Source organism: Holdemania massiliensis (assembly GCF_022440805.1).
Lineage (GTDB): Bacteria > Bacillota_I > Bacilli_A > Erysipelotrichales > Erysipelotrichaceae > Holdemania > Holdemania massiliensis_A.
On sequence record NZ_JAKNTK010000001.1, the window covers coordinates 1 to 115,343 of the forward strand.

Here is a 115,343-nt window from a genome sequence, read left to right on the forward strand (position 1 = left end):
TTCAGACCCGCTTGATCGACGGCGCTTATCCAGAAACCGCTCGTTTAATTCCGACAGAATTCGCGCATGAGCTGACCGTGGATTCCCGCGATATGCTCAATGCGATTGACCGGGCTTCGTTTATCAAGAATGAAGGCATCTCCATCGTCAAGCTGAGCGCCAACAGCGAAGAAGTCGTTATTTCCAGCAAATCTCAGGAAGTCGGATCTTCGGTTGAAAATTTAAACATCATCGCTTATGAAGGCAATCCGCTTGAAATCTCATTCAGCGGCAAATATGTTTTTGAGGCAATCCGCGTTTTATCGGCAACAACGATCAAGATTATGTTCAGCGGTGAGATGAAACCCTTCGTCATCCGCAACATGGATGATGACTCGATTCTGCAGCTGGTTCTGCCGGTCAGAACGTATTCTTAAAACTTGCTGAAACACGAAATAAAAGGCACCCAGGCGGTGCTTTTTACTTGCTTTTGTGGTATAATCTAAGAGATAGGCCATAGGCAGGAAAGGACTCTGACAATGATCAAAATCGATACGGAATTCATTACCCTGGGACAGCTGCTGAAAATGACGGATTGGATCTCCTCCGGGGGCGAAGCCAAGTTTGCCGTGAAAGAATTAAAGATTCAGGTCAATGGTGAATCTGAAAATCGCCGCGGCCGCAAGCTTTATCCAGGGGACCAAATCAGTATCGAGGACAAGCGCTATACGATCGAACGATGAAGATCAATCAGATCCGCCTGAAGAATTTCAGAAACTATGATTCCTGCCAGCTGTTTCCGGATCCGCATATGAACGTGATCATCGGAAAAAATGCGCAGGGTAAAACCAATCTGCTGGAAAGCATCGTACTGCTTTCGACGACACGATCTCACCGGGCGATGCGGGATCAGGATATGATCCGCGAGGGGCAGGAATTCTGCAAAGCGGAATGCCGTCTGAATACCGAACCGGAGATGGTGCTGTCAGCGGTGATTCATGGAAAAGGAAAAACGCTGATGATTCATCAGAAGCCGGTTTCCCGATCCAGTGAATTCATCGGAAAGCTAAACGCGGTGCTGTTTGCGCCTTCGGATTTGGAACTGTTTGAGGCGCCGCCGAAGGTTAGGCGCCGGCTGATGGATGTTGAAATCGGCAAGGTTTCCCCGCGGTACATGCAGGCATTAAGCGCGATGATGAAGCTTCTAAAAGAACGCAACAGCCTGTTGAAACAGGAGCGGATCGACTTAGCGATGCTGGAAGTTTTAGATCAGCAGATGATCGAACAGGAGCTGACCTTGATTGCCATGCGCCGTCAGTTTATCGCTAAAATGAATGCGAGTCTAAGCCTGAAATACAATGCGCTGGCAGGAGAAAATGCCACGGTGAGCGCGGCCTACCATACGATAACCGAAAAAACAGAATTGCATGCCATGCGTGAAGAATTAGCGCGGAAGCTTTTGGAGAATCGGGAACGTGATCGGATCTTAAAGATAACGTCCAGCGGAGTTCATCGGGATGATCTGAGCTTTCAGCTCAATGACCGCGATGTGCTGAGCTATGCCTCGCAAGGGCAGCGGCGGATGATCGTTCTGGCCTGGAAGCTGTCCCTGATCGACTTCATTACCGATCAGCTCAACGAGCTGCCTGTGCTGCTTTTAGATGATGTGTTATCGGAGCTTGACCAACAGAAAAGGGTAAACCTTTTTTCTTTGATTTCCCCGGAAATTCAAACGTTTATTACGACGACAGAAATTGCGGATCTGCTTCCGTTTCTGCCGCGAAAACCAAAAATTGCAGAAATAGATTGCGGTCAGATACGACCTTGGAAGGAGGACATGAATTAACATGGAAAAACCAGTAGAGCATTCTTATACCTCGCATGACATTCAAGTGCTGGAGGGGTTAGAGGCGGTCAGAAAGCGGCCTGGCATGTATATCGGTTCAACTTCAGAAAAGGGCCTGCATCATCTGGTCTGGGAAATCGTGGACAACTCGATTGATGAAGCTTTAGCCGGATATGCTACAGATATTGAAGTCACCGTCGATAAGAACAATATTGTCACGGTTGCGGATAACGGGCGCGGCATGCCTGTTGAGATTCATGAGAAAACCGGGATTTCGACGGTAGAAACGATATTCACCGTCCTGCATGCCGGCGGAAAGTTCGGCGGCGGAGCCTATAAAGTTTCCGGCGGTCTGCATGGGGTCGGCGCTTCCGTCGTCAATGCGTTAAGCGAATGGCTGGAAGTCACGGTATATAAAGAAGGCAAGGTTTTCTTTATCCGTTTTGAAAATGGCGGCCAAGCTGTAGCGCCATTGAAGCAGATCGGTACTTGTGATCCAGAAAAGCACGGCAGCTTAGTTCGGTTTAAGGCGGATCCGACGATCTTTACGGAAACCGTAGCGTACAATCACGATGTCCTGTATGACCGGCTGCGTCAGATAGCTTTCTTAAACAAAGGGATCAAGCTGTTATTTACCGACGAGCGGATGGAAGAGGAAGCCAAGCGGTCGCATACCTTTCTGTATGAAGGCGGCTTAAAAGAATACATCGCATTCTTAAATAAAAATAAATCGCCGATCCATGAAGAAATTATTTATGTGGAAGGTGAACAGGATAACATTCAGGTTGAAATCGCGATGCAGTACAATGATGGATACGTTCCGAATGTGTATTCATTCTGCAACAACATCAACACCGGAGAAGGCGGCACGCATGAGGAAGGCTTCAAGCTGGCGCTGAACCGAACATTGAACAGTTATGCTAAAGAGGCGGGCCTGCTGAAAAAAGATGAGGAAGGTCTGCAGAGTGATGACGTCAGGGAAGGTCTAACGGCTATCATTTCCGTCAAGCATCCGGATCCGCAGTATGAAGGACAGACCAAAACCAAATTGGGCAACGTTGAGGTGCGTAAAATTGTATCCAACATTCTGGGCGAGCAGCTGGAACGCTTCCTGATGGAAAATCCGAACAGCGCCAAGCTGATCATTGAAAAAGCCCAGCTGGCTTCCAAGGCCCGTTTGGCAGCGAAAAAAGCGCGGGAACTGACCCGCCGCAAGAGTGCTTTGGAAATCAGTTCACTGCCGGGAAAACTGGCTGACTGTTCCAGCAAAAACGCGGAAATCTGCGAAATTTACCTGGTGGAAGGGGACTCCGCCGGCGGCAGCGCGAAGCAGGGAAGAAATTCCAAGTTTCAGGCGATTCTGCCGCTGCGCGGAAAGATTTTAAACGTTGAAAAGGCACGACTGCACCGAATTTTTGACAACAATGAAATCCGTTCGATGATCACGGCGTTCGGCGCCGGCGTGGGCGAGGAAGTGGATGTCACCAAGCTGCGCTATCATAAAATTGTTATCATGACCGATGCCGATGTCGACGGCGCGCATATCCGCACGCTGCTGCTGACATTCCTGTATCGTTATTTGCGTCCGGTCGTGGAAGGCGGATTCGTCTATATTGCCCAGCCGCCGCTGTATAAGATTCAAAAGGGCCAACAGGTTCGTTATGCTTACTCTGATGATGAATTGAATAAGGCGAAAGGGGAAATGGGCGACCGGCTGAACATTCAGCGCTACAAAGGTCTGGGTGAAATGAATCCGGAACAGCTGTGGGAAACGACCATGGATCCGGAAGTCAGAACGCTGATTCAGGTCACGATTGAAGACGCGATGGATGCGGATGCCGTATTCTCGATGCTGATGGGCGATGAAGTCGAACCGCGCCGCAACTTTATTCAGGAAAACGCCCATTTCGTTAAGAATTTAGATATTTAAGGAGGATCATAGATGGATGAGAATAACTTTAATCATGGAAATATAAAAACAACCAATATTTCCAGTGAAATGCGGACATCCTTTCTGGATTACTCCATGTCCGTTATTGTCGCACGAGCGCTGCCGGATGTTCGGGATGGCATGAAGCCTGTTCACCGCCGCATTTTATATGCCATGAATGACTTAGGCATTGTTGCCGACAAACCGCATAAGAAATCAGCGCGTATTGTCGGTGAAGTCATCGGTAAGTATCACCCACATGGAGATACGGCAGTTTATGAAACAATGGTGCGCATGGCACAGGATTTCAGCTACCGCTATCCATTAGTCGACGGTCACGGCAACTTTGGTTCTGTTGACGGCGATGGTGCGGCGGCGATGCGATATACCGAAGCGCGTATGTCCAAAATTTCCATGGAGCTGCTTCGTGATATCAACAAGGATACGGTTGACTGGATGGATAACTATGACGGGGAAGAACATGAACCGGTAGTTCTGCCTTGCCGTTTTCCGAACTTACTCGTCAATGGTACGACCGGCATTGCGGTCGGCATGGCAACCAACATTCCGCCGCATAATCTCGGTGAAACCATCGACGCTGTTTTTGCGATCATGGATAATCCGGATATCACCGTCATGGAATTGATGGAAGACTACATCAGCGGTCCGGATTTTCCTACCGGCGGCTATATTTTAGGCCGGGCTGGAATTAAGCAGGCTTATGAAACCGGCCGCGGATCCATCATGATTCGATCCAAGGTTCAGGTCGAAGACATGCCCAATGGCAAGAAACAGATTATTGTTACGGAAATTCCGTATGTTGTCAATAAAGCGGCACTGGTTGAGAAAATTGCCAGTTTGGTTCGTGAAAAGCTGATTGAAGGCATCACGGATCTGCGTGATGAATCCAACATGGAAGGCATTCGGATCGTGATTGAGCTGCGAAAAGATGTCCAGAGTGATGTCATTTTGAATCAGTTGTACCGCATGACTTCTTTGCAGACGTCCTTTGGTGTGAATATGATTGTCTTAGTGGACAATGCACCGCGTCAGCTGGGTTTGAAAGACGTGCTGCAATGTTATCTCGATCATCAGATCGACGTCACTGTACGCCGGACTCGCTTTGAACTGAAAAAAGCGGAAGATCGTGCACATATCTTGGAAGGCTTGAAGATTGCGCTGGATCACATTGATGAAATCATCACGCTGATCCGAAATTCCAAGGATACTTCGATCGCGATGAACGGCTTGATGGAAAATTTCGGTCTGAGTGAAATCCAGGCGAAAGCGATCCTCGATATGCAGTTCAGACGGCTTACCGGTTTGGAACGGCAGAAGATTGAAGAAGAATATGACGGCTTGATGGCACAGATTACAGATTTAAAAGATATTCTGAACAATCACAGCCGGGTTCTGGAAATCATTCGTACCGAATTGTCGGAAATCAAGGAAAAATACAATGATAAGCGTCGTTCTGAAATCATCGACGCGGAAATTGATATGCAGGATGAAGATTTGATTCCGCAGGAAGACGTTGTCATCACGATGACGGTCAATGGCTATGTCAAACGGATTCCAGTCGATACCTATCGTCTGCAGAACCGCGGCGGCAAGGGCATCAAAGGCATGAGCATGCATGAAGATGATATTGTTGATCAGTTCTTGACGATGATGACGCATGATTACCTGCTGATGTTTACCAACCTGGGAAAAGTCTATCGGATTAAGGGATATCAAGTTCCGCTGGCTTCCCGGACATCGAAGGGAATCCCGATTGTCAATCTGCTGAATCTCGATAAGAATGAAAAAGTTCTGGCGATGGTTCCGGTTGAACGGGAGAATTCTCCAGCGAAATTCTTATTCTTCGTTACTGCTCAGGGAATTGTCAAACGGGTACCGATTGAAGAGTTTGAAAATATTCGTCAGTCAGGAAAGATTGCGATTAATCTGCGCGATGGCGATGAATTGATCAGTGCGAAGCCGACGACCGGCAGCAGTCAGATTCTGATTGCGGCGGCCAATGGTCAGGCGATTCGCTTTAACGAAACGGATGTTCGTCCGATGGGCCGAACCGCTACGGGTGTTAAGGGCTTCAATGTGAACGGCAGCCGGGTTATCGGCATGACCACCGATTTTGAAGGTCAGTATATCCTGTCAGTCACGGAAAAAGGTTATGGTAAGAAATCCAAGCTGGAAGATTACCGCATGACCAACCGCGGTGGCAAGGGGGTTAAGACGGTTCAGGTGACCGAGAAGAATGGTCCGCTGGTCTTCCTGCGTGCGGTTAACGGCGATGAAGACTGTCTGATAATGACGAATGAAGGCATTGTCATTCGTATCAGTCTGGAAAAGGTTTCGGTTTACAGTCGGAATACTCAGGGTGTAAAATTGATTTCCGTTGAAGATGACCAGAGCGTTTCTACTGTGGCTATCGTTTATAAATCAGAAGACGATGAAGAAACAGAAGAGGATACGGAGAACAACGAATTCAATTCAGAGCTTGAAGGAGAAACAGCCGGGGTTTCAGAAGCGGAATCAACGGTGAACTCCGAATCGGAAGATATTGCTGAATAGTCATTAAAAGAGTGCAGTGTTAAAAATTAGAAAAAAGCTATAGTCCATTGTGAATATAGCTTTTTTTCATTTGTTTTATGCATATAATAAGAAAGATGATTATTTTAAAGTTATGAGTGAATTCATTCATAAAATCAGAAATAACGGTTTGAATATTATTTAATTAAGATTATCCTGTTGTAAATCGAAAAAAAATTTTTGGAATGCTAAAAGAAGACAAGTCAGATCAAGCAGAAGAGATTTGAAATTTCTATAATATTAGAGTAGCAGCGGAAGGAGAATGAAAATGTTTGAGTGGCAGAAGCAAATTCAGATAATCGTGGATGAGATTGATGAAAGCATAAAGCAGCATCAGGATGAAGCGCTGACATTGCATAATCTTGCACAGCGATTGGGTTATTCTGAATTTTACATGACACGGAAATTCAAAGCTATTTCCGGTATGGTCTTTCGGGATTATCTGCGATATCGAAAACTGGCTTTCGCATTGAAAGAAGTGCGTGACAGCAAGAAAAGTATGATTGAAATTGCATTCAGCTATGGATTTTCTTCCCATGAGGCCTTTACCCGAGCCTTTAAGCGAATGTATGGGATCACACCCAGTCAGTATCGAAAAAATCCAAAGCCTGTCATTCTGCGCACAAAAATTCATTCCTTCGACCGTTACTTTTTAGGATTAGGAGAAATTGGAATGATGAAAACAACAGAAGACTTAAAAATTTACTTTGTCACAATTCCGGCGCATCAGTTTTTACACATTAAAAATTATGAAAGTAATGGTTATTGGGATTTCTGGCAGAAACAAAGCTTAATTCCAGGGCAGGATCAAGCTACGATTTGTGGTTTGCTAGACAGTATTAAAGGTAAATTGGATGATGAAGGTGGAAGTGATACGGACAGCGGAAGCGGCCAGGTGATGGCGTATATCAATGATCCGCAGGGAAGACTCTGTGATTGGGGATTTCCTCGCATTGAATGTTATGGCGTTCGTCTGCCTCTTGATTATCAGGGGGATATTCCTGATTCGATGACGTTGACAACGATTCCGGAAGCAGAATATCTTGTTTTTGAACATGGACCATTTAATTACGAACAAGAAAACCGCAGTATTGAGGAACAAGTTGAAAAAGCCATGGCTGAATTCGATTTCACGGAAACAGAATATTGTTACGATACAACAACACCGGGGAGAATCGTATATTTCTATTTTAATCCTGAGCGGTTTTGGAAATATATTCGGCCTGTTCGTAAAATTGCTGATTAAACGAGATTTATTTGTGAGAATACAGACTAAGAAGAAGTTTATTTTCTTAAAATCAGGTCAAACTGATTAAGAACGTGAAATGAATGACAACGGTTTAGTTTTATCCATTGACAAAAAAATGACCCTTGATTAAAATGAAGGTGTTAAAACGTAGATGAGGACAAGTAAGTTCATGATTATCCTTAGAGAAGCAGTGGATGGTGAAAACTGTTGATAATTTGTACTGAAATCCACCTCGGAGTGAAAGTAAACCTTTCCGGTTATCGCCGTTAACGATTCAAGTGATCGATGTTTCACGTGAAACATTGGTAATTAGGGTGGCAACACGAGGCATCGTCCCTGAATGGGCGGGCCTTTTTTATGTTAAAAGGAGGAAATAGTCATGCTGGACATTAATTTGTTGCGTACAAATCCAGAAGTAGTCAAAGAAAACATTAAAAAGAAGTTTCAGAATCAAAAATTGGAATTAGTCGATAAGGTTGTTGAGCTGGATCGCCAATTCCGAAAAGCGAAGACTGACGGTGACAGCTTAAGAGGGCAAAGAAATGCCATCAGCAAGCAAATCGGCGGATTTATGAAGCAAGGACTTAAAGACAAGGCAGAAGAGGCCAAGAAAGAAGTCGCTAATATTGCTAAGCAGTTAGCTGATTTAGAAGTGAAGGAAGAGGAACTGGCAGCCGAAATTAAAAAAATCATGCTTGTTCTTCCGAATATCATTGATGAAACAGTTCCGATTGGCAAAGATGACAGCGAAAATGTGGAAATTGAGAAATTTGGTGAGCCGGTTGTGCCTGAATATGAAATTCCATACCATACCGACATTATGGAAGCTTTCGATGGCATTGATCTGGATAGCGCACGGAAGACAAGCGGCAATGGATTCTACTATTTGAAAGGCGATATTGCCCGACTGCACTCTGCAATCCTGTCTTATGCCCGTGATTTCATGATTGATCGGGGATTTACTTACTACATTCCGCCATTCATGATCCGCAGTGATGTTGTAACAGGAGTTATGAGCTTTGCGGAAATGGAAAATATGATGTATAAAATTGAAGGAGAAGATCTGTATTTGATCGGAACGAGTGAACATTCCATGATTGGCAAGTTCATCGACACGATTATTGATGAAGAGAAGCTCCCGCAGACATTAACCTCGTATTCTCCTTGCTTCCGTAAGGAAGTAGGCGCTCATGGAATTGAAGAACGCGGTGTTTACCGTATTCATCAATTTGAAAAACAGGAAATGATCGTTGTCTGCAAACCAGAAGATTCTAAATACTGGTATGATCAGCTTTGGAAGAACTCCGTTGATTTCTTCCGTTCCTTGGATATTCCTGTAAGAACTCTGGAATGTTGTTCCGGAGATCTGGCTGACTTAAAAGTGAAGAGCTGTGATGTTGAGGCATGGTCGCCGCGGCAGAAGAAGTATTTTGAAGTTGGAAGCTGTTCTAATCTGGGTGATGCTCAGGCTCGCCGCCTTGGAATTCGTGTTCAGGGTAAGGAAGGCAAATACTTTGCGCATACCTTGAATAATACCGTTGTTGCACCGCCAAGAATGCTGATTGCTTTCCTGGAGAATAACTTAAATGCCGATGGAACAGTGAATATTCCTGAACCATTGAGAATGTATATGGGCGGAAAGACTAAAATCGAGAAAAAGTAGAGCTAAAAGGGGAGATTTCCCCTTTTTGTATGAGGAAAATCTGTATGATAAGAAAGATGGAAGAAAGAGATCTGGATCGGGTTATTCAGATCTGGTTAGAAGGTAATCTTCAGGCACATCCCTTTATTAATTCTGGTTATTGGAAATCCAATCTGAGATTAGTTCGTGAGATGCTGCCGAGGAGTCAGGTGTTTATTGATGAACAAGGAGGAATTATCACTGGTTTTATGGGATTGAATGGCAACAAAATTGAAGGCCTATTTGTTAATTCGAACTTTCAATCGAAAGGTATCGGACGTTCTCTGGTACAGTTGGCAAAATCAATCCATAATGAATTAACCTTATGTGCCTATAAAAAGAATAAGAAGGCAATCGCATTCTATAATCAAGCAGGTTTTAGCGTTATTGAACAGCGAATAGAGGAAGAAACACAGGAAGAGGAATTGCTTATGAGGTGGAAGAAATCTTATTGATAAGAATAGAAGCATTGATTGATAAAATCATAATGTTTCACGTGAAACATAAAATTCATGAAGCCTTTTTATCCGAGTGAGTAAATCTAAAAAATAAAATTAAAGCATAGACAAGAATTTTTTATTCGATTATGCTAACTATGGAGATGGCGCCAGCTCCTGACATCAGGAGGATGAAAATGAACTATTTGAATTTAAAAGGAACTCCAAGAGAAATTGGTTTTCAATGTGGAAAATATTTTGCCAAACAGGGAATTAATATTTCAGACACATTACCACCAAGTACGGAGGAACGAAAAAAGTACAGCATTGCAGTAAAACCAATCTATAAACAAAAATATCCCATGCTTTTGGAAGAAATAGAGGGACTTGCGGAAGGAAATGGCTGTAATGAAGAAGCATTAATGACATTTCTTCTAAGTATGTATACCTATACTGCAATGAATTTTTGTACCTGTATTGCTGGAATTAATGAGAAGGGACATCCTTTATTAGGAAGAAACAGCGATTTCCTTATAGCCATGCAGTCAATGTATTCCCATTGCCTTATTCAACCTGCGTCAGGCTATGCTTTCATTGGAAATACAACAGGTTTTGTTGAAATGGAAGATGGGATGAATGAGAAAGGTCTGGCTGTCGGAATGACCTTTATTTACAGTAAGGAGAAACATTTGGGTATAAATGCAGGAATGATTGTCAGAATTCTTTTAGAACAGTGCAAATCAGTCGATGAAGCGATATTATTGCTTAAAAAAATGAGAATCGGCTCAGCACAAACATTCACTTTAGCGGATCGAAAGGGAAATAGAGCGATTGTTGAATGCAATGCAAAGAGAGTGGAGGTCATTCAGTCAGATTCTGTTCTTTTTGCAGTAAATCAATTCACCAGTGATTCCATGAAGTCCTATAATCCAATAGGTATAGATGATATGGAGTCTGATCTCCGCTTAAAAACCTGCAGGGAAGCCTTAAGTCATTCAGACAGACTGAGTGCAGATTATATGAGAGAGGTATTGAGTGGAAAGCAAGGCTTTCTTTGCCAATATGATCGCAGCAGAGGCGGCGATACAGTCTGGTCAGTGATCTATGATCTGAATGAAATAGCTGTTTTGTTCTGTGATGGCAATCCATCACGAAAACCATTTAAGAAACTAGATGAAAGACTTAATCGTTAACTTTGGTATTAATCTGACTGATTAAAGATGAATTTTGTTGTTTCACAATGCGCATTCTCTAATCCTTAATGTTTCACGTGAAACATTGTAAAGATCACTTAAAACTAGGATTAATCATTCCCAGAATCCTTGAAGCGAATTGATCAGGATAAAGCTTGCGTAAAGAATTGAAATTCGGTATAATAATAAACGGTACAACAAACATATTTGAACCTGGTCAGGACCGGAAGGTAGCAGCCATAAGAATCCCTGTTTGTGTGTACCCTTTTTATTTTTCTGAATCGAGGTTGAAAATATGCCAGGGAACAAACAACAAAAAAATGATGAATATTTCATGCGTCAGGCAATCAAAGAAGCAATGAAGGCTGAACTGTTGGATGAAGTACCTATCGGAGCAGTCATCGTGCATGATGATAAGATCATCGCCCGCGGATATAATCTGCGCGAAAAGAAACAATCGTCACTCGCTCACGCTGAGATTTTGGCAATAGAAAAGGCCTGTAAAAAAATAGGTTCCTGGCGTTTGGAAGACTGTGTTCTTTATGTGACATTGGAACCTTGTCCGATGTGTGCCGGCGCGATTCTGCAATCACGAATTGCCAAAGTTGTTTATGGCGCCTCAGATCCGAAAGGCGGCAGTGTTGGAACCTGTTTTAACCTCTATGAAATACCCGGTTTTAATCACTATCCAGAAGTGATCGGCGGAGTTCTTCACGAAGACTGTGCAGCGCTGTTAAAGACCTTTTTTAAACGAAAACGCGAACAGAAAAACAAAATAAAAGAACTGAAAACCGACGATTCTTCTCATCTTGAACATGAGAAGGAAAACGGCAAAAAATAACAAGAACGAATGCAGTAAAAAGATGGGTTTTCATTTTAATGACGACTCATTTTTGTTATAATAATGAAGTCAGTGAAGGAGGAATCAGGCATGAGTTATAAAGCGTTATATCGGACCTATCGACCGTCCTCCTTTGAAGAAGTCGTAGGTCAGCAGCATATTGTCACAACGCTGAAAAACGCTGTAAAACAAAATAAAATAGCCCACGCATATCTGTTCTGCGGACCGCGCGGAACTGGGAAAACATCCATTGCCAAGCTGTTGGCGAAAGCCGTGAACTGCGAAGATCAGCAGAATGCTCCATGCAGTCAATGCCGCAGCTGTCTGGCGATCCAGCAGGGCAATCATCCCGATATCGTAGAAATTGACGCCGCATCGAATAATGGTGTTGATGAAGTGCGTGAATTAATTGAAAAAGTCAAATATGCGCCTTTGGAAGGTCGATATAAAGTTTATATCATTGACGAAGTTCATATGATGTCTTCGGGTGCGTTCAATGCCTTGTTAAAAACTCTGGAAGAACCACCGGCTCACGTCATCTTTATTCTGGCAACGACTGAGCCGCAAAAAGTCCTGCCAACGATCATATCCCGGTGTCAGCGTTATGATTTTACCAAAGTCGGACAGAACGAAATCATCTCGCGTGTGCGCAGTGTTTTGGAACAGGAACATATAGAATGCGAAGATGAAGCTCTCCGTCTGGTCGCTCAGCTGGCAGATGGCGGCATGCGCGATGCCCTGAGCATTATGGACCAATGCATCGCCTATGCGCAGAACCACATTACGGCAGCCCATGTTAATGAAATCTACGGTATTACAACCGTAACGGAAAAAATTGAAATGCTTCAGTGGATATTCCAACATGAAGCCCAGCCGCTGCTGGAAAAAATCCGGATATTGAATGAAAAAGGCGTGGATATCAAACGATTGACATCCGATTTGATTGAAATATTGAAAGAATGCGTTATTTACATCTATACGCAGGATACAACCCTGCTGAATAAAATTGATGAGAAAGAAGCCAATACGATTATCAGCGGAAGAAGTTCGCGGGATTTGCTGGCATTGATTGATATTCTGATGGAAACCCTGGAAAAATATCGTACAGCAAGCAGTGCCGCTTCTTACTTTGAAGTCGCAGTTTTAAAGATGATGGCGGAGCTGGATCAAAGTCAGCGTCCGGCACTGCCGGTCCAACCTGCTTTTACCCAGCCTATTATCCAAGCGGCAGCTGCACAAAATACGGTCCCTATTGTGAAATCTACGTCCGAAGTACAAAACATCCCGCAAATGCCAGGTGAGGAAGTTGATTTAACGGAAGACATGCTGTCGGATGAATTGATTCCACCGGCTCCTCAAACATTGGAAGAAAGTATAGGATCAGTTCAGGAGAAACCTGTTGAAGTTCATCCAGAATTGGAAATTCAACCTTTGAATTACGAATTTGTCATGCAGCTGTTAACGGGTGCCAATAAAGAGATGCGGATGAAAGATGAAAATCAATGGAAACTGATTGATCAGAAATGCCGTGATCGGGATCTCAACTGTGCGAGAATTGCGAATCTTTTACGCAATGGAAAAATTGTGGCGAGTGCCGAAAACTACATTCTGATCTGCGTATCCTATCAGGCGTTGGCCAATCAGATCAATGATCCGGCGATGAAGGAACAAATTAATCAATTTTGTTACGAAAATCTGGAAATTAAAAAACAACTCTTTGCGATTACCCAGGAACAGTTTAAAATAGAAACAGACGATTTCCGTATTCGCTCCCGTAATGGAACATTGCCTCAGCCGGCCAATGTCGCTCCGGTAGAAATAGGCAAGGAAATCAAGAAAGAAGACGTAACCGAACAGGAAGAAAATGTGGTTGATAAGCTTTTTGACCTGTTCGGCGCTGAAAATGTCGAAATCATCGAGGAGGAATAACAAATGAACATTCAACATTTATTAAAACAGGCGCAGCAGATGCAGAATCAGATCGGAAAAGTGGAAAAGGAAATTGAAGCCACGGAATACACTGCAACTGCCGGCGGCGATGCGGTGAAAGTAACGTTAACAGGAAAAATGGAAGTAACAGGCATTGAAATCAGTGCCGAGCTGTTATCCGCAGATTCCAAGGAAATGCTTGAAGATACGGTCATGATTGCGGTCAATGCTGCGTTAGCGGCTGCGGTGAAAGATAAAGAAGAACGCATGAACAAGATTACCCAGGGCGTTAAGATGCCGGGAGCTTTCTAATTGCATGTATCCAAAGTCATTTGAGCGACTGATTGAATGTTTTCAACTCTTGCCGGGAGTTGGCGCGAAGACCGCGGAACGATACGCCTTTACCATGCTTGATGCTCCCCAAGAACAAATTGAATTATTTGCACAAGCGTTGATTGGCTGTAAAAAAGACATCAAACGCTGCAGGATCTGCGGTAATATCAGTGATCAGGAAGAATGTCCGATCTGTCAGAACGAAAATCGAAATCCGCGGATGATCTGCGTCGTGCAGTCACCTAAGGATGTCATTGCGATGGAAAAAATGCAGGAATATGCCGGAACTTATCATGTATTAAATGGATTGATATCCACCTCAAAAGGAATCATGCCGGAAGATCTGAACATCGATGCACTCCTGGAACGAATCACACCGGAAACGGAGGAAGTGATCATTGCCACCAATGCGACGATCGAAGGGGAAACAACGGCACTGTATCTGGATAAGCTGCTGTCAGGCAAAGGTGTTCTCGTCACGCGCATTGCGCATGGCCTGCCGATGGGCGGACATCTGGATTATGCCGATGAATTAACACTGATTAAAGCGTTTGAAGGGCGCAAGAGCCTTAAATAAGAGAGAAGGGGTTAACATGAAAACAGATTTACAAATCGCACAGGAAAACACGATGGACAATATCGAAAAAATTGCGAGAAAGGCCAAAATTGATCCTGATTACCTCGAAGTCTATGGCAAAAACAAAGCAAAGATTGATCTTAAGATTATGGATAAGATTGCGGACAACCGCAATGGCAAGCTGATTTTGGTAACTGCGATCAATCCGACTAAAGCGGGGGAAGGAAAATCAACAACCACGATTGGTTTAGTCGATGGATTAGCGCAAATCAACAAAATGGTTATCGGCTGTCTGCGTGAACCTTCTCTGGGGCCGGTTTTTGGCTTAAAAGGCGGAGCGACCGGCGGCGGTTATGCGCAGGTTGTGCCAATGGAAGAAATCAATCTGCATTTCACAGGTGATATGCATGCAATTACGGCCGCAAACAACCTGATCAGTGCAGTCATGGATAATCATATTTATCAGGGCAATGAATTGAATATTGATCCGACCAAGGTTGTTTGGAAACGGTGCCTGGATATGAATGACCGCACGCTGCGCAGCATTACTATTGCTCAGGATAAGAAAACGAACGGGGTAGAGCGAAAAGATGGATTCATTATCACCGTAGCCACTGAAATCATGGCAATTATGTGTCTTTCTAAAGATCTTCAGGATTTTGAAAAGCGTGTCAGCCGTGCTGTTGTCGCTTATACATATGACGATCAGCCTGTTACGGTAGGCGATCTGAAAGTGGAAGGCGCAGTGACGCTGGTGATGAAGGAAGCACTGAAACCGAATCTGGTGCAGACTCTGGAAAAAACACCGGTCTTTATCCATGGCGGACCTTTTGCCAACATCGCGCATGGCTGCAACAGTCTGATCGCAACCCGTATGGCGCTGAAGCTGTCCGATTACGTCGTAACTGAAGCGGGATTCGGCGCGGATTTAGGGGCTGAAAAATTCTTTGATATTAAGTGCCGTTACGGCGAGCTGAAACCGAATGCGGTGGTTATCGTAGCGACAGCCCGCGCCTTGAAGCTGCACGGCGGTGTGCCGGCGGATCAGCTGAAAGAAGAGAATGTCCCAGCGATTCTGGAAGGAATTAAAAATCTGGAAAAGCATATTGAATCGATTAAACAATATCGTGTTCCATATATTGTCGCAATCAATAAGTTCAGCGCGGATACGCAGGCAGAAGTCAATGCGATTCTGAACTGGTGCAAAGATAACGGTCATCGTGTTGTCTTGTCTGATGCCTGGGCCAGCGGCGGTGCCGGAGCCGTAGATCTGGCGCAGGAAGTGGTCAGAATGTGTGAAGAAGACTCCAAATTTGAACCATTATACGATCTGGATCTGTCATTGGAAGAAAAGATCGGAACGATTGTGCGGAAGATTTATGGCGGACGTTCTGTAATTTTCAGCGATCGAGCGAAAGCTCAGCTGGAGGAATATAAACAGGCTGGATGGGATAAGCTGCCTGTCTGCATGGCTAAAACACCGAATTCATTAACAGATGACGCCAAGATCGTGGGTCGTCCAACTGATTTTGATATTCATGTTCAGGAACTGCGAATTTCTGCGGGAGCTGGTTTTGTGGTTGTCCTGACTGGAAATATCATGACGATGCCAGGTTTGCCGAAAGATCCGGCAGCTCTGCACATGGGAATGAATGAAAAGGGAATTTCGTACGGAATTTTCTAACATTAAAACTGACATGAGAATTAGAAATAACCACCGACTTCACTTAGCCGGTGGTTTTCTTATTTTTGCCTGTGTCAGATATCCACTAGGGATGTTTGCTAGGGCAAGTAGCAACTATTTTTGATTATCCAAATAATGAATATACTCATTACCCCATATTTCCAAGACGGATAAAACCTTTTTAAACTTTTCACCGATTTCGCTTAACTGATATTCTACTTTAGGCGGAACCTGTTGATATTCTTTTCGTATAATCAGACCTTCTTCTTCCAACTGTTTTAATTGTCGGGATAAGGTAGTATGTGTCATTTTCTCCGGCATTCTTCGCTGCAGTTCATTAAAACGTAAGGGTTCCTCAGATAAGAGGTACAAAATGAACATTGACCATTTTCCGGTTAAAACTTTTTGAGCCGTGACATAAGGACACTTTCCAAATAATCTGCGCTGTTCCATCTATTTTATTCTCCTGACTAGGTATCAATAATGATCGTACTAGAAATATTGATCGTGTAAATTATAATACTCGATAACAGGCAAAAAAACAAGCCTGATGAAAAGGAGAGTCAATGATGAATGAAGTAGTGAACTATTTAAGAACGTGCGGAACTTTCTTTCTGGCAACGAGTGAAGAAGAGAAGCCGCATGTTCGCCCGTTTGGAGCTGTCTGCGAGTTTGAAGGTAAGCTCTATTTTGTAACAAATAACAAAAAGAAGGTTTATCAACAATTAAAAGAAAATCCAAGCGTAGAACTTTGCGGAATGAGTAAGGGAACTTGGATCCGTGTTTCGGGTGAAGTGAAGGAAGATGATCGGCGGGAAGCGCGGCTGGCGATGATGAATGAAAATCGACAGGCACTAAGCAGTATGTATACAGTGGATGATCATCTCATGACAGTTTTCTATTTTGTACAAGGAGAAGCAACCCTTTATTCGTTTACCGAAGAACCCAAAAAAATCCAGCTTGACTGAACTAAAACTACAGTCCCTGTTAACAAGAAAATAAAATGTCATAAAACAAGACTTTCTATCCATAGACTGAAATCCTGAAAAAAGAATTCCTTCTTAATGCTTGCAAGCGTAAATTTGAAGTCAGGAAATGCAGAGGATCCGCTTATTTACGCCAAAACAAAGGGATGGAATACCCGTAGAAAACAAAATTCTGGAAATCCGACTTGTTCAACTTTGTTTTCTTTTCACAGCCCCTGGAAAATGGTAAAATAATAAGCATAGAGGTGAGTTTTCATGGCATCCATCGCATACATTACAGACCGCAATATGATTGAATTTCATCGTCTTAACGGGAATCGGACGATGAATTTCTGGCGTCCCAGCAATTCTAAGAAATTTACCGATTTCAAACCGGGTGACTTGTTGTTTTTTCTTGCGAAAGGCAGTGAGCGCGGCCGGCACAGGGAAAAGGGAATAGCTGGTTACGGACGCTTTCAGAAAGCCCATACGCTAAGCTTTCGGCAGATGTGGAATGTCTATGGGACGGAAAACGGATATGCCAGTGAAGAGGAACTTTACGATGCCATTGTCAAAGTGTCCAAAAATAAGAAAATGCCGAAACTGATGAATTGTCTGTATCTCACCGATGTCGTCTTTTTTCAGGCTCCGATCTATTTAAGCGAGATCGGCGTGGAAATTTCCAATAAAGTGGAAAGCTATATTTATCTGGACAAAGAAGATCCGCAGGCGACATCCAAAGTGCTGAACAAAGCCAAGGAAACCGGCGTTGATATGTGGATGGCTGCGATGAGTGAAACACTGGGTCAGAATTTTGACCTGGAAGAAGAACAGATCAAGCATCAGCTGTCGCAGATCATGGAAAAAATCAGCGATTCCTTCTATACTGAAAGTGAAAAGAAAAGACTGCGTCGCTTAGCAAGACAGATCATGGATCAAAAGGCGGAAGAGAAAAAAATCACCGAGCTGATCAAAGGCAGTAAGACAGAACTGGTCTGTTACACAGGGGAAAGGATTGAAATCCTGATCCCTTTCGTCTATACTTCAAAAGACTTCTATCGGAAACTTCAATATCTGATCGGCCACTGCGCGCTGATGAAGCAGGAGTTTTCCCGATGGAGCGAATATCACATTCCGCTGCATTTTGAGATCGTCGCAGAAGAGAGCCTGCCGGAAGAAGTCAGGCGGGCAATTGACGCTCTGAATCAGGGAGAAGAAAGGATTTGATCAACCATGCTGGATGTCATTGTTGTCGGCGGCGGTCATGCCGGAATTGAAGCGGCGCTGATCGCGGCACGTTTGGGCTGTGAAACGGCGCTGATTTCATTAAGTTTGGAAAATATCGGAAAGATGCCCTGCAACCCTTCCGTCGGCGGGCCTGCCAAAGGGATCGTCGTTCGTGAAATTGATGCCTTAGGCGGACAGATGGGCATCACCGCCGATCAAACAGCACTGCAGTTTAAAATGTTAAATACGACCAAAGGCCCAGGTGTGCAGTCCTTACGGGTTCAGTCAGATAAAGTGGCCTATGCTAAACGGATGCAGGAAGAGATTCAGAAGCAGGAGCATTTACAGCTGATCCTGGGGCTTTGTACTGGAATCACGGTCGAAGCAGGCAAGGTTACCGGAATCCGCATGGAGGATGGGCAGCAGCTGCAAGCCAAAGTTGTGATCCTCACCACTGGAACCTATATGAGCTCTTCCGTCATGATCAGCAGCGAAGTGACGCCCAGCGGTCCGGATGGAGAACCCACGACCAACAAGCTCTCAGAATCGCTGCGGGAAGCAGGCTTGCGTACCTTCCGTTTAAAAACCGGAACGCCGCCGCGGGTGCTGACGGCCTCCATTGATTTTTCAAAAACAACACCTCAGCCAGGAACGGATCAGTTTGTCGCTTTTTCTACAACGACAACGCAAATTCGTGAATTTGAAAAACAAAAGCTCTGTTATCTGACCTACACAACCCCGAAAACACATGAGCTGATCCTGGCCAATCTCAAGAAGTCCAGTATGTATTCCGGGGTCGTCAAGGGCGTTGGCCCGCGTTACTGTCCTTCCATTGAGGATAAGCTGGTTCGCTTTGCGGACAAACCGCGCCATCAGATCTTTTTGGAGCCGGAATCCGAATCACTGGATACGACGTACATTCAAGGCTTTTCCACTTCATTGCCGCGTGATCTGCAGGAACAAATGGTGCATTCCTTGCCAGGTCTGGAACAGGCGGTAATTGAAAAATACGCCTATGCGATTGAATATGATGCGGTGGATCCGCTGCAGCTGAAGCCTTCGCTGGAAACCCTGACGATTGAAAATCTGTTTACTGCCGGTCAGATTAACGGTACCTCCGGTTACGAAGAAGCCGCGGCTCAGGGATTAATGGCCGGGATTAATGCCGTGCTGAAACTGCGCAGTCAACCGCCGCTCGTTTTGCGTCGCGATGAAGCCTACATCGGCGTCATGATCGACGACCTGGTGACCAAAGGCACGCAGGAACCTTATCGGCTGTTAACCTCCAGAGCCGAGTTTCGCTTACTGCTGCGGCATGACAATGCCGATCAGCGCTTAATGCACTACGGTTATCAGCTGGGCAGCATCAGCGAAGAACGCTGGCAGGATTATCAACATCGCCGCACGTTGGTGGACGATCTCAAAACCAGACTGAAAGCTTGCCGTCTAACACCGAAAAGTCCGATTCAGTCAGCCTTGGAAGCGGCTGGATATCCAGCTTTGAGCGAGGGCATCAGTGCGGAGGAACTCATCCGGCGGCCGCACATGACGATTTCCGCGCTGCAGCCAGCTTTGGATTTTGACGTTGATGCCACTGCCGCGGCCCAGACTGAAATCGAACTGAAATATGAAGGCTATATCACCAAGGCCCGCAAGGAAGCTGAGAAAATGATGGCCATGGATCATGTGATCCTGCCTCAGGACCTGGATTACGATCAGGTCCAGCATCTTTCGCTGGAAGGCCGTCAGAAGCTGAAAGCGATCCAGCCGCATACGCTGGGCCAGGCATCACGAATCTCCGGCGTTTCGCCGGCCGACATCGCCATGCTAGCGATGGTTTTGGAACAACGTCACAGAAAGGAACAAATTTAATGAAACCAGAAGAAGTGATTTCCCGCGTCTGCGTCTACGGCTTGGAAGAAAGCGTGCGCGGAAGCAAATATCCGATGGCCACCGATCTGAGCAAGGTCAGTGAGGACATCACGCCAACCGTCATCAAGCTGGCAACCAGCCGGCAGGGCGAAGGCCATGACAATTTTATGAACGGCATTCTCGTCCAGATGGATCTGACCTTGACTAACAAAGCCTGGGTGGAAGCTGAACGCTATCATTTCCTCGACTTTGTATCCAGCCAGTCCACAATGCACCGGATTACAAAGTTCGATCTCGACAGTGCGTATATCGACTATGTGGATCCGCGGATGATCGACATCATGAAGGAAAAGGTTCAGGCTTACAATGAACTGCAGGCTCAGCTGAAGGAAACCGAAGATCCCAAACAGAAACAGGCGCTGCAGGCGGAGCTGAACGAACGCTATTTACAGATTTTATATTCCAATCCCTGCGGTTTCCGCATCACCGCGCGCATGACGACCAACTATCGTCAGCTTAAGACCATCTATCTGCAGCGGCGGACGCATCGGCTGCCGGAATGGCGGGCTTTCTGTGCCTGGATCGAAACCCTGCCGCACAGTGAATTCATTACGGGCAAGACCGAATAACCCCTCTCATAAATCACGGAAGCCCGGCATAAAGTAAGGGTGAAGGAGAGCGAGCTTATGCATATTAAACGAATTCTGATCGCCGTCTTCGTGATCCTGCTGATCTTCGCCGGCTGTCATCCGCGCAAACAAAGCAGTCAGCTAAGCGAAGTCCGGGCGGCCTGGATCTCTTACATCGAATTATCAACAATTTTGGATAACCGCAGCGAAGCGGAGTACGTCAGCGGCGTCAAAACAATGCTGGAGAATCTGAAAGCGATGAACTTCAATACCGTTTATGTTCATGCATCTGCCTTTACAGATGCCTATTACCCTTCACAATATTATCCAGCTGCGCAGTATGTTGCCGGACAGATTGGCCAACAGGTCAGTTATGATCCGTTTGGTCTGTTTGTTGAACAGGCTCATCAAGCAGGTTTTCATATTGAAGCCTGGATCAACCCGATGCGCTCGTTCCGTACGGATCAGGAAAGTCAGATACCCTCTGACTGCGTCATCGGCCAATGGCTGAAGGATGCCTCCATGCGGGGAACACGGATCGTCAGTGAAGGCGATCGCTGGTATCTCAATCCAGCCTATTCAGAAGTCCGCGATCTAATCTGCGCGGTGGCGAAGGAACTGGCGCAGAATTATCCAATTGATGGTCTGCATATGGATGACTATTTCTACCCTGATGGCGTGACCGCGGAGTTTGATCGAACCGCTTATCAAGCTTACCAACAGACCGGCGGTGGGTTGTCATTGGGCGATTGGCGGCGGCAGAATATCAATGAAATGGTTGCCAATCTGTATGCCACAGTAAAACAGGTGGATAACAAGATCCAGGTCGGCATCAGTCCGGCCGGGAATCTGGAATATTCGGTGGAAAGCATTTATGGTGATGTCCGGGAATGGGTCAGTCGTGACGGCTACCTGGATTACATTCTGCCGCAGATCTATTTTGGTTATGAACATGGCACGCTGCCGTTTGATCAATGCCTGAAGCAATGGGAAGACTTGACCCGCGGAACTTCGACGCAGCTGATCGTCGGTCTGGCCGCGTATAAAATCAATACCGTAGACAACTACGCTAAGGATGGCAAGTATGAATGGCAGCAGCATGATGATATCCTTAAGCGTCAGATCGCGCAGCTGCGCGAACACAAGGACGTTGCGGGATTCTCCATTTTCAGTTACAATTCTCTGTTTCGCCCGGATGCCGAGAACGCCGAACAGGTCAGCCGTGAGTTGGAGAATGTTCGGGAACTGATCGTGGAAGCCAAGTAGAAGTATAAAACAGAATAAAAGCGATAGACTGGCTGAAATGGGAAGCTCATGGGCCGAACCCCAGGCCGAAACAAGATCACAAGTCTAAAGCAGAGAACTGTGAACTTGGAAATGCAGTTTATCATCATTCTTAAAGCGATCATCCGAGAGAATCAACTGGGTTCATTCCCAGTTTTTTCTTGCCTCCGCTGCCCTGTTTGCGGCAGCGGAAACGGGCATATCTTTTCCTTTGCGTCCGCAAGTTATGTATAATAAGCACACAATGCCCGGATACCCTGGCTGCCGCTGTTCAAAGATAGCGATGCTGAACAGGCTGAAAGTCAGGGGCAGAAAGATCGGGGTCAAGGAATGAAGATGGGAAAAGGAGAATGTCAATGAAGATCATCAAACGAGATCAGAGCTTTCAGGTTTATGACCGTCAGAAAATCAGCCGGGCAGTCAGCGCGGCGTTTGAAAGCGTGGGTCATTCGTTATCCGAAGTTCAGAAGGAAGTCCTTCTGGATCAGGTGGAGGTGCAGATCCGCACGGCAGGGGAAATTGCCCCGGTCAGTGTGGAACAGATCCAGGATTGGGTAGAACAGGCTTTAATGCAGCAGGGATGTTATGAAGAAGCTCGGCACTATATTCTGTACCGTCAGGAACATGCCCAGCTGCGCGGACAGATCGATCAGCTGCGCCGGATTATACCCGATGAGGAAATCCTGGCCTGCTGCCGTCAGCTGCAGCGGGATTTTACTCAGCCGGGAATGTCGTTGGCGGTTCTGATTCAGAAGGTTCAGGCGTTTTCAAAAGAGAAGATGAAGCGTTCCCAACAGCTCGATAATCTGATCCGCGCCTGCATTGAGCTGGTCAGTCAGGAAGCACCGCAATGGGAGATGGCGGCGGCTCGATTTATGATGATCAAGCTGCGCCGCGCTGTCAGTCAGCGAATGGAACGGCAGGGAATCCGCACGTTAGCGCAGAAATTGTTATATCTGGAAGCACAGGGCCTGTTAAATCCAATGCTGTCCGAGAATTACAGCTATAAGGACTTAGCCCGATTGGAACAAGCGATGGATCCGCACCGTGACGAATTGTTCAATGCCAGCGGTCTGGAACTTTTGATCAAGCGCTATCTGATTCATGATCACCAGGGAGAAGTGTTGGAGCTGCCGCAGGAAATGTTTATGGGCATCGCGATGCATCTGGCGATTCCTGAGAAGGAAAATCGGGTTGAATGGGCGATCCGGATCTATGATGTCCTGAGTCAGCTGCAGGTGACGATGGCCACGCCGACACTGGCCAATGCCCGCAAACCGCAGGCCCAGCTGGCTTCCTGTTTCATTGACGTCGTTCCGGATTCACTAAAAGGAATTTATAAGTCGCTGGACAGCTTTGCCCAGATTTCCAAACAAGGCGGCGGGATGGGCTTATACTTCGGAAAAGTCCGGGCTTCCGGCAGCGATATCCGCGGTTTCCAAGGCGCGGCCGGCGGCGTGCTGCGCTGGATTCGGTTGGTCAATGATACCGCTGTGGCTGTTGATCAGCTGGGAGTGCGGCAGGGTGCGGTTGCGGTCTATCTGGACTGCTGGCACAGAGATTTGCCGGAATTCCTTCAGATCCGCACCAACAACGGGGATGACCGGATGAAAGCTCACGATGTTTTCCCGGCCGTCTGTTATCCGGATTTATTCTGGCGGATGGCGAAGGAAAGTCTGGATCAAAACTGGTATCTGATGTGCCCGCATCAAATCCAAAGCGTCAAAGGCTATGCGCTGGAAGACTGTACTGGGGCATTATGGGAACAGCGCTATCAGGAATGTGTGAACGATCCGCGCATTGAAAAGCGTGTGATCCTGCTGAAAGATCTGGTCCGTCTGATTTTGAAATCGGCGGCGGAAACAGGAACACCGTTTGTCTTCAACCGCGATGCGGTCAATGCGATGAATCCCAATGGCCATCGTGGGGTGATTTACTGTTCCAATCTGTGTACGGAAATTGCGCAGAACATTCAGCCCATGGGTGAAATTGAAACTCGGTTAGTGGATATCGATGGCGAAGCCGTGATCGTGGAACAGGTCAAAGCCGGAGAAATGGTGGTCTGCAATCTGGCATCGCTGAATCTTGGCCGGCTGAATACTGAAGATGAAGCCGAGCTGCGTTCTGTCATAGAAGTGACGGTCCGGGCGCTGGATAATGTGATCGATCTCAATGCCTATCCTCTGCCGCAGGCTCAGCGGACCTCGCAGCAGTGGCGGGCAATCGGTCTGGGTGTCAGCGGACTGCATCACTGGCTGGCCAAACGTTCGCTTTTCTTTGAATCAGAAGAACATCTCAAAGCCACCGATGCTTTGTTTGAGGCGATCAACTACAACGCGATCCGCGCCAGTCTGAAGCTGGCTCAGGAAAAAGGCCGGTATGCCTATTTTGAAGGCTCTGACTGGCAGACCGGAGCCTATTTTACGAAACGTCACTATCAATCTCCGGCCTGGCAGGCGCTGGCCAAGGAAGTCGCGGAGCAGGGTTTACGCAATGGCTGGCTGTTAGCCATTGCCCCGACGAGCTCCACTTCGGTGATCGCCGGAACCAGTGCCGGCGTTGATCCGATCATGAACAAGTTTTTCTTAGAGGAAAAAAAGGGCAGCATCATCGCCCGTGTTGCGCCGGAGCTGAACGATCAGACCTATTGGTATTACAAAAAGGCGCATCAGATCGATCAGACCTGGGTTGTCCGAGCTGCCGCCGTCCGGCAGCGGCATATTGACCAGGCTCAATCCGTGAATCTTTATATCACCACGGATTATTCGCTGCGGGATTTGTTGAACCTGATGATTCTGGCTTGGGAAAAAGGCGTCAAGACGCTGTATTATGTCCGCAGTCAGTCGCTGGAGGTGGAAGAGTGCGAATCCTGTTCTGCTTAAACAAAACTTGTAGAGAAATCCGTTTGGGGCTGCGCAATCTTTCAATGTTAACAGCTTTTAAAAGGAATTCCGCGGTGATTTTGTGCAAGCTTAGACTCGATTAAGGAGGAACTATCATGTCTGAACAACTCAAACGCAAAGCTCTGTTTAATGCTCAGGGCGATACTGACGTGCGGCTGCGCCGGATGATCAATGGCAACACAACCAATCTCAACGATTTCAACACACTGAAGTATGGCTGGGTATCTGACTGGTACCGCCAGGCTATGAATAATTTCTGGATTCCCGAAGAAATCAATCTCGGTCAGGATCTCAAGGATTATCCGAAACTGGAACCCGCTGTGAAGACCGCTCTCGATAAAACCTTATCGTTTCTGATCTTCCTCGACAGTATCCAGACGGCCAATCTGCCGAATATTGGGGAAGTGATCACGGCCAATGAAATCAATCTCTGTCTGACGATTCAGGCCTTTCAGGAAGCAGTGCATTCGCAAAGTTACAGCTATATGCTCGATTCCTTCTGTTCTCCGGATCAGCGCACAGAAATTCTGTACCAGTGGAAAGAAGATCCGCGCTTATTAAAACGGAATGAGTTTATCGGCGGTCTGTATAATGAATTTATCGAACAGCGGACACCGCTGCAGCTGATGAAAACGCTGATGGCCAACTATATCCTGGAAGGCATCTACTTCTATTCCGGCTTCATGTTTTTCTACAACCTTGGCCGGATGGGACTGATGCCGGGTTCAGTCCAGGAAATCCGCTACATCAACCGTGATGAAAATACTCATCTCTGGCTGTTCCGCAGCATCATCATGGAGCTGCGCAAAGAAGAACCGCAGCTATTTGTCCCGGAATATGATCAGCTATATCGGGATATGCTGAAGCAGGGAGTTGAGGAGGAAATCGAATGGGGCTGTTCGATTCTCGGCGATGCGATTCCCGGATTAAACAAGACGATGATCCGCGATTATATCCACTATCTCGGCAATCTGCGGGCGAAAGCGATTGGTTTGGATCTGATCTATCCGGGGGAAGAAGAGGAACCGTCCTCCATGAAATGGGTCAGCCAGTATGCCAACGCCAATCTGATCAAAACGGATTTCTTTGAAGCCCGTTCCAGTGCCTACGCCAAAGCTTCCGCCCTCAAAGATGACCTGTAAGCCGCTTTCAGCCTTGTTTTAAAGCGATTTTCCGCAAGAACAGATCGTTCAGGAATTGACATTGGAAACGGGTGTTGATATGATTAGACTATCGACATCGTTCGATATTTGTGGAAGGAGAAAGAAATTACCATGAAAAAGTTTTTAGCACTTGCTCTGGCAGGCATGATGGTTCTGTCGATGAGCGCTTGCGGAAGCAAGGATAAGGGCGGCGACGCAGCTGGCTACAAAGACGGCACATACACATCAACACAGAAGGGCAACAACGGCGACGTTACTGTCGAAGTAAAAATCGAAGGCGGCAAGATCACCAGCGTTACAACTCCGGAACAGGCTGAAACAGCAGGTCTGGGCGACGTAGCGATGGAAAAAGTCTGCGCTGCTATCGTAGAAGCAAACTCTGCAGAAGTTGATACCATTTCCGGTGCGACCAATTCTTCCAACGCTGTCATCAAAGGCGTTACAGAATGCTTAGGTCAGGCGAAGTAAGAAAATTATAAGAAGCCTCTATTCTTTCATTAAAAGCGTGAACAACTGTTATTGAAAGTGGGGAAGATGAGTCAGCATGTCCGACTCATCTTTTTTTTCGTATAGAAGGAAAAAAATTCAATTTCAATGTTCCAGCTCTGATTTTAAAGGAATGGAATGCGCATGCTGTGGGAATGATCAGCGCTGAATTCTTGAGCTCAGTTCATGAAAGCGCTTGACAAAAATAAAATTCAGGTGTAATTTTAAATTATCGTTAGACTGTAACTCGTAAGGGAGGCATAACTAACCAGAACATTTGTTTTGGTTATGGTTTGCCTCCCTTTTTTGTTGCACAAAGGAGGTGTTAAGATGTTAAGTCTGTTCGCAAAGAAAACGATGATCTTAGGTGCTCCGGCAGAAGGGGATCTGCTCGATATCACACAGGTCAGCGATCCATTTTTCGCCAGTAAAAACTTAGGCGATGGGATCGCGGTGAATCCGCATACCGAGCTTGTCTGTGCTCCCTGTGATGGGAAACTAATCATGCTTTTTGAAACCCGGCATGCCTTCGGGATCCGCAGCAAAGATGTGGAACTGTTGATTCACATCGGCATTGATACGGTAGAAATGCAGGGACAGGGATTTACAGCCTTAAAGAAGGTCAACGATCCAGTCCGTCGGGGTGAGCCGATCATCCGGTTTAACCGCCAGCTTTTAAGCGCCTATGACCTGACGGTGATGATGCTGATCACCAAAGCATCAAACTGGCATTGGGAAAAACATTTGGATCTGCAGTCCGTAAAAGCTTCAGAAACCGTCATGACTGGAGAACGCTTATGAAGCTGTTAAAAAAGATCAATAACAACTTTGCATTGGCGGAAGATTCCAAGGGTGAAAAAGTCATTGTTGAAGGCCGCGGTGTCGGCTTTCAGAAAATGCCGTGCGAGCTGACAGATCTTTCACTTATTTCCCGCACGTATTACGGTTTCAACTCGGAAACAATCCGCCTAATTCAGACGGTCAATCCCAAGATCCTGCAGATCGCGGATCAGATCTACAACGAAGCGGTCGACCAGATCCCGGCTGAGCTGAATGCCAATCTGCCCTTTACGCTGGCCGATCATCTGGAGTTCTGCATCGAACGGATGAACAAGAAAATTCAGCTGAAAATGCCGCTGATCTATGAATTGGAAAGCAGCTATCCGTTAGAAATGAAGCTGGCGGAAAGAACGCTGCAGCGGGTGGAGGAACAGCTGGATATCCGACTGCCGGAAAGTGAGAAAGCAGGCATTGCACTGAATCTTATTAATGCCGAACTGTCTGTCAAAACTTCCAATACGCAGCAGGAAGAAGAACTGATCGACGGCTGTACGCGGATCATTGAAGCGTATCTGCATCATCCGATCTATCGAAAATCGTTTAACTACACCCGTTTTGCGACACATCTGCAGTATTTGCTTCGGCGGATGAATCAACAACCTCCGCAGAATGTTTCCTATTCTCTATACCAGACGATTAAAGAACGGTACGCCCCAATCTGCGAAGTCGTCGGTGCTATGGCGGTCTATCTGGAAGCCAGCGGTTATCCGATTGGTGAGGAAGAGAAGTTTTATCTGATCCTGCATGTTCAGCGTTTATGTGATCGTGAGCGCTGTGCGCAGCCGACAGTGTAAAACCAAGGGATGTTATTTCTGCAGCCTTAACGTTCAACGTTGAGGAACAAACAAAAAATGGGGATCCCAGTCTAACGCGCGGGACTGGATCCCCATAGAAGAGAAAAACAAAAGAGAAGGAGATTTAGAGTATGACAAAAGACTACATGACTTTGGCCGCCGATATTTTAAAACATGTCGGAGGCAAAGACAACATTTCATTCGCAACGCACTGTGTTACACGGCTGCGCTTAACCGTGAAAGATAAAAATCGGGTAGAAGCGGAAGAAATCAACAAGCTCGCTTCGGTATTTGGTTCCAAGTGGAGCAACAATCAGTTTCAGGTGATTATCGGCAACGAAGTCAACGATGTTTATGAAGCACTCTGTCAGGTCGGTGATTTTCAAAGACAGGAAGGGATTGATGAAAATCTTGATCATTCGCTCTCACCCGAAAAGAAAGGCATCCAAGATCTGTTGGGAACGTTCATGGAAACACTATCCTCGATCTTTGCGCCGTTCATTCCGGCGATCGTAGCCTGCGGTCTGCTTCAGGGACTGTTGTATTCGATTCAGACATTAGGGTGGATCGATCCCAATTCCGCGACCTATACGTTTTTCTTTACCTGTTCCCAAGCTGCCTTTTACTTCCTGCCGATCCTGGCTGCCTTTTCCGCGGGCAAACGGTTCCGCTGCAATCCTTATTTAGCGGCAACCACGGCCGCGATCATCATGCATCCGACCTTCTCCGCCATGGCCGGCACGTCGATCAAGCTGTTTGGTTTTCTTCCGATTACCTATGCCGGTTATGCATCGACAGTCATTCCGGCAATTCTGATCGTCTATTTCCAGTCCTTTGTTGAAAAGGCCTGCAAGCGGGTTGTGCCGAAGATGATCGACATCATTGTTACACCGTTGGTTTCCGTCATGCTTTCGGCAGTTGTCGGCTGGATGATTCTGGCGCCGATTGGCAACTGGATCGGTACCTTTGTCGCACAGGGCATTCTGTGGCTGTATACTTCGCTGGGACCGGTCGGCGGTGCGTTGTGCGGCGCTTTATATCCATTTATGTTGATGACCGGCATGCAGGTAGCGATGTCGCCGATTACCGTGCAGAACCTGGCGACACTCGGCTACGATTTCATCTATCCCTGCACCGCGGCTTCCAATGCGGCAATGGCTGTCTGCGCGCTGTTTATTTTCTATAAATCCAAAAAGGAAGAAACCAAGTCGCTGGGTTTATCCACCGGGGTTACCGCTTTGATCGGCGTCACAGAACCGGTCATGTTCGGTCTGATCATGAAGTATAAAAAAGCTCTGTGGGCAACTGTGATCGGCGGGGCTGCCGGCGGTGCGATCATGGGGGCGTTCACGGTTCAGTATCTATCCTTTGGTTTTGTTCCGTTTGGCACGATTGTCTTAGCGATGACTGAAACCTTCCCCTGGTATCTGTTAGGCGTGGGTGTCGCCATGGTTGTCACCTGGATTGCGATGAGCTTGCTTAAATTTGAGGAGTAGAAGATGAAAAATTTCAGAAGTGATTTTCTCTGGGGTGGGGCGACCGCAGCCAACCAGGTTGAAGGCGCCTATCTTGAAGACGGCAAGGGTCTCAGTGTGGCCGATATTGTGACTGTTGGATCCCATACTGCTCCGCGCCGGATCTCGTTAGAAATGAAGGAAGAATATACTTATCCATCCCATATCGCCGTTGATTTCTATCATCATTATAAGGAAGATATCGCGCTGTTTGCCGAAATGGGATTTAAGGCTTACCGGATGTCGATTTCCTGGGCGCGAATCTTCCCTCATGGGGATGATGCCATGCCCAATCCCAAGGGAATTCAATTTTATCACGATGTTTTTGCGGAATTAAAAAAATATGCGATTGAACCGATTGTGACGATTTCCCACAGCGATATCCCTCTGGCTGTCGGCACCCGTTATCACGGATGGGTCAATAAACAAGTAATCGATCTCTATGTGCGCTATGCTGTTACGTTGTTTGAACATTATAAAGAGGAAGTCCGATATTGGATTCCGTTCAATGAAATCAATGATATGTTTTTGCCAATGAGCGCTTTAGGTCAGGGGGCGCTGATCGATCCAAAGGCCCAATTCTTCACCCAACAGAAGGATGATCCCAATGAGCGCTTCAACGCTTTAAACAATATGATGATCGCATCGGCTAAAGCGGTGATCCGCGGCCGTCAGATCAATTCCAACTTCCATTTTGGAACCATGATCTGCCATATTACCCGTTATCCGCGAACCTGTCATCCCGACGATGTCCTGTTGGTATTGAAAAACGATCTGTTCTATAACAACACCTGTGCGGATGTCATGTTAAAGGGAGAGTATCCGTTCTATGCTTTGAACGAACTGGAAAAACGCGGAGTTGCGCTGCAGCTGAATGACACCGAAAAAGTATTATTGAAAGAAGGGGTCTGTGATTACTACACCTTTTCCTATTATCAAAGTATTTCAGAAAGTACCCAGCCGTTCAGTGAGGAAACCAGCGGCAACATCATGGGCGGCATCAAGAATCCGTATTTAACGGAAACGGAGTGGAACTGGCCGATTGATCCGGTGGGTTTGCGGACAACCTTACTCAAGGTGTATGACCGCTATCGGGTTCCGATCATGATCACGGAAAACGGAATCGGCTGTGTGGATCAGCTGGAAGCGGATGGGACCGTGCATGATGACTACCGCATTGCCTATCTGCGTGATCATCTGAATGAAATGCGCAAGGCGGTGGAGGATGGCGTGGATCTGATCGGCTATATGGCCTGGGGCTGCTTGGATCTGATCAGTGTGTCTACTGGAGAAATGAAAAAACGCTATGGTTTTATCTATGTCGATCGTGACGATGAAGGCAACGGCAGCTATCGACGGATAAAAAAAGATTCCTTCGCCTGGTACCGCAAGGTGATCGCGTCTAACGGAACCGATTTAACATAGACCTGAATTCCATACCTTCGTTGTAAAGAGAATTGGAAAATGAAGTTGAATTAGGATTGACGGTAAACACTGTCGATCCTTTTTCCTGTCTGCCGATATGCAGCCGGATGTTTGACAGAAAAACTACTGTTCCATTAAAAAAGCGAACCCATCGTTCGCCGATCAGTACTGAATCTTCTTTCCAGCAGTCAGGAGTTCCTGAATAAAGTCGTTTATGCCTGTTGGCGGTAAATCATCCGGATGATCGGCGCATTGCTTTTCAGAGATTTTAGCATCGCCAGGAAAGTTTCAATCGGATCTTTGAGCTGTTCGCTGGTTAATTGATCGGCCACTTCAATCGAAGTTTCAATTCCTGCTTCGCTTTCTTCCTGAATCATCGCTTCGAGAATTTCCTGAACCTGATCGCTGATTTCCTGAAGTAGATCGAAGGCCATGATAAACATCCCCGGGCAGGGTTTTTGATTTTTGAAAAACGCATGCAGCAGGCTATCTTCCGTTGCCGCCCAGGCTTCATCAATGCGCCGCTGCAAATCTTCTATGACATCGTCAACTGTAACCTGATTGTCCTGAGCCAGTTGTTCCAGTAAGGCTTGAGTTCTTTCCATCATCCTGATCTCTCTTTCTAGGGTATTGACTTATTTTCTCCGATCTAATAAATTCCGATAATAGACCGCTTTGGAATCATTATTCCGGCGGCTGAAAAAATCATATATCAATTCAGTAATGAACTTGGCGGATAAATAAACCCAGCATTGAATTGCGTTCTTTTCTAAAAGACAGCGTGTTTCTCGGATTTTCATCTGTTTTTTTTACTTAAAACAGGATAGATGAAAGCGGCAAGCAGATATTGAAATATTAGCTCGGATTCCATGATCACCGTTTCCAACTCTGACAAAACTGAGAAGAGCCGCCCTGCCTGTTTCTTATCAATAGAAATAAGCTTTGCCAAAATGTGAATCAGGAGTTTCCTGCCGTTTAAAAAGACAATCTTTCCTTTTTCATTCCTCCTGCTGACCCTGCTGAAGGGCTTCAACAATTTGATCCCAGTCAAATCCCAAAGCTGTTAAGAGGATGAAGTAGTCGGAAACCAGACAATCTTGCCCCTGTTCCAAAGCAATTAATTCATTAACCGAGATTTCAGTGACCGTAGAAAGCATTTCTAACGATATGTTTTTTTTTGTACGAACCTGGTGAATGAATGAACCTACGTTAAGCATTCCTTTATTTACCATAATTAGAACATAACCCCCAATTTCAATTCTATCACGCGTCTGGGTATAATAAAAGCGGAATTGGATGTTATTGACTATTTTGTGTTGATACAAGGGATACATCAAATGAAATTAAATGAAGCGGTTTTTAAACGGATTGACGAGCTATGCAAAAAAAGAAACTGGTCCTATTACAAGCTGTCCAAGATCAGCGGCGTCAACAAGAATGTGTTCTACAATTATAAACGAGAGCCGGACAAGTACCTGACGCTGCACACCTGCTGTAAAATTCTTGCTGCGTTTGATATGTCGTTCGCCGAATTCTTTGATAGTGATCTGTTTGATGATTTAGACAAAGGAGTATAGAGATGAAATGTAGCGAAGCCCTGCGCAAGCGGATTGATGAACTGTGTAAGAAGTATAATTTGACCTATAGCTCATTAAGCAATAAAGCCTGCGGCAACAGCACAATTTCTTCCTTTATGTCTAAACCGCAGGAAACGTTATACCTTCCGACGATCTATTGTATCTGTCTGGCATTGGATATTTCAATCAAAGAATTCTTTGATTCACCCTGTTTTGATCAAATCGATGAAATCCTAGAGACACGGCGAAAAATTTTAATCGATGAGAATCAGGAAAAATCAAGAAAAAAGAAGAAAGGAAAGGGGAAAAAAGAAGAGCCCGATTCAAAAGAATAAGCAAAAGAATCCAACTTGAATCAATGAAGTGAGAAGCGAACTGGCCCCTCGAAGTAAAGGTCAGTTTTTTGTAGACTTTTTTTAAGAGATCTTTTTCCAATTGATATGGGAAAGTGAACAGATCACACGGGCCCGGAAATAAAGGCAAAAGCTTAAGAACTTAAATTGTTTAAAAAAGGGAAAAGGATGAAACAGAAAAGGGGACCGGCATCCGGCCTAAAAGATTTCGCAGGAAGGACTTGGCCGCTTTATGCTAAAATAAAGGCAAGAAGCAGGAGGGTGCTATGAAAAAATGTCGAATTACTGTGATGAAGATCACGCAGCATCGGGATTTAATGGAGCGTTTTGAAAATCCGATGGAAAACGCCTGCGGAATGCAAGAAGGGCAGGTGTTCATCACGAATGGCTGGGAGAAACCGGAAGGGTTTTGTGACAGCGCCTGGGGCAGCCTTTCCGCCTTTGTCATGGCGCTGGCCTGCGGTGGGGAAGATCTTTACAAGGGGTGGATGAAAAATCCCAAATCCGTTATGATTTCCTGCAATGACGGATTCCGGCCGGTCAGCTTCTATATTGAAGCCTTGTCGGAAGAGGCGGAATGAACATGGATGAACAGAGGAAAGAAATCTTAATGAAAAACAGAATTCGGGCAGATCAGGAAAAGACACGCAATTTTCATCAGTATACTGTCGGGGAAATGGCATCCCTTTTGTCCATGAGTGCGCCAACGATTCGTTTTTACGATAGTCAGGGAGCAGTGGTGCCGCATCGGGATCAGGAAAATCAATACCGCAGATATACCGTTGTGGATGGCAATTATCTGATCAAAATGAAGGAATTGAAGAATATCGGCGCCTCGTTGCAGGAGTCTGTCCAGCTTTTGAATAACGTGGATTTCAAGGAGTATTGCGAGGGCTTTAGAAAGCTTGAAGAAGCCGAGGAAAAACGCCTGGAACGCCAGCGTCTTCTGTTGAATGGTTTTCGTCAGAAAATCCAGCTGCTGAAAAGCCTGGATAGTGAATTGAACCGGATCACCATTCAGCGCCGTCCGGCAGTGTGGCGGATGGATCATCAGATCGAGGATCATTTTCTGACTGGTGAAAAAACAAAGGCGGCACGAACGGAGTGGACCGATTGGATGCCGGCTGCGGAACTGTCATTTTTATTCTCTAAAGACGACCCTGACCATCATCTGCATTGGGGCTTTGCGATGGAAGCCGAAATGGCGGAAAGCTTAGGCCTGGACCGTCAGGACAGCGTCTATTATCCGGCCGCATCCTGTGTTCACATGATCTTCCGGATTGAGGATCAAGTCTTTTTGCATTACGAAAACCTTCAACCCGCTTTCAGCTATTTAAAAAAACACGCTTTTGTTTTGGCCGGAGATATTTTAGGCCGAAGCATAGCGCGGGTTATGGGCGAAAATAACACAATCAATCATTACTATGACGTCTGGATTCCCATTCAGGATGAGGAAATGGAACAGAAATAAGACTTGACCTTCAAGCTTGTATAACGCTTATACTTTGTCCAACGATACACAAGTTAATCGTATCGAAGGGAGGAAATGTGTTATGCGTTTTGGAAAAAAGAGTTTTATCCTGCTTCTGAGTGCGCTGTTGCTGGCATCCACCGGCTGTTCATCGGCACCGCAGAATCAGGACGCCCAGCCAACGGCGGAACCGACCGCAAAGACAGAAGTGAAAACAACGGCTGATGTTTTGGTTATCGGTGCTGGATTGTCCGGACTTTCAGCTTCAGTCCGTGCTGCCCAACAGGGGGCAGAGGTCATCGTCCTTGAAAAGATGGCGTATGCCGGAGGCAACTGTATTCTTTCCACCGGAATTTTACAAGCTGCCGGTTCACGGCTGCAGGCTCAGGCGGGAATTGAAGATTCCCCAGAGCAATATGCCAAGGATATGGCGCAGGGAGCCAGTGCGGATCGGGATCCGATTCAGATGAACCTGGTCAGCCAGCTTTCCGGGGAAACGCTGGATTGGCTGATGGACAACGGCGTTGAATTTTCAGAGAAGGTGACCCAGGGGGTCGGCAGTACAGCCTACCGGGCGCACCAGTCCATGCCGGATGCAAATGAGCTGGTTTCCGGTTTGGTGGAAGCGGCTGAAAAGCAGGGTGTAGAGATTCAATATGAAAGTCCGGTGCAGTCGCTGCGGACGAATGATCAGGGTGAAGTGATCGGCGTGGTTGTTGATCAAAAGGGCACGCCAGTCGAATATACGGCGAAGTCAGTGATCATTGCCAGCGGCGGATTTGGCGGCAGTCCGGAAATGCTTTCTCGGTATTGGGGCGATGAATATGCCAAAATGAGCTATGCCGGCAGTCCGGGAACAACCGGTGAGATGATTGAGGAAGCCGTGCGGTTGGGCGCGAAGCTGACAGATATGGACAAAGCAGCGTATGGTTCAGCCACGGTTGATGTTAAAAAGAACATGCTGATCACGGCGATGGTCCTTTCCGGCGGAGCGATCCTGACCGATTCCACAGGTCATCGTTTCTGCAATGAAACCGGCGATCCGTTTGATACGTCAAGAAGTGTTGTGGAAACCGGAGAACCGTTTGTCTATGAAATTTTTGATCAAACCGTGGCAGAGAATGTCTATAAAGTTTCTGTTTATCAAAGCATGGGGATTGTAGAACAAGCTGATACCCTGGAAGAATTGGCAGAAAAGGTTGGACTGCCGGCGGAAGCGCTGACGGCCACCGTTGAAAAATACAATGCCGCAGTGGAAAGCCAGGAAGATGAACTGGGACGGACGATTTTCACGAACAAGATGGAAACTGCACCTTATTACTGCATTCAGGTCGCAGCCGGCGGGGTCATGACCTTCGGCGGTCTGACACTCGATGAACAGTGCCGTGTATTAAAAGAAGACGGGACGGTGATTGCCGGACTGTACAGTGCTGGGGAAGCCACCGGCGGATACCGCGCTTATGGTTATGTCTGCGGCGATGCCAATGCGCATGCCGCGGTAACCGGAAAAGTGGCCGGAGAATCGGCCGCGGCGTACGTGAAACAGTAAGTCATCGTTTTCAAGCGTTCATGAACTAAAAAAGATCCGCAGTACTTTCTAATCTAGAAAGGGAGGGGCGGATCTTTTCTTATTGTGAAGAGCGCTGACCGGCATGCCGGCGCTGATAAGCTTTAGGCGACAAACCCTGAATTTCTTTGAACAATTTGGAAAAGTAAAATAAATCGTCAAATCCGGCCTGCCAGGCAGCTTCACTGACGGAAATATCGGGCTCGCTCAACAGCTGCGCCGCTTTGCGGATCTGCAGCGTGCGCCAGTAGCGCAGTGCGCTCATGCCCGTTTCCTGTTTGAACAACGCACCGCAGTACACGACGTTCAGACCGCTGACCCAGGCTAGATCCTCCATGGTGATGGATTGGGTCAGGTGCGATTCAATGTAGTTTTTCATCTGCCGGACATGTGGATTCTCCTGCTGCGCCCAGGCTGTCTGATACAGCTCATCTAAAATCTGATAAAATACCGACTTGCAATGCAGGCGCGACAACGGCTTTTCTGTCAGCCAATGGCGATTGAAATCCTGAAATAACGGCAGATAGAAATCCAGCCGATCCAGGGTCAGGACACGCTGAGGCAAAGCCGGCAGCGGCTGATCGCTGTAAAAATCAAAAGACTGCAGTGTGAGCGGGACTTCCGGCAGCCGATGCGCTTCCCGCAGACTTCCCGCAGGAATTAAAAGGACCTGGTTCTCCCTTAAAATCAACTCCTGATCATCAATTTTATAGCAGGCTTTTCCCTTTAATATGAACACAAGGTTGTTGTAGTCGATGCGATCGCGCTTCACTCCCCATTCTAAAGTACATTCACGCTGAATCGCATAACGGAATGTGACGCTGAAATCTTCCATTTTCCGTTCCTCTTTCTTTAATTTATACAAAAAAACCTTAACCTTCCTATTTATCATAGCGAAAAATGATGATAAACTCAAGGAAGAAGAGAAAGAGAGGATCTCGGACATGGATCGTATTCAATTTTTAGAGAAACCCCAGGCGACACACGAAGAAATGATCGCCGCGCTGGACCGTGCCTGCACCCAGGTAGAAAAGAACCTGCCGGAATTTACCTATCAATATCAATCCGCAAGCAGTACGGATTTATTCTATCAGCCGATTATCAACAAGGACTGGACTAACGGCTTCTGGACAGGTGAAATCTGGCTGGCCTATGAACATACAAAGAAAAATATCTTTAAGTATGCCGCACTGATTCAGGTTGAGGATTTCTACAAGCGGATTCATGAGGAATTCAGTGTTGATCATCATGACCTCGGTTTTCTGTATTCACTCTCCTGCGTCGCCGGCTGGAAATTAACCGGGGATGAAACCGCAAAGCAGGCGGCAATCCTGGCGGCAGAAAAACTGATCACCCGCTTTCAGGAAAAAGGTGAATTCATTCAGGCCTGGGGAGAGATGGGCGACAAGGACAGCTATCGGCTGATCATTGATTGTCTGTTGAACCTTCCGTTATTATATTGGGCCAGTGAAGTGACCGGCGATCCGAAGTTTGCGGACATCGCACATCGGCATATCCGTACGGCGATGAAATGCGTTGTGCGTGAAGATTATTCAACGATTCACACCTATTTCTTTGATCCGGAAACGGGTCTTCCGCTTAAAGGTGTGACTCATCAGGGTAATCGGGATAATTCAGCCTGGGCGCGCGGACAGGCCTGGGGCGTTTATGGAACGATTCTAAGTTATCAATACACCCAGGATCCGGAATATCTTGAATTGTTCCAACACATCAGTGATTACTACCTGCGGCATCTGCCGGAAGATCTGATTCCATTCTGGGATTTCGATTTTACTGACGGCAGCAGTGAACCGCGCGATTCATCTTCGGCAGCGATTGTGATCTGCGGCTTCCTGGAAGCGGCAAAGGTGCTGGAGCCGGAAGAGGCGCAATACTATACAAAGCTGGCTCGTCAGATGATGAAATCGCTGATCGACAATTACGAGGTCAAGGACTGGAATTCATCCAACGGCATTCTGCTTCACAGCACGTATAACCGGCATACGCCGACCAACACCTGCCGCAATAAAGGCGTGGATGAATGCTGCAGCTGGGGCGACTATTATTATATGGAAGCTCTGACACGGATGGTCACGGACTGGAACCGGTACTGGTAAGGAGCAAGCCATGAAGAAAAACGAATTTTTTGCCCAGAACAAGCATTTCTTTGTTGAAGACGTTGAAGCGGTAAAGCAGTATGTGCTGACTCATTGTCCGCAGTCGGAGATTACCAAAATTATTGAACGCGCGGATGAAGCTTGCGCCCAGAGCTTCCGTTTTGATCTGCGCTGGGATATGGAATACACGGAAATTCCGGTTGTCTTTGACAAGGAAATCAACTGGCTGCATCAACCAGCAGATGATCCGGAATGGATCTTTGCGTTTAACCGCCATCATTTCTGGATTACCCTGGGTCAGGCCTATGTCCTGACGGGTGATGAAAAGTATGCCGAAGCGTTTGTAAGACAGTGCAAGAGCTGGATCTGTCAGATCAATCTGCGGGATCCGGATTGTGCCAACGCCTGCCGGACATTGGAAACCGGAATTCGGATGAATCTGTGGATTAAGGCCTTCTGTCTGTTCCGCAATAGCCCGGCGCTGACCGACAGCTTCTGCAGCCTGTTTGAAGAATCAATGATTGAGCAGGAAAAGTTCATCGCCGAAGTCTGGAACAGCACAAAAATCATTTCCAATTGGGGTGTACTGGAAAACCATGGTTTATTCACAGCAGCATTGCTGATGCCGGAGCATCCGTTCAGCGCGGCGATGCTTCAGGAGTCGCTGCATCGGCTGGATCTGCAGCTGCAGCGCCAGGTTTACCCGGACGGCGTACATTGGGAGCAGTCGACAATGTATCACAATGAAGTGGCGCAGGACTTCCTGGAAGTAAAGATCCTGGCAGACCGCAATCACATCGAATTGCCTGAGGGATACAATGAACGGCTAGCGAAGATGATCGAATTCTGCGTTGAACACAAAAAACCGGATGGGATTGAAATGGCGATGGGCGACAGCGATGACATTGATGTCCGCGATATTATTACCAAAGCGGCGTACAGCTTTAACAATCCGCAGTGGAAAGCGGCCGGTTACGCGGATTTCGATTTTGACTGTGTGTTTGATTTAGGGGCAGAAGCTGCTGCGGCTTATGCGGCGATGCCGGTTCTTCCTTCTGGCCGGCGGACTGTCGTTTTCCCGGACAGCGGTCATATTTTCTGGCACAGCAGCGATACCGCAGATCAAACCTGGCTGCATTTTACCAATGGAGTTCATGGCGGCGGACATGCGCATGAAGACAAACTGCATGTCGATCTGTTCTATCGCGGTGAGGATATTGTCCGCGACAGCGGCCGGCTGACCTATGTGGACAAGCCGGAACGGTTTGAGTTCAAAGGCCCGAAGGCACACAATGTCATCGAGCTGGATGATCAGCCTTCGATTCTATGCAAGCGTTCGTGGGGATATCACAAGCTCTCTTGGTCTCTCAATACGCAGGCCAGTGAAAGCAACGGTTTCCGTCTGGCTCAGGGAGCTGCGCTTGGCTATATGGATCTGGAAACTGGAAGTGCAGTGCTCAGCCGAAAAGTGGTTTGGCTGCGCGAAGACCTGATTTTGGTCCATGATGAAATTTATGCCAATCCGAAAGATACGCATAAAATTGTGCAGCGCTGGCATTTTTCACCGGCTGCGGAAGTGGCATTGAAAGGGCAGACTGCGGCATTGAGTCTGAATCACAGCGATTGTGAAGTTCTGACTTTGGCAGACAACGCGCAGGTGCGGCTGACAGATACCCGGCTGTCGCTGCATTACAACACGACGACGCCGTCGAAAATGCTGGAAACAGAGCTGAATGCATCGGGCTTCGCTTCGATCACAACGATTTTTTCACTCAATCCTAAAGGAGAAAAAGCGCCGTGTTTTGCGGTCAATGCGCCAGTCAGCTTAGTCAGCCGGCAGGATCGTCCTTTTGCGAAAAAGGTTGCGGAAGGCTGGGTTATCCAGAAAGGGGCAGATCAGTTTACAGTCATGATCGCTCATGAAGATTATATGGGACCTTCTGACGCAGTGCTGGTCAACGAACGACAGGGAATGGGCCATGTCATCGTCTGGTCAGGAATGGATAAGGAACAGTGGGGGACAACCCTGGCATTCTAAACAAAAAAGCTCTTCATGTCTGGAATTTAATTTCCGCATGAGGGGCTTTTTATGTTGCGAATGGAATGAAGCAAAGAACGTTTCCCGGGAAATAATCAGGAAGCCAGCTGCGTGAACGTCTTTTCCGCGGCTGGAAAAATGGAGTCGGTTAAACTGGCTGAAAACTCGATTGTTATCTCAACTTCGCTGCTGCGCATCTGCCAGACGCGCTGAATGGATGAATTGGATGAGTCAGGATCAGAAACCGATTGATCAAACTGAACCCAGACGGCGGTTTCAGTTTCTCGGAGGGTTTCACCTTCCTGCATATAAAAGAAGGATAATCCGCAGTGATTGTTGATCGGATGCTCATTGACATAAAAGTGGGCAATTTCACCCGACTCCGTCGGCAGCTGATAGCTTGTATAGCTGGCTGCGATTTTGGAAGGTGCCGTTATGATCGGAATCATTTTTTCTGTCCAGAACTGCGTTTCAAGGATCTTCATGGAAGCATCAGATTGAAACTGACGATGAAGATCTAGAAAAAGAAACGGCGACGAATCGGCTTTCAGCCAAAGACAGGCTGGTTTTTCCTGACTGTCAATAAGGTGGATATGCCAGCGGCGATATCCCAGATAACCAGAAAGAAGAAACAGAAGTGAAAGGATAAGATATAAAATTTTGTGTTTTCGCATAAAAGTTCTCTCTTTCAAGTTCAGTGAACTTTATAAATAAGTTTAAATTGCAGAAGGGAAACTCGATGGCCCAAGCAGTCTGACCCGCTCCAGAAGACAGGATGTTGCTTATTACTACATTCATCTTATCAGTGAACAGGCAAAAAAGGAAGAAAGGAAAATTGAATGGATCAAATCTTATGATTTTTCTCTAATCTCTGTTGAAATCATTAGACTCTAAAGCGATTAAAATTAACTAAAATAAGGGAAGCCAAGATGGTGAAAAACTCAGTATTGAAAAAGTTTTTAAGGTCAGACCTGAAAAACTGTTATAAAGTAGGGGCTTTTTGGTATTATATTAGAAAGGAAGTGATACTATGATAGACAGACCTGAATATATCAATGCAGTCAAACCCTTTATAGGCAAACCATTAGTTAAAATTCTGGCAGGAATCCGCCGCTCGGGGAAATCGACAATATTTGAAATGCTTAAAGCGGAAATGTTAAAGCGAAAGATTCCAGAAGATGCGATTATCCATAAACGATATACGGAAATGGATATTCCGCAAAATATTACGACAAGACAAATGTTTGAGGAAATCAAAGCAGCTATGGAGGGGAAAGATCATTGTGTTCTTCTGTTGGATGAAATTCAGGAGGTTCGGGATTGGGAGAAAGCGGTTAACGCTTTATTAGAATGAACCGACGCTGATATTTATGTGACAGGGTCCAATTCAAAACTCATGTCCAGTGAGATATCAACTTATCTGACAGGACGCTATGTATTGATTTCAGTCTATCCTTTATCTTTTAAGGAATACCTTACATTTAAAAATAAAAGTACTTTATCTCAGAATGAATTGCTGGAAGAATATATCCGCTTTGGTGGATTTCCAATTGTGGCTTTAGGTGACTATGAAGCTTCTTCAGCCTATCAGATCGTAGAAGACATATATCATACAGTTATTTCTCGGGATATTGTAAAGCGGCGCCGTATTAATAAACAAGATCTTTTTGACCGAGTTGTAAAATTCATCATTGAAAATATGGGGAAAACATTCTCAGCCAACTCGATTTCCCAGTTTTTAAAAAGCGAGCATCGTAAAGTTTCAGTGGAGTCAATCTATAATTATATTCGATGGCTGGAACAAGCTTTTATCATCTATCCTTGTCAACGCTATGATCTTCAAGGAAAAAGCGTTTTGAAAACGCAGGAAAAATATTATCTTGCGGATTGTTCCTTAAAGTATGCACTGCTTGGATATAATCGCAAAATGCTGGATGGCGTCTTAGAAAATATTGTTTTCTTGGAGCTTAAACGAAGAGGCTATGATGTGTTTGTTGGTAAAAATGGAACAAAAGAAATTGATTTTATTGCGTTCCGCCGCGATGAAAAAATTTATGTTCAGGTCTGCGTACAACTTCCGGAAAATTCTGATCATGAAATAGACAATTTAATGGAGATACGGGATCACTATCCGAAATTTGTAGTCACCATGAATCCTTTGGATACGGGGATCGAAAATGGAATTCGAATTGTTCATTTGAAAGATTTTTTATTAGAAGACATAAAGTAGAGAACAGAGAATCAATCGACATTTCGATGGAATATCCATTGATCAGTTAAGGAAATGAAATCGAGTTGAAATAAAGCTTTTTCTCTGCGCATACAAAGAATTAAAAATCGCTTAAATTTTGAAAAAGAAGATCGGAATTCGATCTTCTTTTGACTATATCTACTTATGACAAAGTGTTGCAGTCTTTCAATTGGAAGCTAAAGATTTTTCCCATTCTCTTTTATGATTTGGGCATACCACTGTGCAGATTTTTTAGGACAGCGGCGAAGTGTACCTTTTCCTTCATCATCCTGATCAACGTAAATTAAACCGTAGCGTTTACGCATTTCTCCGGTTGTAGCTGAAATCACATCAAAACAAGACCACAGACAATAGCCGATACAGTGAACTTGATCTTCGATCAGGGCTTGTTTTAATGCTTGGAGATGAGCTTTTAAGTAGGCAATTCGCTGATCATCTTCAATGGGTTCAATGCCAGAAAGTTTCTCTTCTAATCCAATCCCATTTTCGGTGATCAGAATTGGCAGCTGGTAACGGCGATCGAAGAGATTCAGGGCGTATCGGAGTCCTGTGGGATCAATCTGCCACCCCCATTTGGTTTCCGGAAGCTTTGGATTTTTACCACCTTTAAAATGATTCCCTTGAGGATACTGACTTTCATCTAACATGCAGACTGTGGATGAATAATAATTGAAGGCTACGAAATCTAATTTGCCTTGTTGGAAAACGCATTCATCTTCCGGCTGAATATCCAAAGTCAAGCCTCGATTTGCAAGCTGTCTTCGTTTATAATCAGGGAATTTTCCGCGGCATAAAGTATCAGCAATATATAGATCACTCTCAAGGCACTGCAGACTCTTCAATGCTGTTTCTGGCTGACAATCGAAAGCATAGCTGGGATGCAGAGCCAGTACACAGCCCACTTGATTCTGCGGATCAATATCATGAGCCAGCTTCACAGCTTTTGCTGTGGCCAGCATCATATAATAAGAACTCTGTGCGGCAATCTGAGAAATATTCTCTTCACGATCATAACGGATACCGGAAACACGGTAGGCAGAGGCCATTGCGGCCTCAGACGTATTCTCGTTATGATTGATTTCATTGAAGGTTAACCAGCGGGTGACCTGGCCTTTGAATTCGGTAAATAAAGTTTGGCAGTAATGCAGGTAGAAGTCAATCATCTCCCGGTTTTTCCAGGCTCCGTAATTCTGAGCCAGAAATAGAGGAATCTCAAAATGACTGATCGTGATTATTGGCTCAATGTGATGCGCAAGCAGCGCATCGATTAATGCATGATAATATTTTAATCCTTCTGGGTTCGGTGTGGCTTCAATTCCCTTTGGATAAATACGTGTCCAATCAATTGAAAGCCGCAGACATTTCAATCCCATTTCAGCAAGGAGCTTCACATCCTGAGGCCATTGGTGATAAAAATCAATTCCCAGATGAGATGGATAATGAACATGCGGCAAAACAGAATCATCAAGCTGCCGGGCTTTGCCTATCCCGCCAAGACGCGCAACATCAGCGGTGCTGATTCCTTTTCCCCCTTCATTCCAAGCCCCTTCACATTGATGCGCAGCTAATGCACATCCCCATAAAAAATCATCAGGAAACTGAGAATAAAAATCATTCATGATTTTTACCTTGCAGGAAATCTTTTAACTTTAACAGATTGACGGTTGTGTGGTATTCACTGTAAATACTCATCAACGTGTCCTGTGCATGGGAGAAAAGCAAGGTAGAGGCAAAGTTTTCTTCATGGATTGTCCTCTGCAACACCTCTGTCTGTAATTTGTGAGCTTCGGTAATTTCTTTTTTTGCTTCTTTTAATAAACTTTCTGCATTTCCATCTAGCTGATCAAAAATGGAATTCAAAATGGTTCTGCCATTGCCTGCGTGCAGAATAATCTGCATGGCTGTGGTATTAAGCTCTTCGCTACTGTATTTCATGGGCTAACCTCTCCTTTTCAATCACTTCTGTTTTGCATTCCAGGTTTTGATTTTCTTCTTCGCAGCATTGTCGATCATAGATTTTAAAGAAAGGATAATAAACAATCCAGGAAATGCCGAAGTTAACAAGCGTAAGAAGAGCGCCGGCGATGGATTTTGTCGCAAAGAAGGCAACAATCGGCTGCGGCATAAAGCCGAAATCCCAAGGCGCAGCCGGGATTGGCACCCAACCAGCCTGCAGCGTCAGGTAGACAACGATTGGACAAATTAGCTGACAGATCCACATCGGAATCATGAGAATCGGATTAAAGGCAACCGGAATCCCGAAGATCAAAGGTTCATTGATGTTGCACAGGGACGGAAGAAAAGTAGATTTCCCGATCAGGCGCAAACGTTTTGACTTGGCAAGAAATGCGATCATAATGGCTAGAGATAAGGTTACGCCAGATCCACCCACCATGAATAGCCGCACCGTTTCCTTTAAGAAAATATTGGTTGGGGCTGCGCCGGCAGCCACCAGTGCCATGTTGTCGCCCATGCCTTTCAGCATGATGGTTTGCGTTATCGGCGCCAGAACCCAGGCGGAAATGCCAAAGGAATAAAGAAAACCATAAGCGATGAAGCTGAGGAAAACAAATCCCCAGAAAGATTGACCAATCGCTACGAAAGGCTGAAAGAGCGAAGCGATCGTCTCAAAGATATCAATCTGAAGCTGAAAGGTAAACAACCAGCCAACCATCAGAATCAAAGTAATGGGAATCAGAGTATCGAACCAGACTGTAATAAAATCAGGAATCGGGGTGTCCTCTGAAAAGAATGAATGTGAGGCAAACAGGTTCATGACAGCCCCAGTAAACAAACCGGAAATCAGCGCTGCAATCATGCCGCTGGAACCCAGTTTGGCGAAGGTTAGGGTCATATTTCCTTCTACAAACAAAGGATTTACAACCATGAGGAAGAAAGCAATGCCAGCTAAACCTGCTTGTTTTGCGGTTTTGGAATGATGCTTTTTGATCATGACGGTATTGGGAATCAGATAAGCTAAAAATAAGGAAAGAAGCCCAAAAGAAAAACTGGACAATAAGGTGAAATCCGGGAATCCCGGAATGAAGGACTGAAAAATGGTTAAGATGGTGACTAGGGAACCGATTAAAATCACCGGCATTGTTGTTAGGATCGAATCCTGAATCGAAGCAATCCATGGATTTTTGGCGATCTTGTTCATTCGTGGGGCAAAGCTCTCGGTCATCCATTGCATAAAATGATTCATGAGTTGACTCCTTTCTTTTCTTCTTTGAGGCAGTCTAAAGCAAAATGGAGTACAGCCTTACCATCCAGCGCTCCATAAGCACGATCATCGATGATCCGAACAGGGACATGGTAAGGGGCAGCGATCTGATTCAGGTCATTCAACATATAACGTAAATGCGGACCGACGAGCAAAAGGTCAATCGAGTCAATATATTCTTCGATTTCAGAATCACTTCGAGCCTTGACGTTGATTTCCAGATTTTCTTCTTTGGCAGCTTTGCGGATATTTTTGGCCATAAATCCACTGGACGCTCCTGTACCACAAACCAATAAAAGATTAAACATCATTTTCCTCCTTCATCTTTTCAAGTTTAGATTTTGTTTTCAGGCAATCGGCCGATTGCAGAATGAAACTTGAGAAGCTTGGATTCTTTTCAAGTTCAAGCATACTTTAAATTATTTTGTAAAAGATTACAAATAGCTTAAGTTCCTGGGATTAGGAACTACTTTTGTTTTATTTATTGAACGGTTTTATTTATACTTAAAGGCAGAGGAAGGTGGGAAAGCGACAATGAAGGAATCACGGTCATCCCAGATGTTGGAATTACTGAAAAGCAAATCAGATAGTTGGGTTTCAGCAGCAACTTTGGCTGGTTTATTGGGCGTATCCACGCGTCAAATCCGCAAATATGTTGCGGCAGTCAATGACAGCTTGTCTGTTCCAGTCATTCTTTCCAGCGATAAGGGGTATCAGCTTTGTCAAAAAGCTTATCGAAACTATCAGCTAACAAAACGTCAGCGGATAGATACACCTTCAGCCCGTCAGAATTATTTGCTTCAGGAATTGCTGATCAATGAAGAACTTCTTATTTATGATGTAGCGGATACACTTTATGTCAGCATGACAACGATTGAAAATGATCTGAGGCTGCTTAAAGAGAAGCTGAAAGTGATTTCTTTGGATCTGGTTCGTTCCCAAAATACAGTGCGGATATACGGAGAAGAAACAGATAAGCGCAAATTAATGAGTCAGCTGATCAGTCAAGCAATAGGTAATCATTTTGTCTTTAACGAGGAAATTGACTTGCTGACATTTCATTATCAAATCTGGGGATTCCGATCAGCAATTCGTAATATTTTTGATGAATGTGGCATCTTTACCAATGATTATGCTTTAAATGTGATAACCTTGCATCTTATCATTATGATTGATCGTGTCCGCAGTGGACATCCATTGCAAGAGCATGTTGATTTAAAAAAGGTTGAAACGCAGCCGGGATATCAGGCGGCAGCAGCGATTGCTGTCTATCTGTTTCGGGAGTTTAATAAAGAGCTCAATGCCGCGGAGCTGCATCATCTGACATTGGTTATTACCAACAATACGACACAGATTGATCATGAAAAAATCAATGCCCAAAACATTCAGAATTTCATTGAGCAGCGTTATATTGAACAAGCACAGAAGGCAGTAAAACAGGTTGAGGATCATTATTGCTTAGAACCCTTTTCTGAGGACTTCATTGCCAAGTTTGCGATTCATATTCAAAACTTGTTTTTCCGTGCGGAACATCACTATCAGATTAATAATCCGCTGACAGATGAAATCAAACTCTCCTATCCGCTGATCTATGACATTTCAGTCAGTATTGCGCAGTATTTAAGCAAGACCGCTCAGCTTGAAATCAATGAACATGAAATTGCTTATATTGCTTTGCACATTGGTTCTTACTTTGAAAGCAATGGAAAAGGCAAAATGAAAGTCAGCTGCTGTTTTGTCTATGCTGACTATTATGCTCAATATATCCAGATTATCAATAAAATACGCAGTCAGTTTGATGATCAGCTGATCATTCAATCTGCGGTATCAATTAATGATTTTGATCCCAGCCGACATCCTGCAGAATTAACACTTTCGATGACTGAATTGCCAGGAGTTCCTGATGCCTTGGTTTTGCATCCTTTTTTAACTGCAGGAGATATGACAGCGCTAAGTGATCGGCTGGATAAAATGATTAAGCAGAAACAGGGAGAGTTGTTAAAAAGTCAGCTGATGGAATTCTTTGATGCACGATTATTTTATAATGAAGTTCCCAAAATGCCAAAAGCTGAACTATTGAAACGAATGTGCAAAGATTTAGAACACCTTGGTTATGGTTCCAGTCATTTTTATACCGAGGTAATGGCCCGCGAAAAGATGTCGAGTACTGCTTATAATTTAGTAGCGATTCCTCACACCCTTTCCAAGGATATTCAGCATAATTTTATTTTTATTGCCATCAACGAAGCAGGTATGAAGTGGGATTCAAAAACAGTTTATATTGTAGCCTTGCTAGGAATTAGCGAAAAATCCCGACGATTGTTTTCTGAAATTTTTGATCAGCTTGTGGAGATTTTCAGCGAATCGCAGGCGGTCATGGATTTAGCAGCCTCCAAGGATTTCAAGCAGTTTATCCATAAACTTTGTTTAAAAATGAATCATGGTATGGAGGAATAGAATTACAAATAGGTTGAAGGCAGAGAAGACAGAGCTATATTTAATTTGTTAAAACTAAAAAATCGAAGTTGAGCTTTTGGGACAAGCTTTATTATTTAACAAGAAAAAACAATCAGATTTCCTTAGCGTTTTAGTGAAATCTAACGTTCACTGTCTTTTGAGTCATTGAATAGGAAGAACTCTTCCGAAATATTGTTAAATAATTCAGTTTTCTGATAGTATGTCCTCAGTTTTGTGGTGCTGTAATTTAATTACAGAAGATCCGTAATTAAATTACGGGAATTGTTGATTCGATTCTTCAACATGAGTATAATACTAGTGAAGGAAGGTGAACACAATGTTAAAGCTGTTCGAGGTCACAGGTTTTAAAAACTTTGAAAATACCATTCAGTTGGATTTTTCTGACATCCGTGATTACAAATTCAACAATTCTTGTGTTGCCAAGGGTTTGCTCAGCAAGTTGATCATTTATGGTAAAAACTCTGTTGGTAAGTCCAATTTGGGTCTGGCTCTTTTTGATATTGTTTCTCACCTTACAACAAACAATGTGACGCCGGGCTTGTATGATTATTATTTGAATGTCAACAACAAGGCTGGTTACGCTGAGTTTCATTATGTTTTTACATTTGACAGCGGTGAGGTGGATTATCGATACCGTAAGAATGACAAGCAGACGCTTGTTTACGAATCCGTTGCCATTGATAACAAGCGGATTTTCACTTACGATTACGAAGATATGCGCGGCGATTTGGCTGGCCTTGAGGCCTTGACCACGACGTTGAATCTCTCCTTTCGTGGTACGGATTCTATTCTGAAATATGTCATTGCCAATACGGCTCTTGCAGAGAATCATCCGCTTTATCAGATGCAGGGATTTGTATCTCATATGCTCTGGTTCCGCAGTTTGGATGAGAATTGCTACATTGGTTATAAGTCAAATAGCAAAGATTATTTTGATTTTATCTTTGAAGGGAATCGGGTGAAAGAGCTGGAGTCTTTTCTGCACAAAGCGGGACTTCAGGAAAATTTGATCGCTAAAAAGGATACTGACGGAATAAAACGTTTATATTTTGATACGAATAAACCATTGCCGTTTTTTAAGGCGGCGTCCAGCGGCACAAAAGCCCTTTACACATTTTTTTATTGGAACAAGACTGCTACAGATGTCTCCTTGATGTTTATTGATGAATTTGATGCTTTTTATCATTATGAACTGGCTGAAACACTGGTTCAACTTTTAGAGCAACAGCCGGATTTTCAGGTTGTGCTCACTTCCCACAATACAAACCTGCTTTCTAATCGCATTATGCGTCCAGACTGCTACTTCATTCTGACTAGGGATGGACTTACATCCTTTGCCAATGCTACGGATCGGGAGCTTCGTGAAGGTCACAATCTGGAGAAACTCTATATGAGTGGTGAATTTAATGGCTGAAAAGAGGCGAAAAATTCTGGTGTTAGTGGAAGGAGCAAAGACAGACGTTGCTTTAATGGAACGCTTGTTCTCTATTTACCAGATTGATTTCAAATATGAGATTGTTTCTTACTGTACGAATATCTACACGTTGTATAAAGAGATGTTTGAGGACAACGATCCTGATGATATGGACTTGCTTCAGCTGCTCAAATCGCGTGAACCTGATCTAGTGAAAAAGACATTGTTTGACGAATCCTATTCTGATATTCTTTTGATTTTTGATCTTGATCCGCATGATTTTGGATTTGCCCCAGAGAAGATCCGTCACATGGCGAAGTACTTTGTGGAATCGTCTGATGTGGGAAAGCTTTATATCAATTACCCAATGGTTGAAGCCTTTTATCACATGACTTCCATTCCGGATCTGAACTTTAACACTTACTATGCGACACTGAATGAACTAAGTGCAGGAACGTATAAGGCGCGTGTAAACAAGGAAAACCGAAATCATGATTATCGTAAATTTGCCGCAACAAAAGAAGAGTGCAATATTGTTATCAGGCAAAATATAAGCAAGGCATGGTTTGTCGTTGGTGATCCAGAGGATGATATGCCTCCCTCACAGGCAGAGATACTCAATACCCAATTAAATTCCATTCAAGACGAAAACCGCGTTGCCGTGCTCAGCACTTGCGCATTTTTTATTCAAGAGTATAATCCAAAATTAATACGTTAATTTATATAAAAATCTAACATTATTTTACTAAGCGATTAAACATAGCTTCCACAGCAGGCAAAACATGCTCAAGCATAAAATCAGGACAACGGACTGCGATTTCCAAAGTGTCTGTCTGTAATGTCCAGATATGATAGAATTGAATCTTTGAGGATGGATTGTTAGCCAGTTCATTTTGTTGAAACCAGCGGACATTGTTATTTTGTCGGATTAATTCTTTTTCAAGTTCATCGGACACGAACGCGAACTGGCAGCTAGGAACGATGTCACGCTGCTGCTCCAGCACACTAAAATAATACGAAAATCCATGATCATCAAGGTTGACCCAATAATCAGAAATCTGACTGATCGGCTCAGAAAAAATTGCTAATCCTGGAAGATAAGACTTCACTTGCAACTGAGAGTTTAAAATTTTATATTCACTGTCAAAGACAAACTGTCGGTTAAGATTCAGGAACAGCAGCGGTTTTTCATCCACGCTTAACCAGGTACAGGGATGTTGAGAGGAGGAAAGTTGAACGCGCTTTATGTGTATGCTGCGATACACTAAGAAAAATAGGCAGAGAACAAGTAATGCAAGAATTCCTATTTTTCTTTTCGTCATGATCTTCACCTGCCTGAAAGGATTGGACTTTCCTTCATTTTATCAGCACCTGTGGAAAAGGGGTAGCGTTGATATCGAAATAGAACACAAAAATACTGTTCTTGTTCAGGTTTAGTAAACTCGGAAACTTATTGTTGAGCTTTTGGGGAAGGCTATCTATACTGAACATGAGAGGTGATCATCATGATTGAAACATTTCGGATTAAGACGAGTTTGGATGAATTTGAACGGATCGTATTGCTCTACAAAGATGAAACCAACAATGTTTTTATCGGACATTCCTTTTATTATGGCGGACGTGACGGTTCAGAATATTTGTTGTTTCTATACAAGGAACCGCTGCCGAAGAAAGATCTGTTAGCGGGATGGAATGCGCTTGATGAAACATCCTGTTACATTACCATTGTCGGAGTTCATGATCATCGTATCGCAGTTGAGGATTTCCTGGTTTGTCACAATCCGCAGCTGACATGGGAAGATGTGATCTACATTCCAACAGAGGATTTTATGGAAATGAATCAGATTTATTCGCAACTGGATCTGAAAGCAGGCTGCGCCTATGCTTTTGTTATCAGAAAAAATGCGTAATTGAAGAAAATAAAGAAGAGAGAATCGAACGTCTTCAACGGGATACGGAGGGAGAAGACTGCGGTTCTCTTTTGTTTTGGCAGACTGTAGGGCGTTAGGAATATGCTATAATGAGAAAAAGGAGGTGCCGGTCATGAGTATCCGATTAGCATTTGAGACTCATATCCAGGATCTGAATGAAGCAAAAGAAGAAATCCAGGAATTAGCGGAACAGAGAAATTTTCAGGCCTTTCCCGACGAACAGGGAATCAGCGTTATGTTTTGTCCGCTTGGGATAATGGAAATTCAGTTTGAGCAGGAAGACGGACTTCAATGGAAAATGGAAGGGGAGTGCATAACGACCCCTGCAGGCCCAGGGCTGCATAAAGCAGCAGCGGATTTTGTTGAAACACTGGCGGATCGGCTTGATCTGGAACTTGTGTTTGAAGATGAAGCTGAATATATGGTTTATCACGATTATAAGAAAATGCTGGAGGATCACTTTTATGCCTGGCTGGAAATGTTGACAGAGATTCCTGTTCATCAGCTGGAAGAAGAGGAATACACGAGTTTGTGTCTGTGCTGGGATTTAAATAATTATATGCCGAGAGAAATTCCCGGCACGGTTATTACGCATATGGGACGTTTTTCGATGCGGCAGCTGGCCGAGATGTTGGAGGATGAAGCTGTTGAAGCTTTCGCAGAGGATTTCTTCATTTGGAAAAATCCGCTCAAGGACGCCCTGTATTATCGAAACTGTGCATTGAATGAACTGTGGGAACAATGTTATTTTGTCCCATCTTCCCGCAGCGAACTTGACCGACAGACTAACAGTTTTATTTTCTCGCATTTGGAACAAGCGCTGATGATGGACAGGTCGCTTCCTTTTCCAATCGAGGCTTATTATAAACTCTGTCAGCTGGATGGCCGTGATCCGCTGGATCTAACAGGCGTGCCTAAATTAAAATACGATACGCTGATCGGATATCGCCGGGATCAGATTACCCAAGATTTTGGGAATGTAAAACTGACATTGCCTGGGAAATACAAATATGAATATGAAAAATTAGAGAACGGCGGACTTAATCTTTGGACAGATGATAGTGATCCGCATTGTCCCGTCTGGCAGGTCGGCGGTTATTCCTGTAAAGAGGGAAAGGCCGTCTATTTTGAAAAGAGCTTTGAAGAGGTCTGTGAGCTTCATCAATTTGAAGCGGGAGAAGGTCAATGCCGCTATGGATGGAAAAAGCGGGAGGCCAATGAACCTGCGGCATTAATTGCCCAAGTTGTCTGCGGAGATCAGCTTACTTTAATCACGATTACCTTCCCTGATGATTGTCAGCGCGATGCAGCAGTTGAGCTGCTTCACCAAATTAAAGCTTATTTGCCTAAAGCAGAGTATCGTCAGCAGCGAACTTATACTACGTCAAAATAAAACTCAGCGAAAGCTGAGCTTTATTGTATAAATTAAAGGACTGATTTCGAACAAAAATAGAACTGATTTATCGATACTTAATAGAAATGCCTTTAATTAAAAGAAAATACGAATTTGATCTGCCTGTATGGCAGAAATAAAAAACTATAAATTAAAGATAAAATAATGCCTTTATTTGAATGTGACCGTGATCAATACTGCCCGATCTGCATCCACCTGTTCTGGATGATCCAGCGCAAGCGCCAGATCGTTGATCGACATGGAGGTTCTGCCTTCAGCACCCGCATCTTTTTCCAGAATTAAAAGCAGGGGAATCGGCTGATTGAGGGCAACTTCGATTTTCTCTTCTAACCGATCTTGGCCGCGCATTCCCCATTCAGATTTAAAATAAGCGTCTTCCTGGCTGTCATTTCCAATCGCTGTTGTTGAGGAAACGCCGTCGCAGGACCAGGAGAAGCTGGACTGATCCGGCAAAAGCTGAATCATCAAGAGTTTATCGGTGTGATCGAGAATCCCGTTCATGCCGTTGCCGCCATTATCCTGCCACTGATGATTTTCATCCAAGATCCAGTTTTGCACAGAAATTCCATCTACTGAATCATCGATATGCAGATCAAAGAAATAAGTGGAGGAACCCTGCGGCATCAGCTGAAGCAGCTTTTCCGTATCGGCAGATACAGAATGCGGTGCGACAGCTAAAGTCTTTGTGGGAGCAGGAGTGGATTGACAGCCCGCAAGCAGCAGTGCTAAAGCCAGAAAAGCAAATCGGTGTGTTTTCTTTTTCATGGGTAGACCTTTGATATCAATCCATGAGGAAAGTTTCAGTCATGGAGCGATATATCCTTTCTTTTTTAATCCTTTAAAAAACGGAAAACAATGTTTGAGAGAATCCTGAAGAATTCCCAAGCCCTAGCTAGGATGATTAGATAAACGGATGCGGTTCAGCGATGACGATACGCCGCAGGGAAGTTCATTTTATCCAAACTAGATTTTGAAAAACAAGCGGCATTATAAGCCAGGCAGGCATCAATCAAATCGGAAACGGAGTCCATCGTATAAGGAACCTGTTCCTTGATCGCCGGCCGAGCTGAACTCATCGCAAAACCATAGGGAATACTTAGCAGCATATCCAAATCATTTTGTTCATCGCCAATGGCTACGACCTGATCTGTATCCAAACCTAAGCGATCAAGGATTGTCAAAAGCGCCCGGCCTTTACTGCAGCCTTCGCAGCTCATTTCAACAAGATCCAGACCACTGCTGGTTACGGCCAGCCGACCTTTAAAATGCTGGCTAAAATAATCTAGGAAAAAGGCCTGACGTGCCGGATCTTTGAGTACCATGAAGATTTTGTTTGGATAATCAGTCTGATCGGAAGCCAGATAGTCACGAACCTGCTGAAGATAGAGATCGTCAGGAAAACGCTGCTGAATCAAACTGTTCGCTTGAAAAGTGATGCGCTCCTCAATATCGATATCCAGGACGAAATCCAATTCATCGCGAAACGGTTCGCACAGATCGCAAAGCTCGCTGAGCTCCGGCGGCATGATTTCACGATTCCACAACACTTCTTTATCCACAATAACTTTCGCGCCATTGCAGGCAAGGATATCGCAGTCAATCTGATAGTTTTTGAAGATTTCCTGTTTTGTGCAGGCCCGTCTTCCGGTAGCGATTAAAAAACGGTTGCCCGCTTCGGTCCAGCGGCGGATAGCGGCTTGATTCATTGCTGAAATTTGGCCTGGATGCTGAAGATCGTCATACAACGTACCGTCCAGGTCGCTGGCAAGCAATCGGATTGGTTTGCAGTCTGTCATAGCCATACCTCATTCTTTATCAAAAGTATAGCATAGATGTACAGGAAACAAATCAGAAAAAGTGAAGAAGCGCTGGGCCAAGACGAGCATAAAATTGAATACAGGGTAAAAGAATTATCAAAGACTGCAAAAAGCAGATGTAAAAACGTGACTTGTGTTTCAAAAGAAAGCGAAAACAAGATGATGAAAAACAATGAAACATCAATTTCCTGGGAAGAAGTGCTTTAGAACAGATGAGAATTTTGCTATAATAACCCATGCGGAGGATGCAGTATGAAATGGGAAGAATTTGTTGAAGCCTGTCGCCAGAAAGAAATCGATTGTTCCGCAAAACAACAGGAACAATTTGTACGCTATGCACAGCTGCTTCAAGAGTGGAATGAAAAAATGAATCTTACTGCGATCACGGAATGGGAGGAAGTGCTGGAAAAGCATTTCTATGATTCCTTAGTGCCTTTTGCCGGTATGACGCTGGATGGGGCTCATCTGTGCGATGTCGGCGCCGGGGCCGGATTTCCTTCCCTGCCGTTAAAAATTATGAATCCTCAACTGAAGATCACAATTTTGGAACCGCTGAATAAGCGGGTTGTTTTTCTCAAGGAAGTATGTCAGCAGCTTCAGCTCGATCAGGTTGAATGTCTGAATGTACGTGCTGAAGATTATGCCAGAGAACACCGTGAGGCGTTTGATTTGGTCACTGCGCGGGCAGTTGCCAATCTGCGTGTGTTGTCAGAGCTGTGTTTGCCTTTGGTAAAAAAGAACGGAAAATTTATCGCAATGAAGGGGGCGGCTGGATTTGAGGAACAGATCCAGGCAGAAAAAGCGACGAAAATTCTGGGAGCGGAATTGGAAAAGGCCGAGGAAGTCCATCTGCAGGATGGTTCCACACGGGTCAATCTGACCTATCGGAAGGTGAAAGCCACGCCGCCGCAGTATCCGCGTGCCTATGCGAAAATCAAGAAGAATCCGTTGTAAAGGAGTGTTTTTATGAGAGAAGTCCGGGAAATATCGATTGAACAGATTCATCCCAACCGCCACCAGCCGCGGCTGGAATTTAACGAAGAAGCTTTGATGGAACTGGCACAGTCCATTCGTGAAAATGGATTGATCCAGCCGATTACCGTGCGTGAGGATGAGGAAGGTTACGAAATCATTGCGGGAGAGCGCCGGTATAAAGCCTGTATTTTAGCGGGATACAGCGAAGTGCCGTGCAATGTCATGAGTGCAGATGAGCAGAAGCTGGCTGAGCTGGCCTTAGTCGAGAACATTCAGCGGGAAAACCTGACTTCGATCGAGGAAGCCAAGGCATATATTCAGATTATGCGCTCCGCGGGCATGACGCAGGAAGAGCTGGCTTCCAAAATGGGAAAATCTCAGTCAACGATTGCCAACAAGGTTCGATTATTGAATCTGCCGGATGAAATCCAGGAAGGCATTTCTTCCCGTAAGATCACCGAGCGCCATGCGCGGGCACTGCTTTCGGTGGAACCGGAGAAACAGCAGGAAGTCTATGAAAAAATTGTAAAGAAGGGCATGAATGTTCGCCAGGCAGAACAGCTGATCACCAGTCTGAAAGAAGCCCCGCAGGCGAAGCCGGAAGCCAAGAAACCTGTTTTCAAAGGCTTTGCCCGAAATATTAAAATTGCAGTGAACACCATCTACCAGGCTGTGGAGATGGTTCGCCGAACTGGAATCGCTATTGAAACCGAGGAAGCGGAAACGGACAAGGACGTTCGGATTATCATTAAATTTCCAAGATAAAAGGATGTGAAGAAATGGGAAAAATCATTGCCATAGCCAATCAGAAAGGCGGCGTCGGAAAAACGACGACGAGCATTAATCTTTCCGCCGGACTGGCGTATCTCGGCAAGAAAATATTACTGGTCGATTTTGATCCGCAGGGAAATGCGACACAGGGCGTCGGGGCAACCCGTCAGAGCTTTGTGAAAAGTATTTACGATGTCATTATGAATGATGTTGAAGTTAAAGACGCTGTAAAAACGATGAAGATTCCGCCGCTGGATATTTTGCCGGCTACGATTGATCTGGCAGGCGCGGATCTGGAAATGGTGGAATATAAATATGGCCGTGAAAAGCTGTTGAAAAACAAGCTGGTCGCGGTGAAAGAGGATTACGATTACATCATTATCGACTGTCCGCCTTCATTGGGATTATTAAATACAAATGCACTGACTGCGGCCGATTCGGTGATCATTCCGGTGCAATGTGAATACTACGCATTGGAAGGGCTGACACAGCTGTTGTCCACGATTCGTCTGGTTCAGCGGCTTTTCAACAATAAATTGATGATTGAAGGTGTATTATTGACGATGTTTGATGCGCGGACGAAGCTGAGCGTCGAGGTGCAGCAGGAAGTCCGGCGGTATTTCAAGGAGCGGGTATATAAGACCTACATTCCCCGCAACGTCAAGCTGTCAGAAGCGCCTTCCCGCGGCGCCACGATTTTTGAATATGATGTCAAGTCGGAAGGAGCCAAGGCCTACGCATCGTTAGCTAAGGAAGTGATTTCTTATAACGCAAAGGAGGCAAAAGCCAATGAAAAAGGATGAAGCCCGGCTGGGTAAAGGGTTGGGAGCCATTTTCGGAGAGGATTTAAGCAACGTCATCGAAGAAATTCAGCAGGGAGATGAAACCCGGCAAAGCGAAATCAAGCTGTCAGAGATTCGCCCGAATCCTTATCAGCCGCGTAAGATTTTCGATGACGCGAAAATTGGTGAACTGGCGCAGTCGATCAAGGAACATGGTGTATTTACACCGGTTCTGCTGCGTAAATCCGTCAAGGGTTACGAACTGATCGCAGGTGAGCGTCGAGTTCGGGCAAGCAAGCAGGCTGGGTTAAAAACGATTCCAGCCATTGTCATGGAGTTCACTGAAGAACAGATGATGGAAATCTCACTGCTGGAGAACATTCAGCGTGAGGATCTCAACGCGATTGAAGAAGCACAGGCTTATCAGCGTTTAATCGAACGTCTGGACTACACACAGGAAAAACTGGCTCAGCGCGTCGGCAAGTCGCGTGAACACATTACGAATACGCTGCGCTTGCTGAAACTGCCGAAGTCGGTACAGCAGCTGGTTACAGAGAATAAACTGTCGATGGGGCATGTTCGTCCGTTAGTAACGATTGAAGATGAGGGGGAAGCCTATGATCTGGCAATGAAGATTGCTGAGGAAGGCTTGTCTGTCCGCGAAGTAGAAAGATTGGTTAAGGAACGTCAAGAAAAACCAAAACCGAAAGCGACCAAAAAGCAGGAAGACCCGAATTTGTTATATGTTGAGGAAGTCATGCAGAATAAGCTGCAGACCCGAGTTAAAGTGGACAAGAAACAGATTGTCATCCAGTATTCTGGGACACAGGATCTGAATCGTATTCTGGAATTGATTCACTGCCTGGAAGAAACGGAATCGTATTCTAAAGTAAATTTGCACGGTACTCTTTGAGGATACCGTGTTTTTCTTTTGCAAATCTCGCAGATGACAGTGAAGTCTCTTTCTGAAATTCAAATAAACGATAAAGAATGTCAAGATTATTGGGTTAATTACTCTATAAGGATGAACCGCAGAGAGATTCAGCAGTCTATCTTTAACAGGAAAAGATGGACATGGTATAATTAAATATAAAGATAATCCGGTAGGGAGTGAGGATGTTCAATTATGTATAGAATAAAACAGTTTGGAAGCAAAATTTATACAACTCACTTGATAGGCTATAATGAAAAATATCGTTATTTGTTTTTAAATTGTAACACACGCTTTATAGTCTATTCTTTAGAGCTGGAAAAAGTAATCATTGAATCAAGACAATTGCAATGGGTAAAAACTATCGATTTTACTGCTGATTTAGACTATGCGATATGCAGAAGTTTTAAAACTAAAAGTAACCAACTAGCAGATGCCTACCTTATTGAGATGAGTAAGCTAAAGGATGGTTTAAATTACGAATATTTGGGTAAATTAGCGTGCAACAGAGTTTGGAAACTTTCTCGCTTTTCAAGCGGCATGGTTATGGCTACAACTAATAAAATACAAATCATGGATTGTAAAACAAAAGAAGTAATAATGGAAGCAGAGAATAAATTTTTCCATTATAAATGGCTTTATTTACGTGAGGGCAAAGAGGAGGATGTTTTAGAAGTAACCTATCTTGGTACCGACACAAATGAGTATTATCAAATTCGATCAGACTCTATCCAGATCATTCCAGGAATGAGTGAAGATGAAAAAAAAATATATGGCATGGAAGAGATATGGATTTGATCGGCAGTTTCTTCAGTCCCGTACACCCTCTGGTGGAGTTAAAATTGAGGATCAAAGGAATCAGCGAACTGTGGTATTAGAGGGAGAAAAACTCATTGTTTGTGAAGGACAAGTATCACTGTCAGGGAATTATTATTGGACACGTGTAATTCGAGAACTAGATGAAAGTGAAGTTATTTCATATTCGGCTGAAAAGAAAAGGTTAATATCGGAAGCCTATGAAAGAATAGAAACAGAAGAAAGATCTGGAGAAGAGAGTGGTTTAATATGCAAAGATCCTACATGGGTAGGTTCAGTACAAAGGGCGAAGAAAAATGAAAATTATCCAAGTGGAACAGGAGAATTAAAAAGAAATAAAATGTATTTTGTCTTATTTGATTTAAGAACAGAGGAAATAGTTCATATATTAGATGACACTTTTGAAATTTGGGGTATTAGTGAATATCAATTTGATGAAAAAACAGGACTAATATTCCTAGAAGAGTCGTTAAAACAATACTGTATATCAATCCTTCAACTGGAGGAAAAAGATTATATCTATCAGAAGTTAAATCAACTGGATTTTAGAAAACTTCAACTGGCTAGCGGGGCAAAAGAACAGTTTTGCGAATCAATTTTATTTAAAGGGTATTAAAAATCATTGTGAAAATAAGATTTAAATAAAATCTTTCTGAGGTATTTATGAAAAAACTAGTTACTTTTGGAAATAATAGAATTATGCCTCATCTATTAACTTATAGTGAAAAATATCATTACATGTTTTTCAATAGCGGAAATCGTTTCGTAGTATATTCAACTAAAGATCAAAAAATCATTATGAAAATAAAGGATCTTGGATATGTAGAAACTGCAGTTTTATAATGAAAATAAAAGCATATCTTACTTTCTTAAGCAGGATATGCTTTCTTCGTTTTTTCCATTAGGATTGTTTATTAATTGTCTTGATTAGCGCTGAAGATCTTCTGACCCGGTGACATGGATAAGCCTTTAGCTTCCATCAGTTCCTGAACCGTAACTAATTGAAATCCCATTTCAGTCAGTTTTGGAATGATTGTTTCTGCAGCATCCGCAGATTCAGCATGAATATCATGCATCAAGATAATATCGCCATCCTCAACCTGGCTAAGAACAAGGTCTACTGTCTTTTCAGCACTGCGGGTTTTCCAGTCCAGGGTATCCAAGCTCCAGAGAATCAATGGCGTTGGAGAAGCCTCTTTCACTTGTTCATTGACGGCGCCATAAGGCGGACGGAGGGTTTTGACTTGAATTTGCTGATGAGTCAGTTCATCGACCAGCTCACTGACACGATTTAACTGGACATTCAGACTGTCTGCGGAAAGTCGGGTTAAATTGGGATGACTGTATGTATGGGAAGCAATCTCGCTGCCGTTTTCTGCCACCTGCAGAACAACGTCAGGATAACGCTCTACATTGGTGCCGACCATGAAAAAAGTCGAAGCTCCGTCATAAGCTTTTAAGGCTTCGAGAATCCGCGGTGTATTTCTGGGATGAGGACCATCATCAAAGGTCAGCGCAACCATTGGACGCTGAGGATCGACAGTTCGCGGCGGAATAAATAAACTTTCTTCTTCCCCCGGCTTCAACAGGAAATGCGAACCCAACTGATTCCGATCAGCAGACCAGCGCAGCCCTTTACTGATCTCCGGTATCATATTTATGGTGTTTCCTTCATTACGGCTGATTTCTGAGGGATTTTCTGCGTCCGCATCCACGAAGAATGTCAGCTGATCTTCCTCTAAATAAAAATTGGAAAAGTTCTCTGGGGCAGGGGCGCTGGCAGTAATAAAGGGCAGGGTATAAGCTAAATCGCGCGTTGCTTCCCGATTCTTCATCGCATCCCGAAATAAAGCGGAAATTCGATCCAGTCCCGTTGGATCAAACGCCTGATCTGCCGTAATTAACTCACCTGTTTCTTGGTCAAGAATATAGCCCCAATGATCTTCTACAATCTGATCGCCGATTTTTTTCTGAATCAGATAAACAACCGACAGCGTGTTCCGTTCCAGGATTTCTGTGTGATAATCAGCCTTAATTAAAATAGGTTCCGGACTTTCCTGTTTGGCTGCAGGAAGCTCAGGCATTTCCGTTTTTTTAGTGCTTAATGAAGTCATTAATTGCTCTGCCTGCTGCTTCGCAGTGCTCACAATCTCCTGAGGTTCCTGAGGATAAAAGACAACAATTTCAAAGTCATCCTGCTTTTGATGCAGTGCGTGATCTAACTGACGATCCTCCGCTTCAAGAAAGCTTGGCTTTTTCGGTTTTTGTCCAATGGAAAGCGACCAGAAACCAAACAGACACAAAAGACCGCCGATGAAGAGAAAGAGAAACACACCTGGGACTCGGTTTGGATATCGGGGACTAGATTTTCTGGCGGCGAATTTCACACGCATCCCTCCTTCACTCTTCTTATTGTTGCCGAATTTTGTCGAATCATGAAAAATGTAGATGGGAATTCAAGAACATCAGTAATTTTCAATGGATTTTCACAAATTTCAGAAAGCGGGACGGATAAATGAAGAAAGTGTCTTTACTATGCGGACAATTCTAAAAAAGTGTCTTGCATTTCGCGCGAAACTAAGGCACTATAAAGTTAAAGATACCGCTTACAAAGAAAAGGAGGAACAAGATGAGTGAAGTCAAAATGATGTGGGCTTTAGTGAAGGAAAAGGCCGATGTTGGCTTATGGCTGAAGCAGGTGCCGATTCCGGAATGTGGAAAAAATGATGTGAAGATTAAAATCCGCAAGACGTCAATCTGCGGCACTGATGTGCATATTTACAACTGGAATGAATGGGCGCAGCATACGATTCCCATCGGATTAACAGCCGGTCACGAATATGTTGGTGAAGTAGTTGAGGTGGGAGAGAATGTCGAAGGCTTTCAGGTCGGCGACCTCGTCAGCGGCGAGGGTCATATTACCTGCGGACATTGCCGCAACTGTCTGGCCGGACAGCCGCATTTATGCCGGAATACACAGGGCGTGGGGGTCAACCGCAACGGAGCCTTCGCTCAGTATCTGGTGATCCCGGCAAAGAATGCCTGGCACTGTGATCCATCCATTCGCGAAGAATTATATTCCTGCTTTGATCCGCTGGGCAACGCTGTCCATACCGCTCTGCAGTTTGATATGATCGGTGAGGATGTACTGATTACCGGGGCCGGGCCGATTGGATGCATGGCGGCTGCGATCTGCCGGCATGTTGGGGCAAGACACGTTGTCGTTACCGATGTCAATGAATATCGGCTGAATTTGGCTAAGACACTGGGGGCAACCCGCACGGTCAACGTGGCCCAGGAGCAGCTGCCGGAGGTCATGCATGAGTTGGGAATGAAAGAAGGCTTTGACGTAGGTCTGGAAATGAGCGGAGCTCAGTCTGGTTTTAACGATATGGTCAACAACATGAAAAACGGCGGGAAAATTGCCTTGCTGGGGCTGCAGAAAGCAGAGGCTCGGATCAATTGGGAAAAGGTGATTTTCAACGGTTTAACGATCAAAGGAATCTACGGCCGGGAAATGTGGGAAACCTGGTATAAAATGTCCACAATGCTGCAAAGCGGATTGAACATTGACGCCGTGATCACCCATCGGTTTGACATTCAGGATTATGAGAAAGGCTTTGCAGCGATGAATTCCGGACAGTCCGGCAAAGTCGTACTGGATTGGAGTTCGCTGCAGAAGGAGGAAAATTAAATGAATAAATCAGAAGCCCTGCAGTTTTACGCCAACGAAGTCGCGGAGATTAAAGAAGCCGGTCTGTTCAAAGGTGAAAGTCCAATTGTTACGCCGCAGTCGGCGCATGTCCGGCTGGAAGATGGCCGGGAAGTCATCAACATGTGCGCCAACAATTATCTTGGTTTAGGCAACAATCCACGCTTAATTCAGGCCGCTCAAAAATCGTATGAGGAAAAGGGCTATGGTCTGGCATCCGTCCGGTTTATCTGCGGGACACAGGACAGCCACAAACAGCTGGAAGCCGCAATTTCGCACTTTCTGGGGATGGATGACACGATTTTGTATTCCTCCTGCTTTGATGCGAACGGCGGTCTGTTTGAAACGATCTTAGGTCCGGAGGATGCGATCATCAGCGATGAGCTGAATCATGCCAGCATCATTGACGGTGTACGTCTGTGCAAGGCCAAGCGTTTCCGCTATAAGAATAATGATATGAATGATCTGCGCCAGCAGCTGATCGCTGCGGACGAAGCCGGGGCCCGGATTAAACTGATCGCCACGGACGGCGTTTTCTCGATGGATGGAATTATTGCCGATCTGAAATCAATCTGCGATTTGGCGGATGAATTCAACGCTCTGGTCATGGTGGACGACAGCCATTCTGCTGGCTTTGTCGGAAAGCATGGCCGGGGGACTGCGGAATACTGCGGCGTTGAAGGCCGCGTCGATATCATCACCGGAACATTGGGCAAGGCCCTGGGCGGAGCTTCAGGAGGCTTTACCGCTGCCCGTCAGGAAATCGTCGATCTGCTTCGTCAGCGCAGCCGGCCTTATCTGTTCTCCAATACACTGGCTCCGGCGATTGTCGCCGCTTCTCTGGAAGTCTTTAAAATGCTCGAAGCGGATACCTCCCTGCGCGATCATTTGGAGGAAATCACAGCGTATTACCGTCAGAAAATGACGGATGCCGGATTTGATATTATCCCGGGCGTGCATCCGATTGTTCCGGTTATGCTGTATGATGAAAAGACCGCGGCGGAAATGGCCAGCCGAATGATGGAGAAGGGAATCTATGTCGTTGCGTTCTCTTATCCAGTCGTCCCGAAGGGGAAAGCCCGCATTCGGACGCAGGTCAGCGCTGCCCATACCCGTGAAGATATCGACACGATCGTCCGCTGCTTCTGTGAAGTTCGCGAAGAAATGAAAAAATAAGTGAAAAACGACCTGTTTTCGTCAAGAAAACAGGTTTCTTTTGAATTTCAAAAAGTTTTCATTTCTTGAAAATTATTCCAGAAATAACAATAAAACCCTTTTATCTCCGTCTTTATTGAGCTTAATTGTGTTCATATTGTGAAAATCATGTGAATTTTCTAACTTGACTATCGAATTGTTTTCGATACAATAGGGTTTGTAGAGGAGATCTACACAGGAGGCAAACATGAACAACAAATTTGTGAAGGTCGGTCTTGCGGGCTTATTAGCAGCAAGCTTGGCTGCTTGCTCAAATCAGCCTGCTCAGCAGACCCCATCCACAGCACCGGAAGCAGGGAACTCTGGTGTCTATGAGGTAAAGGGTACAGGCTACGGCGGCGAGATGAACTTAAAAGTCACAATCGCTGATCAGAAGATTACGGACATTGAGCTGGTTGACAGCCATGAAACCAATGTCGTTATCGATCGTGCTTTCCCGGTAATGAAGGAAAGAATCTTAGAAGCCAATTCACCGGTCGTTGACAATGTCAGCGCCGCAACATTCTCATCCTTCGGCGTGAAGAGCGCGGTTGCGGATGCGATGAAGCAGGCTGGCATGGATGTGGAAGAAATCACCATGACCACGCAGGGACCGGAAAAACCAGCATCTCAGCGTGAAGCTGAAACCTGCGATATCGTGATTGTTGGCGGCGGGCCTGCGGGCTTGGCGGCAGCGATCGGCGCGAAGCAGACCAATGCGAATGCCAACGTCATCGTCGTTGAAAAGCTGGATATCTTAAGCGGCAACGGTAAGTTTGATATGAACTTCTTCGATATTATCAATACTGAAGCTCAGAAGAAGGCTGGCAATGAAGAATGGACAGTCAATCAGGTTGAAAATTTCATCGAAAGCAAGAAGGACACCGGCGAATCCGCAGAGCGGATTGAAGTGTGGGCCAACGAAGAAAACGAATTGGATGCCTGGTTAAGAGCGATGGGTGTTGAACTGAACTATAACTATGGCGGAACCAACCACATGGCAGAAGACAACCAGTATTCAGGTGAAGTTATCCAGGCCGGCTTGGAAAAGCAGGCTAAGGAGCTGGGCGTCGATATCCGTACCGGCACGAAGGGCGAAGAACTGATCCTGGACGGCAAGGACGTCACAGGCGTCAAGGTCACGAACAATGACAATGAAAGCTATGACATTCAGGCTCAGGCTGTCATCATTGCGACAGGCGGTTTCTGCTCAAACAAGGAATTGTTGGCGGAATATGCTCCAGGTTATGAAATTATGAACACTTCCAACCAGATGGGAACAACTGGCGACTATGTTAAGATTTTTGAAGCTAACGGCTACAAGATGGAAAACATGGGCAAAATGAGCGTCTTTGCCAACATCATCGTCCCACGTCGGGATCTGACCGGCGGTGCGGATATGAATCTGTTGGTAAACAAAGAAGGCGAACTGTTGGCCAATGCTTCCGGACTGGATCGCGCAAAGATGATTCAGAGCCAGACCGATGGCGCGGCTTACTACATTACCGATAAGACAGGCTATGATTCCTTCTATCGTATCCGTAAGCATGTCGGCTTAGGTTATTATGCAGAAGGCAAGACGCTGGATGAACTGGCAGCCGCGCTGAGCATTGATGCAGCGGGCCTGAAAGCCAGTGTTGAACAGTACAATGCAGATGCCGAAGCCGGCGCTGAAAATGCTGTTCTGGGCAAAGTTCCTTCCCGTGCATTGGATGCCGAAGGCCCATTCTACGGCGTTCGTGTTGAAGCAGCCAACCATATGACTAAGGGCGGCGTTGCGGCTAACGAAAAAGCTCAGGTTCTGTTTGAAGACGGAAGCATCGTCAACGGCCTGTATGCAGCTGGTGAAGTTACTTCGCAGACAGGCGGCTATTCACAGTCGGTTGTCTTCGGTAAGGTCGCAGGTGAAAACGCTGCGGCAGCTCTGAAATAAATCAAAACTGGAAAAGGAGCGTTTTGCTCCTTTTTTAATGGTGTAAAGTTGGAAAAACGCTTATTTTACGAATTAATAGGTTGGAAAAATGTCATTTTTCAACTAAAAGTGGTTGCGTAAATGTCAATGGCCAGCGATGATAGGATTACTAATCTTTCGCTCTTTACTGATGAACCATATATTAAGGGTAAAATTCTGTAATAGTAAAATTTGGGGCCGAAGAAGCCCTTTTCAGATATATTTTCAGCGGTTCCTTACTTGCCGTTGAGTTAAAAAACATTGCCTCTGCTCCGGTTGGATATTTGAAAACAATGTATTCTATGGATTTTAAGGAGTTTCTTCAGATTTATAATTTTACAGATGCATTCAAGGACTCCTTGCAATAAGGTTTTTATTGACTAATCTGCTGGAAATGAAAATCCACAGCGGATGATACCTTGAAAACCAATCAGGAGATGGAAGAATCACGGACATGCAGCGTTATGTGCAGAACTGGCAGCCAGATTGACAAACTGAAATCCAATTCTTATAATGAAATGAAGAAATGACCGAAATGGCCTTTTGAGCGTACTCAATCAAGCCGGTCGCTTTCAGGATTCTGATTTCCGCTTTTGCGTACAAAAGCAGTGAAGGAGTCAGGCAAATCCAGAGAGGATCGGTTTTTTCTTTGGAAAAGGAAGTGTAATCATGAATTTAATGCTGAGACCGCTGACACCGCAAAACCGGAAAGCCCTGCTTGCGCTGCGGGTGGCCAGACAACAGGAAAACTTTATTGAGTCAGTGGAACAATGTTTAACGGAAGCCAAGGCGGATGAGCGTTGGCAGCCGATCGGAATTTACGATGGAGATCAGCCGGTTGGGTTTGCGATGACAGGTTTTTTTGAGAAAGAGTATCCGATTCCGCTGCCGCCTCGGAAATTGAAGGAAGGTCTGACTTTTTGTCCCCAGCCTGGCCGCGTGTGGCTCGATCGTTTTCTGATTGACGCTCAGGTTCAGGGCCGGGGATATGGCAAAGCCGCGCTGGATTTACTGCTTAGAAAACTTCAGGCACAATATCCAGGCAGGGAAATCTATCTCAGTGTCTATCCTGAGAATACCGCAGCCATTCGCCTCTATCAGAAATTTGGATTTCAGTTTATAGAGGAAAAGGATATCCATGGAGAAACAGTAATGGTCTGTTATCCGCAATGAGCCGCTAAGCCCTGGAAATTTAGGCTTGCCAGTGAAGCGCAGGGCAGGTTAAAATGAAGTCATGAACATTGCTTATTGTGAAGATGAGAAAATACAGAAGGAGATTCTGGAAGAACTCCTGTGCCGATGGGGCAAAGTCGATCTGGTCTGGTATGAAAGTGCCGAACAGATGCTTTTTGAGTGCGATGGACGCTATCCATTCGATCTGATCATTCTGGATATCCAGATGCGGAATCAAAACGGAATGGAGCTGGCGCGGCAGATCCGGAGAGCCGATCCGCAGGTTCCGCTTTTGTTTTTGACCGCAACCAAAGAATACGTGTTCGAAGGATATGAGGTCAACGCTCTGCGCTATCTGATCAAACCGATCCAATCATCGCAGCTCTTTGCGATCCTCGATGAAATCCAGGCTTCCACCAAACGGTCAATCTTGCTCAATGGAAGCCGGATTGATCTGAATGCCCTGGTCTATGTCGAAGCAGAAGCCCATTACTGCCATCTGGTTTTCGAAGATCACCGGCAAAAAGAGAAAATCGGCATTCGCGAATTAAAAACAATGCTGGATGATTCGTTTGTCATGATCCATCGTTCCTATCTGGTCAATATTGCCAAAGTTGATCAAATTCGCCGTGAAGAACTGTCAGCTGGCTCATTCACGCTGCCAGTAGCCCGATCCCAGTTAAAAACTGTCAGTGAAGCCTTTATCGAATACAATAAAGGAATCAGTCTATGATTGTGACGAATATGATCGAGTGCTTGCCGGTGATCGCCCTGATCGTGCTTTTGTGGCTGCGGTTTCAGCGTAAAAGTCTGATCCTGGATCTGGCAGTGCTGATCGGCGGAGCCTTGAGTTATGGACTGACCCGATCCTTTCTGCCGTTTTTCATCCTGACCTATCTGCTTTGTCTGATCCTGGAGCAGCAGCGCAGTCAGAGCCGTCCGCTCATTTTGGCAGTCATGGGACTGAGCATGATCTTCTTCGTTATCTATGGAGTGCTCTCAGGTCAGCTTTTGCTTTTTCTGGGTCTTAGTCTTCTGCTTTATGGGGTAGGCTGTGCCAATCAGCGCTTTCTGCGGCGCAGTTATGAGGAACGGATGATGGAGTATCAGAACAAGATTCTCGTTCAGCAGATGGAAGAAGTCAATAACATTTATCAGATCATGCGCGGATGGCGGCATGATTATCACAATCACCTGCAGAATCTGAAAGCTCAGCTGCGGATGAATCAGATTCCTGAGGCTCAGGCCTATCTGAATGAGCTGGAACAGGATCTGGATGATATTTATGAACTGGTGGACAGCGGCAATCTGAACGTCGATGCGATCCTGAATTCCAAGCTTTCGATGGCGCTGAAAAAAGAGATCGCTTTGGACTATAAGGCGACTGTGCCGCCGAAGCTGAAGGTGACCGATCTGGATTTGTGCGTCATTCTCGGCAATCTGATCGACAATGCGATGGAAGCCTGCGAAACGGTAGAATCCGGTCGCTTCATCCGTCTGTATATCGGCGTCTTCAAGCAGCAGCTTTACATTTCCCTCAGCAATGCCACTTCGGAAGTTGTGCGCAAACTGGATGAGGAATACATTACGCAGAAGCGCGGCAATCATGGCCATGGACTGAAGCGCATCAATTTGGAAGTGGAGAAATACGGCGGGTATATCAACCGTAAAAATGAACCCGGCATCTTTGTGACCGAGATCATGCTTCCGCTGTGAATCGATTCGTGCATGAAAATCAACATTTCATGCACTTTTTTGTTCGTTGGCGAAGTTGTACCCTATAATCAAAATACCGAAATATCAAAGAGGGGGAGTCCTGAATGAAATACAGTGTCCGCAGTTCATATCATCTTGTTTATTCCCGGATGTGGAAATATGACCGGAAAATGATCGCTTATGGGATTGCCGAGGTGATCTTTTCCGCAGTAACGCCGTTAATGGGGGTGCTGATGCCTTCGCTGATCATCGCCTGCCTGGAACAAAACACCGGCATTCCTACCTTGGCAGCGGTCTGTCTGGGTTCATTTCTGATCTATGGTGTGATCCATGGAATTCAGGCCTTTCTGGAAAATCGTTCAGCGATGCAGTTTATCCTTTACCGTCTGAAAAACTTTTGGGAAGAAATGTTTCACAGCACGCTGACCCGCGATTATCAGAAAATTGAAAGTCATCAAACCCAGACATTGATGACCAAAGCGACCGAATGTTTGTCAAGCAACGATCATGGTTTGGAAGGGTTCTGCCATCACAACATCAAGCTTGCGGTGAATGTTGCGGGTCTGGTTCTCTATTCGCTGATCATCGGAGTCACCAACATCCAGCTGATCTGTCTTTTACTCGGCTTGTCCGTCATTCAGTATTTCGTTTATTTCTATGCCCGGAAAAAAGAAGAAGCGACCCTGGAAGAATCCAGTCAGATCATCCGTTCGACGTGGTATCTGCGCAAAGAAACCTATGATGTTGCCGCGGGCAAGGATATCCGGCTTTATGGTCTGCGGTCCTGGCTGGCGGACTACTACCGAAAGCTAAACCATCGTTTGGAAGCAATCTACGGTCAGGTTCGCAAAGCTTACTTCGGCTATGATCTGGCTGGGGTCATCATTCAGGTGATCCGGGATCTGGCAGCGTACAGCTGGCTGATATTCAGTCTGATGCAGGGAATGAGCATCGCTCAGTTTGTTTTCTTGTTAGGCATTATCGGCGGGTTTTCCACATGGTTTTCCACAATCAGCGAAATGCTGGCGTTGATCAGCAACGATCTGATGCGGTTCAGTTTCTACCGTGAATATATTGATTCCGGAAAATCAGCGATTTCCCCAGAAGAAGTGAAAGATTCCGCCATGACGTTGGCGGTCACGTTTGATCATGTTTCGTTCCGGTATGATCAGAAAGGGGAACCCGTCCTCAATGATTTCTGCCTTGAAATTCCCGCGGGTCAGAAGGTGGCGCTGGTCGGCATCAACGGTGCCGGCAAGACGACCCTGGTCAAGCTGTTATGCGGACTTTATACTCCTGACAGTGGACAGATTCGGCTGAATGGTCAGCCGCTTACCGAAAGAAATCGGGAAAGCTTTCAGGATCAGCTGGCCGTGGTCTTTCAGGATGCCATGGTCATGTCCGTGACGATTGCGGAAAATGTCTCCGGCAAGCCATTGGACAAAACCGATCGGGAAAAAGTGATCTCTGCGCTGAAACAGGCTAATTTATGGGATAAGATCAAAACCCTGCCGAATCAGGAACGCACATTTATCGGCAAAGATCTGGATGCGAGCGGAATTCAGCTTTCCGGCGGGGAAGTTCAGCGCCTGATCCTGGCCCGGGCATTATATAAGGAAGCGAAGATGCTGATCCTGGATGAGCCGACGGCGGCGCTGGATGCCATCGCGGAAAATGAAATGTATCGAATGTACGGCGGTCTGGTCGAAAATCACACCTCGCTGTTTATCTCGCACCGCCTGTCTTCCACCCAGTTCTGCGACCGCATTCTGTTTCTGGAAAACGGCCGAATTGTGGAAGACGGCACGCATGAAGAACTGATGCGGCAAAAGGGACAATATGCGGCTATGTTTGAAGTGCAGAGTCATTATTATCAGGAAGGAGAGGATGAGTATGCGTTTGAAGGAAGCCTGGCAGGAAACCTGTAAGTTTATCCGCATGATGCAGGCAAGCGAACCCCATTTAATTCTCTATCTCTTTTTAACCGCTTTGATAACGGCGTCGGTGCCGTTCATCACGCTCTATTTCTCAGCCCGGATTCTCAATCTGTTGATGATCAGTCAGTTTGAGCCGGCGATGAACAATGTGTTTTGGATGATCGGCCTCAGTGGTTTGCTCACACTGATCAGTAAGGCTTTAAATCAGCGGTTTATCAAAATCCGTGATATTTCGGAATATAAGATTCGTCAGCGTGTCATTGAAAAGTCATATCAGATCGAATACGAGGATCTGGAAAAGACCGAAACCCTGGATGAGATCCGCAAGGCGGACCAGGGCAGCAACGGCGGAGGCGGTACCGGCGAGCAGCTGCGCGATCTGCTTCAATTTCTGACCATGTTTTTTTCGATGCTGTTCTCCCTGCTTTTTGTCGCTCTTCTGTTAGTTCAGATCTTTCTGTCCGCCCAGGATAAAACCCTGCCGTTACTCAGTTTGGGGGCGCTGCTGCTTGTTTACGGTGCGGTGATTGGGATCGGTTCGCGGCTCAGTGCCAAGTCCGGCCAACTGCTTCAAAAGATGAAACGGGACAACGTGCATAACAATGCGATTTCCAACTATGTCGGCAATCTGGGCATGAGCATCAATCATGGCAAAGACATCCGGCTGTTTCAAATGCAGGAACTGATTCTTCAGTTGTTTGAAAAGACACTGATCGGTGCCCGGTTCTATATGGACTGGGGCACGACCAATGGCAGGATCAATGGCTTCATTCTCTTTCTGACCCAGCTGGCTTCCGGCATGACGTATCTGGTGATTGGGATCATCGCGATGCAGGGAACGATCGGCATCGGTGAAGTCATGTTGTATGCCAATGCCATTCTGCGTTTTACCACGTCACTGGTGACCTTGGCGTCCAGCTACAACAACCTTGTTTATCGTTATGAGTACCTCAACAGCTATGAAGCGTTCATTCAGCGGCCGAATCTGGGCTACGAAGGCACGCTGCCAATCGAGAAGCGGGATGATCATGAATACCATCTGACCTTTGATCATGTTTCCTATTGTTATCCAGGCCAAAAGGTGTACGCTTTAAAAGATGTCAGCTTTGATCTGGAAATGAAAAAACACTTTGCGGTAGTGGGCCGCAACGGCGCCGGAAAAACAACATTCATCAAGCTGATGTGCCGGCTGGCTGAACCGACGAGCGGGCGGATTCTGTTAAACGGCATTGATATCCGCAAATATGATATTGAGGAATACATGCAGATTTTCTCGGTTGTGTTCCAGGATTTTAAATTGATGGAAATGCCGCTGGGAGAGAACCTGGCTTCCGGCAGTCTGGTCGATGAGAAACGGGCATGTCAGGTTCTGGAGGAAGTGGGTCTCGGTCCGCGTCTTCAGAAGATGAAGCAGGGCTTAAAAACCCAGTTGGGCAAAGAAAATGGCGACGGCGAACTGCTGAGCGGTGGGGAAGCGCAGAAAGCAGCGATTGCCCGGGCTTTATATAAGGATGCCCCGATCGTCATTCTGGATGAACCAACGGCGGCCTTGGATCCGATCTCGGAAGCGGAAATTTATGAGAATTTCAGCGAACTGGTCAAAGATAAGACGTCGATCTTTATTTCTCACCGGATGAGCAGCTGCAAGTTCTGTGATGAAATCATTGTGTTTGATCAGGGACAGATTATTCAGCGGGGAACCCATGATCAGCTGGCCGCTCAGCCGGGTTTGTATCAAGAGTTATGGGAAGCTCAGGCACAGTATTACCGCCGTCCTGCGTTCAAGCTGATCTGAGACAGTTTCAGTTCTGAAAAGTATCAATGGAGATTGAAAGTCGGGAATAAATCCTTCTTTCAGTCTTTTTCTTTTTCGTTTTGAAAACAATTAGCAAACACACGAAAAAGGGCAGACAGTCGGCGAAGAAGTCCGGCAGATTGATTGTACTTTGGCCGCAGTAAGGTTACAATAAAATTAAGAAAGAAGGGTTATCATGAAGATTGGGATTGGCTATCTGCAAAGCATGAATGCAGATATGGAGGACCGGGATGTCTTGAATCGGAACTATCTGGAGGAACTCTCCCGGCGCTGCGGACACACGTTAGAAATCGTTCAGCCGGAAGCGTTAAAAGAGGAAGCCATGACGGTGGTGTTTGTCGGCGGCGGTGGTACGGAAGGACGCTTTCTGAAGCTGGAGCCGTATTTAAAAGAGCCGATTTTCCTTTTGACCTCTGGCGAAAACAACTCGCTGGCCGCGTCGATGGAAATTCTGTCCTACCTGCGTCAGAAAGGCGTACAGGCGGAAATTCTGCATGGCGATCTGGACGATATGGCCGCGCGGTTAAGCGATCTGGTTCAGGTGTTCAAGGTTGAAAAGGAACTGCGGGGACTGCGTTTAGGCAGTGTCGGCGATCCGTCAGACTGGCTGATTTCCAGCCATGTCGATGCCGATCAAGTCCGTGAGAAGACCGGGATTGAGCTGGTTTCCATTTCGATGGAGGAATTCTTTGCGGAAATCGAGAAACATCAGGTGGAAGAAAACGAATATACCCGCCAGCTGCGCAGCCAAGCTTGGCCGCAGGCAGAAATGCAGAAATCATTGGAAATCTACGGTGCGCTTAAGCGCCTCTGTCAGAAATATCAGCTCAACGGCGTGACTGTGCGCTGCTTTGACCTGTTGGGCCCAGTGAAGAGTACCGGCTGTCTGGCGCTGGCGATTTTGAATGCCGAAGGAATCTACGGCGGCTGTGAAGGCGATATGCCGTCCTTGATCGCTATGACGCTGATCGGCAAACTGACAGATCAGCCGGTCTTTATGTGCAATCCTTCGCGGATTCTCTCGCAGCCGAAACAGATCATTTTCGCTCACTGCACCTTGCCGTTAACGATGCCGAGTGCTTTCCGGTTAATGACGCATTTTGAGTCGGATTTGGGTGTTGCGCTGGCCGGCCATTTGCGTGAGGGCGAAGCCACGGTGTTCAAATGTTCGGCGCTGATGGACCGCTACTTTGTTCAGGACGGTGAAATTGTTGAAAATCTGAACGAAAAACATCTGTGCCGCACGCAGATTCGCGTCTCATTGCCGCAGGGGCTGGAAACGCTGCTGAAAGAGCCGATTGGCAACCATCATCTGATTGTGCTGGGGCACTACGCTTCACGCGTTCATGAATTCTTCCGTTTCCATCATTAAAAAACCAGAATTAACCAGTCAATATTTTGGAAGTCGTAAGCAAAATTTAAGACATTCCTTAATAATATCCTTTATAATAAAGAGAGAAACGAGGTGCAGGAAATGAAAAAAACAATTGCAGCAGCTTTGGTTCTGATCTTGTTGATCAGCGGTTGTCAGAACAAGGAGAAGCCGCAGCCGACGGATGACGGCATGCTTCCGGCACCCCAGCAGCAAGTGATCAACAATGAACTATCCGGAACGGACTTAGCGTCAGCCAAGCTGCAGATCACCCAAACCGCGCCGATTCGCATCGCATCTGAAATCGTTCGGTTATCGATCAGTGAAGAAACCCTGGAGGGCTGCACGATGGAGGCCTGCGAAGAAGCCAAAAAAGCTGGACTGAAAGGAACGGTTATCTTGGCCGGAACCAAAATCAATCCAGGGTTATCAATCTTCCAACTGTTCACAGAGAAAGCGATGCAGACGTATTCGCTGACCACAAGCCAGGGCAGCTGGAATGCAGAACAGCTGAAAGAACATCAGATCTGGACCAATGGCAGTGTGTCTCTGGTCAATATGAACAACCTGATCGGACGAACGGAAGGTGAAGATCAGCGGACGATTGCCGATCAGATGTCACGATGGGTCTATGATGAAATGGCAGCGGTCGGGGAAGTGCTGCAGGACTATCGCGTACCGTCAGCGGATTTATTCACCGATCTCGATGCCAAAAGCAAGCAGATTGAAAACCTCAAGGTCACCGTGGCTTACTTGAAGCAAACATCCTTCCCGTCAGGGATTGAACGCACGTTCCAGACTGTGGACGGACTGACATTAAACGGTGACGGCTATGTCGTTTCACTGAGCTTCAACAAAAAAGGAAAAGAGACGGTATCGCTGCCGGTCTTCCTGGTTCAGCAGTACAACAAGGCGACGCTGAAACCCGAAAGCTATTTTAATCTTCAGGATCAGACGATCTTAATTTCCAAGCTGCCAAGCGAGGCTGTTCTGGAAGAAACGCCTGAGCGCAAAGTTGTGGATCTTGCCCCTTCCTTCTATGAAGGACAGGATTTGGCAGAACGTTTTGCCGCTGCGGTCGGCAGTAAGGAAAAGAAAAAAGATTATGCCTGGGCCAAAGATGTCGTAGCGCAAATGCGAACCCAGCTGGTTGAATTTTATGAAAATCAGATCGGGAAATAAGTGGAAGTTAAGAAAAGCTTAAAAAGGAACACATACGGAATAACAAGAAAAAGAGAAGTCTGCATGAACTGATTACGGTTCAAAGGACTTCTCTTTACTTTTAGGTTCTTTCAAGAATCGCGTTGGTGAAAGAAAACCTGAAATCTGAAAGCAGCAGTTTAGATATCGATCCCCAGCCAGGCCTTAATGACCAGTCCGACCAGGAATGAAATGACAGCAACCGATCCGGAGATCGTAAACATCTCCAGGAAACGTTGTTTGAAATTGTAGTTCTTGGCAACTGAAATATAATAATTGAACACGAGAATGATCAACGTCACGGTGATCAGCAAGGCGATCAATGCTGGAATGTAAGCTTCCGCCGGAAGCAGTAAATAAGGCAGGCTCATCAAAGCCACCGTGATCAGATACATCACGCCGGTATACAGACACGATTTCACGGCCTGCGGATCATTATCACTTTTTGCGGAAAGATAGGCCGAGGCTGTCATCGACAAGGTTGCGGAAACCCCTGTGATTAAACCGGACAAAGCCACCAGACGATTATCCTGCAAAGCGAAGGTCAGACCCGCCAAGGTTCCGGTCAGTTCGACTAACGCGTCATTCATACCCAAAACCATTGAGCCGACAAACTGCAGGCGCTCTTCATCGAGCATCGCCAGCAAAGCCTGTTCATGACGTTCCTCATCCTCCGCAATTTTTTCAGCCTCAGGAATTTCCTGAATTAAGCGGGTGTATGCCTTATCGGCTTTATCCTCACCATTTTCCATCAGCTTTAAGGCAAAGGTATAACCAAAGATTTTGGCAAGCAGACTGTACCAGAAAACTTTGCCCTTGTTGGGTTTTGGCTGCAGACCGGTATATTTGCCCCACAGTTTCCCATGCAAAGCTTCTTCCTGTGCAATTTGAAGCAGAATGTCACGGTCCTTTTCCGATTTAACAGTTTCCGCGATTTTCTGATAAATATGATATTCGTCAATTTCGTTCTGCTGCATCCGAATCAGGGTTTTCAATGCAGCGCCAGAGCATTCATTCATCTGTTTTTTACCCCCTATTTCTATCTTTCATATTACACTATTTAATTCAAGAATTCAAAATGGATCGGTGAAGAAATGAGGATCTGGGAGATAAAATCGGATAAAAACAAAATGTCTGCAGGTAGACCATCGTCAATCTGCTTGTAGGCTGCAGCCAAAAGATTGGACTTTACAGAATGGGAGCCTGATCGATGAAATTCAGCGGCAAGCCCTCCAGAATCTGTTTCGCGATTTCCAGACGGCTGAAATCCTGCAGCACCAGTGGGGCATGGGCATCCCATCCGTAGCATACCGGGCATTGCATCTGAGCCGCAATTTCCCAGAACGGACGGAACGGATAGGCATAACTGCTTATCTGATGCGAGGGTGAAACGGAGCTGATTAGATAATTGTGTTTACCGTAATGGACACCGTTTAAATTGATTTCCAAAGGAATCTGCCTTTTAACGCTGACAGTACAGATCCGTTGGGCGGCTTCTGCACAGGCCGGTGTGAAGGTGCGGCGGCCCAGCATGAAATAGTCAGGATGCGCGATCATTACGAACCATCCAGTTGCCGCCGCTTTTTCAATTTGGGCTGCATAAAACAAGACATCTTCATCATTGTTGTAGGCATCGTAATCATAGACAAGCTCATAAACGGGATTTGTTTCAATGGCTTTGAAATGCTGGCCGAGAATCAAATAGTCAACTTCACCGTGCAGCTGTTCGAGCAAGGCCTGCTGATCATCCAGATATTCCGCTTCATAGCCAAAGCGCAGTTGGATTAAATCCTGATATTTTATTTTTAGCGCCTGCATGGCGTCCGTGTATTCCTGACGCTGATCCCAGAACATTCGGCAGGTTGGCAGATGCAGCTGAGGATAGGGCATGTGATCACTGAAACCAAGCAGCTCAAAGCCTGCTTCTATAGCGCTGAGCACCATCTGATCATCTGTTCCGCTGGCATGACCGCAGCGGAAGGTGTGAGTGTGAAGATTAAATTTCTGCATGGGATTTTCTCCTTTTACCAATACATCACCGGTTAAGTTCAGTGTAATCGTCATTCTGTAAAAAAACAACAGAGAATTTCCGTTGTTCCGTTTTCTTTGTTTTAGGAGGGGGAACGGAATCCTTAGGATGCTGGACATGATGAAATGCAGCAGTATCCAGGCAAGAAGGTGCTGAAGAAAGGGGAAATGGGAAAAAGGAATATCGCTGGAAAGAAAAAGAGGTCAGGATAAACAAAGCTGAACTTGGTCTTAACGGCTTATTTTGGTTAAAGACAGAGCTATTTTTCTATGATACAATAGCTGGGAAAAAGGGGATTTTGTAAAAATGAAAGAAAGAGAAAATTTATCTTCCCGTCTGGGATTTATTTTAATATCGGCCGGCTGTGCGGTCGGTCTGGGCAACGTATGGCGTTTTCCGTTCATTACCGGTCAGTATGGCGGAGGAGCCTTCGTTCTAATCTATCTGTTTTTTTTAATCTTGCTGGGGCTGCCGATTATGGTCATGGAGTTTTCCGTGGGCCGGGCTTCGCGCAAATCGGCATCTCAGTCGTTTGATGTATTGCAGCCTAAAGGAACGCACTGGCATTGGTTTAAGGGCATGGCCGTCAGCGGCAATTACATTTTGATGATGTTTTACACGGTAGTCGGCGGCTGGATGATGAACTATGTTTTTAAAATGAGTTCCGGCGGATTAACAGGTTTGAGTGCGGCTGAGGTCAGCGGTGTTTTTGATGGAATGCTGAAATCCCCTGCTCAGCAGGTTGGCTTTATGGTGCTGGCTGTGCTCTTGGGATTTCTGGTTTGCCGGTTAGGTTTAAAAAATGGCGTGGAACGGGTATCGAAAGTGATGATGTCCTGTCTGTTTCTGATTATGCTTGTGCTGTGCGTGCGTTCACTGACGCTGCCGAATGCGATGGAAGGTCTCAAGTTCTATTTGATTCCTGACTTTAACCGAATTCTGGAAGCAGGGATCAGCAACGTTATCTTTGCGGCAATGAGTCAGGCGTTTTTTACCTTATCGATCGGTATGGGGTCGCTTGCGATCTTCGGCAGTTACATTGGAAAAGAACGCAGTCTGTTTGGTGAAAGCCTGAATATCATGGCGCTGGATACCCTAGTGGCGCTGCTTTCCGGTTTAATTATTTTTCCAGCCGCCGCTGCTTACAACATTCCGGTCGATTCCGGCCCGGGCTTAGTCTTCATCACGTTGCCGAATATTTTCAATTCCATGCCTGGAGGTCAGATCTGGGGTACCTTGTTCTTTATCTTTTTGTCGTTTGCCGCGCTGACGACAATCATTGCGGTCTTTGAAAACATTGTGGCGTTTGCGATGGATTTCGGCATGTCACGAAAGAAGTCTGTACTTATGAATATCCTTCTGCTTCTGGTTTTATCTCTGCCATGCGCGTTGGGCTTTAACCTTTGGAGCGCTGTTCAGCCCTTGGGGGCAGGCAGCACCATCCAGGATTTAGAAGACTTCATTGTATCCAGCAACATTCTGCCGTTAGGATCCTTAATTTATCTGATGTTTTGTACCCGTCAATGCGGCTGGGGCTGGGATCATTTTATTGAGGAAGCCAACGCCGGAAAAGGCCTGCGGTTCCCGGCCAAAATTCGCGGATATCTGCGCTGGGGTCTGCCGTGCATTGTCGTGTTTATTTTCTTCCAAGGATATTATGCCAAGTTTACGGGTTTTGCACAATTCTGGCTGCCGCTGATCATTGTGGTCTGTGTCATGATGTTTCCGCTCAGTGCCTGGCTGAGTCAGCACCGTTCACGATAAAAAAGAAAAACCTCATTCTGTCTAAAGGGCTGAAAAGCTTTTAAAGAGAATGGGTTTTTTTATTATATGGAAAGTAATAAACAATTTTTTCTAAGAATTCTTGGTTAATTTCCACGGAAGATGTGAATGAGGGTGCTGACGCTGGGAAGATCAAGCTTTTTCAGGATCATCGTCTTTTGGTTCGCTATCGTTTTTGGTGAAGAATGCAGAGAGACATCTTTTCCCATTAAATTGTCGAAGACACTGCGCTCAGCCGGGGATAAGCAGGCTAGGATTAAAGACTGAATCATCATTTGCTGGGGCGTTGGACCGGTGGCTGTACTGCGGATCATCTCCGTCAGCAAAGCAAACTGCGATTTGAAAACATAACCGTGTGCTAAGCCGCGGACAGCCGCCTGAATGACAATATCTGGATCTTCAAACGAGGTGAAAATCAACACTTTACAGTCAGTAGCCATGCGGATAGCCCGGCAAGCTTCGATTCCCGAACTGAGCGATCCATTTAAACTGAGATCCATTAAAATTAAATCCGGTTTTTCTGCATCAGCTAAAGCCACTGCGGCTTTGGCGCTAGTGCAGCAGGCGAGAACTCGCATATCCGCTTCTTTTTCTACCGTCTGACGGATCAAGTATTGAAAATCCAAGTCATCTTCAACGAGTACTAATTGAAGGATTGCGTTATTCATACGTTTTTGCTCCTATTCCTTTTTGAATCTTTCTTTTAGAATATGGAAAATAAAGAAAGAAGGTTGATCCCTGACCTAAGATGCTTTTCACCCGCAGTCCCCCATTTTGTTTTTCCATGACACGGTAACAGTAATACAGACCTAATCCCAAATGCTGTAATGGCGCACCTTTCGTTGTGAAATAGGGCTGAAATAAACGCTGCTGACTGACTTCATCCATTCCCTGGCCGGTGTCCGAAACAGAAAGGACTGAACATTTTTGAGCTGGATGAATTTGATAGCTTAAAGTAATTTCACCGCGCTCTTCAATCGCATCTGCGGCATTATGAATCAAATTTTGTAATATTTCGGTCAGATGGTCAGGATCTGTGAAAACCACCGCTTCCTCCGGACAATTCAAATGGAGCGTAATGACTTTGCCGGAAGGACTTATAAAGTTTTCAAGACAGTGTTTCAGCAGCGGATAAACCGAAAAGACGATTAAATTTAATGAAATATCCTGAGTTAACAGTCGAGTTCGTTTCACAAAATGCTCTAAATGCGAAGCTGAATTCTGAAGGATCTGCAGTTGAGCAGCCTGCGTTGGATCCGCTGTTTCTGCCATGGCGGAAGCCGCCCATTGAATCTTTGCCAATTCATTTTTTAAGGCGTGCGTGATGAACAGCGTATTGTCGCGCACATTGTTCTGCGTAGACGACAGCTCCATGGGATCCCTGTAAAATCGAGCACCCCAGATTCCATCATGAAACAAATGATAAAAAAAGAAAATTAACAAGAAGAAAATGACGAAGACATTTCCTTGCCATACTTTAAAATAAGGATATAACTTCAAACTGTGGATGAGAAAAGCGGTCAGCAGCCAATACCATAGCGGAAGCAGGATACTGATTGTTATCCAGCAGCGCTGACGGTAGTCGTGCGATAAACGCTTGCGGATCAAAGTGCTGATCAGCAGATAAGTAATCCATATTCCGTAGCTCCAGTTATAAATTGAAACACTCAGATAATAGATGCCCAGATGCAGCTGATATTCACGCGTTTGCGTATAAGGAACAGCCAATCCAAACAAAAGCGCCGGGATAAAGATCAAAAAACGGGCATAACGGTAAAACCGCAGATGACGCTGCGGAATTTCCGCAAATTCAAAGGCTACCATCACCGTCGAAGGCATGGCCAGATAATAAAGCATTGCGGTCATCACAGAATAAATTTGAGTGTAAAACGAACCGGAAATAGTCGGAAATTGTTCAAGAAGCATTGGGACAACTCCAAAGTAGAGATATTCCTTGAAGACACCGCAGGTGAAAAAAAGTCCGGCGATGAACCCCCAGCGATTCATTCGCTTTTTTCGGTTGGAAAGGTAGATCGCACTGAATAAAATCCATAATAACAACGTAAAAATCAATAACCAAACGGAAGATAAGCCCCCTTGAGCCTGAGTTTCAATAACCCTCACCCCCTAAGAAAGAATAATCGTAAGAAAACCTTGGATTCTGATTCCATTCTACCGTTTTCCTAGTTGGAAAAACAAGGTCATGTGGTGATCTTTTGAACTTCCCAAATATTTTGGGAATCCTTGCCCGTTCCTATCATCAAAAAAGGGAATGAAGTAAAATGAACTTAAGAATACCGGAACGCTGCAATCAGGTTATTAAAATCTGAGGCAAGGAGAAAGAAATAAGCAAAGGAGTGTGGGGATCATGAAATGTCAACATTGTGGAAATGAGCTGTTAGAGGGGGCTAAATTCTGCAGCCAGTGCGGCAAGCCGGTGGCAGAGAAATTGATTTGTCCCGAATGCGGTTATGAAGGCGAGGCCGGGATGGTTTTCTGCATTCACTGTGGGACGCGGCTGACACCAGGCGGCAAGGTGCAGCCGGAGCCTAAACGAATTAAGGTCTGTCCTAAGTGCGGACGCCAAGGTGAGGAACACATGGCCTTTTGTCAATATTGTGGAGTTAGACTGGTCGAACAGGCGGATCAGGAAGAACCTCAGCCTGAACCGATTCCCCAGCCTATACCGCGACCTGAACCCAAACCGGTTCCCGAAGAACCGCAAGAAAAAGCCAGCGGCCAGCTGTTAAAGACGCTAAAATCAATGTCAATGTATAAAGGAGAGCCAACGGTAGGCGTGGCTCAGGCGACTGGTGAACTGCGAATCTATGATGATCATATCGAATACACGAAAAAGTTAGGGAATGCCGTTGGCGGTATGTTCGGCGCGGTGGGCATGGCGGTTGCTGCTTCCAAGGCTAAAAAGGAGAGTCCTGTTGAATATTTTTGGTTCAGTCAAATTTCCGAAGTTCATGAAGGACGCTACGGCGGCATTTTTCATACTTTAGTCATTACCGATCATAGTTATCAGAAGCATTCGTTTGCCGGGATGGCCTCAGCGGCCGATATCCAGCAGGCGGTTGCCCTGATTCAGCGATATCTGCGTTAAGTTTATGGATTACAAGGATTACGAGTTCCAGGTTTACGGCATGCTTGTCGCTTTAGCGCAAAGATTCAAGCCAATGCAGGAACTGCCATCGATAAAGGAAAAAATAGATCAAATAGATGAAGAACTGCAGCGCATTAAAACTCGAAAGTTCCGCGTTGCGGTTGTTGGGGAATTTCGACGGGGAAAAAGCAGTTTCATCAACGCTTTGCTTGGTCGGGAAATTCTGCCAGTCGACGCTTTGCCGACGACGGCGACGATTAATCGGATTACCTATGGGGCTGTTCCGCAGGCTTTTCTTTACTATAAAGACGGCCGTCAGGAAAATGTAGCGATTGATGAGCTTAGTCAGTATGTAACCAAACTGACAGCTCAGTCACTGGATTATGCAGCGAAGATTCGGGAAGCCGTGGTTGAATATCCCTCGATTTTTACGCAGAATTATGTTGATTTGATCGATACGCCAGGGATGAATGACGATGATCTGATGAATCAGGTCACCTTAAAACAATTAGAACAAATTGATTTGGCAATTGTGGCATTATCGGTATCCAGTCCGCTCAGTGATACAGAATGCCGGTTTATGGTGCAGCTGCTTGAAAGCAAGGAGATCCGGCAGATTGTGGTTGTGGTGACCAAGATTGATCAGATCCGTGAACGGGAAAGGGCAAAGCTGATCGCTTATCTGCGCCAGCGCATCTCTGAAAAAGTCTTAGAAAAGCTCAAAGCTAAATATTCTGCAGAAGATCCGATCTTTCTAAAATTTGAACGAATCTTTTTGCATCTGCCTTTGTTTGGCGTCTGTTCTCTGGATGCACTGGAAGCACGGCAGCGCAATGACGATGAGCTGTTTGAAAGCAGCGGATTCCGTGAACTGAATGATCAGCTGCCGGCTTTGATCTTAAGCGGTCAGAACAACTCGACAATTCTGCGGGCAACACAGACTCTGCGCACGCTGACCTCCGCCTTTTTGTTAGAGCTGCCGCAGTTTGCGCAAAGTTTGCAGCAGCGTCAAACAGACTTGAATAAACAACGTCAGGATTTCGCTGAATTGGCGTACAGCCAAGCTCAGAAAATGATGGAACCTGTACGTGTACGTTTATTTGAACGAATTAATCAGCTGAATGAGGAGGAAGAAACTCTGACCCGGGAATTTATTGCAGCCCTCTCACAAGTACGCGTTCTGGATAAAAAAACAATTCAGGATGCGCTGCGTGTTCAAATGCAAAAGAGCGAGCAGCGGTTAAACCTGTACTTTTTCAGCAGTTTGGATCCAGAGCTCAGCGAACTCGCCAGCCAGGAAGTTCAAAGACAATATCTGGCGTTAGTTAATCAATTGGAAAGTACCCTGGAACAGTTCGCATGGATGAGTGAGGCGGTGACAAAGCAGATCGCTGAACTGCGGGAGCAGCCTCTTATCTATCCTGCGGAAGAGGAATTTCCATGGCGCTGGGATCCAACGCCGGTGCTGCCGCTAAATCAGATGCTGGACGTGCATTTGATCCTGCAGGTGCGCCGCTGCATCAAGCAGAGTCTTGATACCTATAGTCAAATCCGGAAACGACGTGCCGCGGCCAAGCTGAAGCAAGTAAGTGAGCAGGCAGCCGGCTATCTGGAATCCTTAGTGGTTTCCGTCTACCAGCAAGTCCAGCAGCAGATGATCCAAACTGAGCAGCTGAGGCAAAATCTCATGCAAAACGAAGTCCGTGAAAGCATAGAACAATTAGCTCGTGAAAATGAGGTTCTGGAACAATTGTTTTTACGTTCCGCTGCTCTGCAGACCTCAGCGGAAATAAAGGAAAGCGAGTCAGGAGGGGAAAATCATGAACAGGGATGAACAATACACAAGCTATCAGGGAATGGTTGCCCAGGTCAACACCAGCCTGGTGCAGATGGAAGAAATTACGGAACGACTGGATCTGTCAGAAAGTCAGAAAACATTGGCAAAGCATCGAAAGAAACTGAGCGGGCATACCTTCGCTGTCGGAATCCTTGGAGAATTCCGCCGCGGCAAGAGTACGGTGATCAATTCTCTGCTGGAGAAAGAAATCATGCCTTCCGATATCCTTCCGACCTCCGCAACGATGAACCGCGTGACCTATGATCTGAAACCGCATGCTGAGCTGATTCTGCGGGATGGGACAATCAAGCCGATCGGCATCGAAGAACTGCCGCGCTATGTGACCAAGCTGTCTCCGGAAGATGAAGAACGGGCGGCTCTGGTAGAAGAAGCAATTGTCTATTATCCGTGTAAATTTTGTCAGAATGGTGTCGATATTATTGACACGCCAGGGCTGAATGATGATGACCGAATGAGTCGGATTACTGAGGAAGTGATCCCTAAGCTGGACGCGGTGATCATGGTGGTGACCCATGACAGTCCGTTCAGTATGAGCGAAGCGGAATTTGTCCGAAGCAAACTGATGACCAGCGATCTGAGCCGATTGATTTTTCTGGTCAATAAGATTGATATGATCCGCAAAGCTTCGGATAAAGAACGGATCGTTCAGGATATTAAGCGCAGAGTACAGAAGAGCGTTATGGATAAGATGGCGGAGGTTTATGGTGAAAACTCCCGCGAATATGAAGACGCCAAGCTTAAGGTAGGCCAGATCCGCATTTATCCGTTCTCCGCTCTGGATGCTCTGGAAGGAAAAATGGAAGGCGATCCGGAATTGATTGCCAAAAGCGGAACTTTGCCTTTTGAAGAAGAACTGACGCACATGCTGACGGAAGAACGCGGCGCTTTGGAGCTGCGGGTACCGATCAATGTGATCGAGAAAACTGCGATTGAAATTGCCAAGACCGTTGAAACACGCAGGCAGGCCTTAAAGCTCAGCAGTGAAGAATTTGAGCGTTGTCAGAAAGCGTTGTTAACCCAGCTTAATGACATTCGTCAACAGAAAACAGAAGAGAAAAAAACGGCTGCGAATTGCTGCAATGGAAGTACGAAATGAGATGATCGTTCAAACGCAGCAGTTCTATCCCCAATTAAAGCAAAAATTAGAAGAAGTTCTGGATACGACACCGATAGATTTGGACACGCTGAAATCAGACGCGGGTCAGCAGGCCGCGGCCGAGATGATGCGGAAAGCGGTGACTGCCGAGCTGGAAGCCTCCATGTCTATCTATACCGAAAAAATTGAAAATCAGTTAAAAAAGTTGATCGGCAAAGAATCGGTCAAATTAGGCGAATTCACACAGAAGATTTCCCAGCAGCTCGATGATTTCCACTCATCCTTGAATTTGCAGCAGACGGGCATGGACAAGGACAATCTGATGAATATTGGTATGGGTGTTCTGACCGATTATATGGGGATTTTAGGCGTTGGCAGCATTCTTGCCGGATATCGGGAAGCGGGCGTTAAAGGTGCGATTGCCGGCGGCGGAGTCGGGGTAGCCGCTCATTTGGCGGTAGCGACGATGCTGGCATCGATGTCGGTAGTCGGACTTCCGCTGGTTGTGATCAGCTGTGCTGCCGGCGCGGTTGTCAGCAAGCACTTCTCACGCTTTCTGTTCGGTAAGGATGTGGCAGGCAAGCGCTTAGAAGCCATTCGGGAAACAATCCGCAAGAATCTTCAGGAAATGCTGGATGAAATGCAGGCCCGCGGCGAGCTGGAGGACTGGATCCGTCAGCGTGTGGATACCGCTTATGAAGAGCTGAGCGATGCGATGGAAGAAGAATGCGAAAAGATGTTGAAAGACACACAGAATACCATGGATGCGATTAAGCAGGATCTGATGCAGAATCAAATGCAGCGGGATAAGCTCTCGGAGACCTATGAGGAAAGTCTCAGTCAGGTTAAACAAATTCTGGCTCAGCTGAAACCGATTGCTGAAAAAGTGGCTCAGGTGCTGCGGGAGGATGCAGATATTCCAGGAGGAACCGAAGATGAGCAATGATTACCGTTCGCCGCTGAGCACATTGGATATCAGCTTTGAACATTACGTTCAACGCCGCAAAGCGATTGAAAACCGCCGGATGAGCGGCAATGGACTGCCGAATTATGCGTTCGCACTGGATTATGAATACCGCCGCAAGCTAGATTCTGTCCCACAGCTTTACAACATCGCTAAGAAGATCTGTGCGACCTATGCCAGCCGTACGCTGCAGGAAATCAATATGGATGGTCTGTTAGCAGGGCCTCAGCAATTTCCTGAAGTTTACCAGATCGGCTGCGACTGCGCCAAAACCTTGGGCATTGCGATTCCGAATATCTATATCGTCAACAATCAGGGCTTAAATGCCTACACGGTGGCCACTGATGAAATTGAACCATTGATCGTCATTTACAGCGGCTTGTATGAGCGCTTTACTCCGGGAGAGCTGCGCTGCGTCATCGGACATGAGTGCGGACATATCCACAATCAGCATACAGTTTACAACACATTGAGCAACATTCTGGTCGCTTCCGGACAGATTGCGACTGGCATCCTTTCCGCTCAGCTGATGAACATTCTAACCTTAGGCAGCGAAGTGCTGCTGCGGACTTGGAGCCGGGCTGCAGAAGTGACGTGTGACCGTGCCGGCATGATCTGCAGCGAACGCATCGAAGACGCTTACAACGTCAATGCCAAACTAATGTATGGCGGAGCCTGGGGAGAACATGAAGTCAGTCTGGATGCCTTGAAGCAGCAGCTGGATATGCAGCGGCAGTCCATGACGAAGCTCAATGAACTGCTTTATGATCATCCAACCTCAGTTCGCCGAATTTTGGCAGAAAAAGAATTTGCGGAATGTGAGATTTTTTATCAATGGCGTCCGGAGCTGAAACAATCGGGAATGACGATGCGCTCTCGCGAGGTAACCGATCAGCGCTGCAGGCGGATTGTTGATGTCATGAAGAAGGATTAGGGGGCGAAACCATGGAAAAGTCAGATCGCATCACGGTTGACGCAGCTGAACTGACTGCGTTAATCGAAAATCAGTTGGATCGCTTCAAAGTTTTCCAGTTCGACAGTCGTTTGCGCAGTTTGTTAGGTGAAACTCTGATTGACCGTCTTACCGTTTGGGATAAGCAAATCCGTCAGCGCAGGAATGATCCGTTTACCCTGGTTGTCTGCGGTGAATTCAAGCGTGGGAAATCTAGTTTGATCAACGCTTTGTTAGGGGAAGATGTTGTACCAACCAACGTCACGGCCGAAACGGTAACGCTCAATCGTATTCAATATGGTCCCCATCGCAATGAAGTTCGCTTATCTCAAGGCCGAAAAATGACGCTGAGCGACGCAGAAATTGAACGTGAATCCCTGGAAGCGCTGATGCAGGAAACGCAGGAAACCTTCCGTCAAATTGATTTGCAGCGGCCGATCGACTTCTTAAAGCAGGTCACGATTATTGATACGCCCGGCTTGTCAGATTCACTCAGTGATTTCAGCGAATTAGTAGATCAGGCGTTATGCCAGGCGGATGCGGTTCTGTATGTTTTCTCGGTTCGCTATCCATTAGCCCAAAGTGAACAGTTATTTTTAAAGGCTGCGATTTTGCCGCAGAAATATACGGATTTGATGCTTGTCGGCAATTTTGCAGATACACTTCAAACTGAGGATGAACAACAGCGCATGGAACAAATGTTGACCCAGCGAATAGAAGGTTTGCTTCCAGATCAAAAACCATGGCTGCTCAGCGCTTTGGATGAGTGCTGTCACCAAAGACAGGAAGAACGTCCTAATCTGGTCTGTGCAGAAAGCTTAGCGAAGAACTTTGACCACTTCCGCCAAGCCTTAGTCGATCAAATTGAACAACGTCAGGAATGGATTTTGCCTGACCGCATGCAGCGGATGGTGAGAGGCATGATCGCTGAGCTGAACCAAAATATCCAGGCAATGCAGGAAGGCTTGACTCTCGATCATAATCAGCTGCAGCAGCGACTGGAGATTCTGAATCAGGAAAAGGCGCAGCGGATTTCTTCCCAACAGGCGTTTAACCAGCGCCTTGACGACTTGATTGATCAGATGCAGGCCGAAGCCTGGGGCTGGATGGATGAGGTATTAAATCAGATGCAAAGTCAGGTTCAAGGTCTGAAGCGCATGAAAGCGGAAGATCTGATGAAGTATTATACCTTTTATTGTATTGATACGATTCAGGAAGCAATCTCCCGCTGCATTGATCATCATACGGTTTTAATCTACGATGAACTCGATGCGTTAAGTCGTGAACTGACGGCCAGACTGTCGCAGAATCAGGTGCAGTCAGGCTACAACTTTCGCTTTGCTTTAGATAACCGTACATGGACGATGGGGGATAACGTCAGTTTTGTCGTTTCCAAACTCAGCGGGCTGGGATTATTAAGCCTGGTTGCCGATGGTATTGCCGGGGCGATGCGGCAGAAAGAAATGACCGATAAAACACCACAGATCATTCAGTCTATTGCGTCGCAGTATCCTCAACTAACATTGTCAGTGCAAAAGACACTGCAGTCTATCTATGGTCAGCTGAAAGATACCGTAAAAAAGCAGCTGATGGACTACTATCAGGAACAACTCGATCAATTTGAGCAGCAGAGCGAGCAAATCGCCAAGACCGCACGTCAAAGCGAAGATCAAAAAGCGCAGATTAAAGCCGCATTGGATCAGCTGAATGCGGTTCTGCAGGATATCGAGCGGCTGCTTGCTTCGCAGTTTGAAAATATGAGGAAGTAAACAAAGGGGGAATTGTTATGGGAGGCATCTTAGTCGACGGCTGCGACGCATCGGATAGTTATTATAAAATCAAGGATGTTGCTCAGGCTTACTGCAAAACATGCGGTTGTGAGCGGGTGTATGCGTTAATGGAACTGAAAATGAAAATTCGTGTTTTCTGGATTCCGACCGTTTCTATCAACACTAAATATGCAGTGGTTTGTCCTGTCTGCAAGAACGGTTATATCGTTGATGAAGGCCAGAAAAATGATATTCTAACCGGCCGTGCAGAAGTGGAAGTGAAGGAAGATGGATTGATTCTGCATGCGCTTCCAGCACAAAACGAACTGCATTCGACAGGACATGTAATTGATAAACAGCCAGAATTGCCTGCCGATCAGCCGCGGTTCTGCTTCCGCTGCGGAAGTCCGCTGGATGAGAAGGGGCTCTGTCCGCATTGCGATGAGGTTAAGGAAGTTTCGCTTCATGAAGAAAACGACGAGTTGTCACAGATAAGAAAACAGGAAATCAAAAAGGTTGTCACAGAACTTGAGTCACTGCGGGATCCCATGTCGCCGTTCATTCGCCCTCAGTCAAAGATCTGTCCACATTGTCAACTGCTTTATGCTCAGGATAAAGAATACTGCGATATCTGTGGAAGAACATTAGTTCAAAGGGAGAATCATTCATGAAAAAATGCAATCATTGCGGAGCGGAAATGAATGAAGATGCGGCATTTTGTCCGCATTGCGGCGAACCCGTGACTGACACATCCACAATCCAGTGTTCTTATTGTCATCAGGAAGTTCCTGCAGATCAATTGTTTTGTCCGCATTGCGGCCATCGTCTTTTATCAGGGGGCCGTTCTAAGGATGAACCTCAGCCATCACCTGTACCTAAACCAAAACCTGAAATTCATTATGACCCCAAAAAGAGTTCGCCAATACCTCAAGAACCTATTCAGACTCAGCCTTCTTCTTTCGTCAAACCCTTATTTCTGTATGCACTGATCTGTTTGCTTTTAACCTATTTCGATGCGTTGGCGCTGGCTGTGAATAATCGCTACTACAGTTTTCCAGAAGCGTTTATGATCTATATCTGGTTTGGCTTGATCGCGTTTATTGTGTTTTTTATTTTTCTTGTGTTCAGCCGAAGGACGATGAAACAAGCAAGTCAGACAAAGGATTCGCAAAGACAGGCAAAGTTGAAAAAAACAGCGAAAATTCGTTTTTGGCTTGGCTTTATTTTAGGAATTCTCCTTTTGATCGGCATCGGCATTTTTATCATCTTTGATGCGTAAGTCAGCGGCGACTGTATTTCGTAACGTATGTCATACAATGAAAGGAGGAAATGAACATGCAAAAATGTCTTCATTGCGGAGCAGAAATAGCTGATGAAGCCGCTTTTTGCCCCCATTGCGGTGAATCAGTGGTCAAAGCTCAGACTGTGATCTGTTCCTATTGCCAAAAAGTCATTCCTGCGGATCAACTATTTTGTCCTTATTGTGGTCATCGTGTAATCGCAGAACCTCAGCCTGAACCTGAACCCCAACCCATACCTCAGCCCGATCCCCATCCTGAACCCCAACCCATACCCAAATCGAATGTAGAAACGGAGGATCCTGCGCAAATTGATCAAAAGGTGCGCGTGAATCGTATTTTTGCGTTAGGAACATGTGTTCTATTTGTTCTGAGTGAAGCTTTACTCAGTTCCACGATAATTTCCTATCGGTCATTTTCAGAAGCTTTACTCATCTTTACAGTGATAGGGATTGCTGTGTTTTTCGGTTCCCTGATTATGATTAACCAATATGAGAAGTTTGCTTTATTGGCCTGGAATGCCACTGAACCGCAGGTACGTCAGGGTTACAAAAACAAAGCGAAGCAAATGTTAAACCAGGCTTATATTGTGATTCTGGTGCTGATGATTCTGAGTTTTGTCATCGCGGGTATCGACTGGTAAAAATTCAAAAAGTAAGCAAGAGGTAAAATGTTAGGAACTTTGCAGCTTTAAGGATCACCGAGAAGAAAACGTTAAGCTTGAAATGCGGTTGCGCAGAAACGCGCAAGGTTTATGATAGAATTGCATATTAGAAAGGTCAGAGTATTCCCCCTGACCTTTTTGTATTCAATTTTATTTGTTAGATCCTGCGGCGTGACTTAAAACAATTTTATCTTGATTGATGTTTACAATTTCATTTGCCTGGATTAAGGAAGATGCAATCTGAGCTTTCAGACTGTTTAGCTGGTCTGATCGTATACCGCTATACTTCAAAATAAGCTCATCTTGAACATGATCTTTGAGCATGGCCTGAGCATTTTGAAGCTGATTAAGCTGGATCCCTTCTTGAATCCCCTCCTGAATCCCATCATATTTGATCTGAGCTTTATCTCGTAAGTCGCGTTCATGGGCAAAGGCCGCATTTTGGGCAGCCAGCGTGAAACTATTGATTCTCATCGGGTTCTGTTCCTTTTGTTGTATTCACTGCAGGACTGTCTGGACTTGGGATATCGTAAGAAGTTTCACTTTCTTGGATTAAGGAAGATGCAATCTGAGCTTTCAGGCTGTTTAGCTGGTCTGATCGTATACCGATATACTTCAAAATAAGCTCATCAGGAACGTGATCTTTGAGCATGGCCTGAGCATTTTGAAGCTGATTAAGCTGGATCCCTTCTTGAATCCCATCATATTTGATCTGAGCTTTATCTCGTAAATCACGTTCATGGGCAAAGGCTGCATTTTGGGCAGCCAGCGTGAAACTATTGAATCTCATCTGTTTCTGTTCCTTTTATTGTAGCCGCTGCAGAACTGTCTGTGCTTGGGATATCGTAGGAAGCTTCACTTTCTTGGATTAAGGAAGATGCAATCTTAGCTTTTAGATTGTCTAGCTGGTCGGATGGTATTCCACTGTACTTCAAAATAAGTTCATCAGGAACATGATCGATCAGCATTGCATGAGCATTTTCCAACTGAGTTTGTTGAACTCCTTGCTGAATCCCATCATATTTGATCTGAGCTTTATCTCGTAAATCACGTTCATGGGCAAAGGCCGCATTGCGGATGGCGGGATCGGAACTAATAACTTTCATCACTTCGGCTACCTCCTTAAATATGTCGTTGCGCTGTATGATTTCCGCAACAATTGGATCGCTGATTTCTTCGTCATACTTTTCAAAGAACCAGCACCACTTTTCAAATCCGTCTAACTCCTGATAACTGTGATTCATCTGAATTATTTTCTTTAACTCAATGATATAAATGGTTATCAAATTTGTCAAGACGTCATGTTCATCCTTTTCCTGAAGTTGATACACATGGATCGCCTTGTCAGGCTGATCAGCCTTTGGCGGAAAGGGAAAATCAAGAAAGAAGACTTGGCAGACGGGAACTAATTCGGAATAGGCCGCCCCTTTGTTTGCGGGCTGTGTCAGCAACATCGCCGCGTAATATGCGGAACGGTTACAGATGTTCATTTCGCTGGCATAGCCCTGCATTTCGTAATTGATTAATCGCATAGGGAGAGTCTGTACACTGATATCCAACCGTATATCTTTCCCGCTGGATGAGGGCGAAAGTTTTTCGGTGGGACTGAGGGACAGCGCTTCAAAATGAGTTTTCATCAATTCCTCCGAGATGTTTTTGAGAAATTTCTGACCTAAAACAGGAAAATAGGTTAACAGCGTTTTAAAGACGAAATCGTTGGTACAACGAAGCTTGGGCGGATGTTGGATCTCTTCTTGGATTACCGGCATAAAATCCCTCCTCCTCTTACCTATTGCGGAAAAATCAAAAAAGCCCCGCAAAAACGCTGAAATAAGTCTATTTTTCATCTTTTTATCACATTTCCAACGAATCCTTTCACAAGCAAAAAAAAGAAAGCAAAATTCAGGAGTTTCCCGATCGCTTTCTACTCTGTCATTTTCATGGAATTTGAGTCATTGTTGATGAGCCAGTTCCATTCGGCGGGCTTTTCCCTTGATCATGATTTCTCCCTTATCTATAAGAGCTTCGGAATCAGCCTGAATTAAGGTGACAAAAGTAACCCGTTCCTGGACTTCAATTGTACCAATCTGTTCTGCGGAAAAGCCCAGGCTGCAAAATGCGCCGACGATATCGCCAGGCCGCAGTTTGTGCTGACGGCCGGCGCGGATGAGAAGGGTCGTCTTGTTCTGCTTCAATGCCGCCGCTTTTTCCGGCTGAGCCTGCGTTTTCGTTTTCCAATGAGCTAAGCCGGAATGATCGTCAAACAAATCTATTTCCAAAGTTTCACTGTTCACCGCCATGGTCTGCAAAAAGGCCGAGTAGCATGTCTGTTGTCCCGAGGTCAGAAGGACTGCGGAAGTACCCGGCTGATCAATCCGTCCGCAGCGCCCGCAGCGATGGATAAACGATTCTAAACTCAGCGGCAGATCCCAGTGGATGATCAGCGACAGACCATCAATATCCAAGCCCCGGGCAGCGACGTCGGTTGCGCATAAGATTCGCAGCTGACCCCGACGGAATTGTCTGAGTACGGCAAACCGCTGGTCCTGTTCCATTCCGCCGTGCATCGCTTCGGCGCACAATCCGCGTTTTTTAAGCTGATCGGCCACTTCCTGCGCACTGCTTTGACGTTCGCAGAAGACAATGGCCGAGGGAGCTTGAAATCGGGATAACAGATTCAGCAGGCCTGTCATTTTTTCTGATTCCTGAACGGTCAGGGAGGTCAGATGAACATTCTGGTTGGTTTGGCGGGGCGAGTCGATCTGAATCATCAGCGGATCATGAACCGTGATTTCCGCCAGCTGCAGAATTTCGGGACTCAGCGTCGCCGAAAACAGACAGGTCTGAATGGGGGAAGGCAGCTGTTTCAGAATCTGATGAACCGTTTCCGTCAATCCCAGCGAGAACATCTGATCAGCTTCATCCAGAACGATCATCCTCAAAGCGGAAAGATCCAAAGTTCCTTGCTCAATATGATCCCAGATTCGGCCAGGCGTGCCGCAGACAATCTGAACACGCTGTTTCAGCTGAAACTTCTGACTTTTCATCGGCTGACGGCCAACCAGGCGGACACAGGTCAATCTGCGAAACAAACTGAAATTTTGAATTTCCTGTGTGATCTGATCTGCTAATTCGCGGGTTGGCGCAAGGATCAGAGCCTGCGGCCGACGCTCCTCAAAATGACAAAGCTGGCAAACGGGCAGGGCATAAGCCGCGGTTTTTCCGGATCCAGTCTGGGCCTGAACCAGGCAATCCTTTCCTTCCAGAAAGGCGGGGATCACCTGTTGCTGAACAGGCGTGGGCTGGGTGTAATGCAGCGCTTCTATGGCTTGGCGCAGATCCTCTTCCAGCAAATCAAAAGCTGAGTTGAATTTCATGATAAAACCTCCTGTTGGGTTTCTATTATATAAGGATAAATAAAAGCATCCGGGTCTCAGCATACCAGCAGAAGCAGAAAAACACAAGGATTATATCCAAAGCGGGATTGTCATTGGATCGTAAAAATTCTTCGATCTTCTCTATGGTACAATTAGAAAACAAAGAAAAACTGAAGAATGAAGTTCAATAAAACTTTAGATTTCACGGCACGCGGCTGTTGAAATCCTGTATCACCATTATAAAAAGGATGGAGAGACGAAGCAAATCGATTAAAGAGGAGACGAAAGCATGAACACACGATGGGAAAATACGTTGTACCAGCTTGGCAGCTGGCTGCTTATCGATATGGCAATCGCGTTAGGTTATTGGCAAATGGGAGGCTGGAAAAATTTTACCCATGAGCTTTTCAATGGATCTTGGATTCTTCCAGGCAGTGCTTCTTTGATCGCAGTCACACTGGGGATGATGATCTTCGGTGTTTATCTGCGCCTTCTTTGTGATGAACCCGTGCGCCTTCTCCGCTTTGTCATAGGTCTCATTGTCTTGATGCTTCTGCTGCGTTTGATGGAATTGGAAACACTGAGCTGGATATTTCTAATGATAGGCAGTCTTGTACCGCAGTTTTTCCTATCGCTGTTTCCGATTGGCGATTTAGTTCGAGGACTGATGCCCATCCTGATCCTCTTCTCCGTGATTTTCCAGATCGTTTTGACTGGCTTTTATTTGTGGAAAAGCAAGGAGATCCGTTGGGGATTGATCGCAGTCAAGCTGGCGTTCTTCACCCTGTTTCTGCTTACCTGTCTGTATCCGGATACGCTTGTAAACGTCGGGATCAGTTTCCTGGATTGGATCAACGGCTTTTGGTTCGCTGAATTTGCGCTTGTTCACTGGGGACATTTTTAATCAGAACGGGAAGTGGGAACGAGAAAAATGAGCTGCGATATTCCCGTTCATTTTTTAGGCTGTGACCATGATACAATAAAAGCGGGGTGATCGCGATGAAGGACGGTTGGTTTACGATCAAGGAAGTCTCTGATTTATTTGATAATACGCGCGGAGCGATCCGTTTTTATGAAGAAAAAGGTCTGATCCATCCGCGGCGGGATGAACATGGCTTCCGCTGGTACAGTATTGATGATATTTTTCAGCTGTTTTATCTGAAACGCTATGCGTCGATGTCTTTTTCTTTAGATGAAACCTTGCATACCTTCGTCAAGGAAGCGCATTTAACCTTGCCGGAAATTCAGGAACAAATCTGTAAGCGGGAAGCAGAACTGGATGATCAAATTGAACGCTTAATGCAGCAGCGAAAAAGTTTGCAGAACTATCGCAGACTGCTTTTGGAATGTCAAAATCCTCTTCTGCGCTATGAGGCCTGTCCCGATTATGTAAGTCTCTGCGCCGAAGCTTTTAACTCAATGAGTGAAGCAGATCTGCGGTTATTAAAATCGTGGATTGCCGCAATGCCTCTGACAAGTGTGCATGGCGATCTGATTGAGGATGAAACCGGTCTGCATTTTGTTTCCAGCTTAGGCATTCCGGAAGTCTATGCTGAGAGGATGGGCTTAGGATCACATCCAAGGATGCGTCGCTTGCCCCGCTCTTTGGCAGCCGTACGCTGTGTCCGTTGTGAATGGGAAAGGATGCCGGATCAGCTGATCGAACAGGCGCTGGCCTTGCGCAAAGAAGTGGAAGAGGCAGGGAAAACCGTGCACTCCTTTGTCAGCACCAGCCTGATTCTTGTTCATACCGTGGAAGGAAAAACCATCGAATATCATAAATGTTATGTTCCGGTACAGAATTGATAAAATAATCACTTGCCTGTACAGTACCTGTATACCCTACAATAACCTCAGAAATGAGGAGGAATATTTCTATGGAACTATCAAGAAGAGCCTTTTTAAAAAGCTCCCTGGCGGCGGCCGGGGTGGGTGCTCTGGGGTTGTTGAGCGGCTGCAGCACGGATCAGCCTTCAGCGCAGACAACCCCTTCAGCGCAGCCGGATGATGCCTCTCAGACATCCTCTCTGGATGCGCCTTATGCGGCGCTGGATGCCAGTGCGATCACGGAAAAAACAGTCGACTTCGTCGTTGTCGGAGCCGGGCCTGCGGGCTTGTGCGCCGCGGTCAGAGCCGCGGAGAACGGCGTTTCTGTCGCGGTGATTGAGAAAACCGGGGCAACCGGCGGCTGCGCAAAATTCGGCATGGGGATCTTAGCGATCGGCACCGAGCTGCAGAAAGCGCAGGGGGATGTGCTCAATCTGGATGAAATGTATAACATGTTCACTGAGTATACGCATTACCGCACTGACTGCGTGCTGATGCGGCGCTACTTTGAAGAATCCAAAGAGACACTGGAATGGATTGAAGGCATGGGCGTTGAGTTTGAGGAAGCCGCGCGCTACTTTGAAAAATCCTATCCAACCTGGCATATCGTTAAATCTGAGGAAGGCGTGATCGGCGGCGGACAAGCCAAAACGATGACCGATCATCTGGAAGCTCGGGCCCGGGAGCTGGGCGTTGAATTCTACATGGAAACTTCTGCCTGCCGCTTAGAAACCGAAGCGGGGCAAGTCAAGGGCGTTTGTGCTTACAATGCAGATCAAACCCAGGGCTACCATTTCCAATGCCATGCGGCCTTGATCGCCACCGGCGGCTTTGGCAACAATCCGGAGTGGGTAAAAGAACAGTTCCATCTCAGCCTGAATGAAGATTTCTTCGGGATGCGGTTTCCGGGCCATGAAGGCGACGGCATTCAAATGGCTTGGGATGCCGGCGTGAAGGAATCAGCAATGATCGAAGAGATGATTTTCGATATTTTCCGGCCGAATTCTTCCGGCTCTTATACCAATGACATCAAGCTGATTATGCAGCAGCCCAATTTGATGGTGAACCAGCAGGGACAGCGGTTCTTTAACGAAGAACAGGTTCAGAATACGACATATACCGGCAATTCCTTATGCAATCAGACCGGCAATACAGGTTTCATGATTCTCGATGAGGCAATTAAGCAGAGCTATGTCGAAGCTAACCATGTCGATTTCACCAGCCGTGTTTGGAATACTGATGATTTCACTCAGTTTGACGCGAATTTCAAAACGATGGAAGAATCCGGATATACCGCGATCATCAAAGCTGATTCGTTAGACGAGCTGGCCGCGAAGATGGGCATTGACGCCGCAGGTCTGACAGCCACGGTGGAAAGCTACAATCAGCTGTGTGCTCAAGGCTATGATCCGCTGGGAAAGAGTGCGGCTTATCTCAAACCGATCACCACGGCGCCGTTCTATGCCGCTCAGTATTATCCATCGAGTTATGGAACCCTGGGTGGAATCAAGGTTAATTCAAACCTGGAAGTGCTGGATCAGAACGATCAGGTCATCGCGGGTCTGTATTCCGCCGGAACGGATTCCTGCACGGTCTATGGCGACAGCTATATGTTCTTGCTTCCAGGCAACACGATGGGCTATTCCGTCAACACCGGAAGGTTTGTCGGAGAAGCCGTCAGCGAACTGCTGAAAAAATAGATTCAATCCCATCTCAGGCAGAACTGGAATCGAAGGGTTCCAGTTTTTGCTTTCTTTTCTCATCTAACAAAAAGGCAGAGAAAGGATGAAAACAAAACTATTGAATTAACAATGATTCTTAAAAAATGCTTAAAAGGATAGAAATGTTTTCCAAAAGATTGGAAAAATCCCTTATTTTAAAGGGAGATTGAAGGATTTCACTAGGCAAATCTAAAAAATATGGTAAACTGTACCATGAACATTTCGGAGGTGAGAGTGTGCTGAACGATACGATAGCGGCGGTCTCTACCGCTTTGCAGGACGGGGCGATTTCAATCATTCGGATAAGCGGCCCGGAAAGTCTGATCCTTGCAGAAAGGCTGTTCAGCCGCAGCGTAGTGGACCAGCCGACGCATACCGTTCGGTATGGGTATATCCTGGATCCGATCAGCCGGGAAGCGGTGGATGAGGTGCTGTTGACGGTTTTCCGCGCGCCGAAAACCTTTACGTGCGAGGATGTCGTAGAAATCAGCTGCCATGGCGGCCGCTACATCACCCGAAGGATTTTGGCACTGGTGCTGGCCGAAGGCGCTCGGCTGGCTGATCCCGGAGAGTTTACCCGCCGGGCTTTCCTCAACGGCCGCATCGATTTGACTCAAGCGGAAGCGGTGATGGATATGATCGACGCGGACTCTTCCCAGCAGGCGCAGATGGCGATTCAGGGCATTCGCGGCAGCATCCGCCGTCTGGTTGAACCGCTGAATGAAGCCCTGCTCAACATCATTGCTAATATTGAAGTGAATATCGATTATCCTGAATATGAAGATGCCCAGCAGCTGACCTGGGAAAGCGTTCTGCCGCAGGCCCGCCGGTGGCTGGGGCAAATGGATGAAATTCTGCAGCGCGCCGAAAGCGGACGAATTATGAAAAAAGGCGTAAAAACCGTCATTCTTGGCAAGCCGAATGTCGGCAAGTCGAGTCTGCTCAACGCCCTTTTGGAGGAAGACAAAGCGATCGTTACTGAAATTGCCGGAACAACCCGGGATCTGGTGGAGGGTGAAATCCATCTGCGCAATGTGACGCTGCATCTGATCGACACGGCCGGCATTCACAAAACGGATGACCGCGTGGAACAGATCGGCATTGAGCGGTCAATGAAAGCGCTGGAAGAAGCGGAACTGATTTTGATCGTGCTCGATGCCAGCCGGCCGCAGGATGATGAAGACCGCCGTCTGCTCGATCTGACCGAAGGCCGCAACCGCATTGTCGTCGTCAATAAAAAAGATCTGGCGCCGCAGTGTGAGGATCGTTCCGGAACAATTTCCATCTGTGCCGCGCAGAATCAAATTGAACCGCTGATCGATGAGATCAATCAGCGTTACGAACACCATCATGCGATGCTGGAACTGCCGTCATTAGCCAATGAGCGGCAGATCGCTTTAGCTCGGCAGGCCCGTCAGTCCATGGCTCAGGCCGTCAGTGCCCTGGAAGAGGGAGCGGAACTGGATCTGGTGACGATTGACCTGCAGGCAGCCTACATGGCATTAAAAGAAATCATCGGCGAAGCCAGTCGGGAAGATCTGCTGGATGCGCTGTTCTCCAAATTTTGTTTAGGAAAGTGAGGGAAATCCCATGAAATTATTTGTAAACCGTTTTATTGCTTTAGTGATCGACAGCCTTCTGATCGGAATTCCGGTCGGAATTATTGAAATGGCATTTTCGCTGATTCGCTGGATTTTAAGCTGGCTGCCGTTTCTGCATCATTTCCGCTTCCTGTTTTCGACATCCTTTTTGTTCGTGATTGTCTATGCTTTGTATGAGGCAGCGATGATTTACTTCGCCAGCGGGACGGTTGGCAAGCTGATCATGAAGCTGGAAGTCGAGAAGGAACGCGGCACTATGACTTTCGGTGACTGCCTGATCCGCGGCGTGATGAAAGCTTTCTCGCTGCAGATCTGGATTCTGGGCGTGTTCTCTGCGATTCTGGCCTATTCGGATCAGCACAGTTCATTGCATGATCGGATGGCCGGCACTTCAGTATGGGAAAAGCTCTAGGCTGGATTGATTCGCACTGTCATCTGACCTGTGCTGATCTGATTGAAGAGGCTCAAGGGGTCCGCCAGCGGGCGCTGGAAGCCGGTGTGGTGCGGATGATGATCGTGTGCTGCCGGCTTGAAGAAGCCGAAGCTGCCTTGAAAATGAAAGCGGAAGATGCGCGTTTTGACGTCGCGGTAGGCTTTCATCCCAGTGATCTGCGTGATTTTACGGAAGAAGACTGGCATAAACTAGAAACTCTGGTCTATAATGAGAATGTCACGGCCATTGGTGAAATCGGCCTGGACTACTATTGGGATAAGGACAACCACCCCGAACAACAAGCGGCGTTTATCCGTCAGATTGAGCTGGCAAACCGAGTTAATAAGCCGATTCTGGTGCACAGCCGCGATGCGATCGCCGATACGTTTGCCATCCTGCGCGATCATCCGGCAGTGCGGCGCGGGATCATCCATTGTTTCAGTTCCAGCCGGGAAATGGCCCGGGAGTTTGTCAAGCTGGGCTATACGATCGGCCTGGGCGGACCGGTGACCTTCAAAAATGCCAAGACCCCAAAAGAAGTGGCAGCCGATGTGGATCTGAATTATCTTCAGATCGAAACCGACTGTCCCTATCTGACGCCTGTTCCGTATCGGGGAAAACGGAACGAGCCGATGTATCTGCCGCTGACAGCTCAAACGATTCTGGAGCTACGCGGAATTGATGAGGAAGTGCTGAAGCAGCAGCTTTGGGATAACTATCAAGCCTTATTCCATCCGCAAGACGAACTCTGAAAATAGAGAAGCGTCTACGATCTCTGGTGAAAGGAGGAAAATAAAATGAAAAAAGCCGTGCTTTTTGGAATTTTAGTATGCTTAGGTCTGGGCATGACCGCATTGATCATGATCCCGGAAGAAGTCAAGACACCACTGATCCTGCAGACCTTTAGTTATTCGCGAGCCGCAAGCGAAGAACCGCTTCCGTACAGAACTGCACAGGAAACAATCACCACTTTCCTGGAAGCGCAGGATACGATTTTTGTCCATCCGGAGGAAATCCCGGCTAACGGTGTTTCCTGGATGATCTCCAAGACGGATGACGGAAGTCCGAAGGTTCAGAATGATACGTATGAAATGACCTACGACCAGGAGGGCAATCTGTTGTCCCGTGTCCTGGTTCCTTATTCGACAGAAGTGATTGAAGCCCAGCCGATCGTCATGAGCTATGGCTCAGCGGTCAAGGAAGAAGCTTATTTCTATTCCAGCCGGGTTACTTCCTATGGCGCAGATTGCGTCGGATGCGGCGGGGGAACGCCGGCCGGCATTGCGATCAGCACCTCCGGAGTCCGTCAGTCTGACGGTACCTGGAAAGATGGAATTACTTATGACGGTTATTATTTAATCGCAGCGTCATCCACGCTCCCGCTCTGCACCCTGGTTGAGATCAGCGACCATAAGTTCAATGGTCAAGGATTAACCCCAGGCGAACCATTTCTAGCAGTGGTTGCCGACCGCGGCGGCGCTGTACAAGGATCCACAATTGATCTGTTTACCGGTTCGGAAGCTTATCCGAGCGTACGTAACGGCAAGCGCTCCAATGTCAAGGTTTCGATTGTGGACTTTGGCCGCAAACGGGCTAACGGCTGTCGGTTTAATTAAAAATCAAAGAAGAGAAAGAGGGCATTCTGGTTCAGGATGTCTTTTTTTTGGACTTGCGCTTTAACTGTGTCTATCATATAATAACAGTGGAGGAAGAGTTATGCGCATACTTCTGGATCCCAGTTCCCATGATCCGAATTATCTGCAGATCGAAAACGCGATTCGATCGGCAATCTGTCAGGGACAGCTGCACCCTCAGGAACAGCTGCCTTCGATCCGGCAGCTGGCGAAACAGCTGCAGGTGGCAATCATCACGGTCAAACGGGCGTATGACGACCTGGAACAGGCAGGATTGATCGAAACCCGTCAGGGTAAGGGGTGTTTTGTCTGTCCGATGGATCTGTCCGACCTTTACCAGCAGGCCGGAAGTCAGCTGAAGCAGGAGTTTCAGACGACTTTGGATAAAGGTTTAAAGCTGGGAATGACGGTTGAACAGATTCAGGAATTATTTAATCAGGCCTGTCTTACTGTGATTTCTGGAAAAGAGGAATAAACAATGAGTGAATATGCGATCAAAGCTGAAAATCTGCAGGTACAATATCCAAATTTTGAATTGGCTGTGGATCAGTTTTACTTGCCAAGCGGTTATGTGATGGGCTTGATCGGCCGCAACGGCGCAGGCAAAACAACCTTGATTGATGCTTTGCTGGACTGTACGCCCGCTCATGCAGAACATTGTGAGCTGTTGGGGATGCGGATGGATAAGCAGCAGCGGCTGATCAAAAATCAGATCGGTCTGGTCAGCGACCGCTTCATTTTTCCTAACGCTTATCATGCGATGAAACTGATACGCCGGATCGGGCCGTTTTATGACCAGTTTGATGAATCTTTGTTTCGATCCTTAATCAAACAATTTAAGCTGCCGTTAAGCAAACCGTTTGGGGAATTTTCAGCGGGAATGAAAGCGAAGCTTTCGATCATTTTCGCCCTTGCCCATCATCCGAAGCTGATGATCCTGGATGAACCGACGGCTAATCTTGATCCGGTATCCCGACGGGAAGTGCTGAATTTGTTGTATGAGTTTATGCAGCAGGAAGATCATTCCTTGTTGTTTTCCACTCACAATACAGCAGATTTAGATAAGATTGCGGATTATGTTACCTGTTTGGAAAATGGCCGGGTGAAGTTTTCTTTATCGAAAGAAACGTTATTAGAAGATATTCAGCATTTCCGGTGTGAAGGAAAAATGCCCAAAGCCATGAAGGAATTCGTACTCAAGCCGAAAGCGACGGAGACGGGCTGGGAAGGCGTGTGTACCCGTGCGAGTCAGTTACGGCATCTTCCGGTGGAATTTACCCCCTTAACTCTGGAAGAAATCATGTTAGCTCAGGATTTGACTTATGAAGACTTCTGAAATCCTGCGCATGGCCTGGGGGTATTGGCTTAGCTGCAATAGCGGACTTTTGGGCATTGTCTTGATCGCGCTGCTTTTATCGCTGCCCTTCGTCACGTTTGGGATGATGGCGCTGTTATTCGGCACAATCGTCCTGACTGGCAGCATGCTGGACTGGCGTAAGGAAACGGAAGGCAATTTTGGCTTGATGCTGGAAAGTTTGCCGATGAGCGGACGAGATCGGAAAAAGATCTTAATCCTTGATGTTGCTTTTAATTGGTTTGGGATCTTCGGCGGGTGCGGCTTGTTGATCATGGCCCGTAAGCCTGAAATGATGGGGATTATTTTATTAACTTGTGCTCTCTATTGGCTTTTATACAGCTTCATCGTTTTACGGTGGGAAAAAGAAAAGCAAGTTCTCAACACGTGGAGAACTGGAATTTTGTTTTTGGCCATGACGCTGATTGCGATCATGGCAGCTCAGGAAATTGCGGATCAAACGTTGTTTTGGGCGGAAGTTCTGCTTGCTTTGATGATTATCGGTATGTACTTCGGATTAACCCGATTTGAATTGGTTTCCAAGCAGAAAGCGGATTCTCAGTCGGAGAAGGAGTTCTCCTGGTTCCCGGAATCCATCCGTGGGGTGCTGGATCTGGCGGAAATCGATCTGCATAGTGAAAGTGTTTCAATGACACAGTTAGGACGAGCTGTGATGCTTGTGGCAACTTTTGGAAGTCTGGTGCTTCTGTCGGGAAGCTATGTGTATCTGATCTTTTTTATCACAGATTTCGTGGTCAGCTGGCATTTGACAAAGAAATTTCAAAGCGGGATGTACGCTGTCAATCTGATTCCCGTTTCCCGTCTTACACGCCTAGGCTGCCAGCTGCTTGTCCAAAGCTTAACGCTGGCGGGTTTATGGGGAGTGAATCTCATTTCTCTGGGAATTCAGCTGATCTTACCCACTGCCAGTGCTGGCCTGCCCTTCACATTCAGTGCTGCTCTGATTTCGATCTGTGCTACGATCAGCTTTGTGGCTTATAGTCTGACCTGGGGTTCAGGATATCATCAAAACTCAAGAACTGCATCCTATTTTATAGGCTACTTGATTGTGTGCCTTTGTTCAGCCGGAGCCTCTGCCGGTAAAATTCCGTTTTTGCAAACGGGGTTATTCTGGGGCTGCCTGCTGCTGGTGAGCTTCGTTCTTATCGGCCTCTGGCTGCGGAAGCAGGCTTGCCAAGGCGGGCTTTAACCATAGAACAGAGAGGAGATAAAAAGTTTCCGAGGATTGTTGCGGAAGCTTTTTTCGCTGTGTGCCAGGCATGACATATATCTAACTGGTGAAAGTCCAGTCACGGGTAGTTGCCGCCAAGTGTAGTGAACCACAAGCCGTTGGTAGTGATACCATGGGTGAAGGAAGTGGTGTAGCGAATCTTTCGAGCTTACGAAAAGAAACTTGATGAGGCTAAATGGTGGATAAGGTTGCAGTACAAACCAAAGTCCAAAAGGTAAACGTAAAACCAAGACAGTAAATCAAGAGGTTGTGAAGAGAAAGATATATGTCTTACCCTGGGAGATCTTGCGAACAAGGAAGTCCAATAAACTTTAAAATCAGTGATGGTACCCATGGTCGAAAAAGGTTTATCGCAAGAAGTCAGATGAAGTCATAGTAGGTAGAAATACCGAAGGACTGAAACGTTTATAGAGTGCGAATCGCTATAAGCAATGTTTGGATAGTCCGAAAATGAGGATAGCCTAGAACTGTGAATCGTAAGCACAGATGGTGAAAGTAGTGGGGATGTTTCCAAATCGATTTACAAGTAGAAGGAGGAGCAGCAAATGAAATTAATGGAAAAGATTTTAAGTGAAGAGAATTTGCAAAAGGCAATCAAAAAGGTCAAACAAAACAAGGGAGCACCTGGAATGGATAAGATGACAGTGCAAGAAGTCGAACAAGGGTTTGGACAATATCAAGAAGAAATTGTTTCCTTGATAATGAACAAGCAATATCGACCCATGCCAGTGAAAAGAGTCTATATTCCAAAACCAAATGGAAAACAAAGACCATTAGGAATACCAACCGTTGTTGACCGAGTTATCCAACAAGCTATTCTACAAGAACTCACAAAAATCTATGAGCCTATATTCAGTGAACATAGTTTTGGATTTCGACCAAGGCGAAGTGCACATATGGCAATGGAAGAAGTGTTAAATAACTTAAATGATGAATACGAATGGATAGTTGATTTGGATATTGAAAAATTCTTTGATACCGTAAATCATGACAAATTAATTTCAATCTTAAGAGAGAATGTCAATGACGCAACAACATTACATTTGATAAGAGCCTATCTAAGAGCAGGTGTGTTAGAGGATGGACTCGTCAAAAGTACTACGGTTGGCACACCTCAAGGAGGACCAATTAGCGTTATTTTATCAAATATCTATTTAGATAAATTGGATAAAGAGCTAGAGTCTAGAAACCTTAAATTTGTAAGATACGCCGATGACTGTATGATCTTCGTCAAAAGCGAAATGAGTGCGAACCGTGTAATGAAGTCAGTGACATCATGGCTAGAGAGAAAACTATTCTTGAAAGTGAGTGCAACAAAGACAAAAGTCGTCCGCCCAACGAAAGGGCAATTCCTAGGATTTACCTTTTATAAGAATGGACAAGATTGGAAATGCGTACCTACGAAAGATAGAAAGAAACGACTGTATTCTAAGATTAAAACATTGATGAAGAGAAAACATGCCATATCAAGACCGCTGGCAGTTACATTTGCGAAAGTAAATCAAACTGTAAGAGGTTGGATAAACTATTTTAAGATAGGTAGCATTAAAATGTTTCTTGATGAATTTGGGCAATGGCTACGCCATAAGGTACGATGTATCATCATCAAGCAATGGAAGAAACCAAAGACGATATATAGAAATCTAATGAAGCTAAATATAGTGAGCAAATGTAAGTTTAGCGAAGAAGATATCTATAAGTGTGCTAACACGAGATTAGGGTGGTATAAAAGAAGTGGGATGAATATCGTAAACTTTACATTATCACCAAAAGTTTTAGGCATAAAGAAAGGGGACAGACCAGGTTTAGTCAATCCCCTAGAATACTATCTTAAGAGTTTGTGATTCGATATAAATGTAGAGCCGTATACGAGACCCGTACGTACGGTTCAATGAGAGGGGCGAAAGTTAAAACTTTCCCTCTACTCTATTAAAAAGAACGATATAAAGAATAATACAAAGAAAGAACTGAGGTATTGTTCTTTTTGATCGTGTTTTGTTTTGAACAGGATTTATTCACCCTGAATTTTTATCCAAATTTCCATCTGATATCCATGGTCTTTGATTAAACTATATTTTTCAGCGGAGAAGGGATCGACGTGGAGCTGATGTGCAGGTAACCAGGTACCAAACAAATATTTTCCAGCTTTATCCAGGATATCAGTTACCAGCATTTCAAAGGTTTCGGCTTCGAGCTTACACACGATATATTCTCCTTTCGGCAGAGTGACTGTTGTAAAATTGGAAAGTTTCGGACACGCGGTAATCAGCGGTGCACCTGCGAAATAAGTGAAGGTTCCTTTCTGCGGATCGGCCTGATAAGACATTCCTAGTTCATAATCAGGGCTAATATAATCGGACAATTTTGCTTTTTCGTGATGAAAAGAAGTCCAAAGCTCTCCCGGCATATCTATTCCGGTACTCTCACCCATCGGTATCTGCCCAGCGATGGATACCTCGGCTTCAACGCCAATAAAGGTTTTTGCGGAGTTGAAGGTCTTCCGTTTGATTTCCATCAGAAAATCATCCAGAAGTAAAGGAACATCTTCATCGAGATGCTGATAAGCTAAAGCAATCTCGGGTTTGATCAACGTATTCAGCCGAGGTTGATTTTGTCGATAAGCAGAAGGTGTCAGTCCATACGCCTCCTTAAAAGCCCGGGTGAAATGGGCGTGGCTGGAAAATCCATACTCCAGCGCCAGATCCACGATTCTGCAGTCCTGCTGTTTCAGAGCTTCGGCGGCTTTTGCCAGTCGGCGAAGCTGAATATATTCCTGCGGTGATTTGCCGACTAAGCGTTTAAATAATTTTTGAAAATAAAACGAGGATAAGGATACCTGATCGGCCAGGTCCTGTGTCTTCATTTCTTCAAACAGATGTGCTTCAATTTCATCAACAGCGGTTTGTATTGCTTCCCATGCGTGCATGATTGAGTCCTCCTAAACTGTTTCCATTATATCAAAGGAAAGGACCTGCGGCTTTTCCCGGAATGTCCTTTTTAAATGTGAAAACGGTCAAGCAAAGAAGATCTTTTTTCGGTAAGAAGGACAAGCCTGCGAATGGGACAAAAGACAAAAGGATGCATTTGATCGTAGAGGAGCGCTGTCAAAAACAAAGAAAGTTCAGTAAAATGTCGGTATTTTAGGATAAAATAGCTGATTTTTCGCATAGTAAAGCGCTTACATTTCACATACAATAAAGTCAGAAAACCGAGGAGGGAATGAAATGAAGAAATTAACTACGCTTCTGTTGGGCATGCTCTTAGTCTTAGCGGGCTGCGGTTCACCAGCAGAAAAAACACCGGAAACCAACGCGCCGGACGACCATGCCGATTCAGGAACCATCACAATTTATACGCCGACTGCCCAGGATAATCTGGATGTCATGATTCCAGCTTTCGAAGAAGCGACCGGCATCAAGGTTGAAGTGATTCGCGGTTCTTCGGGCGAAGTCTATTCCCGCATTCAGGCCGAAGCCGAGAATCCGAAAGCCGATGTCGCCTGGATTCCAACCAGCACCGTCTTGTTGGATACATCCTATTTTGAAGCCTATACTTCTGCCTACGATGATCAATATGATGAAACCTTCCGCAATACCTCCGGCTTTACCACTCAAATTGGATACAACGCTCCGGTTATCATTTACAATACCAACCTTGTAGATTTTGAAATTCACGGCTACGCCGATCTGTTAAACCCAGAATTAAAAGGCAAGATCGCAATGGGAAATGCGGCCAGCAGTTCAAGCGCTTATAATCACCTGGAAAACATGCTTTTAGCCATGGGAACCGGGACGACCAATGATGAAAAAGCAGCGTCGAAAGAAGCTTGGGATTTCGTTCGGGCATTCTATGAAAATCTGGACGGCAAGATTGTCGACAGCTCCAGTGTTACATATGAAGGCGTTCTGTCTGGCGAATATGCGGTAGGCATGACCTGGGACACACCGGCGCAGGCCTATATGGCTGAAGGGATTGACAACTTGAAGGTCGTTTATATGGATGAAGGCGTCATTCCGGGAACCAGCAGCGTCAGTCTGATCAAAAACGGTCCGAATCCGGAAGGGGCAAAGAAATTCATCGACTGGTTTGCTTCACCGGAAGGCCAGTCGGTTTATGGGATGGACTGCCTGGGTGCAAATCCAATTCTGCCGGGAGCCAAGGTTGCTGATTATAAGCTGGGCATCAAAGATCTGAACGTCATTCCGCGGACGACAGAATGGCAGGCTGAGAACAAAGAGAAGATTTTGGATCTGTACGAGGATATGTATTTGGAAATCTTTGAATAATCCAATCATCCAACAAAGGGATAGATAAACATATCCCTTTGTTCTTCTCAGCAGTAATCATAAACATGCAAAATTAGTGAACAGGAGGGGCTACGATGAGCGTATCCATTGATATTCAGCATGCCGTGAAGCGATTTGGAGATAAAACCATCATTCCGGATTTGTCGCTGCACATTGAAGAAGGGGAATTCTTTACTCTGCTGGGATCCAGCGGCTGCGGTAAGACAACCTTGCTCAGAATGATCGCCGGCTTTAACAGCATTGAAGGCGGAGAGTTTTATTTTAACGAGAAACGGATTAATGACCTGCAGCCTTATAAACGCAACATTGGAATGGTGTTTCAAAACTATGCGGTTTTTCCGCACATGTCTGCGGGCAAGAATGTCGGCTATGGCCTTAAACAGCGGCAGGTTAAAGAACCGGAATTCAGCCGGCGCGTGGATGAAATTCTGAACGTCATGCAGATTCAGGAACTAAAGGATCGAATGCCGGCCAACATGTCCGGCGGGCAGCAGCAGCGGATCGCTCTGGCCCGGGCGATTGTCATTCAGCCGGATGTCCTGTTGATGGATGAACCGCTGTCCAATCTGGATGCCAAGCTGCGGGTAGAAATGCGGCTGGCAATCAAGCGCATTCAGAACCAGTTTAAGATTACGACACTTTACGTTACCCATGATCAGGAAGAGGCGCTGTCCATGTCAGATCGGATCGCGGTCATGAATCATGGCGTGATTCAGCAGATCGGCAAACCGATGACGATCTATTCCCATCCACGAAACCTGTTTGTAGCGACGTTTATCGGCCAAAGCAATTTGTTTGATGCTGAGGTGGTCGAATGCGAGGGAAAGAAAGCGTTAAAGTTCTTTGACGGCAGTCTGCAGGTCATGCCGCGGCTGCAGAGCAGCGTTCCAGTTGGAACACCAGTGAAGGTTGTCATCCGGCCTAATGAAATTGATTTTGCCGATCAGGGTATTGTCGGAACGATCGTGGAAACAATCTATCTGGGAGCGGAAATCCGATATACTGTAAATTTGGATAATGGCCAGACAGTTGAAGTTTCGCATGACATCAAACGCCGGTTTGCCCAAAATGGCGAGGTCGTGCACCTGGCTTTTGATCATACCCGGGCCAATGCCTTTGACGCCCAGACCGAGCTGTCGCTGATGGAGGAAAAATAAGATGAGCCGCAAACGCTGGAAGCTGGACGGCTGGACGCTGGTGTCGCTGCTGTGTTTCCTTTACTTTGCCGTCTTCTTTATCTATCCGATTACCCGTATTCTCATCAGCAGTGTCTACGATGCAGCGACCAACACCTTTGATTTCAGTTATTTTATTAAATTCTTTTCCAAGAAATATTACACCAATACAATCATCAACAGCCTGAAGGTAACGGTGCTGGCTACGGTGTTTACCTGTGTTGCCGGAACCGCTCTGGCCTATGTGACACGAACCGTGAAAATTAAATTTAAGAGCACGCTGGATATCCTGCTGATCATCTCTGTCGTGTCTCCGCCGTTTATCGGCGCTTATTCCTGGATCACTCTGCTGGGACGGCAGGGCGTTCTGACCAAAATAATCAATCAGGTATTTCATATTACCTATCAGGGAATTTACGGATTCGCGGGAATCCTGCTTGTCTTTACAATTAAATTGATTCCGTTAGTGTATCTGTATGTTTCCGGAGCCTTAAAAAGTATGGACAGCTCGCTGAGTGAAGCGGCAGAAAGCCTGGGCGCTGTCGGCTGGCGGAAAATCAAAGACATCGTCATTCCGTTGGTGCTGCCGACAATCCTGGCTTCCGGTCTTTTGGTCTTCATGCGGATCATGGCCGATTTTGGCACACCAAAGCTGATCGGAGAAGGCTACCGTACCTTGCCAACGCTGATCTACGATTCGTTTGTCGGTGATCTGTCGGCCGATAAGCGCCTGGCAGCCACAATCAGTGTGATTGTCGTCCTGTTTACAACGGTGATTTTCTTAGTCCAACGGTATGTTTCCAACCGCAAGCAGATCGAAATGACCGGCATGCATCCGATTGAACCGCGGGCAGAAAAAGGGTTTAAAAATATTCTTTGCCACTTCTATGTCTATCTCTGCGTCTTCCTGGCGATGCTGCCGACGCTGGTTGTGCTGCACAACTCCTTCCGCAACACCAAGGGAACGATTTATCTGCCGGGCTATTCATTGAACAATTATAAAAAAGCATTCAGCACGATGGGGCGAGCCATTACCAACACCTATCTCTATTCCTTTGCGGCGATTCTGCTTGTTGTGATCATCGGTGTGATCATTGCCTACACTTCCGTCCGCAGGAAAAACAAGCTTACCAATGTTCTGGACGTGATTTCGATGTTTCCTTATATTATTCCGGGATCCGTTCTGGGCATATCCCTGATCTTGGCGTTCAATAAAAAACCGCTGCTGCTCAGCGGAACGGCGCTGATCATAATCATGGCCTATGTCATCCGGCGCTTGCCTTATACAATCCGAAGCAGCTCGGCCATTCTTCGGCAGATTGACTTGGGTGTCGAAGAGGCATCGCAGAGTCTGGGAGCCAATCCTGTGAAAACCTTCTTCGCTGTGACGCTGCCGATGATGGCTTCCGGGATTTTGTCCGGAGCGATCATGAGCTGGCTGTCGATCATCAGCGAGCTGAGCGCTTCTGTGATGTTGTGGGTTACATCAACGCAGACACTTTCCATCGCGATCTATTTTCAGGTCATGGATGGAAACTACGGCGTCGCCTCGGCTTTGTCAAGCATCCTGATTCTGACGACGATTGTCGTGCTGCTGCTGTTTTTCAAAATCACAGGCAAGCGTGAAATTGAATTATAAAGTTCTGTTATAATAAGAAATACAGAAAGAAAGGACTGATGATTATGGAAGAAACGCAGTTTCCTTATCATAAGGTCATTCAGGAAAAGCTCGTCAGATCGACGCTGATCCCGGTGGCTTTGTTAGGAATGGCGCTGATCGTCATCACGCCCTTTCTTTTGGTTTTTCTGCTTTGGCAGCAGGTCAATCATGAAGCGTATCTGGCCAGTCAGGCAGTCAGCGTCCCGTTAAAGGAATACATTGAAGGCATGAAGCAGCTGCAGTCAGATCCCAAACTGATCTCATTTCTGACAAGCGGCGAACATTCCATCGAAGCGTATGAACGACTTTATCAATTCCGCAATGAACAATCCGTATTTGCGTATTTCCAGCTGGAAAATGAACAGTACAGTGCGGTGCAGATGCCGCCGTCCAGCGCCAACCGCCTGCTTCCCTCCATTCGGGCGGAGGTCAGCCGCAGTTCAGAAATTGTCGGCAGCACCAGCACGATGACAGGACTGTTTACAGATCCGATCCTGTTCACACTGTCCTGCCGGATGGGAGAGGAAGGTCTGGGTACCTTGTCCTTTCATTTTACCGAAGGCAGTCTGAAAGCTCTGCTTCAGCAGGGCGGTGTTCATTCGATGCTGCTCAATGCCAGCGGTCGGTTACTGGTCAGTACCGATCCGATGTTTGCGGTTTATGAAAGGCTGGAGGATCAGCCGATCGTGGGGCAGCTCAGCCGGATTAACGGTGAAATCATGCTGATTCAGAAAACCCCGCTTTCGGTATTGGGTTTATCTGTGTGGACAGTTCACTCACTGGATATTGTGATTTCTATGATGGCCGCGGAATTGGTCATCGGGTTTCTGATCTTTCTGTTCTGCGCGTATTTTATCGATAAAATCAGCCGCATGACTGCCCGCAGCAGTCTGAAAAATGTGGATAATTTATTTTTGTCCTTACAGAGCTATGCTCAAAGCGGCCGGCTAGAATATCTTCCGGAAGAAGAAAATGAAATGCGTCCGATTGCCCAACAGTACAATCGTATTTTGGATGAAGTCAAGCAGCTGATCGATCAGAACGGGGAGCTGCAGAAACAAACCCGAATCGCTCAGATCCGTCAGCTGCAGTCGCAGTTTAATCCGCATTTTATCTTTAATACGCTGGATACCATTAAATATATGATTGTGCTGGATCAAGATAAAGCGGAAGACATGATTGTCCGCTTATCCAAGCTGCTGCGTTATTCACTGGATGCTTCTGAGGAATCCCTGGTTGATCTTGATCAGGATCTGGCTTATATCGAGGATTATCTGCAGCTGCAGAAGATCCGTTTGGGTGAAACCTTTCGTTATCAGATCGAAGCCCCCAAGCATTCCGGTCTGCGGATACCCAAGATGGTCATTCAGCCGATGGTGGAAAACAGCCTGGCGCATGGATTTGTGCAGGATCGGGAGTTCCGGCTGCAGATTAAGATTCGTCAGGAAGGCGAGATACTGCAGGTCATCGTACAGGATAATGGCGAAGGCATGGATCAAGTTCAGCTCAATCAGATCCGCAGCGATCTGAAAACCATGCGGGAAGACTACCGGCATATCGGGATTATGAACAGTCATAAACGAATCCTACTGCATTTTGGCGAGGGATGCGGGGTGCAGGTGGAAAGCGTCCTTCATGAAGGAACGACAATCACCCTGACAATGAAAGCAATGGGAGGAACAGGCTGATGATTCGGATTCTAATTGTGGAAGATGAAGCGATTCTGCGCCAGGGATTTCGGCAGTCGCTGGATTTTTCTCGGCTGGGTTGTCAGATCTGCGGTGAAGCCCGCAATGGCAAGGAAGGGCTGGCCCTGATCCGTCAGCTGCATCCTGATATTGTATTTACCGACTTGAAGATGCCGGTGATGGACGGCTTGGAAATGCTTCGCCAATCGAAGGAAACGGAACAGTATGAGGCGGTGATTTTGACCGGCTATGGTGAATTCAGCTATGCTCAGGAAGCGATATCTCTGCAGGTGGCGGAATACTTGTTAAAACCATTTAACCGCAAAGAATTGGAGGCGGTGCTGATCAAGCTGACCGAGCGGGTGCGGAAGAAGCGGGAACAATCCAATCCGATGATTCCAGAATCCATTCAGGTGCTGATGGAGATTCCCGCAGGCTGTTCGGCCTATGTTCAAAGCGCGGCGGAATGGATTGGCGTGCATTATGCCCAACGGGTTACCGATGAAATACTGGCGGAAACACTGGGGGTGTCTGCGGATTATCTCAACCGCCTGTTCCGTCGGGAAACCGGCTGGACGCTGCATCGCTATCTGAATCGTTACCGCATTGCCCAGGCATGTCTGCGGATTTTGTGGGGCAGTGAGAAGATTTATGAAATTGCAGAACAGGTAGGTTTCAGTGATTATAAATATTTCTTTCAGGTATTTACACGGTTAACCGGAGTATCGCCGACGCAGTATAAGAAAGTTCAGATGTCTTCCGTAAAGAAAGATGCTGAAGCAGATCGGTGAACTGCCTCAGGTGATTCTGGCTGAAGCGTAAGCCGTGAAACAAAAGGACCGAAATCAATGATGCATCTAAAACAGGGAAGATGAAGGGGTATCTTTCTGGTTATCTGAATTCTAATTCAGATCTATAGCTAACTGAGCGGGTAAAGATCGATTCATGGAAAGGAAACGGGAAATTTCCAAGTCCGGTCTTGACTTTTAAAGTTAGCTTTTTTCTAGTTTGTTGGAATCTGAAAGTCCGCTGTGATAGTGTTTGGCGCTTATCTGCCACTTATGATAAAATAAAAGCGGAATGAGGAACGAACATGAAGATCAAAGAAATCATCGTCGTGGAAGGTAAAAAAGACACGGCGAATTTAAAACGATGGCTGGATGTGGATACGTTGGAAACCAGCGGTACAGGTTTGACAGACAGCACGCTGGATCAGATCCGGCAATGGGCCACAACCCGCGGCGTGATTATCTTTACCGATCCGGATACACCGGGAGATCAGATCCGTCAGCGGATCAATGAAGCTGTACCAGGATGTAAGAATGCCTTTTTGCCTTCGGGGAAAGCCTGGGAAATTGTCCGCGGCAAGCGCAAGGTTGGTGTGGAACATGCCGGAAAAGAAGAGATTCTGGCTGCTTTGGAACATTGCCTGACCTATCAAACTAAGGATGAATCTACGCTGAGCTGGCAGGAATTTGTTGAGCTGGGTCTGACCGGCTTGCCCAACAGCGCTGAAAAACGGCGTGAAGTCGGAATCCGCTGGCATGTTGGTGAAGCGAATGCCAAAACGTTATGGAAACGTCTGAATATGCTGAAAGTGACGAAAGCCATGTTGGAAGAAGGGCGGGATACCGATGAATAAACCGATTGCCACGATGGCGCGCACGAATGAAATTTTGGAAAAATATGATCTGTACGCAAAGAAGAACTTCGGACAGAACTTCATTATTGAACCAGGTATTGTGGAAAAGATTGCGCGCTTATCCAAAGCGGATGAGCACAGCGCGGTGATCGAGATTGGCCCGGGAATCGGCGCTTTAACTGAACAGCTGGCGCATGTCGCCGGTCAGGTGCTGGCGTTTGAGATTGATGATCGGTTAATTGATGTACTGGCCGATACCCTGTCTGCCTGTCCCAATGTCACGGTTGTTCATCAGGACTTTCTGGAAGCCGATTTAAACGCAACCGTCAGCCAGCTGAAAACAACCTGGGATCAGGTTCTGGTGTGCGCTAATCTGCCGTATTATATTACGACTCCGATCTTATTTAAAATCTTTGAAAGCAAAGCTGATATTCCGGTGATTACGGTTATGATGCAGAAAGAAGTAGCGGATCGCTTCACTGCTTCGGTTTCCACCAAGGACTACAACGCCCTGAGCGTGATTGTGCAGTATCAGTATCAGGTGCAGACGGTGATGAAGATTCCCAAGACGATCTTTAATCCCCGCCCAGCGGTGGATTCCGCCGTCGTGCAGTTTACCAAAAAGCAGCCGGACCGCATCGCCGGCGATGAAGCCTTGTTTTTTGCGCTGGTTAAAGGATGTTTCAAGCAGCGCCGCAAGACGCTCTACAACAATTTCCGCGAATATCTGCAGGACAAGGAGGAAGCGATGCGGCTGCTGAACGAAGCCGGATTGGAGCCT

105 protein-coding genes, 1 other RNA gene, 2 pseudogenes and 1 other annotated feature (1 of these 109 running past the window's edge) are annotated in these 115,343 nt (G+C 46.0%); of the genes and pseudogenes, 86 read left to right on the forward strand and 22 right to left on the reverse strand.

Annotated features, from left to right (window positions below):
* The 15 genes and pseudogenes from MCG46_RS00005 to MCG46_RS00075 all read left to right on the forward strand — a co-directional run.
* Positions 1–416 (forward strand): annotated as a pseudogene (locus tag MCG46_RS00005) (DNA polymerase III subunit beta); the annotation flags it as partial.
* A 102-nt stretch (positions 417–518) separates the two neighbouring features.
* Positions 519–722, forward strand: a complete 204-nt coding sequence (gene yaaA, locus MCG46_RS00010; protein ID WP_020226206.1) for a S4 domain-containing protein YaaA — start codon at positions 519–521, stop codon at positions 720–722.
* Complete coding sequence (recF, locus tag MCG46_RS00015) at positions 719–1,825, forward strand: DNA replication/repair protein RecF (protein WP_240276294.1); 1,107 nt, start codon at positions 719–721, stop codon at positions 1,823–1,825. Before yaaA ends, recF begins: the two co-directional genes overlap by 4 nt.
* A 1-nt stretch (position 1,826) precedes the next feature.
* Positions 1,827–3,755 (forward strand): DNA topoisomerase (ATP-hydrolyzing) subunit B, encoded by a 1,929-nt coding sequence (gene gyrB, locus MCG46_RS00020; RefSeq protein ID WP_240276295.1) that lies wholly within the window; start codon positions 1,827–1,829, stop codon positions 3,753–3,755.
* 12 nt (positions 3,756–3,767) lie between these two features.
* The gene (gene gyrA, locus MCG46_RS00025; RefSeq protein WP_240276296.1) at positions 3,768–6,329 is read left to right on the forward strand and encodes a DNA gyrase subunit A; all 2,562 of its coding nucleotides are present in this window, start codon (positions 3,768–3,770) and stop codon (positions 6,327–6,329) included.
* A gap of 286 nt (positions 6,330–6,615) precedes the next feature.
* Positions 6,616–7,593: a helix-turn-helix transcriptional regulator gene (locus tag MCG46_RS00030; protein WP_240276297.1), complete on the forward strand. Its 978-nt coding sequence runs from the start codon at positions 6,616–6,618 to the stop codon at positions 7,591–7,593.
* Positions 7,594–7,735: 142 nt separating this feature from the next.
* Positions 7,736–7,937, forward strand: a binding site (T-box leader).
* 38 nt (positions 7,938–7,975) lie between these two features.
* Entirely contained in the window at positions 7,976–9,259 is a 1,284-nt protein-coding gene (serS, locus tag MCG46_RS00035) for a serine--tRNA ligase (protein WP_240276299.1), read from the forward strand.
* A 44-nt stretch (positions 9,260–9,303) separates the two neighbouring features.
* Complete coding sequence (locus tag MCG46_RS00040) at positions 9,304–9,732, forward strand: N-acetyltransferase (RefSeq protein WP_240276301.1); 429 nt, start codon at positions 9,304–9,306, stop codon at positions 9,730–9,732.
* Between the two features lie 179 nt (positions 9,733–9,911).
* The gene (locus MCG46_RS00045) at positions 9,912–10,907 is read left to right on the forward strand and encodes a C45 family autoproteolytic acyltransferase/hydolase (protein ID WP_240276303.1); all 996 of its coding nucleotides are present in this window, start codon (positions 9,912–9,914) and stop codon (positions 10,905–10,907) included.
* A gap of 181 nt (positions 10,908–11,088) precedes the next feature.
* Positions 11,089–11,185, forward strand: an RNA gene (gene ffs, locus MCG46_RS00050) — signal recognition particle sRNA small type.
* A 17-nt stretch (positions 11,186–11,202) separates the two neighbouring features.
* Positions 11,203–11,748 (forward strand): tRNA adenosine(34) deaminase TadA, encoded by a 546-nt coding sequence (tadA, locus tag MCG46_RS00055; protein WP_240276305.1) that lies wholly within the window; start codon positions 11,203–11,205, stop codon positions 11,746–11,748.
* A gap of 90 nt (positions 11,749–11,838) precedes the next feature.
* On the forward strand, positions 11,839–13,677 hold the full coding sequence (dnaX, locus tag MCG46_RS00060; protein ID WP_240276307.1) for a DNA polymerase III subunit gamma/tau: 1,839 nt from the start codon (positions 11,839–11,841) through the stop codon (positions 13,675–13,677).
* Between the two features lie 3 nt (positions 13,678–13,680).
* Complete coding sequence (locus MCG46_RS00065; protein WP_020226196.1) at positions 13,681–13,989, forward strand: YbaB/EbfC family nucleoid-associated protein; 309 nt, start codon at positions 13,681–13,683, stop codon at positions 13,987–13,989.
* A 4-nt stretch (positions 13,990–13,993) separates the two neighbouring features.
* The gene (recR, locus tag MCG46_RS00070; protein ID WP_240276309.1) at positions 13,994–14,587 is read left to right on the forward strand and encodes a recombination mediator RecR; all 594 of its coding nucleotides are present in this window, start codon (positions 13,994–13,996) and stop codon (positions 14,585–14,587) included.
* A gap of 16 nt (positions 14,588–14,603) precedes the next feature.
* A complete protein-coding gene (locus MCG46_RS00075) occupies positions 14,604–16,271 on the forward strand; it encodes a formate--tetrahydrofolate ligase (RefSeq protein WP_240276311.1) in 1,668 nt (555 codons plus the stop codon).
* Positions 16,272–16,385: 114 nt separating this feature from the next.
* Here the strand turns inward: MCG46_RS00075 and MCG46_RS00080 are convergent, their stop codons facing one another.
* The gene (locus MCG46_RS00080) at positions 16,386–16,724 is read right to left on the reverse strand and encodes a winged helix-turn-helix transcriptional regulator (RefSeq protein ID WP_240276313.1); all 339 of its coding nucleotides are present in this window, start codon (positions 16,722–16,724) and stop codon (positions 16,386–16,388) included.
* Positions 16,725–16,840: 116 nt separating this feature from the next.
* Here MCG46_RS00080 and MCG46_RS00085 point away from each other — a divergent pair, with 116 nt between their 5' ends.
* From MCG46_RS00085 to MCG46_RS00140, 12 genes are all read left to right on the forward strand, one after another.
* Positions 16,841–17,239 carry a pyridoxamine 5'-phosphate oxidase family protein gene (locus MCG46_RS00085; protein ID WP_240276315.1) on the forward strand — a complete coding sequence of 133 codons (399 nt, stop codon included), beginning with the start codon at positions 16,841–16,843 and terminating at the stop codon, positions 17,237–17,239.
* Between the two features lie 273 nt (positions 17,240–17,512).
* Positions 17,513–18,463, forward strand: coding sequence for a hypothetical protein (locus tag MCG46_RS00090; RefSeq protein ID WP_240276317.1), 951 nt, complete (start codon positions 17,513–17,515; stop codon positions 18,461–18,463).
* Between the two features lie 6 nt (positions 18,464–18,469).
* Positions 18,470–20,335: a tRNA uridine-5-carboxymethylaminomethyl(34) synthesis enzyme MnmG gene (mnmG, locus tag MCG46_RS00095; RefSeq protein WP_240276319.1), complete on the forward strand. Its 1,866-nt coding sequence runs from the start codon at positions 18,470–18,472 to the stop codon at positions 20,333–20,335.
* On the forward strand, positions 20,335–20,964 hold the full coding sequence (locus MCG46_RS00100) for a hypothetical protein (protein ID WP_240276321.1): 630 nt from the start codon (positions 20,335–20,337) through the stop codon (positions 20,962–20,964). The genes mnmG and MCG46_RS00100 overlap by 1 nt, the downstream gene beginning before the upstream one ends.
* 57 nt (positions 20,965–21,021) lie before the next feature.
* Positions 21,022–22,230 carry a glycoside hydrolase family 10 protein gene (locus MCG46_RS00105; RefSeq protein WP_240276323.1) on the forward strand — a complete coding sequence of 403 codons (1,209 nt, stop codon included), beginning with the start codon at positions 21,022–21,024 and terminating at the stop codon, positions 22,228–22,230.
* A 374-nt stretch (positions 22,231–22,604) separates the two neighbouring features.
* On the forward strand, positions 22,605–25,130 hold the full coding sequence (locus MCG46_RS00110) for a ribonucleoside-diphosphate reductase subunit alpha (protein ID WP_240276332.1): 2,526 nt from the start codon (positions 22,605–22,607) through the stop codon (positions 25,128–25,130).
* A 116-nt stretch (positions 25,131–25,246) separates the two neighbouring features.
* Entirely contained in the window at positions 25,247–26,293 is a 1,047-nt protein-coding gene (locus MCG46_RS00115) for a ribonucleotide-diphosphate reductase subunit beta (RefSeq protein ID WP_240276334.1), read from the forward strand.
* Between the two features lie 132 nt (positions 26,294–26,425).
* The gene (locus tag MCG46_RS00120) at positions 26,426–26,782 is read left to right on the forward strand and encodes an FMN-binding protein (protein ID WP_020226184.1); all 357 of its coding nucleotides are present in this window, start codon (positions 26,426–26,428) and stop codon (positions 26,780–26,782) included.
* 348 nt (positions 26,783–27,130) lie between these two features.
* Positions 27,131–27,601, forward strand: a complete 471-nt coding sequence (locus MCG46_RS00125; protein ID WP_240276336.1) for a PTS sugar transporter subunit IIA — start codon at positions 27,131–27,133, stop codon at positions 27,599–27,601.
* The gene (locus tag MCG46_RS00130) at positions 27,598–28,434 is read left to right on the forward strand and encodes a PRD domain-containing protein (RefSeq protein ID WP_240276344.1); all 837 of its coding nucleotides are present in this window, start codon (positions 27,598–27,600) and stop codon (positions 28,432–28,434) included. Before MCG46_RS00125 ends, MCG46_RS00130 begins: the two co-directional genes overlap by 4 nt.
* 131 nt (positions 28,435–28,565) lie before the next feature.
* Entirely contained in the window at positions 28,566–29,930 is a 1,365-nt protein-coding gene (locus MCG46_RS00135; RefSeq protein ID WP_240276345.1) for a PTS transporter subunit EIIC, read from the forward strand.
* Positions 29,931–29,933: 3 nt separating this feature from the next.
* Positions 29,934–31,373 carry a glycoside hydrolase family 1 protein gene (locus MCG46_RS00140; protein WP_240276347.1) on the forward strand — a complete coding sequence of 480 codons (1,440 nt, stop codon included), beginning with the start codon at positions 29,934–29,936 and terminating at the stop codon, positions 31,371–31,373.
* Between the two features lie 212 nt (positions 31,374–31,585).
* On the opposite strand, the gene MCG46_RS00145 is transcribed toward MCG46_RS00140, so the two are convergent.
* Positions 31,586–31,981: an autophagy-related protein 17 gene (locus tag MCG46_RS00145; RefSeq protein ID WP_240276356.1), complete on the reverse strand. Its 396-nt coding sequence runs from the start codon at positions 31,979–31,981 to the stop codon at positions 31,586–31,588.
* Between the two features lie 390 nt (positions 31,982–32,371).
* Positions 32,372–32,605: a helix-turn-helix domain-containing protein gene (locus MCG46_RS00150; RefSeq protein ID WP_240276358.1), complete on the reverse strand. Its 234-nt coding sequence runs from the start codon at positions 32,603–32,605 to the stop codon at positions 32,372–32,374.
* Between the two features lie 105 nt (positions 32,606–32,710).
* Here MCG46_RS00150 and MCG46_RS00155 point away from each other — a divergent pair, with 105 nt between their 5' ends.
* The 5 genes from MCG46_RS00155 (at position 32,711) to MCG46_RS00175 (ending at position 36,323) form a co-directional block, all read left to right on the forward strand.
* Complete coding sequence (locus MCG46_RS00155) at positions 32,711–32,950, forward strand: helix-turn-helix domain-containing protein (protein ID WP_240276367.1); 240 nt, start codon at positions 32,711–32,713, stop codon at positions 32,948–32,950.
* A 2-nt stretch (positions 32,951–32,952) separates the two neighbouring features.
* The gene (locus tag MCG46_RS00160; RefSeq protein ID WP_240276369.1) at positions 32,953–33,285 is read left to right on the forward strand and encodes a helix-turn-helix domain-containing protein; all 333 of its coding nucleotides are present in this window, start codon (positions 32,953–32,955) and stop codon (positions 33,283–33,285) included.
* Between the two features lie 284 nt (positions 33,286–33,569).
* Positions 33,570–33,884 carry a TIGR04076 family protein gene (locus MCG46_RS00165; RefSeq protein WP_240276371.1) on the forward strand — a complete coding sequence of 105 codons (315 nt, stop codon included), beginning with the start codon at positions 33,570–33,572 and terminating at the stop codon, positions 33,882–33,884.
* A gap of 29 nt (positions 33,885–33,913) precedes the next feature.
* Positions 33,914–34,774 (forward strand): MerR family transcriptional regulator, encoded by an 861-nt coding sequence (locus tag MCG46_RS00170; RefSeq protein ID WP_240276373.1) that lies wholly within the window; start codon positions 33,914–33,916, stop codon positions 34,772–34,774.
* A gap of 82 nt (positions 34,775–34,856) precedes the next feature.
* On the forward strand, positions 34,857–36,323 hold the full coding sequence (locus tag MCG46_RS00175) for an FAD-dependent oxidoreductase (RefSeq protein ID WP_240276382.1): 1,467 nt from the start codon (positions 34,857–34,859) through the stop codon (positions 36,321–36,323).
* Positions 36,324–36,402: 79 nt separating this feature from the next.
* Here MCG46_RS00175 and MCG46_RS00180 read toward each other — a convergent pair whose 3' ends face one another.
* On the reverse strand, positions 36,403–37,176 hold the full coding sequence (locus tag MCG46_RS00180) for an AraC family transcriptional regulator (RefSeq protein ID WP_240276384.1): 774 nt from the start codon (positions 37,174–37,176) through the stop codon (positions 36,403–36,405).
* A 109-nt stretch (positions 37,177–37,285) separates the two neighbouring features.
* Here MCG46_RS00180 and MCG46_RS00185 point away from each other — a divergent pair, with 109 nt between their 5' ends.
* Together MCG46_RS00185 and MCG46_RS00190 are read left to right on the forward strand one after the other, a co-directional pair.
* Entirely contained in the window at positions 37,286–38,458 is a 1,173-nt protein-coding gene (locus MCG46_RS00185) for a glycoside hydrolase family 88 protein (RefSeq protein WP_240276393.1), read from the forward strand.
* A 10-nt stretch (positions 38,459–38,468) separates the two neighbouring features.
* Entirely contained in the window at positions 38,469–40,496 is a 2,028-nt protein-coding gene (locus MCG46_RS00190) for an alginate lyase family protein (protein WP_240276395.1), read from the forward strand.
* A 95-nt stretch (positions 40,497–40,591) separates the two neighbouring features.
* On the opposite strand, the gene MCG46_RS00195 is transcribed toward MCG46_RS00190, so the two are convergent.
* A complete protein-coding gene (locus MCG46_RS00195) occupies positions 40,592–41,170 on the reverse strand; it encodes a hypothetical protein (protein WP_240276397.1) in 579 nt (192 codons plus the stop codon).
* A gap of 356 nt (positions 41,171–41,526) precedes the next feature.
* Here MCG46_RS00195 and MCG46_RS19395 point away from each other — a divergent pair.
* Together MCG46_RS19395 and MCG46_RS00205 are read left to right on the forward strand one after the other, a co-directional pair.
* A pseudogene (locus MCG46_RS19395) lies at positions 41,527–41,961 on the forward strand (ATP-binding protein); the annotation flags it as partial.
* Positions 41,962–42,048: 87 nt separating this feature from the next.
* Positions 42,049–42,726: an ATP-binding protein gene (locus MCG46_RS00205; RefSeq protein ID WP_345893091.1), complete on the forward strand. Its 678-nt coding sequence runs from the start codon at positions 42,049–42,051 to the stop codon at positions 42,724–42,726.
* A gap of 197 nt (positions 42,727–42,923) precedes the next feature.
* On the opposite strand, the gene MCG46_RS00210 is transcribed toward MCG46_RS00205, so the two are convergent.
* The 4 genes from MCG46_RS00210 to MCG46_RS00225 are packed head-to-tail and all read right to left on the reverse strand — an operon-like array spanning position 42,924 to position 46,278.
* Positions 42,924–44,366: a glycoside hydrolase family 1 protein gene (locus tag MCG46_RS00210; protein WP_240276399.1), complete on the reverse strand. Its 1,443-nt coding sequence runs from the start codon at positions 44,364–44,366 to the stop codon at positions 42,924–42,926.
* Entirely contained in the window at positions 44,359–44,682 is a 324-nt protein-coding gene (locus MCG46_RS00215; RefSeq protein ID WP_240276401.1) for a PTS lactose/cellobiose transporter subunit IIA, read from the reverse strand. The genes MCG46_RS00210 and MCG46_RS00215 overlap by 8 nt, the downstream gene beginning before the upstream one ends.
* Positions 44,669–45,952, reverse strand: a complete 1,284-nt coding sequence (locus MCG46_RS00220) for a PTS sugar transporter subunit IIC (RefSeq protein ID WP_240276403.1) — start codon at positions 45,950–45,952, stop codon at positions 44,669–44,671. Before MCG46_RS00220 ends, MCG46_RS00215 begins: the two co-directional genes overlap by 14 nt.
* Positions 45,949–46,278 carry a PTS sugar transporter subunit IIB gene (locus tag MCG46_RS00225; RefSeq protein ID WP_020226163.1) on the reverse strand — a complete coding sequence of 110 codons (330 nt, stop codon included), beginning with the start codon at positions 46,276–46,278 and terminating at the stop codon, positions 45,949–45,951. The genes MCG46_RS00220 and MCG46_RS00225 overlap by 4 nt, the downstream gene beginning before the upstream one ends.
* Positions 46,279–46,504: 226 nt before the next feature.
* Between MCG46_RS00225 and MCG46_RS00230 the strand changes: the two genes are divergently transcribed.
* The 3 genes from MCG46_RS00230 to MCG46_RS00240 all read left to right on the forward strand — a co-directional run bounded on the left by MCG46_RS00230 (position 46,505) and on the right by MCG46_RS00240 (position 50,580).
* Positions 46,505–48,427, forward strand: a complete 1,923-nt coding sequence (locus MCG46_RS00230) for a BglG family transcription antiterminator (RefSeq protein ID WP_240276405.1) — start codon at positions 46,505–46,507, stop codon at positions 48,425–48,427.
* A 337-nt stretch (positions 48,428–48,764) separates the two neighbouring features.
* Positions 48,765–49,862 carry an ATP-binding protein gene (locus MCG46_RS00235; RefSeq protein ID WP_240276407.1) on the forward strand — a complete coding sequence of 366 codons (1,098 nt, stop codon included), beginning with the start codon at positions 48,765–48,767 and terminating at the stop codon, positions 49,860–49,862.
* Positions 49,855–50,580 (forward strand): hypothetical protein, encoded by a 726-nt coding sequence (locus tag MCG46_RS00240; protein WP_240276409.1) that lies wholly within the window; start codon positions 49,855–49,857, stop codon positions 50,578–50,580. The genes MCG46_RS00235 and MCG46_RS00240 overlap by 8 nt, the downstream gene beginning before the upstream one ends.
* 19 nt (positions 50,581–50,599) lie before the next feature.
* On the opposite strand, the gene MCG46_RS00245 is transcribed toward MCG46_RS00240, so the two are convergent.
* Entirely contained in the window at positions 50,600–51,184 is a 585-nt protein-coding gene (locus tag MCG46_RS00245; protein ID WP_240276411.1) for a hypothetical protein, read from the reverse strand.
* A gap of 183 nt (positions 51,185–51,367) precedes the next feature.
* On the opposite strand from MCG46_RS00245, the gene MCG46_RS00250 reads away from it, so the two are divergent.
* A complete protein-coding gene (locus MCG46_RS00250) occupies positions 51,368–51,772 on the forward strand; it encodes a hypothetical protein (protein ID WP_240276413.1) in 405 nt (134 codons plus the stop codon).
* 133 nt (positions 51,773–51,905) lie between these two features.
* Positions 51,906–53,186: a hypothetical protein gene (locus MCG46_RS00255; protein WP_240276415.1), complete on the forward strand. Its 1,281-nt coding sequence runs from the start codon at positions 51,906–51,908 to the stop codon at positions 53,184–53,186.
* Between the two features lie 171 nt (positions 53,187–53,357).
* On the opposite strand, the gene MCG46_RS00260 is transcribed toward MCG46_RS00255, so the two are convergent.
* Positions 53,358–53,972: a hypothetical protein gene (locus tag MCG46_RS00260; RefSeq protein ID WP_240276417.1), complete on the reverse strand. Its 615-nt coding sequence runs from the start codon at positions 53,970–53,972 to the stop codon at positions 53,358–53,360.
* A 155-nt stretch (positions 53,973–54,127) separates the two neighbouring features.
* Positions 54,128–55,003, reverse strand: a complete 876-nt coding sequence (locus MCG46_RS00265) for a Cof-type HAD-IIB family hydrolase (protein ID WP_240276419.1) — start codon at positions 55,001–55,003, stop codon at positions 54,128–54,130.
* 36 nt (positions 55,004–55,039) lie between these two features.
* Here MCG46_RS00265 and MCG46_RS00270 point away from each other — a divergent pair, with 36 nt between their 5' ends.
* From MCG46_RS00270 to MCG46_RS00300, 7 genes are all read left to right on the forward strand, one after another.
* Positions 55,040–55,231 (forward strand): hypothetical protein, encoded by a 192-nt coding sequence (locus MCG46_RS00270; RefSeq protein ID WP_240276421.1) that lies wholly within the window; start codon positions 55,040–55,042, stop codon positions 55,229–55,231.
* A gap of 45 nt (positions 55,232–55,276) precedes the next feature.
* Complete coding sequence (gene rsmG / locus MCG46_RS00275) at positions 55,277–55,978, forward strand: 16S rRNA (guanine(527)-N(7))-methyltransferase RsmG (protein WP_240276431.1); 702 nt, start codon at positions 55,277–55,279, stop codon at positions 55,976–55,978.
* Positions 55,979–55,990: 12 nt separating this feature from the next.
* On the forward strand, positions 55,991–56,764 hold the full coding sequence (noc, locus tag MCG46_RS00280; RefSeq protein ID WP_154239257.1) for a nucleoid occlusion protein: 774 nt from the start codon (positions 55,991–55,993) through the stop codon (positions 56,762–56,764).
* A 14-nt stretch (positions 56,765–56,778) separates the two neighbouring features.
* Positions 56,779–57,573 carry a ParA family protein gene (locus tag MCG46_RS00285; protein ID WP_154239255.1) on the forward strand — a complete coding sequence of 265 codons (795 nt, stop codon included), beginning with the start codon at positions 56,779–56,781 and terminating at the stop codon, positions 57,571–57,573.
* The gene (locus tag MCG46_RS00290) at positions 57,560–58,465 is read left to right on the forward strand and encodes a ParB/RepB/Spo0J family partition protein (RefSeq protein ID WP_240276433.1); all 906 of its coding nucleotides are present in this window, start codon (positions 57,560–57,562) and stop codon (positions 58,463–58,465) included. The genes MCG46_RS00285 and MCG46_RS00290 overlap by 14 nt, the downstream gene beginning before the upstream one ends.
* Positions 58,466–58,678: 213 nt before the next feature.
* On the forward strand, positions 58,679–59,281 hold the full coding sequence (locus MCG46_RS00295; RefSeq protein ID WP_240276450.1) for a hypothetical protein: 603 nt from the start codon (positions 58,679–58,681) through the stop codon (positions 59,279–59,281).
* Positions 59,241–59,915 (forward strand): hypothetical protein, encoded by a 675-nt coding sequence (locus MCG46_RS00300; RefSeq protein WP_240276452.1) that lies wholly within the window; start codon positions 59,241–59,243, stop codon positions 59,913–59,915. Before MCG46_RS00295 ends, MCG46_RS00300 begins: the two co-directional genes overlap by 41 nt.
* 298 nt (positions 59,916–60,213) lie before the next feature.
* Here the strand turns inward: MCG46_RS00300 and MCG46_RS19540 are convergent, their stop codons facing one another.
* Positions 60,214–61,686, reverse strand: coding sequence for a polysaccharide deacetylase family protein (locus tag MCG46_RS19540; protein ID WP_240276471.1), 1,473 nt, complete (start codon positions 61,684–61,686; stop codon positions 60,214–60,216).
* Positions 61,687–61,928: 242 nt separating this feature from the next.
* Here MCG46_RS19540 and tdh point away from each other — a divergent pair, with 242 nt between their 5' ends.
* The 10 genes from tdh to MCG46_RS00355 all read left to right on the forward strand — a co-directional run bounded on the left by tdh (position 61,929) and on the right by MCG46_RS00355 (position 75,352).
* Positions 61,929–62,993 carry an L-threonine 3-dehydrogenase gene (gene tdh / locus MCG46_RS00310; protein WP_240276474.1) on the forward strand — a complete coding sequence of 355 codons (1,065 nt, stop codon included), beginning with the start codon at positions 61,929–61,931 and terminating at the stop codon, positions 62,991–62,993.
* Positions 62,994–64,187 carry a glycine C-acetyltransferase gene (locus MCG46_RS00315; protein ID WP_240276476.1) on the forward strand — a complete coding sequence of 398 codons (1,194 nt, stop codon included), beginning with the start codon at positions 62,994–62,996 and terminating at the stop codon, positions 64,185–64,187.
* A gap of 226 nt (positions 64,188–64,413) precedes the next feature.
* Complete coding sequence (locus tag MCG46_RS00320; RefSeq protein WP_240276478.1) at positions 64,414–66,138, forward strand: FAD-binding protein; 1,725 nt, start codon at positions 64,414–64,416, stop codon at positions 66,136–66,138.
* A gap of 687 nt (positions 66,139–66,825) precedes the next feature.
* A complete protein-coding gene (locus MCG46_RS00325; protein ID WP_240276488.1) occupies positions 66,826–67,329 on the forward strand; it encodes a GNAT family N-acetyltransferase in 504 nt (167 codons plus the stop codon).
* 61 nt (positions 67,330–67,390) lie between these two features.
* A complete protein-coding gene (locus tag MCG46_RS00330; protein WP_240276496.1) occupies positions 67,391–68,062 on the forward strand; it encodes a LytR/AlgR family response regulator transcription factor in 672 nt (223 codons plus the stop codon).
* Entirely contained in the window at positions 68,059–69,045 is a 987-nt protein-coding gene (locus MCG46_RS00335) for a sensor histidine kinase (RefSeq protein ID WP_240276504.1), read from the forward strand. The genes MCG46_RS00330 and MCG46_RS00335 overlap by 4 nt, the downstream gene beginning before the upstream one ends.
* A 104-nt stretch (positions 69,046–69,149) precedes the next feature.
* Positions 69,150–70,973, forward strand: a complete 1,824-nt coding sequence (locus MCG46_RS00340) for an ABC transporter ATP-binding protein (RefSeq protein ID WP_240276506.1) — start codon at positions 69,150–69,152, stop codon at positions 70,971–70,973.
* Positions 70,933–72,777: an ABC transporter ATP-binding protein gene (locus MCG46_RS00345; RefSeq protein ID WP_240276510.1), complete on the forward strand. Its 1,845-nt coding sequence runs from the start codon at positions 70,933–70,935 to the stop codon at positions 72,775–72,777. The genes MCG46_RS00340 and MCG46_RS00345 overlap by 41 nt, the downstream gene beginning before the upstream one ends.
* Before the next feature lie 196 nt (positions 72,778–72,973).
* The gene (locus MCG46_RS00350) at positions 72,974–74,170 is read left to right on the forward strand and encodes a hypothetical protein (protein WP_240276511.1); all 1,197 of its coding nucleotides are present in this window, start codon (positions 72,974–72,976) and stop codon (positions 74,168–74,170) included.
* Between the two features lie 102 nt (positions 74,171–74,272).
* Positions 74,273–75,352, forward strand: coding sequence for a hypothetical protein (locus MCG46_RS00355; protein WP_240276519.1), 1,080 nt, complete (start codon positions 74,273–74,275; stop codon positions 75,350–75,352).
* 158 nt (positions 75,353–75,510) lie between these two features.
* Here MCG46_RS00355 and MCG46_RS00360 read toward each other — a convergent pair whose 3' ends face one another.
* Positions 75,511–76,389, reverse strand: a complete 879-nt coding sequence (locus MCG46_RS00360; RefSeq protein ID WP_240276521.1) for a VIT1/CCC1 transporter family protein — start codon at positions 76,387–76,389, stop codon at positions 75,511–75,513.
* Between the two features lie 169 nt (positions 76,390–76,558).
* On the reverse strand, positions 76,559–77,380 hold the full coding sequence (locus MCG46_RS00365) for a histidinol-phosphatase (RefSeq protein ID WP_240276523.1): 822 nt from the start codon (positions 77,378–77,380) through the stop codon (positions 76,559–76,561).
* A gap of 325 nt (positions 77,381–77,705) precedes the next feature.
* On the opposite strand from MCG46_RS00365, the gene MCG46_RS00370 reads away from it, so the two are divergent.
* Complete coding sequence (locus MCG46_RS00370) at positions 77,706–79,163, forward strand: sodium-dependent transporter (protein ID WP_240276525.1); 1,458 nt, start codon at positions 77,706–77,708, stop codon at positions 79,161–79,163.
* Positions 79,164–79,267: 104 nt separating this feature from the next.
* Here the strand turns inward: MCG46_RS00370 and MCG46_RS00375 are convergent, their stop codons facing one another.
* A complete protein-coding gene (locus MCG46_RS00375; RefSeq protein ID WP_240276527.1) occupies positions 79,268–79,849 on the reverse strand; it encodes a response regulator transcription factor in 582 nt (193 codons plus the stop codon).
* Positions 79,842–81,107: a sensor histidine kinase gene (locus MCG46_RS00380; protein ID WP_240276529.1), complete on the reverse strand. Its 1,266-nt coding sequence runs from the start codon at positions 81,105–81,107 to the stop codon at positions 79,842–79,844. The genes MCG46_RS00375 and MCG46_RS00380 overlap by 8 nt, the downstream gene beginning before the upstream one ends.
* A 442-nt stretch (positions 81,108–81,549) precedes the next feature.
* On the opposite strand from MCG46_RS00380, the gene MCG46_RS00385 reads away from it, so the two are divergent.
* Genes MCG46_RS00385 through MCG46_RS00425 form a run of 9 tightly spaced genes read left to right on the forward strand, consistent with a single transcriptional unit; the run spans position 81,550 to position 90,870 of the window.
* A complete protein-coding gene (locus tag MCG46_RS00385; protein ID WP_240276531.1) occupies positions 81,550–82,290 on the forward strand; it encodes a zinc ribbon domain-containing protein in 741 nt (246 codons plus the stop codon).
* Between the two features lie 4 nt (positions 82,291–82,294).
* Positions 82,295–84,124 carry a dynamin family protein gene (locus MCG46_RS00390; protein WP_240276541.1) on the forward strand — a complete coding sequence of 610 codons (1,830 nt, stop codon included), beginning with the start codon at positions 82,295–82,297 and terminating at the stop codon, positions 84,122–84,124.
* Positions 84,111–85,244: a dynamin family protein gene (locus tag MCG46_RS00395; protein WP_240276566.1), complete on the forward strand. Its 1,134-nt coding sequence runs from the start codon at positions 84,111–84,113 to the stop codon at positions 85,242–85,244. Before MCG46_RS00390 ends, MCG46_RS00395 begins: the two co-directional genes overlap by 14 nt.
* On the forward strand, positions 85,228–86,190 hold the full coding sequence (locus tag MCG46_RS00400; protein ID WP_240276568.1) for a hypothetical protein: 963 nt from the start codon (positions 85,228–85,230) through the stop codon (positions 86,188–86,190). The genes MCG46_RS00395 and MCG46_RS00400 overlap by 17 nt, the downstream gene beginning before the upstream one ends.
* Positions 86,180–87,142, forward strand: coding sequence for a M48 family metallopeptidase (locus tag MCG46_RS00405; RefSeq protein ID WP_240276574.1), 963 nt, complete (start codon positions 86,180–86,182; stop codon positions 87,140–87,142). The genes MCG46_RS00400 and MCG46_RS00405 overlap by 11 nt, the downstream gene beginning before the upstream one ends.
* Before the next feature lie 11 nt (positions 87,143–87,153).
* A complete protein-coding gene (locus MCG46_RS00410) occupies positions 87,154–88,929 on the forward strand; it encodes a dynamin family protein (RefSeq protein WP_240276575.1) in 1,776 nt (591 codons plus the stop codon).
* Positions 88,930–88,946: 17 nt separating this feature from the next.
* Positions 88,947–89,600 (forward strand): zinc-ribbon domain-containing protein, encoded by a 654-nt coding sequence (locus MCG46_RS00415; protein ID WP_240276577.1) that lies wholly within the window; start codon positions 88,947–88,949, stop codon positions 89,598–89,600.
* Positions 89,597–90,208, forward strand: coding sequence for a zinc ribbon domain-containing protein (locus MCG46_RS00420; protein WP_240276579.1), 612 nt, complete (start codon positions 89,597–89,599; stop codon positions 90,206–90,208). Before MCG46_RS00415 ends, MCG46_RS00420 begins: the two co-directional genes overlap by 4 nt.
* Before the next feature lie 56 nt (positions 90,209–90,264).
* A complete protein-coding gene (locus MCG46_RS00425) occupies positions 90,265–90,870 on the forward strand; it encodes a zinc ribbon domain-containing protein (RefSeq protein WP_240276582.1) in 606 nt (201 codons plus the stop codon).
* Positions 90,871–91,041: 171 nt separating this feature from the next.
* On the opposite strand, the gene MCG46_RS00430 is transcribed toward MCG46_RS00425, so the two are convergent.
* The 4 genes from MCG46_RS00430 to MCG46_RS00445 all read right to left on the reverse strand — a co-directional run bounded on the left by MCG46_RS00430 (position 91,042) and on the right by MCG46_RS00445 (position 94,268).
* Complete coding sequence (locus MCG46_RS00430) at positions 91,042–91,365, reverse strand: hypothetical protein (RefSeq protein ID WP_240276583.1); 324 nt, start codon at positions 91,363–91,365, stop codon at positions 91,042–91,044.
* Positions 91,352–91,681: a hypothetical protein gene (locus MCG46_RS00435; RefSeq protein ID WP_240276586.1), complete on the reverse strand. Its 330-nt coding sequence runs from the start codon at positions 91,679–91,681 to the stop codon at positions 91,352–91,354. Before MCG46_RS00435 ends, MCG46_RS00430 begins: the two co-directional genes overlap by 14 nt.
* Positions 91,668–92,660, reverse strand: coding sequence for an Rpn family recombination-promoting nuclease/putative transposase (locus tag MCG46_RS00440; protein WP_240276588.1), 993 nt, complete (start codon positions 92,658–92,660; stop codon positions 91,668–91,670). The genes MCG46_RS00435 and MCG46_RS00440 overlap by 14 nt, the downstream gene beginning before the upstream one ends.
* Before the next feature lie 183 nt (positions 92,661–92,843).
* Positions 92,844–94,268 carry a DEAD/DEAH box helicase gene (locus MCG46_RS00445; RefSeq protein ID WP_240276590.1) on the reverse strand — a complete coding sequence of 475 codons (1,425 nt, stop codon included), beginning with the start codon at positions 94,266–94,268 and terminating at the stop codon, positions 92,844–92,846.
* 289 nt (positions 94,269–94,557) lie between these two features.
* On the opposite strand from MCG46_RS00445, the gene MCG46_RS00450 reads away from it, so the two are divergent.
* From MCG46_RS00450 to ltrA, 11 genes are all read left to right on the forward strand, one after another.
* Entirely contained in the window at positions 94,558–95,172 is a 615-nt protein-coding gene (locus MCG46_RS00450) for a hypothetical protein (protein ID WP_240276592.1), read from the forward strand.
* 95 nt (positions 95,173–95,267) lie between these two features.
* Complete coding sequence (locus MCG46_RS00455; protein ID WP_240276594.1) at positions 95,268–96,074, forward strand: MerR family transcriptional regulator; 807 nt, start codon at positions 95,268–95,270, stop codon at positions 96,072–96,074.
* A 71-nt stretch (positions 96,075–96,145) separates the two neighbouring features.
* A complete protein-coding gene (locus MCG46_RS00460; RefSeq protein WP_240276596.1) occupies positions 96,146–97,795 on the forward strand; it encodes an FAD-dependent oxidoreductase in 1,650 nt (549 codons plus the stop codon).
* A 257-nt stretch (positions 97,796–98,052) separates the two neighbouring features.
* Entirely contained in the window at positions 98,053–99,396 is a 1,344-nt protein-coding gene (gene mnmE, locus MCG46_RS00465) for a tRNA uridine-5-carboxymethylaminomethyl(34) synthesis GTPase MnmE (protein WP_240276598.1), read from the forward strand.
* A 10-nt stretch (positions 99,397–99,406) separates the two neighbouring features.
* Positions 99,407–99,829, forward strand: a complete 423-nt coding sequence (locus MCG46_RS00470) for an RDD family protein (protein WP_240276600.1) — start codon at positions 99,407–99,409, stop codon at positions 99,827–99,829.
* The gene (locus MCG46_RS00475) at positions 99,814–100,602 is read left to right on the forward strand and encodes a TatD family hydrolase (protein ID WP_240276602.1); all 789 of its coding nucleotides are present in this window, start codon (positions 99,814–99,816) and stop codon (positions 100,600–100,602) included. The genes MCG46_RS00470 and MCG46_RS00475 overlap by 16 nt, the downstream gene beginning before the upstream one ends.
* Before the next feature lie 45 nt (positions 100,603–100,647).
* Entirely contained in the window at positions 100,648–101,466 is an 819-nt protein-coding gene (locus MCG46_RS00480) for a 3D domain-containing protein (RefSeq protein ID WP_240276604.1), read from the forward strand.
* Positions 101,467–101,566: 100 nt separating this feature from the next.
* Positions 101,567–101,959: a GntR family transcriptional regulator gene (locus MCG46_RS00485; RefSeq protein WP_240276611.1), complete on the forward strand. Its 393-nt coding sequence runs from the start codon at positions 101,567–101,569 to the stop codon at positions 101,957–101,959.
* Positions 101,960–101,962: 3 nt separating this feature from the next.
* Positions 101,963–102,820 carry an ATP-binding cassette domain-containing protein gene (locus tag MCG46_RS00490; protein ID WP_240276613.1) on the forward strand — a complete coding sequence of 286 codons (858 nt, stop codon included), beginning with the start codon at positions 101,963–101,965 and terminating at the stop codon, positions 102,818–102,820.
* On the forward strand, positions 102,807–104,048 hold the full coding sequence (locus MCG46_RS00495) for a hypothetical protein (RefSeq protein ID WP_240276615.1): 1,242 nt from the start codon (positions 102,807–102,809) through the stop codon (positions 104,046–104,048). Before MCG46_RS00490 ends, MCG46_RS00495 begins: the two co-directional genes overlap by 14 nt.
* A gap of 587 nt (positions 104,049–104,635) precedes the next feature.
* Positions 104,636–105,934, forward strand: a complete 1,299-nt coding sequence (ltrA, locus tag MCG46_RS00500; RefSeq protein ID WP_240276617.1) for a group II intron reverse transcriptase/maturase — start codon at positions 104,636–104,638, stop codon at positions 105,932–105,934.
* A 167-nt stretch (positions 105,935–106,101) separates the two neighbouring features.
* Here ltrA and MCG46_RS00505 read toward each other — a convergent pair whose 3' ends face one another.
* Positions 106,102–107,016 (reverse strand): AraC family transcriptional regulator, encoded by a 915-nt coding sequence (locus MCG46_RS00505; protein WP_240276619.1) that lies wholly within the window; start codon positions 107,014–107,016, stop codon positions 106,102–106,104.
* A gap of 298 nt (positions 107,017–107,314) precedes the next feature.
* On the opposite strand from MCG46_RS00505, the gene MCG46_RS00510 reads away from it, so the two are divergent.
* The 7 genes from MCG46_RS00510 to rsmA all read left to right on the forward strand — a co-directional run.
* Positions 107,315–108,376 carry an extracellular solute-binding protein gene (locus MCG46_RS00510; protein ID WP_240276620.1) on the forward strand — a complete coding sequence of 354 codons (1,062 nt, stop codon included), beginning with the start codon at positions 107,315–107,317 and terminating at the stop codon, positions 108,374–108,376.
* Positions 108,377–108,471: 95 nt separating this feature from the next.
* Entirely contained in the window at positions 108,472–109,554 is a 1,083-nt protein-coding gene (locus MCG46_RS00515; RefSeq protein ID WP_240276622.1) for an ABC transporter ATP-binding protein, read from the forward strand.
* 1 nt (position 109,555) lies between these two features.
* Entirely contained in the window at positions 109,556–111,211 is a 1,656-nt protein-coding gene (locus MCG46_RS00520) for an ABC transporter permease (protein WP_240276624.1), read from the forward strand.
* 38 nt (positions 111,212–111,249) lie between these two features.
* Positions 111,250–112,920: a sensor histidine kinase gene (locus tag MCG46_RS00525; protein ID WP_240276626.1), complete on the forward strand. Its 1,671-nt coding sequence runs from the start codon at positions 111,250–111,252 to the stop codon at positions 112,918–112,920.
* A complete protein-coding gene (locus MCG46_RS00530) occupies positions 112,920–113,711 on the forward strand; it encodes a response regulator transcription factor (RefSeq protein ID WP_240276628.1) in 792 nt (263 codons plus the stop codon). The genes MCG46_RS00525 and MCG46_RS00530 overlap by 1 nt, the downstream gene beginning before the upstream one ends.
* Positions 113,712–114,013: 302 nt before the next feature.
* Positions 114,014–114,562: a ribonuclease M5 gene (gene rnmV / locus MCG46_RS00535; protein WP_240276630.1), complete on the forward strand. Its 549-nt coding sequence runs from the start codon at positions 114,014–114,016 to the stop codon at positions 114,560–114,562.
* Positions 114,555–115,343, forward strand: the 5' portion of a protein-coding gene (rsmA, locus tag MCG46_RS00540) for a 16S rRNA (adenine(1518)-N(6)/adenine(1519)-N(6))-dimethyltransferase RsmA (protein ID WP_240276632.1). The gene runs 87 nt beyond the window's last position; 789 of the gene's 876 nt are visible here — the first part of the coding sequence; its start codon is at positions 114,555–114,557; its stop codon lies off the right edge, out of view. Before rnmV ends, rsmA begins: the two co-directional genes overlap by 8 nt.

What these genes read in the sequence shown, in the direction of transcription:
- rnmV (WP_240276630.1), top strand. Translation starts at nt 114,014, where the DNA reads ATGAAGATCAAAGAAATCATCGTCGTGGAAGGTAAAAAAGACACGGCG.
- MCG46_RS00190 (WP_240276395.1), top strand. Translation starts at nt 38,469, where the DNA reads ATGAAGAAAAACGAATTTTTTGCCCAGAACAAGCATTTCTTTGTTGAA.
- tdh (WP_240276474.1), top strand. Translation starts at nt 61,929, where the DNA reads ATGAGTGAAGTCAAAATGATGTGGGCTTTAGTGAAGGAAAAGGCCGAT.
- MCG46_RS00210 (WP_240276399.1), bottom strand. Translation starts at nt 44,366, where the DNA reads ATGAATGATTTTTATTCTCAGTTTCCTGATGATTTTTTATGGGGATGT.
- yaaA (WP_020226206.1), top strand. Translation starts at nt 519, where the DNA reads ATGATCAAAATCGATACGGAATTCATTACCCTGGGACAGCTGCTGAAA.
- MCG46_RS00260 (WP_240276417.1), bottom strand. Translation starts at nt 53,972, where the DNA reads ATGAAAAAGAAAACACACCGATTTGCTTTTCTGGCTTTAGCACTGCTG.
- MCG46_RS00460 (WP_240276596.1), top strand. Translation starts at nt 96,146, where the DNA reads ATGGAACTATCAAGAAGAGCCTTTTTAAAAAGCTCCCTGGCGGCGGCC.
- MCG46_RS00315 (WP_240276476.1), top strand. Translation starts at nt 62,994, where the DNA reads ATGAATAAATCAGAAGCCCTGCAGTTTTACGCCAACGAAGTCGCGGAG.
- MCG46_RS00045 (WP_240276303.1), top strand. Translation starts at nt 9,912, where the DNA reads ATGAACTATTTGAATTTAAAAGGAACTCCAAGAGAAATTGGTTTTCAA.
- MCG46_RS00425 (WP_240276582.1), top strand. Translation starts at nt 90,265, where the DNA reads ATGCAAAAATGTCTTCATTGCGGAGCAGAAATAGCTGATGAAGCCGCT.
- MCG46_RS00410 (WP_240276575.1), top strand. Translation starts at nt 87,154, where the DNA reads ATGGAAAAGTCAGATCGCATCACGGTTGACGCAGCTGAACTGACTGCG.
- MCG46_RS00075 (WP_240276311.1), top strand. Translation starts at nt 14,604, where the DNA reads ATGAAAACAGATTTACAAATCGCACAGGAAAACACGATGGACAATATC.
- MCG46_RS00235 (WP_240276407.1), top strand. Translation starts at nt 48,765, where the DNA reads ATGTTAAAGCTGTTCGAGGTCACAGGTTTTAAAAACTTTGAAAATACC.
- MCG46_RS00180 (WP_240276384.1), bottom strand. Translation starts at nt 37,176, where the DNA reads ATGGAAGATTTCAGCGTCACATTCCGTTATGCGATTCAGCGTGAATGT.
- MCG46_RS00115 (WP_240276334.1), top strand. Translation starts at nt 25,247, where the DNA reads ATGTCTGAACAACTCAAACGCAAAGCTCTGTTTAATGCTCAGGGCGAT.
- tadA (WP_240276305.1), top strand. Translation starts at nt 11,203, where the DNA reads ATGCCAGGGAACAAACAACAAAAAAATGATGAATATTTCATGCGTCAG.
- dnaX (WP_240276307.1), top strand. Translation starts at nt 11,839, where the DNA reads ATGAGTTATAAAGCGTTATATCGGACCTATCGACCGTCCTCCTTTGAA.
- MCG46_RS00435 (WP_240276586.1), bottom strand. Translation starts at nt 91,681, where the DNA reads ATGAGATTCAATAGTTTCACGCTGGCTGCCCAAAATGCAGCCTTTGCC.
- serS (WP_240276299.1), top strand. Translation starts at nt 7,976, where the DNA reads ATGCTGGACATTAATTTGTTGCGTACAAATCCAGAAGTAGTCAAAGAA.
- MCG46_RS00220 (WP_240276403.1), bottom strand. Translation starts at nt 45,952, where the DNA reads ATGAATCATTTTATGCAATGGATGACCGAGAGCTTTGCCCCACGAATG.
- MCG46_RS00390 (WP_240276541.1), top strand. Translation starts at nt 82,295, where the DNA reads ATGGATTACAAGGATTACGAGTTCCAGGTTTACGGCATGCTTGTCGCT.
- recR (WP_240276309.1), top strand. Translation starts at nt 13,994, where the DNA reads ATGTATCCAAAGTCATTTGAGCGACTGATTGAATGTTTTCAACTCTTG.
- MCG46_RS00450 (WP_240276592.1), top strand. Translation starts at nt 94,558, where the DNA reads ATGAACACACGATGGGAAAATACGTTGTACCAGCTTGGCAGCTGGCTG.
- MCG46_RS00415 (WP_240276577.1), top strand. Translation starts at nt 88,947, where the DNA reads ATGGGAGGCATCTTAGTCGACGGCTGCGACGCATCGGATAGTTATTAT.
- MCG46_RS00150 (WP_240276358.1), bottom strand. Translation starts at nt 32,605, where the DNA reads ATGGTAAATAAAGGAATGCTTAACGTAGGTTCATTCATTCACCAGGTT.
- MCG46_RS00325 (WP_240276488.1), top strand. Translation starts at nt 66,826, where the DNA reads ATGAATTTAATGCTGAGACCGCTGACACCGCAAAACCGGAAAGCCCTG.
- MCG46_RS00155 (WP_240276367.1), top strand. Translation starts at nt 32,711, where the DNA reads ATGAAATTAAATGAAGCGGTTTTTAAACGGATTGACGAGCTATGCAAA.
- MCG46_RS00365 (WP_240276523.1), bottom strand. Translation starts at nt 77,380, where the DNA reads ATGCAGAAATTTAATCTTCACACTCACACCTTCCGCTGCGGTCATGCC.
- MCG46_RS00380 (WP_240276529.1), bottom strand. Translation starts at nt 81,107, where the DNA reads ATGCTTCTTGAACAATTTCCGACTATTTCCGGTTCGTTTTACACTCAA.
- MCG46_RS00395 (WP_240276566.1), top strand. Translation starts at nt 84,111, where the DNA reads ATGAACAGGGATGAACAATACACAAGCTATCAGGGAATGGTTGCCCAG.
- MCG46_RS00230 (WP_240276405.1), top strand. Translation starts at nt 46,505, where the DNA reads ATGAAGGAATCACGGTCATCCCAGATGTTGGAATTACTGAAAAGCAAA.
- MCG46_RS00385 (WP_240276531.1), top strand. Translation starts at nt 81,550, where the DNA reads ATGAAATGTCAACATTGTGGAAATGAGCTGTTAGAGGGGGCTAAATTC.
- MCG46_RS00110 (WP_240276332.1), top strand. Translation starts at nt 22,605, where the DNA reads ATGAAGATCATCAAACGAGATCAGAGCTTTCAGGTTTATGACCGTCAG.
- MCG46_RS00285 (WP_154239255.1), top strand. Translation starts at nt 56,779, where the DNA reads ATGGGAAAAATCATTGCCATAGCCAATCAGAAAGGCGGCGTCGGAAAA.
- MCG46_RS00445 (WP_240276590.1), bottom strand. Translation starts at nt 94,268, where the DNA reads ATGAAATTCAACTCAGCTTTTGATTTGCTGGAAGAGGATCTGCGCCAA.
- MCG46_RS00175 (WP_240276382.1), top strand. Translation starts at nt 34,857, where the DNA reads ATGCGTTTTGGAAAAAAGAGTTTTATCCTGCTTCTGAGTGCGCTGTTG.
- MCG46_RS00270 (WP_240276421.1), top strand. Translation starts at nt 55,040, where the DNA reads ATGTACAGGAAACAAATCAGAAAAAGTGAAGAAGCGCTGGGCCAAGAC.
- MCG46_RS00300 (WP_240276452.1), top strand. Translation starts at nt 59,241, where the DNA reads ATGAAAAAAAAATATATGGCATGGAAGAGATATGGATTTGATCGGCAG.
- MCG46_RS00185 (WP_240276393.1), top strand. Translation starts at nt 37,286, where the DNA reads ATGGATCGTATTCAATTTTTAGAGAAACCCCAGGCGACACACGAAGAA.
- MCG46_RS00085 (WP_240276315.1), top strand. Translation starts at nt 16,841, where the DNA reads ATGAATGAAGTAGTGAACTATTTAAGAACGTGCGGAACTTTCTTTCTG.
- MCG46_RS00065 (WP_020226196.1), top strand. Translation starts at nt 13,681, where the DNA reads ATGAACATTCAACATTTATTAAAACAGGCGCAGCAGATGCAGAATCAG.
- MCG46_RS00350 (WP_240276511.1), top strand. Translation starts at nt 72,974, where the DNA reads ATGAAGATTGGGATTGGCTATCTGCAAAGCATGAATGCAGATATGGAG.
- MCG46_RS00090 (WP_240276317.1), top strand. Translation starts at nt 17,513, where the DNA reads ATGGCATCCATCGCATACATTACAGACCGCAATATGATTGAATTTCAT.
- MCG46_RS00480 (WP_240276604.1), top strand. Translation starts at nt 100,648, where the DNA reads ATGAAAAAAGCCGTGCTTTTTGGAATTTTAGTATGCTTAGGTCTGGGC.
- noc (WP_154239257.1), top strand. Translation starts at nt 55,991, where the DNA reads ATGAGAGAAGTCCGGGAAATATCGATTGAACAGATTCATCCCAACCGC.
- MCG46_RS00345 (WP_240276510.1), top strand. Translation starts at nt 70,933, where the DNA reads ATGAGTATGCGTTTGAAGGAAGCCTGGCAGGAAACCTGTAAGTTTATC.
- gyrA (WP_240276296.1), top strand. Translation starts at nt 3,768, where the DNA reads ATGGATGAGAATAACTTTAATCATGGAAATATAAAAACAACCAATATT.
- MCG46_RS00290 (WP_240276433.1), top strand. Translation starts at nt 57,560, where the DNA reads ATGAAAAAGGATGAAGCCCGGCTGGGTAAAGGGTTGGGAGCCATTTTC.
- MCG46_RS00030 (WP_240276297.1), top strand. Translation starts at nt 6,616, where the DNA reads ATGTTTGAGTGGCAGAAGCAAATTCAGATAATCGTGGATGAGATTGAT.
- MCG46_RS00225 (WP_020226163.1), bottom strand. Translation starts at nt 46,278, where the DNA reads ATGTTTAATCTTTTATTGGTTTGTGGTACAGGAGCGTCCAGTGGATTT.
- MCG46_RS00145 (WP_240276356.1), bottom strand. Translation starts at nt 31,981, where the DNA reads ATGATGGAAAGAACTCAAGCCTTACTGGAACAACTGGCTCAGGACAAT.
- MCG46_RS00510 (WP_240276620.1), top strand. Translation starts at nt 107,315, where the DNA reads ATGAAGAAATTAACTACGCTTCTGTTGGGCATGCTCTTAGTCTTAGCG.
- MCG46_RS00440 (WP_240276588.1), bottom strand. Translation starts at nt 92,660, where the DNA reads ATGCCGGTAATCCAAGAAGAGATCCAACATCCGCCCAAGCTTCGTTGT.
- MCG46_RS00135 (WP_240276345.1), top strand. Translation starts at nt 28,566, where the DNA reads ATGACAAAAGACTACATGACTTTGGCCGCCGATATTTTAAAACATGTC.
- MCG46_RS00530 (WP_240276628.1), top strand. Translation starts at nt 112,920, where the DNA reads ATGATTCGGATTCTAATTGTGGAAGATGAAGCGATTCTGCGCCAGGGA.
- MCG46_RS00250 (WP_240276413.1), top strand. Translation starts at nt 51,368, where the DNA reads ATGATTGAAACATTTCGGATTAAGACGAGTTTGGATGAATTTGAACGG.
- MCG46_RS00420 (WP_240276579.1), top strand. Translation starts at nt 89,597, where the DNA reads ATGAAAAAATGCAATCATTGCGGAGCGGAAATGAATGAAGATGCGGCA.
- MCG46_RS00455 (WP_240276594.1), top strand. Translation starts at nt 95,268, where the DNA reads ATGAAGGACGGTTGGTTTACGATCAAGGAAGTCTCTGATTTATTTGAT.
- MCG46_RS00100 (WP_240276321.1), top strand. Translation starts at nt 20,335, where the DNA reads ATGAAACCAGAAGAAGTGATTTCCCGCGTCTGCGTCTACGGCTTGGAA.
- MCG46_RS00490 (WP_240276613.1), top strand. Translation starts at nt 101,963, where the DNA reads ATGAGTGAATATGCGATCAAAGCTGAAAATCTGCAGGTACAATATCCA.
- MCG46_RS00375 (WP_240276527.1), bottom strand. Translation starts at nt 79,849, where the DNA reads ATGAATAACGCAATCCTTCAATTAGTACTCGTTGAAGATGACTTGGAT.
- MCG46_RS00485 (WP_240276611.1), top strand. Translation starts at nt 101,567, where the DNA reads ATGCGCATACTTCTGGATCCCAGTTCCCATGATCCGAATTATCTGCAG.
- MCG46_RS00240 (WP_240276409.1), top strand. Translation starts at nt 49,855, where the DNA reads ATGGCTGAAAAGAGGCGAAAAATTCTGGTGTTAGTGGAAGGAGCAAAG.
- MCG46_RS00195 (WP_240276397.1), bottom strand. Translation starts at nt 41,170, where the DNA reads ATGCGAAAACACAAAATTTTATATCTTATCCTTTCACTTCTGTTTCTT.
- MCG46_RS00400 (WP_240276568.1), top strand. Translation starts at nt 85,228, where the DNA reads ATGGAAGTACGAAATGAGATGATCGTTCAAACGCAGCAGTTCTATCCC.
- ltrA (WP_240276617.1), top strand. Translation starts at nt 104,636, where the DNA reads ATGAAATTAATGGAAAAGATTTTAAGTGAAGAGAATTTGCAAAAGGCA.
- MCG46_RS00355 (WP_240276519.1), top strand. Translation starts at nt 74,273, where the DNA reads ATGAAAAAAACAATTGCAGCAGCTTTGGTTCTGATCTTGTTGATCAGC.
- MCG46_RS00515 (WP_240276622.1), top strand. Translation starts at nt 108,472, where the DNA reads ATGAGCGTATCCATTGATATTCAGCATGCCGTGAAGCGATTTGGAGAT.
- MCG46_RS00170 (WP_240276373.1), top strand. Translation starts at nt 33,914, where the DNA reads ATGAAAAACAGAATTCGGGCAGATCAGGAAAAGACACGCAATTTTCAT.
- MCG46_RS00245 (WP_240276411.1), bottom strand. Translation starts at nt 51,184, where the DNA reads ATGACGAAAAGAAAAATAGGAATTCTTGCATTACTTGTTCTCTGCCTA.
- recF (WP_240276294.1), top strand. Translation starts at nt 719, where the DNA reads ATGAAGATCAATCAGATCCGCCTGAAGAATTTCAGAAACTATGATTCC.
- MCG46_RS00405 (WP_240276574.1), top strand. Translation starts at nt 86,180, where the DNA reads ATGAGCAATGATTACCGTTCGCCGCTGAGCACATTGGATATCAGCTTT.
- MCG46_RS00520 (WP_240276624.1), top strand. Translation starts at nt 109,556, where the DNA reads ATGAGCCGCAAACGCTGGAAGCTGGACGGCTGGACGCTGGTGTCGCTG.
- MCG46_RS00255 (WP_240276415.1), top strand. Translation starts at nt 51,906, where the DNA reads ATGAGTATCCGATTAGCATTTGAGACTCATATCCAGGATCTGAATGAA.
- MCG46_RS00040 (WP_240276301.1), top strand. Translation starts at nt 9,304, where the DNA reads ATGATAAGAAAGATGGAAGAAAGAGATCTGGATCGGGTTATTCAGATC.
- MCG46_RS00125 (WP_240276336.1), top strand. Translation starts at nt 27,131, where the DNA reads ATGTTAAGTCTGTTCGCAAAGAAAACGATGATCTTAGGTGCTCCGGCA.
- gyrB (WP_240276295.1), top strand. Translation starts at nt 1,827, where the DNA reads ATGGAAAAACCAGTAGAGCATTCTTATACCTCGCATGACATTCAAGTG.
- MCG46_RS00335 (WP_240276504.1), top strand. Translation starts at nt 68,059, where the DNA reads ATGATTGTGACGAATATGATCGAGTGCTTGCCGGTGATCGCCCTGATC.
- MCG46_RS00320 (WP_240276478.1), top strand. Translation starts at nt 64,414, where the DNA reads ATGAACAACAAATTTGTGAAGGTCGGTCTTGCGGGCTTATTAGCAGCA.
- MCG46_RS00525 (WP_240276626.1), top strand. Translation starts at nt 111,250, where the DNA reads ATGATTATGGAAGAAACGCAGTTTCCTTATCATAAGGTCATTCAGGAA.
- MCG46_RS00105 (WP_240276323.1), top strand. Translation starts at nt 21,022, where the DNA reads ATGCATATTAAACGAATTCTGATCGCCGTCTTCGTGATCCTGCTGATC.
- MCG46_RS00370 (WP_240276525.1), top strand. Translation starts at nt 77,706, where the DNA reads ATGAAAGAAAGAGAAAATTTATCTTCCCGTCTGGGATTTATTTTAATA.
- MCG46_RS00470 (WP_240276600.1), top strand. Translation starts at nt 99,407, where the DNA reads ATGAAATTATTTGTAAACCGTTTTATTGCTTTAGTGATCGACAGCCTT.
- MCG46_RS00140 (WP_240276347.1), top strand. Translation starts at nt 29,934, where the DNA reads ATGAAAAATTTCAGAAGTGATTTTCTCTGGGGTGGGGCGACCGCAGCC.
- MCG46_RS00215 (WP_240276401.1), bottom strand. Translation starts at nt 44,682, where the DNA reads ATGAAATACAGTAGCGAAGAGCTTAATACCACAGCCATGCAGATTATT.
- MCG46_RS00495 (WP_240276615.1), top strand. Translation starts at nt 102,807, where the DNA reads ATGAAGACTTCTGAAATCCTGCGCATGGCCTGGGGGTATTGGCTTAGC.
- MCG46_RS00130 (WP_240276344.1), top strand. Translation starts at nt 27,598, where the DNA reads ATGAAGCTGTTAAAAAAGATCAATAACAACTTTGCATTGGCGGAAGAT.
- rsmG (WP_240276431.1), top strand. Translation starts at nt 55,277, where the DNA reads ATGAAATGGGAAGAATTTGTTGAAGCCTGTCGCCAGAAAGAAATCGAT.
- MCG46_RS00265 (WP_240276419.1), bottom strand. Translation starts at nt 55,003, where the DNA reads ATGACAGACTGCAAACCAATCCGATTGCTTGCCAGCGACCTGGACGGT.
- MCG46_RS00295 (WP_240276450.1), top strand. Translation starts at nt 58,679, where the DNA reads ATGTATAGAATAAAACAGTTTGGAAGCAAAATTTATACAACTCACTTG.
- MCG46_RS00340 (WP_240276506.1), top strand. Translation starts at nt 69,150, where the DNA reads ATGAAATACAGTGTCCGCAGTTCATATCATCTTGTTTATTCCCGGATG.
- MCG46_RS00430 (WP_240276583.1), bottom strand. Translation starts at nt 91,365, where the DNA reads ATGAGAATCAATAGTTTCACGCTGGCTGCCCAAAATGCGGCCTTTGCC.
- MCG46_RS00080 (WP_240276313.1), bottom strand. Translation starts at nt 16,724, where the DNA reads ATGGAACAGCGCAGATTATTTGGAAAGTGTCCTTATGTCACGGCTCAA.
- MCG46_RS00120 (WP_020226184.1), top strand. Translation starts at nt 26,426, where the DNA reads ATGAAAAAGTTTTTAGCACTTGCTCTGGCAGGCATGATGGTTCTGTCG.
- MCG46_RS00330 (WP_240276496.1), top strand. Translation starts at nt 67,391, where the DNA reads ATGAACATTGCTTATTGTGAAGATGAGAAAATACAGAAGGAGATTCTG.
- MCG46_RS00505 (WP_240276619.1), bottom strand. Translation starts at nt 107,016, where the DNA reads ATGCACGCATGGGAAGCAATACAAACCGCTGTTGATGAAATTGAAGCA.
- MCG46_RS00475 (WP_240276602.1), top strand. Translation starts at nt 99,814, where the DNA reads ATGGGAAAAGCTCTAGGCTGGATTGATTCGCACTGTCATCTGACCTGT.
- MCG46_RS00360 (WP_240276521.1), bottom strand. Translation starts at nt 76,389, where the DNA reads ATGAATGAATGCTCTGGCGCTGCATTGAAAACCCTGATTCGGATGCAG.
- MCG46_RS00165 (WP_240276371.1), top strand. Translation starts at nt 33,570, where the DNA reads ATGAAAAAATGTCGAATTACTGTGATGAAGATCACGCAGCATCGGGAT.
- mnmG (WP_240276319.1), top strand. Translation starts at nt 18,470, where the DNA reads ATGCTGGATGTCATTGTTGTCGGCGGCGGTCATGCCGGAATTGAAGCG.
- MCG46_RS00160 (WP_240276369.1), top strand. Translation starts at nt 32,953, where the DNA reads ATGAAATGTAGCGAAGCCCTGCGCAAGCGGATTGATGAACTGTGTAAG.